This is a genomic window from Achromobacter sp. B7 (assembly GCF_003600685.1).
In the GTDB taxonomy this organism is placed as follows: domain Bacteria; phylum Pseudomonadota; class Gammaproteobacteria; order Burkholderiales; family Burkholderiaceae_B; genus Achromobacter; species Achromobacter spanius_B.
In genome coordinates this window covers 282946-398288 of sequence record NZ_CP032084.1, presented here as the reverse complement: position 1 = coordinate 398288, position 115343 = coordinate 282946, and the positions used below count along the sequence as shown (strand labels likewise).

General features: G+C 65.3%; 103 protein-coding genes and 1 tRNA gene (2 of these 104 only partly in view). 31 read left to right on the top strand and 73 right to left on the bottom strand.

All coding sequences use genetic code 11. The features are described 5' to 3' along the window. From DVB37_RS01845 to dapD, 4 genes are all read left to right on the top strand, one after another. A protein-coding gene (locus DVB37_RS01845) for an ABC transporter ATP-binding protein (protein WP_120153604.1) crosses the window boundary here: on the top strand, nucleotides 1-654 show its 3' portion. Its footprint begins 357 nt before the window's first position; the window shows 654 of its 1011 coding nt (coding positions 358-1011); the start codon falls outside the window, past its left edge; its stop codon occupies nucleotides 652-654. Further along, nucleotides 654-1559: a hydrolase gene (locus DVB37_RS01840; protein WP_046806618.1), complete on the top strand. Its 906-nt coding sequence runs from the start codon at nucleotides 654-656 to the stop codon at nucleotides 1557-1559. Before DVB37_RS01845 ends, DVB37_RS01840 begins: the two co-directional genes overlap by 1 nt. A gap of 45 nt (nucleotides 1560-1604) precedes the next feature. Further along, the gene (locus DVB37_RS01835; protein ID WP_104144877.1) at nucleotides 1605-2735 is read left to right on the top strand and encodes a M20 family metallopeptidase; all 1131 of its coding nucleotides are present in this window, start codon (nucleotides 1605-1607) and stop codon (nucleotides 2733-2735) included. 108 nt (nucleotides 2736-2843) lie between these two features. Further along, complete coding sequence (gene dapD, locus DVB37_RS01830) at nucleotides 2844-3821, top strand: 2,3,4,5-tetrahydropyridine-2,6-dicarboxylate N-succinyltransferase (RefSeq protein ID WP_120153602.1); 978 nt, start codon at nucleotides 2844-2846, stop codon at nucleotides 3819-3821. A 99-nt stretch (nucleotides 3822-3920) separates the two neighbouring features. On the opposite strand, the gene DVB37_RS01825 is transcribed toward dapD, so the two are convergent. Together DVB37_RS01825 and DVB37_RS01820 are read right to left on the bottom strand one after the other, a co-directional pair. After that, entirely contained in the window at nucleotides 3921-4541 is a 621-nt protein-coding gene (locus DVB37_RS01825) for a hypothetical protein (RefSeq protein ID WP_120153600.1), read from the bottom strand. 169 nt (nucleotides 4542-4710) lie between these two features. After that, on the bottom strand, nucleotides 4711-5562 hold the full coding sequence (locus DVB37_RS01820) for a class II glutamine amidotransferase (RefSeq protein WP_046806622.1): 852 nt from the start codon (nucleotides 5560-5562) through the stop codon (nucleotides 4711-4713). Nucleotides 5563-5679: 117 nt separating this feature from the next. Between DVB37_RS01820 and DVB37_RS01815 the strand changes: the two genes are divergently transcribed. After that, nucleotides 5680-6741 carry a low specificity L-threonine aldolase gene (locus DVB37_RS01815; RefSeq protein ID WP_189371582.1) on the top strand — a complete coding sequence of 354 codons (1062 nt, stop codon included), beginning with the start codon at nucleotides 5680-5682 and terminating at the stop codon, nucleotides 6739-6741. A gap of 89 nt (nucleotides 6742-6830) precedes the next feature. Here DVB37_RS01815 and DVB37_RS01810 read toward each other — a convergent pair whose 3' ends face one another. From DVB37_RS01810 to DVB37_RS01735, 16 genes are all read right to left on the bottom strand, one after another. Then, the gene (locus DVB37_RS01810; RefSeq protein WP_120153597.1) at nucleotides 6831-7670 is read right to left on the bottom strand and encodes an AraC family transcriptional regulator; all 840 of its coding nucleotides are present in this window, start codon (nucleotides 7668-7670) and stop codon (nucleotides 6831-6833) included. 13 nt (nucleotides 7671-7683) lie between these two features. Continuing rightward, nucleotides 7684-9747, bottom strand: a complete 2064-nt coding sequence (locus DVB37_RS01805; RefSeq protein ID WP_046806625.1) for a UvrD-helicase domain-containing protein — start codon at nucleotides 9745-9747, stop codon at nucleotides 7684-7686. Between the two features lie 107 nt (nucleotides 9748-9854). After that, nucleotides 9855-11945 carry a primosomal protein N' gene (locus tag DVB37_RS01800; RefSeq protein WP_046806626.1) on the bottom strand — a complete coding sequence of 697 codons (2091 nt, stop codon included), beginning with the start codon at nucleotides 11943-11945 and terminating at the stop codon, nucleotides 9855-9857. Nucleotides 11946-12296: 351 nt separating this feature from the next. After that, complete coding sequence (gene hemE, locus DVB37_RS01795; RefSeq protein WP_120153595.1) at nucleotides 12297-13370, bottom strand: uroporphyrinogen decarboxylase; 1074 nt, start codon at nucleotides 13368-13370, stop codon at nucleotides 12297-12299. A gap of 110 nt (nucleotides 13371-13480) precedes the next feature. Further along, on the bottom strand, nucleotides 13481-14344 hold the full coding sequence (locus DVB37_RS01790) for a helix-turn-helix domain-containing protein (RefSeq protein ID WP_240434027.1): 864 nt from the start codon (nucleotides 14342-14344) through the stop codon (nucleotides 13481-13483). A 206-nt stretch (nucleotides 14345-14550) separates the two neighbouring features. Next, a complete protein-coding gene (locus tag DVB37_RS01785; RefSeq protein WP_006217064.1) occupies nucleotides 14551-14976 on the bottom strand; it encodes a F0F1 ATP synthase subunit epsilon in 426 nt (141 codons plus the stop codon). Between the two features lie 9 nt (nucleotides 14977-14985). After that, the gene (atpD, locus tag DVB37_RS01780; RefSeq protein ID WP_046806629.1) at nucleotides 14986-16389 is read right to left on the bottom strand and encodes a F0F1 ATP synthase subunit beta; all 1404 of its coding nucleotides are present in this window, start codon (nucleotides 16387-16389) and stop codon (nucleotides 14986-14988) included. Nucleotides 16390-16431: 42 nt separating this feature from the next. Continuing rightward, nucleotides 16432-17337: a F0F1 ATP synthase subunit gamma gene (gene atpG / locus DVB37_RS01775; RefSeq protein ID WP_046806630.1), complete on the bottom strand. Its 906-nt coding sequence runs from the start codon at nucleotides 17335-17337 to the stop codon at nucleotides 16432-16434. 98 nt (nucleotides 17338-17435) lie between these two features. Beyond that, nucleotides 17436-18977, bottom strand: coding sequence for a F0F1 ATP synthase subunit alpha (gene atpA, locus DVB37_RS01770; protein ID WP_046806631.1), 1542 nt, complete (start codon nucleotides 18975-18977; stop codon nucleotides 17436-17438). 28 nt (nucleotides 18978-19005) lie between these two features. Then, the gene (locus tag DVB37_RS01765; protein ID WP_120153593.1) at nucleotides 19006-19545 is read right to left on the bottom strand and encodes a F0F1 ATP synthase subunit delta; all 540 of its coding nucleotides are present in this window, start codon (nucleotides 19543-19545) and stop codon (nucleotides 19006-19008) included. Between the two features lie 12 nt (nucleotides 19546-19557). Then, a complete protein-coding gene (locus DVB37_RS01760; RefSeq protein WP_006227275.1) occupies nucleotides 19558-20028 on the bottom strand; it encodes a F0F1 ATP synthase subunit B in 471 nt (156 codons plus the stop codon). A 144-nt stretch (nucleotides 20029-20172) separates the two neighbouring features. Further along, nucleotides 20173-20415: a F0F1 ATP synthase subunit C gene (atpE, locus tag DVB37_RS01755; protein WP_003815363.1), complete on the bottom strand. Its 243-nt coding sequence runs from the start codon at nucleotides 20413-20415 to the stop codon at nucleotides 20173-20175. 118 nt (nucleotides 20416-20533) lie between these two features. Next, complete coding sequence (atpB, locus tag DVB37_RS01750) at nucleotides 20534-21415, bottom strand: F0F1 ATP synthase subunit A (protein WP_046806633.1); 882 nt, start codon at nucleotides 21413-21415, stop codon at nucleotides 20534-20536. An 87-nt stretch (nucleotides 21416-21502) separates the two neighbouring features. After that, a complete protein-coding gene (locus DVB37_RS01745; protein WP_104144818.1) occupies nucleotides 21503-21934 on the bottom strand; it encodes an ATP synthase subunit I in 432 nt (143 codons plus the stop codon). Between the two features lie 486 nt (nucleotides 21935-22420). Continuing rightward, nucleotides 22421-23977 carry a DUF1254 domain-containing protein gene (locus DVB37_RS01740; protein ID WP_046805630.1) on the bottom strand — a complete coding sequence of 519 codons (1557 nt, stop codon included), beginning with the start codon at nucleotides 23975-23977 and terminating at the stop codon, nucleotides 22421-22423. Between the two features lie 253 nt (nucleotides 23978-24230). Beyond that, nucleotides 24231-25007 carry an enoyl-CoA hydratase gene (locus DVB37_RS01735; RefSeq protein WP_008167478.1) on the bottom strand — a complete coding sequence of 259 codons (777 nt, stop codon included), beginning with the start codon at nucleotides 25005-25007 and terminating at the stop codon, nucleotides 24231-24233. A gap of 39 nt (nucleotides 25008-25046) precedes the next feature. Between DVB37_RS01735 and DVB37_RS01730 the strand changes: the two genes are divergently transcribed. Next, nucleotides 25047-26819, top strand: coding sequence for a M61 family metallopeptidase (locus DVB37_RS01730; RefSeq protein ID WP_104144819.1), 1773 nt, complete (start codon nucleotides 25047-25049; stop codon nucleotides 26817-26819). Between the two features lie 56 nt (nucleotides 26820-26875). Here the strand turns inward: DVB37_RS01730 and DVB37_RS01725 are convergent, their stop codons facing one another. The 9 genes from DVB37_RS01725 to DVB37_RS01685 form a co-directional block, all read right to left on the bottom strand. After that, a complete protein-coding gene (locus DVB37_RS01725) occupies nucleotides 26876-27703 on the bottom strand; it encodes a fimbrial protein (RefSeq protein WP_162941142.1) in 828 nt (275 codons plus the stop codon). Between the two features lie 122 nt (nucleotides 27704-27825). Next, the gene (locus DVB37_RS01720) at nucleotides 27826-30294 is read right to left on the bottom strand and encodes a fimbria/pilus outer membrane usher protein (protein WP_240434026.1); all 2469 of its coding nucleotides are present in this window, start codon (nucleotides 30292-30294) and stop codon (nucleotides 27826-27828) included. A 134-nt stretch (nucleotides 30295-30428) separates the two neighbouring features. Further along, nucleotides 30429-31226 carry a fimbria/pilus periplasmic chaperone gene (locus DVB37_RS01715; protein WP_120153587.1) on the bottom strand — a complete coding sequence of 266 codons (798 nt, stop codon included), beginning with the start codon at nucleotides 31224-31226 and terminating at the stop codon, nucleotides 30429-30431. Continuing rightward, nucleotides 31223-31762: a fimbrial protein gene (locus DVB37_RS01710; protein WP_162941141.1), complete on the bottom strand. Its 540-nt coding sequence runs from the start codon at nucleotides 31760-31762 to the stop codon at nucleotides 31223-31225. Before DVB37_RS01710 ends, DVB37_RS01715 begins: the two co-directional genes overlap by 4 nt. Before the next feature lie 216 nt (nucleotides 31763-31978). Beyond that, the gene (locus DVB37_RS01705; RefSeq protein ID WP_120153583.1) at nucleotides 31979-32941 is read right to left on the bottom strand and encodes a tripartite tricarboxylate transporter substrate binding protein; all 963 of its coding nucleotides are present in this window, start codon (nucleotides 32939-32941) and stop codon (nucleotides 31979-31981) included. A 170-nt stretch (nucleotides 32942-33111) separates the two neighbouring features. Further along, complete coding sequence (locus tag DVB37_RS01700; RefSeq protein ID WP_240434025.1) at nucleotides 33112-33936, bottom strand: 3-oxoacid CoA-transferase subunit B; 825 nt, start codon at nucleotides 33934-33936, stop codon at nucleotides 33112-33114. A gap of 1 nt (nucleotide 33937) precedes the next feature. Then, nucleotides 33938-34603, bottom strand: a complete 666-nt coding sequence (locus DVB37_RS01695; RefSeq protein WP_120153581.1) for a 3-oxoacid CoA-transferase subunit A — start codon at nucleotides 34601-34603, stop codon at nucleotides 33938-33940. Then, nucleotides 34604-35572, bottom strand: coding sequence for a tripartite tricarboxylate transporter substrate binding protein (locus DVB37_RS01690; protein WP_120153579.1), 969 nt, complete (start codon nucleotides 35570-35572; stop codon nucleotides 34604-34606). 277 nt (nucleotides 35573-35849) lie between these two features. Then, nucleotides 35850-36752 carry an NAD(P)/FAD-dependent oxidoreductase gene (locus DVB37_RS01685; protein ID WP_120153577.1) on the bottom strand — a complete coding sequence of 301 codons (903 nt, stop codon included), beginning with the start codon at nucleotides 36750-36752 and terminating at the stop codon, nucleotides 35850-35852. 123 nt (nucleotides 36753-36875) lie between these two features. On the opposite strand from DVB37_RS01685, the gene folB reads away from it, so the two are divergent. Both folB and ttcA read left to right on the top strand, forming a co-directional pair. After that, the gene (gene folB / locus DVB37_RS01680) at nucleotides 36876-37235 is read left to right on the top strand and encodes a dihydroneopterin aldolase (RefSeq protein WP_046805622.1); all 360 of its coding nucleotides are present in this window, start codon (nucleotides 36876-36878) and stop codon (nucleotides 37233-37235) included. Between the two features lie 2 nt (nucleotides 37236-37237). Beyond that, on the top strand, nucleotides 37238-38227 hold the full coding sequence (ttcA, locus tag DVB37_RS01675) for a tRNA 2-thiocytidine(32) synthetase TtcA (protein ID WP_120153575.1): 990 nt from the start codon (nucleotides 37238-37240) through the stop codon (nucleotides 38225-38227). Between the two features lie 46 nt (nucleotides 38228-38273). On the opposite strand, the gene DVB37_RS01670 is transcribed toward ttcA, so the two are convergent. From DVB37_RS01670 to apaG, 5 genes are all read right to left on the bottom strand, one after another. Next, the gene (locus DVB37_RS01670; RefSeq protein ID WP_120153573.1) at nucleotides 38274-39242 is read right to left on the bottom strand and encodes a D-2-hydroxyacid dehydrogenase family protein; all 969 of its coding nucleotides are present in this window, start codon (nucleotides 39240-39242) and stop codon (nucleotides 38274-38276) included. Nucleotides 39243-39306: 64 nt separating this feature from the next. Then, nucleotides 39307-40092, bottom strand: coding sequence for a DsbC family protein (locus tag DVB37_RS01665; RefSeq protein WP_120153571.1), 786 nt, complete (start codon nucleotides 40090-40092; stop codon nucleotides 39307-39309). Nucleotides 40093-40301: 209 nt separating this feature from the next. Next, nucleotides 40302-41471, bottom strand: a complete 1170-nt coding sequence (locus DVB37_RS01660) for a UbiH/UbiF family hydroxylase (protein WP_046805618.1) — start codon at nucleotides 41469-41471, stop codon at nucleotides 40302-40304. Continuing rightward, the gene (locus DVB37_RS01655) at nucleotides 41468-42775 is read right to left on the bottom strand and encodes a murein transglycosylase A (protein ID WP_046805617.1); all 1308 of its coding nucleotides are present in this window, start codon (nucleotides 42773-42775) and stop codon (nucleotides 41468-41470) included. The genes DVB37_RS01660 and DVB37_RS01655 overlap by 4 nt, the downstream gene beginning before the upstream one ends. 35 nt (nucleotides 42776-42810) lie before the next feature. Continuing rightward, the gene (apaG, locus tag DVB37_RS01650; RefSeq protein ID WP_046805616.1) at nucleotides 42811-43185 is read right to left on the bottom strand and encodes a Co2+/Mg2+ efflux protein ApaG; all 375 of its coding nucleotides are present in this window, start codon (nucleotides 43183-43185) and stop codon (nucleotides 42811-42813) included. Nucleotides 43186-43324: 139 nt separating this feature from the next. Between apaG and rpe the strand changes: the two genes are divergently transcribed. The 6 genes from rpe to trpC all read left to right on the top strand — a co-directional run bounded on the left by rpe (nucleotide 43325) and on the right by trpC (nucleotide 49054). After that, nucleotides 43325-44053 (top strand): ribulose-phosphate 3-epimerase, encoded by a 729-nt coding sequence (gene rpe, locus DVB37_RS01645; RefSeq protein ID WP_046805615.1) that lies wholly within the window; start codon nucleotides 43325-43327, stop codon nucleotides 44051-44053. A gap of 19 nt (nucleotides 44054-44072) precedes the next feature. Then, entirely contained in the window at nucleotides 44073-44780 is a 708-nt protein-coding gene (locus tag DVB37_RS01640; protein WP_046805614.1) for a phosphoglycolate phosphatase, read from the top strand. 305 nt (nucleotides 44781-45085) lie between these two features. After that, on the top strand, nucleotides 45086-46606 hold the full coding sequence (gene trpE / locus DVB37_RS01635) for an anthranilate synthase component I (protein WP_046805613.1): 1521 nt from the start codon (nucleotides 45086-45088) through the stop codon (nucleotides 46604-46606). Between the two features lie 47 nt (nucleotides 46607-46653). After that, nucleotides 46654-47220, top strand: a complete 567-nt coding sequence (locus DVB37_RS01630; protein WP_046805612.1) for an aminodeoxychorismate/anthranilate synthase component II — start codon at nucleotides 46654-46656, stop codon at nucleotides 47218-47220. A gap of 17 nt (nucleotides 47221-47237) precedes the next feature. Then, nucleotides 47238-48269, top strand: a complete 1032-nt coding sequence (gene trpD, locus DVB37_RS01625; protein ID WP_046805611.1) for an anthranilate phosphoribosyltransferase — start codon at nucleotides 47238-47240, stop codon at nucleotides 48267-48269. Beyond that, nucleotides 48266-49054, top strand: a complete 789-nt coding sequence (gene trpC / locus DVB37_RS01620; RefSeq protein WP_046805610.1) for an indole-3-glycerol phosphate synthase TrpC — start codon at nucleotides 48266-48268, stop codon at nucleotides 49052-49054. The genes trpD and trpC overlap by 4 nt, the downstream gene beginning before the upstream one ends. Nucleotides 49055-49059: 5 nt before the next feature. On the opposite strand, the gene DVB37_RS01615 is transcribed toward trpC, so the two are convergent. After that, nucleotides 49060-50946 (bottom strand): sigma-54-dependent Fis family transcriptional regulator, encoded by a 1887-nt coding sequence (locus DVB37_RS01615; protein ID WP_120153569.1) that lies wholly within the window; start codon nucleotides 50944-50946, stop codon nucleotides 49060-49062. 229 nt (nucleotides 50947-51175) lie between these two features. On the opposite strand from DVB37_RS01615, the gene adh reads away from it, so the two are divergent. Beyond that, nucleotides 51176-52705, top strand: coding sequence for an aldehyde dehydrogenase (gene adh / locus DVB37_RS01610; protein WP_120153567.1), 1530 nt, complete (start codon nucleotides 51176-51178; stop codon nucleotides 52703-52705). A gap of 117 nt (nucleotides 52706-52822) precedes the next feature. Continuing rightward, on the top strand, nucleotides 52823-53200 hold the full coding sequence (locus DVB37_RS01605) for a DUF779 domain-containing protein (protein WP_046805607.1): 378 nt from the start codon (nucleotides 52823-52825) through the stop codon (nucleotides 53198-53200). Here DVB37_RS01605 and DVB37_RS01600 read toward each other — a convergent pair. After that, nucleotides 53187-53855 (bottom strand): 2-hydroxychromene-2-carboxylate isomerase, encoded by a 669-nt coding sequence (locus DVB37_RS01600; RefSeq protein WP_046805606.1) that lies wholly within the window; start codon nucleotides 53853-53855, stop codon nucleotides 53187-53189. The two genes, DVB37_RS01605 and DVB37_RS01600, sit on opposite strands and share 14 nt — an antisense overlap. Before the next feature lie 127 nt (nucleotides 53856-53982). On the opposite strand from DVB37_RS01600, the gene DVB37_RS01595 reads away from it, so the two are divergent. Then, the gene (locus DVB37_RS01595; protein ID WP_104144833.1) at nucleotides 53983-54924 is read left to right on the top strand and encodes a LysR substrate-binding domain-containing protein; all 942 of its coding nucleotides are present in this window, start codon (nucleotides 53983-53985) and stop codon (nucleotides 54922-54924) included. Between the two features lie 222 nt (nucleotides 54925-55146). Next, on the top strand, nucleotides 55147-57297 hold the full coding sequence (locus DVB37_RS01590) for an LTA synthase family protein (protein WP_240434024.1): 2151 nt from the start codon (nucleotides 55147-55149) through the stop codon (nucleotides 57295-57297). A 105-nt stretch (nucleotides 57298-57402) separates the two neighbouring features. Here DVB37_RS01590 and selD read toward each other — a convergent pair whose 3' ends face one another. Further along, entirely contained in the window at nucleotides 57403-58464 is a 1062-nt protein-coding gene (gene selD / locus DVB37_RS01585; RefSeq protein WP_120153562.1) for a selenide, water dikinase SelD, read from the bottom strand. A 158-nt stretch (nucleotides 58465-58622) separates the two neighbouring features. Between selD and DVB37_RS01580 the strand changes: the two genes are divergently transcribed. Beyond that, nucleotides 58623-59171: a TlpA disulfide reductase family protein gene (locus DVB37_RS01580; RefSeq protein ID WP_104144879.1), complete on the top strand. Its 549-nt coding sequence runs from the start codon at nucleotides 58623-58625 to the stop codon at nucleotides 59169-59171. Between the two features lie 53 nt (nucleotides 59172-59224). Here DVB37_RS01580 and DVB37_RS01575 read toward each other — a convergent pair. The 7 genes from DVB37_RS01575 to fdnG all read right to left on the bottom strand — a co-directional run bounded on the left by DVB37_RS01575 (nucleotide 59225) and on the right by fdnG (nucleotide 68419). Next, nucleotides 59225-59320: transfer RNA gene (locus DVB37_RS01575), tRNA-Sec, on the bottom strand. Nucleotides 59321-59333: 13 nt separating this feature from the next. After that, nucleotides 59334-61280, bottom strand: coding sequence for a selenocysteine-specific translation elongation factor (gene selB, locus DVB37_RS01570; RefSeq protein ID WP_120153560.1), 1947 nt, complete (start codon nucleotides 61278-61280; stop codon nucleotides 59334-59336). Next, nucleotides 61277-62626, bottom strand: a complete 1350-nt coding sequence (gene selA / locus DVB37_RS01565; protein WP_240434121.1) for an L-seryl-tRNA(Sec) selenium transferase — start codon at nucleotides 62624-62626, stop codon at nucleotides 61277-61279. The genes selB and selA overlap by 4 nt, the downstream gene beginning before the upstream one ends. A gap of 178 nt (nucleotides 62627-62804) precedes the next feature. After that, on the bottom strand, nucleotides 62805-63737 hold the full coding sequence (gene fdhE, locus DVB37_RS01560) for a formate dehydrogenase accessory protein FdhE (protein WP_104144836.1): 933 nt from the start codon (nucleotides 63735-63737) through the stop codon (nucleotides 62805-62807). 78 nt (nucleotides 63738-63815) lie between these two features. Then, entirely contained in the window at nucleotides 63816-64448 is a 633-nt protein-coding gene (locus tag DVB37_RS01555; RefSeq protein ID WP_046805600.1) for a formate dehydrogenase subunit gamma, read from the bottom strand. Continuing rightward, a complete protein-coding gene (gene fdxH / locus DVB37_RS01550; RefSeq protein WP_046805599.1) occupies nucleotides 64441-65340 on the bottom strand; it encodes a formate dehydrogenase subunit beta in 900 nt (299 codons plus the stop codon). Before fdxH ends, DVB37_RS01555 begins: the two co-directional genes overlap by 8 nt. Nucleotides 65341-65350: 10 nt before the next feature. Then, nucleotides 65351-68419, bottom strand: coding sequence for a formate dehydrogenase-N subunit alpha (gene fdnG, locus DVB37_RS01545; RefSeq protein ID WP_162941140.1), 3069 nt, complete (start codon nucleotides 68417-68419; stop codon nucleotides 65351-65353). Between the two features lie 228 nt (nucleotides 68420-68647). Here fdnG and DVB37_RS01535 point away from each other — a divergent pair, with 228 nt between their 5' ends. Both DVB37_RS01535 and DVB37_RS01530 read left to right on the top strand, forming a co-directional pair. Then, entirely contained in the window at nucleotides 68648-70150 is a 1503-nt protein-coding gene (locus DVB37_RS01535; RefSeq protein ID WP_120153556.1) for a DUF1254 domain-containing protein, read from the top strand. Between the two features lie 79 nt (nucleotides 70151-70229). Next, on the top strand, nucleotides 70230-70730 hold the full coding sequence (locus tag DVB37_RS01530) for an acyl-CoA thioesterase (protein ID WP_046805595.1): 501 nt from the start codon (nucleotides 70230-70232) through the stop codon (nucleotides 70728-70730). A 21-nt stretch (nucleotides 70731-70751) separates the two neighbouring features. Here DVB37_RS01530 and DVB37_RS01525 read toward each other — a convergent pair whose 3' ends face one another. The 8 genes from DVB37_RS01525 to DVB37_RS01490 form a co-directional block, all read right to left on the bottom strand. Then, complete coding sequence (locus DVB37_RS01525) at nucleotides 70752-71987, bottom strand: T6SS immunity protein Tli4 family protein (RefSeq protein WP_120153554.1); 1236 nt, start codon at nucleotides 71985-71987, stop codon at nucleotides 70752-70754. Beyond that, a complete protein-coding gene (locus tag DVB37_RS01520; protein ID WP_120153552.1) occupies nucleotides 71975-73756 on the bottom strand; it encodes a triacylglycerol lipase in 1782 nt (593 codons plus the stop codon). Before DVB37_RS01520 ends, DVB37_RS01525 begins: the two co-directional genes overlap by 13 nt. Before the next feature lie 156 nt (nucleotides 73757-73912). Further along, the gene (locus DVB37_RS01515; RefSeq protein WP_046805594.1) at nucleotides 73913-74920 is read right to left on the bottom strand and encodes a sterol desaturase family protein; all 1008 of its coding nucleotides are present in this window, start codon (nucleotides 74918-74920) and stop codon (nucleotides 73913-73915) included. Nucleotides 74921-74922: 2 nt separating this feature from the next. Further along, on the bottom strand, nucleotides 74923-75690 hold the full coding sequence (locus DVB37_RS01510) for a polysaccharide deacetylase family protein (protein WP_046805641.1): 768 nt from the start codon (nucleotides 75688-75690) through the stop codon (nucleotides 74923-74925). A 49-nt stretch (nucleotides 75691-75739) separates the two neighbouring features. Next, on the bottom strand, nucleotides 75740-76684 hold the full coding sequence (locus DVB37_RS01505) for a YncE family protein (protein ID WP_046805640.1): 945 nt from the start codon (nucleotides 76682-76684) through the stop codon (nucleotides 75740-75742). A gap of 209 nt (nucleotides 76685-76893) precedes the next feature. Then, nucleotides 76894-77766: a DUF2950 family protein gene (locus DVB37_RS01500; RefSeq protein ID WP_120157370.1), complete on the bottom strand. Its 873-nt coding sequence runs from the start codon at nucleotides 77764-77766 to the stop codon at nucleotides 76894-76896. Nucleotides 77767-77770: 4 nt separating this feature from the next. After that, entirely contained in the window at nucleotides 77771-79216 is a 1446-nt protein-coding gene (locus DVB37_RS01495; RefSeq protein WP_120153550.1) for a DUF3300 domain-containing protein, read from the bottom strand. Between the two features lie 144 nt (nucleotides 79217-79360). After that, a complete protein-coding gene (locus tag DVB37_RS01490) occupies nucleotides 79361-79576 on the bottom strand; it encodes a molybdopterin-binding protein (RefSeq protein WP_046805592.1) in 216 nt (71 codons plus the stop codon). A 222-nt stretch (nucleotides 79577-79798) separates the two neighbouring features. Between DVB37_RS01490 and DVB37_RS01485 the strand changes: the two genes are divergently transcribed. After that, on the top strand, nucleotides 79799-80236 hold the full coding sequence (locus DVB37_RS01485; protein ID WP_104144844.1) for a universal stress protein: 438 nt from the start codon (nucleotides 79799-79801) through the stop codon (nucleotides 80234-80236). Nucleotides 80237-80300: 64 nt separating this feature from the next. Here the strand turns inward: DVB37_RS01485 and DVB37_RS01480 are convergent, their stop codons facing one another. From DVB37_RS01480 to DVB37_RS01465, 4 genes are all read right to left on the bottom strand, one after another. After that, the gene (locus DVB37_RS01480; RefSeq protein WP_120153548.1) at nucleotides 80301-81317 is read right to left on the bottom strand and encodes a 2Fe-2S iron-sulfur cluster-binding protein; all 1017 of its coding nucleotides are present in this window, start codon (nucleotides 81315-81317) and stop codon (nucleotides 80301-80303) included. A gap of 12 nt (nucleotides 81318-81329) precedes the next feature. Beyond that, nucleotides 81330-81809: a heme-binding protein gene (locus DVB37_RS01475; protein ID WP_104144846.1), complete on the bottom strand. Its 480-nt coding sequence runs from the start codon at nucleotides 81807-81809 to the stop codon at nucleotides 81330-81332. A gap of 32 nt (nucleotides 81810-81841) precedes the next feature. Next, nucleotides 81842-83275 (bottom strand): aldehyde dehydrogenase family protein, encoded by a 1434-nt coding sequence (locus tag DVB37_RS01470; RefSeq protein WP_371683136.1) that lies wholly within the window; start codon nucleotides 83273-83275, stop codon nucleotides 81842-81844. Between the two features lie 229 nt (nucleotides 83276-83504). Next, nucleotides 83505-85037: a hypothetical protein gene (locus tag DVB37_RS01465; protein WP_046805588.1), complete on the bottom strand. Its 1533-nt coding sequence runs from the start codon at nucleotides 85035-85037 to the stop codon at nucleotides 83505-83507. 224 nt (nucleotides 85038-85261) lie between these two features. On the opposite strand from DVB37_RS01465, the gene DVB37_RS01460 reads away from it, so the two are divergent. Both DVB37_RS01460 and DVB37_RS01455 read left to right on the top strand, forming a co-directional pair. Then, a complete protein-coding gene (locus tag DVB37_RS01460; RefSeq protein ID WP_120153546.1) occupies nucleotides 85262-86005 on the top strand; it encodes a sulfite exporter TauE/SafE family protein in 744 nt (247 codons plus the stop codon). A gap of 79 nt (nucleotides 86006-86084) precedes the next feature. Then, entirely contained in the window at nucleotides 86085-86810 is a 726-nt protein-coding gene (locus tag DVB37_RS01455; RefSeq protein WP_046805637.1) for a GntR family transcriptional regulator, read from the top strand. A 96-nt stretch (nucleotides 86811-86906) separates the two neighbouring features. On the opposite strand, the gene DVB37_RS01450 is transcribed toward DVB37_RS01455, so the two are convergent. The 4 genes from DVB37_RS01450 to DVB37_RS01435 form a co-directional block, all read right to left on the bottom strand. Beyond that, nucleotides 86907-87266 (bottom strand): 2Fe-2S iron-sulfur cluster-binding protein, encoded by a 360-nt coding sequence (locus tag DVB37_RS01450; protein WP_104144850.1) that lies wholly within the window; start codon nucleotides 87264-87266, stop codon nucleotides 86907-86909. Then, entirely contained in the window at nucleotides 87263-87589 is a 327-nt protein-coding gene (locus DVB37_RS01445; protein WP_046805585.1) for a hypothetical protein, read from the bottom strand. The genes DVB37_RS01450 and DVB37_RS01445 overlap by 4 nt, the downstream gene beginning before the upstream one ends. A gap of 4 nt (nucleotides 87590-87593) precedes the next feature. After that, nucleotides 87594-87893, bottom strand: a complete 300-nt coding sequence (locus tag DVB37_RS01440) for a 2Fe-2S iron-sulfur cluster-binding protein (protein ID WP_006216988.1) — start codon at nucleotides 87891-87893, stop codon at nucleotides 87594-87596. Nucleotides 87894-87966: 73 nt separating this feature from the next. Beyond that, complete coding sequence (locus DVB37_RS01435; protein ID WP_006226804.1) at nucleotides 87967-88698, bottom strand: TenA family transcriptional regulator; 732 nt, start codon at nucleotides 88696-88698, stop codon at nucleotides 87967-87969. A 237-nt stretch (nucleotides 88699-88935) separates the two neighbouring features. On the opposite strand from DVB37_RS01435, the gene DVB37_RS01430 reads away from it, so the two are divergent. Beyond that, on the top strand, nucleotides 88936-89151 hold the full coding sequence (locus tag DVB37_RS01430; protein WP_052946040.1) for a hypothetical protein: 216 nt from the start codon (nucleotides 88936-88938) through the stop codon (nucleotides 89149-89151). A 116-nt stretch (nucleotides 89152-89267) separates the two neighbouring features. Here DVB37_RS01430 and DVB37_RS01425 read toward each other — a convergent pair whose 3' ends face one another. Continuing rightward, nucleotides 89268-89699, bottom strand: coding sequence for a DUF2809 domain-containing protein (locus DVB37_RS01425; protein WP_120153544.1), 432 nt, complete (start codon nucleotides 89697-89699; stop codon nucleotides 89268-89270). 577 nt (nucleotides 89700-90276) lie between these two features. Here DVB37_RS01425 and DVB37_RS01420 point away from each other — a divergent pair. Both DVB37_RS01420 and DVB37_RS01415 read left to right on the top strand, forming a co-directional pair. Then, nucleotides 90277-91968, top strand: coding sequence for an MFS transporter (locus tag DVB37_RS01420; RefSeq protein ID WP_120153542.1), 1692 nt, complete (start codon nucleotides 90277-90279; stop codon nucleotides 91966-91968). Between the two features lie 16 nt (nucleotides 91969-91984). Further along, nucleotides 91985-94114, top strand: a complete 2130-nt coding sequence (locus DVB37_RS01415) for a site-specific recombinase (RefSeq protein ID WP_120153540.1) — start codon at nucleotides 91985-91987, stop codon at nucleotides 94112-94114. Nucleotides 94115-94121: 7 nt separating this feature from the next. Here DVB37_RS01415 and DVB37_RS01410 read toward each other — a convergent pair whose 3' ends face one another. From DVB37_RS01410 to DVB37_RS01395, 4 genes are all read right to left on the bottom strand, one after another. Further along, a complete protein-coding gene (locus DVB37_RS01410; RefSeq protein WP_240434120.1) occupies nucleotides 94122-95159 on the bottom strand; it encodes a spore coat U domain-containing protein in 1038 nt (345 codons plus the stop codon). Beyond that, nucleotides 95159-97468: a fimbria/pilus outer membrane usher protein gene (locus DVB37_RS01405; protein WP_240434023.1), complete on the bottom strand. Its 2310-nt coding sequence runs from the start codon at nucleotides 97466-97468 to the stop codon at nucleotides 95159-95161. Before DVB37_RS01405 ends, DVB37_RS01410 begins: the two co-directional genes overlap by 1 nt. An 87-nt stretch (nucleotides 97469-97555) precedes the next feature. Next, nucleotides 97556-98269, bottom strand: a complete 714-nt coding sequence (locus DVB37_RS01400; RefSeq protein ID WP_120157367.1) for a molecular chaperone — start codon at nucleotides 98267-98269, stop codon at nucleotides 97556-97558. Between the two features lie 11 nt (nucleotides 98270-98280). Continuing rightward, nucleotides 98281-98784, bottom strand: a complete 504-nt coding sequence (locus tag DVB37_RS01395; protein ID WP_120153538.1) for a spore coat U domain-containing protein — start codon at nucleotides 98782-98784, stop codon at nucleotides 98281-98283. A gap of 431 nt (nucleotides 98785-99215) precedes the next feature. Between DVB37_RS01395 and DVB37_RS01390 the strand changes: the two genes are divergently transcribed. Together DVB37_RS01390 and DVB37_RS01385 are read left to right on the top strand one after the other, a co-directional pair. Next, nucleotides 99216-100634 carry an MFS transporter gene (locus tag DVB37_RS01390; protein ID WP_120157366.1) on the top strand — a complete coding sequence of 473 codons (1419 nt, stop codon included), beginning with the start codon at nucleotides 99216-99218 and terminating at the stop codon, nucleotides 100632-100634. 146 nt (nucleotides 100635-100780) lie between these two features. Next, entirely contained in the window at nucleotides 100781-102379 is a 1599-nt protein-coding gene (locus tag DVB37_RS01385; protein ID WP_120153536.1) for a methyl-accepting chemotaxis protein, read from the top strand. A 54-nt stretch (nucleotides 102380-102433) separates the two neighbouring features. Here DVB37_RS01385 and DVB37_RS01380 read toward each other — a convergent pair whose 3' ends face one another. The 8 genes from DVB37_RS01380 to hutC form a co-directional block, all read right to left on the bottom strand. Next, nucleotides 102434-103198, bottom strand: coding sequence for a carbon-nitrogen hydrolase family protein (locus tag DVB37_RS01380; protein ID WP_120153533.1), 765 nt, complete (start codon nucleotides 103196-103198; stop codon nucleotides 102434-102436). A gap of 88 nt (nucleotides 103199-103286) precedes the next feature. Then, the gene (hutI, locus tag DVB37_RS01375; RefSeq protein WP_120153531.1) at nucleotides 103287-104504 is read right to left on the bottom strand and encodes an imidazolonepropionase; all 1218 of its coding nucleotides are present in this window, start codon (nucleotides 104502-104504) and stop codon (nucleotides 103287-103289) included. A 57-nt stretch (nucleotides 104505-104561) separates the two neighbouring features. Continuing rightward, entirely contained in the window at nucleotides 104562-105968 is a 1407-nt protein-coding gene (locus tag DVB37_RS01370; protein ID WP_120153529.1) for an amino acid permease, read from the bottom strand. A gap of 128 nt (nucleotides 105969-106096) precedes the next feature. Then, nucleotides 106097-107626, bottom strand: coding sequence for a histidine ammonia-lyase (hutH, locus tag DVB37_RS01365; RefSeq protein ID WP_046805574.1), 1530 nt, complete (start codon nucleotides 107624-107626; stop codon nucleotides 106097-106099). A gap of 44 nt (nucleotides 107627-107670) precedes the next feature. Continuing rightward, nucleotides 107671-109083 carry a cytosine permease gene (locus DVB37_RS01360; protein WP_120153527.1) on the bottom strand — a complete coding sequence of 471 codons (1413 nt, stop codon included), beginning with the start codon at nucleotides 109081-109083 and terminating at the stop codon, nucleotides 107671-107673. A gap of 96 nt (nucleotides 109084-109179) precedes the next feature. Further along, nucleotides 109180-110859, bottom strand: coding sequence for a urocanate hydratase (hutU, locus tag DVB37_RS01355; RefSeq protein WP_104144860.1), 1680 nt, complete (start codon nucleotides 110857-110859; stop codon nucleotides 109180-109182). A gap of 116 nt (nucleotides 110860-110975) precedes the next feature. Beyond that, entirely contained in the window at nucleotides 110976-111584 is a 609-nt protein-coding gene (locus DVB37_RS01350; RefSeq protein ID WP_120153525.1) for a HutD family protein, read from the bottom strand. Beyond that, complete coding sequence (gene hutC / locus DVB37_RS01345) at nucleotides 111581-112324, bottom strand: histidine utilization repressor (protein WP_046805633.1); 744 nt, start codon at nucleotides 112322-112324, stop codon at nucleotides 111581-111583. Before hutC ends, DVB37_RS01350 begins: the two co-directional genes overlap by 4 nt. A gap of 128 nt (nucleotides 112325-112452) precedes the next feature. Between hutC and DVB37_RS01340 the strand changes: the two genes are divergently transcribed. After that, complete coding sequence (locus DVB37_RS01340; protein WP_046805570.1) at nucleotides 112453-112743, top strand: metal/formaldehyde-sensitive transcriptional repressor; 291 nt, start codon at nucleotides 112453-112455, stop codon at nucleotides 112741-112743. A 27-nt stretch (nucleotides 112744-112770) separates the two neighbouring features. Then, nucleotides 112771-113880: an S-(hydroxymethyl)glutathione dehydrogenase/class III alcohol dehydrogenase gene (locus DVB37_RS01335; protein ID WP_104144862.1), complete on the top strand. Its 1110-nt coding sequence runs from the start codon at nucleotides 112771-112773 to the stop codon at nucleotides 113878-113880. Nucleotides 113881-113904: 24 nt separating this feature from the next. Here the strand turns inward: DVB37_RS01335 and DVB37_RS01330 are convergent, their stop codons facing one another. Beyond that, complete coding sequence (locus DVB37_RS01330) at nucleotides 113905-115047, bottom strand: glycosyltransferase (RefSeq protein WP_046805568.1); 1143 nt, start codon at nucleotides 115045-115047, stop codon at nucleotides 113905-113907. After that, nucleotides 115044-115343 carry the 3' portion of a hypothetical protein gene (locus DVB37_RS01325; protein ID WP_120153523.1) on the bottom strand. It continues 720 nt past the right edge of the window, so the window shows 300 of its 1020 coding nt (coding positions 721-1020); its start codon lies beyond the right edge, outside the window — the gene reads right to left on this strand; it ends in the stop codon at nucleotides 115044-115046. Before DVB37_RS01325 ends, DVB37_RS01330 begins: the two co-directional genes overlap by 4 nt.

The window sequence follows — 115343 nt, the reverse complement described above, 5'->3', positions numbered from 1 at the left end:
CCGCGTCAGCGCCTGCGCCAGATCCTGGGCGAATCGCTCAAGGTCCACAAGCTGGCGCCGCCGGCCGAGATCCCCGCGCGCATCGACCAGGCCTTGAAGGAAGTGGGCCTGGACGCCGAATACCGCGACCGCTTTCCCCACCAGATTTCCGGTGGCCAGCGCCAGCGTATCGGCATCGCCCGCGCACTGATGGTGGCCCCCAAATTTCTGGTCTGCGACGAACCCGTGGCCGCGCTGGACGTGTCGATCCAGGCGCAGGTCATCAACCTGTTCATGGACCTGCGCGAGCAGCACGGTTTCACCTACCTGTTCATCAGCCACGACCTGGGCGTGGTCAAGCACATCTCGGACCGTGTCGCGATCATGTACCTGGGCAAGATCGTGGAAATCTCCACGTCTGCCGAGATCTTTGCGCGCGCCAATCATCCCTACACCCAGGCCCTGATGGCCGAAGTCCCGGACGTCGCCCGCCGAGGCCGCAAGTTCACGCCGATCAAGGGCGAAATTCCGTCGCCGCTGAATCCGCCGTCCGGCTGTACCTTCAACCCCCGTTGCCCCCACGCCATGCCGCGCTGCCGCGAGCAGGCGCCGGTCCTGAAAGAAATCTCGGCGGGCCACTGGTCGGCCTGCCACCTGAACGAAGCGAGCGCCTGATGAAACCCTCCGATATGTCCAACGTGGACCGCATCGCCATCGAAATGGGCCATGCGGGCCGCAACACCATCCAGTACATCGACGAAGACCGCAATTCGGATCGTCCGTTCAAGCTGCAAACGTACCGCCCGTACGGCTACACGCCCGACCGCCCGGTCGTCATCGTGCAGCACGGCGTGCTGCGCAATGGCGATGAATACCGCGACTTCTGGGTCGAGGCCGCCGACAAGCACAAGCTGCTGATCGTGGCGTTGACGTTCTCGAACGAAATCTGGCCGGGCGTTGAAAGCTACAACAACGGCCGCGTGTTCTCGGCCGGCGGCAACCCGCGCCACATTGACGGCTGGACGTATGCGCTGGTGGGCAACGTCATCAAGGACATGATTGCCGGTGAAATCACCGACGGCCAGAACGTCTACCTGTTCGGCCATTCGGCCGGCGGCCAATTCGTGCATCGCCTGATGAGCAGCCAGTCGCACGCGCCGTTCAAGGCCGTGGCGGCGGGCAACCCGGGCTGGTACACCTTGCCCACATTCGACTACCCCTTCCCGGAAGGCATGGACGGCGTGGGCCTGACCGAAGACCACCTGGTCAAGCTGCTGGCCTACCCCATGACGATTCTGGCCGGTGACCAGGACATCGCCACCGACGATCCCAACCTGCCCTCCGAGCCCGCCGCCATGCGCCAGGGCCCGCACCGCTTTGCGCGCGCCCAGAACTACTACGACTTCGGCAAACGCGAAGCCGAGCGCCGTGGCGTGCCGTTCGGCTGGACGCTGCAAGTGGTGCCCGGCATCGGCCACGACGGCCGCGCCATGTCGGCCGTGTGCGCCAGCCTGTGGTTCGACGGCAAGATGCCCGATGACGCCGAACTGGCCCGCCTGGCCGGTCAGCAGGTCGCCTGATTCTGATCGCCCTTCCCTTTTTCATTGCTGGAACCCGATACCGCCATGTCCAACACCCAAAGCACTGAACAGATCGTCGCCGGCATCCAGAGCTGGTTGCAATGCGAATCGCCGTCGAACTACCCCGACGGCATCGCCGCCATGGCGCGCATCATCGCCGACTACGCGGCCGCCGCGGGCTTGACAGTGGAACTGTCGTCGCTGGGCCCCACCACGGGCCCGCTGCTGTACGCCACCAACCGCGCCCCCGGCGACACGCGCCCCGGCATCCTGATCCTGGCGCACATGGACACCGTGCATCCGGTGGGCACGCTGCTGGAGAACCCGGTCCGTATCGACGGCGACCGTCTCTACGGCCCCGGCAGCTACGACATGAAGGCGGGCATCTACCTGGCGCTGACGGCGCTGGCCGGCGTGGCGCGCCCCGGCGCGACGCAGCTGCCGGTGGACTTCCTGGTGGTGCCCGACGAAGAAACGGGCAGCCATGCCTCGCGCGTGCACATCGAACGCTTTGCCGCCAACGCCAAGTACGCGCTGGTCTGCGAACCGGCCCGCCCGAACGGCGGCAAGTGCGTCACGGCGCGCAAGGGCACGGGCATGTTGAACCTGAACGTGAAGGGCCGCCCGGCGCACGCCGGCATGCAGCATGAAAAAGGCCGCAGCGCGATTCGTGAAATGGCGCATCAGGTGCTGGCGCTGGAAGCCATGACCGACTACGACCGTGGCATCACGGTCAGCGTGGGCACCATCGCCGGCGGCACGGTCACCAACACCGTGCCGGCGCTGTGCCGCTGCGTGGTGGACTTCCGCGTGCCCGACATGGGCGCCGCCGAAGACGTGCTGCGCCGCATGCGCGAGCTGTGCGCGGTGGGGCCTGACGTTGAACTGGACATCAATGTCGAATTGAACCGCCCGCCCATGGTCAAAACGGAGGCGGCGGCAGCCTTGCTGGCCCTGGTGCAAGGCTACGCGGACCGCGCCGGCTTCCTGCTGGAAGACGCGCCGATGACGGGCGGCGGCAGCGATGCCAACTTCACCTCGGCGATGGGCATCCCCACGCTGGACGGCCTGGGCGCGGACGGCGACGGGGCGCACACCTTGAACGAGTACGTGCTGGTGTCCACGCTGGAACAGCGGTTGAAGTTCTGGGAATTGCTGCTGCGCGAGCTCGCCTGAAAAACGGGGCTATAAAACAGGCTTAGAGAACGGGCCGGCAACTTCCCGATTCACCGGCCCCACTCACGCCCGATCACTCAACCCACGTCAACGCTACGCCCATCCGCCATGTCCGCCACCCTCGACAGCGCCATTGCCTACGGTCTCGCCACGCTGGCGGCCGACGGCACCGTCCTTGACACCTGGTACCCGCGCCCCTCACTGGCCGATCACACGCCGGCTGGGGGCACGCGCCACCTGACGCCCGAGGAAGCGCGCGCGGCGCTGGGCGAACACGTGCCCACCGCGCTGGTGCGCGACACGCGCCGCAAGGTCGACATCGTGGCGGTGCGCACGGCCATCGCGTCACTGGCCGAGCCGCCCGCCGACGCGCACGACGCCTACCTGCGCCTGCACCTGCTCAGCCACCGCCTGATCCGCCCGCACGAGGCCAACCTGGATGGCCTGTTCGGCGTGTTGTCCAACGTGGCGTGGACCTCTGCCGGGCCGTGCGCGGTGGATCAGGTCGATGCCCTGCGTTGGCAACTGCGCGCCACCGGGCAGGTGCTGGAAATACGGGGCGTGGACAAGATTCCGCGCATGACCGACTACGTTGTCCCCAACGGCGTGCGCATCGCCGACACGGCGCGCGTGCGGCTGGGTGCGTACCTGTCGCCGGGCACCACCGTGCTGCATGAAGGCTTCTGCAATTTCAACGCCGGCACGCTAGGCGCGTCGATGGTGGAAGGCCGCATCAGCGCGGGCGTCATCGTCGATGACGGCAGCGATATCGGCGGCGGCGCGTCCATCATGGGCACGATGTCGGGTGGCGGCAAGCAGGTGGTGTCCATCGGCAAGCGCTGCCTGCTGGGCGCCAATTCGGGCATCGGCATTTCGCTGGGTGACGATTGCGTGGTGGAAGCCGGCTGCTACATCACGGCGGGCACGCGCGTGTTGACGCCCGAAGGCGCGGTGGTGAAAGCCGCGTCGCTGGCGGGCCAGCGCGGCTTGCTGTTCCGCCGCAATTCACAAACCGGTGTGGTGGAAACCTTGGTGCGCACAGCGGCCTGGGGCACCTTGAATCCGGCGCTGCACGCCGGGCACTGATCGCCGCGCAGCATAAAAAAAGGGCCGCTCGTAGCACGATGGCGGCCCTTCTTCATTGCGCATCAAGCGCCCGTTACGTCGCTTGAGGGCAATGCCCTATCAGGCGTATTCCGCCGTCTGGCCCAACTGGTCGTACACCAGGTTCACCAGCAGATCCGAGCTGAGAATACGCGTGGCCACGCACGAAAACACCGTCTTGCCGCTGTCGTCATGCAGCGTGATGGTTTCGGTCCAGTCGTTCAGGTCGATACGCTGCAACGACTCGTAAGGCCAGGTGGCGCCATCGATATGCAGGCCTTCGGCCGACAGGGCCAGTTCCTGCGTTTGAACACCAGGAAAATCACCGGACTTGATATACCGGAACGCAACGCGCTCACCGTTGGCCATCAACGCTTCCAGCACGGGCAGGCGCTGCGCGACATAACGCGAGCGGAAGGCATCCATGAACTGAGCGAAGTTGCTGACGTCGCCGGACACGATGGTCCAGTCTTGCGCCACGCGGGCACGGTAGGTAAATTGGTTGATCGGACCTGCCGTTGCGCCCGCTTCGGCGGGGAACAGGCAAAGATCCAGGACATCCGCGAATGCGGTGTAGCTGCGCGTGTCGCCTTGTTGGCAGACCACGCCTTTGTCATGCAATTCAAAGCGAACCGGGGCGCTCCCCGTGTGCGTAAACACCGCCAATGCGTCTGAGACCTGCGGGGTTTTGCTATCTGTCATGCAACTTCCTTATTGAGTTGGGGTGCTTTCGCGGCCCAGGACGTCGCACCGTCATGCGACACGCATTCTCCCTTATATGAGCGAAGCGTGCTTGATGACCCCTATTTATCGGCCAATTTCGCTGATTTCTGGTGCAATCCGGCGGTTTCGCGCGTGATCAGCGGCCGCGTCACGGCCCCGGCGCAATCGGCGCAAACGGGTAATGCCGCACGTCGCCGCCCCCGGCGATGATCGCGGTGGCCTCGGGCACCTCTTCCCAGACGCCCGGCATCTCGCTCAAGGGCTCGGACAGCAACAGGAACGCGTTCTCGTCCAGCGCGGCAATCTGCGGGTCTTCCGGATATAGCTCGCGCAAATGGCGCACGCAGGTGTTGTGGAACAGCGTGCGCGATTCCGCCTCGCTGGAATAACGCACCGCAATCAGCCGGTGCCCGTCCAGCGCGCACACCGTCATGTTGATGGGGTGCGTCACGCCATGGCGGCGGCCCGTCTCTTCCACTGCCCCCACCATGCGGGCCAGCGCGCGGATGGGGTCTTCGTCCAGGCCGAACGTCAGCGCCAGCAGAAACATCACCTCGGAATCGGTGGAGCCTTCCAACGACCCGAAATAAGCGGGCGCGATCATCAGCATCAGGTCGCGGCGCAGCAGGGGATAGTCGCGAATGACCCCGTTATGCACGAACAGCCACTGCCCGTGGCGAAACGGGTGGCAGTTGGTTTCCTGAGCGGGCGTGTCGGTGGCGGCGCGGATGTGCGCCACGAACAAAGGCGCGTGGATGGCGCGCGCCGCTTCGCGCAGATTGCGGTCGTTCCAGGCGGGGTGCACGCTGCGGTAGCGAAACGGCGGCTCGATGTGGCCATCGTAAGGTCGGCTGTACCAGCCCAGCCCGAAGCCGTCGCCGTTGGTCGTGGTGGCGCCCAGCCGCGCATGCAGGCTTTGGTCGATCAGCGAGTGCTTGGCCTTGAACAGCACGCTTTCCATCTGCAAGGGACTACCGGTGTAAGCCAGCCAACGACACATGATGCGCTCCTTCAAGACGGATTTGCCCAGTGTAGGAGCCAGGCGCAATTTTCTACAAGCCTGGCGGCGCCCGCCCCGGCACAGTGAGACTTTTGCAAAATCAGCCGGAAGCCAAACGTGAACACGCCCTCATCCGTCCCCGCCCTGCAAATGGGCTTTTCCAGCGACAACATCGCAGGCGCCAGCCCCGAGGTCATGGACGCACTGCTGCGCGCGAACAGCGGCCAGGCGCCCGCCTACGGCGCCGATGATTGCTCACTGGTGGTGCAGCGGCGCCTTGCCGACATCTTTGAACACGAGGTGGACGTGCTGCTGGTGCCCACGGGCACGGCGGCCAATTCGCTCAGCCTTGCCACGCTGACGCCGCCCTGGGGCGCGGTGCTGTGCCATACGCAAAGCCATATCGCCAATGATGAGTGCGGCGCGCCCGAGTTCTACACGAACGGCGCCCGCCTGACCCTGCTGGGCGGCGACGACGCCAAGATCGACCCCGTCCAGCTGGCGGACCACGCGCGCCGCAAGGTAGGCGACGTGCACACCGTCCAGCCGTCCTGCGTCAGCATCACCCAGGCCACGGAGACCGGCAGCGTCTATACCCTGGACGAAATCCAGGCCATCGGCGGCGTCTGCCGCGATGCCGGCTTGCCGCTGCACATGGATGGCGCGCGCTTTGCCAACGCGCTGGTCAGCCTGGGTTGCACGCCGGCGGAAATGACGTGGAAGGCGGGCGTCGAAATTCTGTCGTTCGGCGCCACAAAGAACGGCGTGCTGGGTGCCGAGGCCATCGTGCTGTTCAACCCCAAGCGCGCGCAGGAACTCGCGTTCCGGCGCAAGCGCGGCGGCCATCTGTTTTCAAAGATGCGGCTGCTGTCGGCGCAGATGCAAGCGTATCTGGATGATGATCTGTGGCTACGCAATGCGCGTCAGGCGAACGCCATGGCCGCACGGCTGGCGGCCGGCATGCAGGGCCTGCCCGGCGTAGCGATGCAAGGCGAGGCGGACGCAAACATTCTGTTCTGCCAGCTGCCCAACGCCGCCATCGAAGGCCTCTTGGCCGATGGCTTTCGCTTCTATCACGACCGCTGGGGCCCGGGCGTCGTGCGCCTGGTGACGTCCTTTGCCACCACGGAGCAGGATGTGGATCACTTCCTGTCCGCGCTGCGCGCGCGGGTGCGCTGAAACCAGAAGCGATTACGTCGTCGGCCGGTGTCGTCTTCGCGGCCGCCGTGGTGGCCTTGGCGGTCGCCGTGGTCGTCTTCGCGGCCGGCCTATGCCGTCGGCTGATACGCCGACGGCGGTGCGCCGTAGGCGGCTCGGAACGCGCGATTGAAATGGCTTTGGTCGTAGAAGCCCACGTCGGCGGCCACCTCTGCCACCGACACGCGCGCGCCGGCCAGCGCCGCGCAGGCGCGTTCCAGGCGCAGTCGGATCAACCATGCGTGCGGCGTCAACCCCGTGCTGTGCGTAAAGCGCCGCAGGAATTGGAAGCGGCTCAGCCCGCAAAGCCGGGCCAGGTCATCCAATGAAATCTTGTCGGCAAGATGCGCCACGCAGTAATCGCGCACGGCCCGTTGATGGGCGGCCGTCAAGCCGCCCTTGACCACTTGCGGCTTGACGGTGCGCGTGCGCACGAACAGGTCGGCCATCACGGTCAATGACTGCGCTTGGCGTGCAAGCGGTTCGTCCGCCGCGCCGGCCATCCACGCGTTGTGCAAAGCCATGAAGCGCCGCGCAAGGTCCGCGTCTTGCACCAGCGTGCCAAAGAACCGTTCCTGGGCGGCGGCGGCGGAAACGTCTTCGATGCAGGCGCGCATCAGCGCCGCCGAAATACGGAACGTCTTCAATACATAAGCCGCGCCGTGGTCGCCCGCGCCCGAGCCATCATGGATCTCGCCCGGCGGCATCAGCGCAATGCCGCCCGGCCCCAGCAAAATGCTCTGCCCGCGAAAGCGCTGCCGCTGCACGCCCTGCGTCACCAGACCAATGTGATAGTCCTCGTGATAGTGGCGGTCAAACTCAAACTGGCACAGCCGCGCCTGGCCCAACACCAGCCCCGGCGTGCCGCGCACCGGCAGATAGCGGACGTCGTCTTTAAGCGGGGCAGGCATGCGGCTTTCCCCGCTACTTCTTCAGCAGCGCTTTCAACATCGCCATGCGCTCCTTGGGGTTCATCGCGGCGGTGGCTTCGTCTTCCTGCAAGCGCACGTCGCCCAGCCCCATTTCTTCGATGAACCGCGAAGGCTCGCGCACCAGGTCTTCACGCGCGCGGCGGCGGCGCTTGCACCAGCTAAGGTTCAGGCTGCGCTGCGCACGCGTGATGCCCACGTACATCAAGCGCCGCTCTTCCTGGATGCGTGTGGCCAGGTTCTCGGCGGCGCGGGCCGGGTCGCCGACCTCGTCGTCCTTGCCCAGGTGCGGCAGCAGGCCTTCCTCGACGCCGGCCAGATACACGTGCGGATACTCCAGCCCCTTGGACGCGTGCAGGGTCGACATCTTGACCGCGTCGGGCTCGTCTTCTTCGCCGCGTTCCAGCATCGTGACCAGCGCCACGTGCTGCACCAGATCAAAGAGCGACATGTTGTCTTCTTCGGCCTTGCGCTTGAGCCAGCCGGTCAGCTCCAACACGTTCTGCCAGCGCGTTTGCGCGGGGCGTTCTTCGAACAGCTCGAACAGGTGGCGTTCGTACTGGATGGCTTCGACCAGATCATCCAGGATGACACCGGCCGGCTCGGCGGGCGCCGCGTCCTTGCCCGAGGCGGCGCCGCGACCGGCGCGCCATTGCATGCGCCGAATGAACTCGGCGAAGGTGCGCAACGGGTCCAGCTGGCGTGGCGCCAACAGGCTTTCCAGCCCGGTCTCCGCCACGGCGGCCAGCAGCGACAGTTCCCGCGTGGCGGCGTACTGGCCCAGCACCTGCAACGTGGCCTGGCCGATGCCGCGCTTGGGCGTGGTGGCCGCGCGGATGAACGCGGGGTCGTCATCGTCATTGGCCAGCAGCCGCAGGTACGCCAACACATCCCGCACTTCGGCCTTGTCGAAAAAGCTCTGCCCGCCCGAGATCGTGTACGGAATCTTCAGGTTGCGCAGCGCCTGCTCCAGGATGCGCGACTGATGGTTGCTGCGATACAGGATGGCGAAATCCTTCCACTGCGCCTGGCGCTCGAAGCGCGAGGCCGACACCTTCATGGCGATGGATTCCGCTTCCTGTTCTTCGCCGTCCATGGCGGACACCAGGATGGGTTCACCCACGCCCAGGTCGGACCACAGCTTCTTTTCGAACAGCTTGGGGTTCTTTTCAATAACCGCGTTGGCGGCCGCCAGAATGCGCTGCACCGAGCGGTAGTTCTGTTCCAGCTTGATGAGCTTGATGTTCGGGTAGTCGGTGGTCAGCTTGGCCAGGTTTTCGATGGTGGCGCCGCGCCAGGCGTAGATGGCCTGATCGTCGTCGCCCACCGCCGTGAACATGGCGCGCGAGCCCGTCAGCAACTGCACCAGGCGGTACTGGCACACGTTGGTGTCCTGGTATTCGTCCACCAGCAGGTAGCGCACGCGATTCTGCCAACGCGTACGCACCTCTTCGTTGCTGGACAGCAGCAGCGCGGGGATACGGATCAGGTCGTCGAAGTCCACCGCCTGATACGCGGCCAGCGTGGCGGCGTAGCTGCGGTAGATGTTGGCGGCTTCCACGTCGCCCGGCGTGACGGCTTCGCGCGCCGCGTCGTCGGGCTCCAGCAAAGCGTTCTTCCACAGCGAAATGATGCCCTGCACGTGCCGCAGCCGGGCCTTGTCGGTGGTGGCCAGCAGCTCCTGGATGATCGACATGGCGTCGTCGGCGTCCAGGATGGAAAACGTGGGCTTGAGCCCGGCGTTGCGCGCTTCCTCGCGCAGCATCTTCACGCCCAGCGAGTGAAACGTGCTGATGATCAAACCCTTGGAGAGCTTGCGGTCCACCAGCGTCTTGACGCGCTCGTCCATTTCGCGCGCCGCCTTGTTGGTGAAGGTCAGCGCCACCACGTTGCGGCCCATGTAGCCGCATTCACGCAGCAGATACGCGATTTTCTGAGTAATCACCCGCGTCTTGCCGCTGCCGGCGCCGGCCAGCACCAGACACGGGCCGTCCAGGTACAGCACCGCCTCGCGTTGAGCGGGGTTCATACCTTGGGCAATGGATTCGCTAGCGGACATGTTGAGCTTTAAAACGGGCGCAGGCGCCAGGCGCCTGCCGCGCCAGCGCGATAGAGGAAGAAGATCATAGAACAATCGCCTGCATGGCGCATCGGTGCCGGCCGCCTTCAGATCTCAAGCGGATCGACTTCCAGTTGCCAGCGCACGCGCGCCTCGTTGGCGATGTACGGCAGGTGGTGCGACCACGACGCCAGGAATGCTTGCAAGGCCGGCCGGCTGCTGCTTTCGACCAGCAACTGCGCGCGTTCGATGTTCGCCACGCGCACCACGCGCAGCGGCACCGGGTCATACAGCATGATGGCGTCCAGGCCGGGGAAGTCGGCCGCCCACTCGCCTTCGGGCAATACGCGGGCGCGCTCCAGGAACGCTTGGGCGACTTTGAGTTCGCGTGCCTCGGCGGTCAGCAGGGCTTGATAGACAAAGGGCGGCAAGCCGGTGCTTTCGCGTTCGTGCAAGGCGTGGCGCGCAAAGCCCGCGTAGTCGTGGCGCAACAACGCCTGGTACACGGGTTGCTCGGGGTAACCGGTCTGGATCAGCACTTCGCCGTTGCCCTGATGGCGGCCCGCGCGGCCGGCCACCTGCATCAGCTGGGCGAACAGGCGTTCGGGCGCGCGAAAATCGTGCGCGAACAGCATCGAGTCGGAATTAAGCACCCCCACCAGCCCCAGCCGCGCGAAATCGTGGCCCTTGGCCACCATCTGCGTGCCGACCAGAATGTCGACCTCGCCCGCGTGCACGGACGCGAACAGGGCCTCGGCACTGCCCTTCTTGCGCGTGCTGTCGGCGTCGATACGCAGGATGCGCGCCTCGGGAAACAGTTCAGCCAGATGCTCTTCAACGCGCTGGGTACCCCGGCCCATGGGCGCCAGATCCTGGTCGCCGCATTCCGGGCACGCGCGCGGCACCGGAGCCTGGTAGCCGCAATGGTGGCACTGCAAGCGATGGCCGCGTCCGTCCGTGCGATGCAGCACCGTAAACGCGGTGCAGCGCGGGCAATTGCTGACCCACGCGCACGACTGGCAATGCAGCACGGGGGAATAGCCGCGCCGGTTCAGGAAGATCAGCGACTGTTCCTTGCGTTCCAGCCGCTGTCCGATGGCATCGAGCAGTTGCGGCGACATGCCGTGCTTCATTTGCAACCGGCGCGTGTCCACCAACCGCATGGACGGCAGCGTGCTGGAACGCGCGCGCCCGGGCAGCGTCAGGCGCAGGTAGCGGCCGCGTTCGGCGTGCTGCCAGGTTTCCAGGGACGGGGTGGCAGAGCCCAGCACCACGGGGATGTCCAGATCGTGCGCGCGCCATACGGCGAGGTCACGCGCCGAATAGCGCAGGCCGTCCTGCTGTTTGTAGGACGCGTCGTGTTCCTCGTCCACCACGATCAGACCAAGCTTGCCAAGCGGCGCGAAGATCGACATGCGCGTGCCAAGCAGCATGCGCGCTTCGCCTCGCTGGGCGCGCGCCCAGGCCTGCAAGCGTTCGCCGTCGGACAGCCCGCTGTGCATGACCGCCAGCCCGTCCGTCCCGACCACCGCTTCCAGGCGCGCACGCAGCGCCCCTTCCAACTGGGGCGTGAGGTTGATTTCGGGCACCATCAGCAGCACCTGGCGGCCCTGGGCCAGCACCTGTTCGGCGGCGCGCAGGTAGACCTCGGTCTTGCCGCTTCCCGTCACGCCATGCAGCAGCACGGGTTTGAAAGACGTCAGTGCGCCGATGGCGTCCACGGCGGCAAGCTGCGCGTCATTCAATTCGGGGGGCTGGTCAGCCTTGGCCGGCGTGCGCACCGGTTTGCGCTTGCGGTTGTCCAGACGGGTCACGGGGCCACCGGCCGAGCGCTTGCCTTGATACGCCGTGGGCTTGCGCAGCGGCGGCGGCAAGGTCGGCAACATGACCTCGCCCAGCGGCCGCTGGTAGTAGTCCGCCGCAAAGCGCGCCAGCCGCAGCCAGTCCTCGTCAAAGGGGGGCAGGTCGTCCAGCACCTGTTCAATCGGGCGGATCTGCTTGGGGTCGTAGGACGGCTCGGCCGGGTTGTCCACCACCACCCCGATCATTTTGCGCCGGCCAAACGGCACGATCACCCGCAAGCCCACGGCGACGGGCGCATCACTGCGGTAGTCGAACGGGCCGGGCAACGGCACATCCAGCGCCACGCGCACCCAGCAAACGGCTTCGGCGGGCGGGCTTGGCAGCAAATCAGACATGGAGGCGGGTGGGCGTCACGGAGAGGGATTAATCCAAAGGGATGAGGGCCAACGGTGGAAGCGGCGTGCGGGCAATGGTGGCCCGAATGCGCCAAGCGACTCCATGGGCGCCTGTGGATAACTTTGGGGAAAAGGCTGGGGCAACATCAACTTTCGGAATAAGCCTGGATTGCCCAGCCGGGAGCAATCCAGTGGAAAACTCGTTTTTTCCCTTTTAAATCAACAATCTACGCAATGTTCCAAGATTGTAAACTAGCTTCTAAAGGGTTTTCCCCGAGCAAATTCCTGCTGTGCACAAGTCCTTGCCGGGGCCCTCGAACTTCGGCCCTTGGGACCGAAGCGTCCACTCACTTACCCGCGCAGCGAGCGGCTATGTTGGTGGACTTCTTCAACCAGTTCGGCTACGGCTTCGGGCGGAGTAAAGCGCGAAATCCCGTGTCCCAGGTTGAACACGTGGCCGCCCTTGCCCACCGGGCCGAAGGCGTCCAGCACCCGGCGTGCTTCAGCGCGAATGGCGGGGCCGCCGCCAAACAATGCCATCGGGTCCAGGTTGCCCTGGAAGGCCACGGAATCCCCGGTGCGGCGGCGCGCCGCGGCCAGGTCAACCGTCCAGTCCAGCCCCACCGCGTCGCAGCCACACGCTGCGATCTGCTCAAGCCATTGGCCACCGCCCTTGGTAAACACAATGACCGGCACGCGCCGACCTTCGTGTTCGCGAGTCAGGCCTTCGACGACGCGCTTGGTATAGGCCAGCGAAAACTGCTGGAACAGGCCGTCCGCCAGTACACCGCCCCAGCTGTCGAACAACATGACGGCTTGCGCGCCCGCGGCGATCTGCGCGTTCAGGTATTGCAGCGTGGCCTCGGCGTTGATCTCCAGGATGCGGTGCAGCAGATCGGGCCGCGAATACAGCATCGTCTTGATCAGGCGGTAGTCGTCGCTGCCCTTGCCCTCGACCATATAACAGGCAATGGTGAACGGGCTGCCCGCAAAGCCGATCAACGGCACCTTGCCGTCCAGCTCGCGGCGGATCACGCTGACCGCGTCAAACACGTAGCGCAGCTTGTCCATGTCGGGCACTGCCAGGCGGGCCACGTCCTGCTCGTCGCGCACCGGGTGCGCAAAGCGCGGGCCTTCGCCTTCCGCGAAATCCAGGCCCAGGCCCATGGCGTGCGGCACGGTCAGGATGTCGGAGAACAGGATGGCCGCGTCCAGGTCAAAGCGCGCAAGCGGCTGCAACGTGACTTCCATGGCGTAGTCCGGGTTCTGAGCCAGGCCCATGAAAGAGCCTGCGCGAGCCCGCGTGGCGCGGTACTCGGGCAGGTAGCGACCCGCCTGGCGCATCAGCCAGATCGGGGTATAGGGCACGGGCTCGCGCAAAAGCGAGCGCAAGAACACATCGTTCTTCAAGCTGGAAGCAGACACGACTATCCTCGTTGATCGGAAGCCGTGATTTTACTTCCCTTGGGCGGCAAGTAGCGGCAAGCCCGCACACGGTGCTTGCCAAGGCGCAAAAGGAGGCATCGGCGCGCCGCTCAGCCACGCAGGCTGCGCAACTGCGCCGCCTGGCGAAACGGGGCGGCGTCGATGCCGTGCTTGCGCATCAGCGCCCAGAAGGCCCGCCGATGCTTGGCGGATGCCCGCGCCGCCTGCGCCACATTACCGCCGTGGCGCGACAGCGCATGGTGGATGTAATCGCGCTCGAACCCGGCCACCACCCGCGACTTCGCCAGGCGAAACGCTTCGTGTGCGGGTAGCCGCCGGGGGTCGCGCAGGTTGGCCAGACCCTGTTCCAGCACGTCGGGCGCCACGCGCGGCCGCGGCGCATGCGGCGGCACGCCCGCGCCGTCACCGCGCGCCTGATAGTAGGCGGCAGGTTCCTGCACCTCGGCCGCGCCTCGTTGCGACCAAGGCGGCGGCCGGCCGGTCACCGGTCGGCGCAGGCGGCCCAGCCGCACCCGCATGCTTTCCAGGCAGGCAGGCTGCGCCATGAAGTCGGTGGCGCCCAGGCCCAGCAAGTCTTCGATGGCGGGCGCCTTCATATCGTCCATCAGCAGCAGCAATGGCGTCGTCAGGTTCGCGCCTGCCATCGACAGCGCCGTGCGCGCCCACGCCACCGACGAGGGGGCCACCGGCAGGACGCAGCTGTCGTAGCGGCGCAAAGACACCGCCATGCGCGCCAGCACCTGGACGTCCGGCGCCCCGTCGCACGGCAGCGCCGTGATACACCCCGCAGCGGTTTGCGTGGCGTTTGTGCGCGCGGCGGCAGGCGTGGCATCCATCGGCACCAGATGCAGGCGTATGCGGGGCAAGCCGCTTTGATGACGCGCCACCCAGTCCCGCATGGCGGCCTCGTGGCCGGGCGCCAGCAGCACCCCGCAATCCAGCACTTGTCGCACCGCTTTCCCCTTGGCTTGTCAGGCAAAGTTGAAGGCTACTGTTGCGGATGCGGCCCAGCTATTCGTATCGAACGCATTGCGGTCGCCCCGTCGGCGGCATTGCGGCCAGCCGCTGCCAGCCGGTGCCTGCCGCGGCGGGCATGAAAAAAGCGGCCATGGGCCGCTTTTTTCGATCCGGGCGAACCCGGCGTGTACTGCTTTGCCGCTTAGTGCGAACGACCGCCTTGGCGCAGCTTGCGCGCCGCGATGGCTTGCGCAGCCAGCATGGCGAGTTCAGCTTCGACAACTGCGATGTCAGCCTTGTCCTTGGCGTTCGCCAGGGCCTCTTCGGCCTTCTTGCGAGCTTCCACGGCGCGGGCTTCGTCCAGGTCGGAAGCACGGATAGCGGTGTCGGCCAAAACCGTCACGCTGCCCGGCTGCACTTCCAGAATGCCCCCGGCGACGAAGATGTTTTCCTCGCCTTGGTCGGCACGAACGATCTTGACCGTACCGGGGCGTATGCGCGAAATCAGCGGGGTGTGGCCGGGCAAGATGCCCAGTTCACCCGCCTCGCCAGGCAGCACCACGAACTTCGCCTCACCGGAGAAGATCGCTTCCTCTGCGCTGACGACATCCACATGCAGGGTAGCCATATCGGTTCCTTATTGCAGTTTCTTGGCCTTCTCGAAGGCCTCGTCGATCGAACCGACCATGTAGAAGGCCTGTTCCGGCAGGGCATCGCACTCGCCGTTCACGATCATCTTGAAACCACGGATGGTTTCGGCCAGCGGGACGTACTTGCCGGGCGAGCCGGTAAACACTTCAGCCACGTGGAACGGCTGCGACAGGAAGCGCTGGATCTTACGCGCGCGGGCCACGGCCTGCTTGTCTTCCGGCGACAGTTCGTCCATGCCCAGAATCGCGATGATGTCGCGCAGTTCCTTGTAGCGTTGCAGCGTTTGCTGCACGCCACGCGCAACGGCGTAGTGCTCTTCGCCGACGACTTGCGGGTCGAGCTGGCGGCTGGACGAATCCAGCGGGTCCACGGCCGGGTAGATACCCAGCGAAGCGATGTCACGCGACAGCACGACGGTGGAGTCCAAATGCTGGAAGGTCGTGGCAGGCGACGGATCGGTCAAGTCATCCGCAGGGACGTACACGGCCTGGATGGACGTGATCGAGCCCGTCTTGGTCGACGTGATGCGCTCTTGCAGCTTGCCCATTTCTTCAGCCAGCGTGGGCTGGTAGCCCACGGCCGACGGCATACGGCCCAGCAGTGCAGACACTTCGGTACCGGCCAACGTGTAGCGGTAGATGTTGTCCACGAAGAACAGGATGTCGCGGCCTTCGTCACGGAACTTCTCGGCCATCGTCAGGCCGGTCAGCGCCACGCGCAGACGGTTGCCCGGGGGTTCGTTCATCTGGCCGAACACCATGGCGACCTTGTCCAGAACGTTCGACTCTTCCATTTCGTGGTAGAAGTCGTTGCCTTCGCGGGTACGCTCACCCACGCCGGCAAACACCGACAAACCGCTGTGCTGCTTGGCGATGTTGTTGATGAGTTCCATCATGTTCACGGTCTTGCCCACGCCGGCGCCGCCGAACAGGCCGACCTTGCCGCCCTTTGCGAACGGGCAGACCAAGTCAATAACCTTGATGCCGGTTTCCAGCAGTTCCACCGACGGCGACAGTTCGTCGAAACGGGGAGCCGCTTGGTGAATGCCACGCTTTTCTTCGTGCTGGATCGGGCCGGCTTCGTCGATGGGACGACCCAGCACGTCCATGATGCGGCCCAGCGTGCCGGTGCCGACCGGCACCGAGATCGGAGCGCCCGTGCCCGTGACCTTCATGCCGCGACGCAGACCGTCGCTGGAGCCCAGCGCAATGGTACGCACCACGCCGTCGCCCAGCTGTTGCTGCACTTCCAGCGTCAGGCCCTTTTCAGCGAACGACGAAGACTCGTCGTCAGCCAGGGTAAGCGCTTCATAGATCTTGGGCATGTGATCGCGGGGGAACTGAATATCCACCACGGCGCCGATGCACTGAACGATGGTTCCGTTGCTCATGTCGATTCCTTGCTTGATAGCTTTAGACGGGAGCTGCCTGCCTTAAACGGCGGCAGCGCCCCCTACGATTTCCGAAATTTCTTTGGTGATCGCGGCCTGGCGGGTCTTGTTGTAGACCAGTTGCAGCTCTCCGATGACCTTCTTGGCGTTGTCCGACGCCGCCTTCATGGCGACCATCCGGGCCGACTGCTCCGAAGCCATGTTCTCGGCCACGGCTTGGTACAGCAGGCCTTCAACGTAACGCTGCAGCAGGTCGTCGATCACGCTACGGGCGTCGGGTTCGTAGATGTAATCCCAGCTGTAGTCCGACTTCACTTCCGACGTCTTGGCCAGGCTTTCGGCACCCGATTGGTACGGATCATCCAAACCACTGGCCAACGGCAGCAGGCGCAGGAACAGCGGCTCCTGCTTCATCGTGTTGACGAAGCGGGTCGAAGCCACGTACAGCGCGTCGATGCGGCCGTCCAGGTAGGCGTCCAGCTGCACCTTGATCGCGCCCAGCAGGCGGTCCAGTTGCGGCTTGTCGCCCAGTTGCACTTCCTGGGAAACCAGTTTGGCGCCGATACGGGTCAGCACACCCACGCCCTTGTTGCCGAAAGCGGTCGCTTGCACGGCGATGCCGTTTTTCTCGAACTCTTTCAGCTTGCCCAACGTCACGCGAGTGATGTTGGTGTTCAAGCCGCCGCACAAACCCTTGTCAGTCGTCACCATGACCACGCCGACCGCTTTGATTTCGCGTTCGACCAGGTACGGGTGGCTGTACTCGGGGTTGGCTTGCATCAGGTGCGCAGCAATCTCGCGCACCTTGGTGGCGTACGGACGACCAGCACGCATCCGTTCCTGCGCCTTGCGCATTTTGGATGCGGCGACCATTTCCATCGCCTTGGTGATCTTGCGCGTGTTTTGCACGCTCTTGATCTTGGTTCGGATTTCCTTAATTCCGGGCATTGCGCTTTCCTGTGAAGACTGGCCGATGGGTTCCGCTCACGCCTCAACCATCCGGTAAGGACGGGTGAGGCGTTGCAGACGCCTAACCCATCACTTTCTTAAAAAGCACCGTGCTTCTTGAATTCCTGAACGGCGGTGGCCAGTTCGGCCTCGTCGTCCTTGGACAGTTCCTTGGTGTCTTCGATGCGCTGGATCATGGCCGCATGCTTGGCCTTCAACTGATCCTTCAGCGACTTCTCGAACGACAGCACTTGGGCCACGTCCACGTCATCCAGGTAGCCGTTGTTGACCGCGTACAGCGTGACGGCCAGTTCCCACACTTGCAGCGGCTGGTATTGCGGCTGCTTGAGCAGTTCGACCACGCGCTTGCCGCGTTCCAGCTGGCGACGGGTGGCGTCGTCCAGGTCGGAGGCGAATTGCGCGAAGGCGGCCAGTTCACGGTACTGCGCCAAGTCGGTACGGATACCGCCGGACAGCTTCTTGACGACCTTGGTCTGAGCAGCGCCACCCACACGCGACACCGAGATACCGGCGTTGATTGCGGGGCGGACACCGGCGTTGAACAGGTCGGTTTCCAGGAAGATCTGGCCGTCGGTGATCGAGATCACGTTGGTCGGAACGAAGGCGGACACGTCGCCAGCCTGCGTTTCGATGATCGGCAGTGCGGTCAGCGAACCGGTCTTGCCCTTGACGGCGCCGTTGGTGAACTTTTCGACGTAGTCTTCGTTCACGCGGGCAGCACGTTCCAGCAGACGCGAGTGCAGGTAGAACACGTCGCCCGGGTAAGCTTCGCGGCCCGGCGGACGGCGCAGCAGCAGCGACACCTGGCGGTAGGCCCAGGCTTGCTTGGTCAGATCGTCATAAACGATCAGGGCGTCTTCGCCACGATCGCGGAAGTATTCGCCCATGGTGCAACCGGCGTAGGCGGCCAGGTATTGCATGGCGGCCGAGTCCGAAGCCGAAGCGGCCACGACGATGGTGTATTCCATCGCGCCGTGCTCTTCCAGCTTGCGCACCACGTTGTTGATCGTGGAAGCCTTCTGGCCGATAGCGACGTACACGCAGGTGACGCCCTTGCCCTTCTGGCTGATGATCGTGTCGACGGCGACAGCGGTCTTGCCGGTTTGGCGGTCGCCAATGATCAGCTCGCGCTGGCCACGGCCGATCGGCACCATCGAGTCGATAGCCTTGACGCCGGTTTGCAGCGGCTGCGACACCGAGCGGCGGGCGATAACGCCAGGCGCCACTTTTTCAATGATGTCGGTTTCTTTGGCGTTGACCGGGCCCTTGCCGTCAATCGGCTCGCCCAGCGTGTTGACCACGCGGCCTTTCAGTTCCGGACCGACCGGGACTTCCAGAATGCGGCCGGTCGTCTTGACCTGGTCGCCTTCGGAGATGCCGGTGTAGTCGCCCAGAATAACGGCGCCGACGGAATCGCGCTCAAGGTTGAGCGCCAGACCGAAAACATTGTTGGGAAATTCGAGCATTTCGCCCTGCATCACGTCGGACAAGCCGTGGATGCGGGTAATACCGTCGGTCACGGACACGACGGTGCCCTGAGTACGGACATCAGCCGAAGCGCCCAGGCCCTCGATGCGGCTCTTGAGCAGTTCGCTGATCTCGGAGGGATTGAGTTGCATATTGACTCCTGGAATCCTGTTAGTTGCCTTAAGCGGCGAGCTGATCGCGCATGCGGACCAATTGAGCTTGTACGGAAGTATCGAGCACTTGGTCGCCGACAGCCACGCGCACGCCGCCGATCAACGACTGGTCGACGGTGACGTTGGGCTTGAGCTTGAGGCCGAATTTTTGTTCAAGGGCGGCAACCAGGTCTTTGACCTGGGCGTCGCTCAGCTCGAACGCGCTGGTGATTTCCGCCTGCGCCGTGCCCTCGTGACGATTGCGCAGCACCACGAATTGCGAGGCGATGTCGGGCAGCAGCAGCAGCCGGTCGTTTTCAACCAGCAACTCGATGAAATTACGGGCGGCCTGCGGCAATTCGGCCTTGATCAGGCCGGAGAACAGCTCGACGCGCTGCTTATCGCCCAGACGCGGGTCGGCCATGGCCTCGCGCACGTCGGGGTTGGAGGCGACCTGCGACATTTCGCTGACCAGGTCGGCCCAGGCCGGCAAGCCGGCCTTGTCGTCGCGCGCTGCGCTGAAGAGCGCTTCAGCGTAGGGCCGGGCAACAGTGGAAAATTCAGCCATGACGGTCCCGGATTAAAGCTGCGCGCGAAGCTGGTTGAGCAGCTCGGCGTGGGCGCGGGCGTCAACCTCGCGCTTGAGGATCTGTTCAGCACCCTTGACAGCCAACGCGGCAACATCGTCGCGCAGCGAGTCACGAGCGCGCTGGACTTCCTGCGCGGCATCCTGAGCAGCCTGAGCCACGATACGGGCGCGTTCAGCTTCCGCTTCACGGCGGGCTTGCTCGATCAGGGAGGCGGCTTGCTTCTCGGCCTCGATGATGCGGGCGTGGTTTTCGGACTTGGCAGAAGCCTCGATCAGACTGACGCGCGCCTGGGCTTGAGCCAAGTCGGCTTTGCCCTTCTCGGCGGCGGCAAGGCCGTCGGCGATTTTTTGGCGGCGCTCGTCCATCGCCTTCGTCAGAGGAGGCCACACGAATTTCATCGTGAACCAGCCCAGAACGAAGAACACGAGCATCTGGAAAATGATCGTCGCGTTCAGATTCACGGTCGTTCCTTTAACACCTTGCGGCTCCGACCGCACCCGGAAAGGGGCGTCACGGAGCACTCGATACTTTGCTGGCCGGCGACGGGGCTGTTGCCCACATCGCCGCCAACGTCATGACCCGCCTATTCGCCGGCGGGCGCTGCCTTAACCGACGAACGGGTTGGCGAAGGCGAACAGCATGGCAATACCCACGCCGATCAGGAATGCCGCGTCGATCAGGCCGGCCAGCAGGAACATCTTCGTTTGCAGAGCGTTCATCAGCTCAGGCTGACGAGCCGAAGCTTCCAGATACTTGCCGCCCATCAATGCGATGCCGATGCAAGCGCCGATAGCACCCAAACCGATGATGAGACCGCAAGCGAGGGCAACGAAAGCGACGTTGGTCATGACAACTCCTTGGTTAGAAATCTGAAGTCAAAAATTGAAAAATAAGGGGTACAGCTCAATGCAAGATAATCTTGCTATCCCACGCTGGCCGGGTGGCCAGCTCAGGAAATTCGGGGGATCAGTGGCCTTCGTGTGCCTGGCCGAGATACACCAGCGTCAGCATCATGAAGATGAAGGCCTGCAGAAGAACGATCAGGATGTGGAAGATCGCCCAGATGGAGCCGGCCAGGATGTGGCCGATTCCCAAGCCGATGCTGGCGCCGTTAAAGCCGGTCCAGGCGCCGCCCAGCAGGGCGATCAGCATGAAAATCAGTTCGCCGGCGAACATGTTGCCGAACAACCGCATGCCCAGCGACACGGACTTGGCGGCGTATTCGATCAGGTTCAGCAGCAGGTTGAACGGGGCCAGCACAACGGCGCCCAGGCCATGCGCATGGAACGGCGCGGTGAACAGTTCTTTGACGAAGCCGCCCGGGTGCTTGATCTTGATGCCGTAATAGAACATCAGCAGCAGCACGCCCAGCGACATGCCCATCGGCACGTTCAAGTCGGCCGTCGGCAGAATGCGGTGGTAGTAGAGGGGGTCGCCGTGATGCGCACCCAGGCCGGTCAGGCGCCAGATGGAGGGCAACAGATCAACCGGCAGCAAGTCCAGCGCGTTCATCAGGATGATCCAGAGGAACACGGTGAGCGCCAGCGGGGCGATGAAAAGACGGCTTTTGGCGTTGTGGACGATGCCCTTGGCCTGGTCGTCGACCATGTCGACGATCATTTCCACGAAAGCCTGGAAGCGGGTCGGCACGCCACTGGTGGCGCGGCGAGCAGCGCGCCACAGAAAGAAAATGACGATCAGACCCATCAGGCCGGACCAGAACAACGAGTCGTAATTGATGACGTCGAACTGAGCAATTGCGCTCTGTTTTTCACCGGTATTGTTCAGATGCACCAGGTGATGCTGAATATACGCGGACTGAGGCGACACGTCGCTGGCAGCAGCCATTTGAATCCTACCCTATTTGCTGTATGCCCGAACCCTTGCGAGCCGGACGATTCCACGATCACGTTTGCCGCTACTTACTGCTCGGCGCTAAGACAACTTGCGGAACATCAAGAGCAGGAGGTAGCCCTTCAATGTGAGTATCAAACCCAGCAATGCGGCAGGCCAAACCAGACTGTCCTGTGCCACACGCGAAAGCATCCACAACAACAATGCCGTTGCGAATAACTTGATCAACTCACCAGAGAGAAAGGTAAAAGGGTTGGCGCGACCAGCCCGAACGCTGACAACCAGGCGCAATGCAAACAATGCATTGGGTATGAAATACGCTCCCGCCCCCGCCAGCGCCGACCAACCCGCCGCCGCCCCTCCGACAACTCCCGCAATTACTGCCGCTGCGAGCCCCATGGCGCCCTGCGCCGCCAATGCCAACAGGAGACCTCGGCTTGCTTGAGCATTCAGCGCGGCGCGATCCGCGTCGCTAAGCACCAGAACTTTTACTTCATCATCCTGGTCCAACAAATCTCGCTGCTGGCGCAGTTGCGGTTTTTCACCTGGCTTTTCACCGGTTTTTTCGCCGGTTTTTTCACCATACAACGCGCCTTGCATCGAGCCTTGTGCTGAGCTTTGCGCTGCCTCTACTTCCGACCCGCGCATCTTTTGCATCAAGCATCCCCGCTGCACTACTACCCTGTCAGAACCGGCTTGCCCATGCATGTCAGTGCTTTTCAGCCCCGCTTTTGCATACCCGGCCGCCACGTGTTCTTATCCCGCAAGCGTCAAACCCGCAGAGTATAGCGTGAATCTTTTTGCCCAAGCAAATGAACTTTCGGCCGTTTGTAAGGTGGATGCAACGGCCGCGCAACGCTGAAATTAGGGACGCGAGCAATGCTTGCCCAACGGCCCCGCAAGCCTTGCCCCACGCGGCCCGCGATAAAAAATCGGCCCTTGTTCAAAGGGCCGATTTTAGTTTCGACAAGCGGTGCTAATACACCGACACCGCGCAGATCAATCTTCCTTGACCGGCGGCGGCGCCCACAGGCCGTCCAGCGCGGTGTCCTGCGGCCAGTACAAACGCATGCTTAACAGGAACGGGCCGTCGGCGGCCGGCGAGCTGATCCAGTTGGAACGCTTCTTCTCGCCCGGGTCGCGGCGCTGGATGTAGATGTCCAGCGAACCGTCCGCGTTGTACTTCAGGCCGTCGGTGCTGCGCAGCGCGTAGCGGTTGGCCGGGTTCTCGCCAAAGCCGTGCTTGTCGTTATAGACGTGCAGCGACCAGAACGCATTGGCCGGCGGCAGCTGGCCCTTGTCGAAGTGCAGCACGTAGTCTTCATCGGACTTGAGCTGGCGGCCCTTCGAGTCGGACACGGTCACCGGATACAGCACGTCTTCCGGCGTCGGCGCGCCCAAGCCTGCGTAGGCGATGGCGGCGCGGCGCGAATAGTCGGTTCCATAGGTGCCGATGCCGGACAGCACGGTATTCCAGCCGTTGATCGGCGTCCCCAGGCGCGCCACGCCATCGGCGATACGGCGACCCGCCAGCGGTTGCGCGTCGGCCAGCGCCTGTTGCACCGTCGGGCTCAGGCGACCATACGAGAACGGTTGGCGGCTATCCAGGCCGATGCGGCGCATGCGATCCAGGATGGGCGTGTCGTTGGCGTGCGGCGGGTTGTTGCGCAGCACGTCGAAGAACACCGTGAAGAACGACGCGGCGTCCATGCTGGCGGCTTGTTCGGCGGGCGTGCCGTCCGGAACATTCACCGGCGTCGGCATGGGCAAGCCGCTGCCAATTGGCGCCGAGCCCACGCGCGAACCGGTTTGCGGATACGCGTTGCCGGCGTTGCGGTTGCGGGACGGGGTGGTGGCGGACGCTGCCGGGGCGAGCAGCGGCGACGCGGTCATGCCAGCCTGGATCTGATTCACGGCAGCATAGTCTTGCGGGCCACCGGTTTGGGTCCAGCCGATCAGCCAACCCGTCGAGGTCGGGCTGTGGATGACGTCCATGCCCGTGGGCAGGGTCCCTTGCCAGTTCGGGCCGACAATCGCAAACGACTGCGCGCCGCGACCGTTGGTGCGCGTGCCGCGCGAGGCGAACACGTCGCTCCACATGTCCAGCGCCGACAGCACCGAGTAACGGCCGCCGGTATCGGGCAGGTTCACGATCAGCGGCGCTTGCGACACGTCGAACCACAGGCTGGAGTACAGCGCATCGGCGCTGGGCCACGGGGTATCGGCGGCGCGCGGGTCCGGGAACGCGGTCTTGTGGCCGAACTGGTTGACGGGCGCGCGGCCGTCCAGCGGCGTTTGCACGGCGGTAGCCTTGCGACGCGCCAACTCCATCAGCACCATCGGGTAGGCGTAGACATAGGCGTCGATCGCGGTGTCACGCAATTCCGCTTCGCTCATCTGCGGCGCGGGCGCGGACGAGGCGGGATAAGGCGTTTCAGAAACCAGGCGCAGCGAGGGCTGCGGCGATTGAGCCTGGGTGGCGGTCATGAAGCAGACGCTCAACGCGCCGGCGAGTACCGCGGTCGACCACCGGCGGTTAGCGATAAATGTACGCATGCAAGGCTCCTTCTTGATTTTGTTTGCTAGCGAGCCGCCGCGCGGGACTTGCCAGTGGGGCAAGCCGCTCTGGCGCGGCACCTCTTGATGACGCTTAACCAGCATAGGGAAGAACCCTGCAACAAGGTGCTGCCCAGACGTTTCAAGGCGCAACGTGCCTGCACGCCCTTCGCGCCCATGAAAAAGCGCGCCGGTGCGGGCGCGCTGGGCATCCCGCGACATTGGCGCGGGCGTTTTACTGTCGTAACAAGCCTTAACGGTGTTTAAAGTCCGGTTTGCGCTTTTCGGTGAAAGCCGCCATGCCTTCCTTCTGGTCTTCAGTGGCGAACAACGAATGGAACACGCGGCGCTCGAACAACAAGCCTTCGTTCAACGAGCCTTCGAACGCGCGGTTCACGCATTCCTTGGCCATCATCACGGATGGCAGCGACATCGAGGCGATCACGGTGGCCGCATCCAGCGCTTCTTCCATCAGCTTGTCGGCCGCCACCACGCGGGACACCAGGCCGGCGCGCTCGGCTTCTTCAGCGCCCATCATGCGTGCGGTCAATGCCAGGTCCATGGCCTTGGCCTTGCCCACCGCGCGCGGCAGGCGCTGCGTGCCGCCCGCGCCGGGGATCACGCCCAGCTTGATTTCGGGCTGGCCGAACTTGGCGGTGTCGGCGGCGATGATGATGTCGCACATCATCGCCAGCTCGCAGCCACCGCCCAACGCGTAGCCGGCGACGGCGGCGATCACGGGTTTGCGAATGCGCTTCAGCGTTTCCCAGTTGCGGGTGATGTATTCGCTGCCATACACATCCATGTACGACCAGTCTTTCATTGCGCCGATGTCCGCGCCCGCGGCAAACGCTTTTTCGCTGCCGGTGATGACCACGCAGCCGATGTCGGCGTTGGCCTCGAACGCCAGCAGCGCCGCGCCGAGCTCATCCATCAGTTGATCGTTCAGCGCGTTCAGCGCCTTGGGGCGGTTCAGCGTCAGCAGACCGACGCGGCCCCGGGTTTCGACCAGCACAAACGACTCGCTCATTGAATGTCTCCAGTAGGAAGTATGAAATAAGATACGAGCATGAAAAAAGACAACGCTTGCCCCGTACTTTACCGCCTGACGCCCTATGACCCGGCCGGACACCGCTACCGGATAACCCTAACGATCGACGCCCCCTCGCCCGACGGCCAGCGCTTGTCGTTGCCGGCCTGGATTCCGGGTAGCTATCTGATCCGCGACTTTTCCCGCCAGATTGAATCCGTGGCGGCGTACTCGGGTTCGCGCCGGGTGATTGTCGACAAAATCGATAACCACACCTGGCAGGCCGCGTCCGTCGACGGCCCCCTGCGCGTGGAATACGTGGTCTATGCCTGGGACTTGTCGGTACGCGGCGCGCACCTGGATGAAACGCATGGCTTTTTCAATGGCACCAGCGTCTTCCTGCGCGTACACGGGCAAGACCACCTGCCCTGCCTGCTTGACCTGGCGCCCCCGCGCGGCATTGACGGCTGGAAGGTCTACACCAGCCTGCCGGAAGCCACCGGCCAGCGGGGCGCGGCACGGCGCCACGGCTTTGGGCTGTACCTGGCGCCCGACTACGATGCGCTGATCGACCACCCGGTGGAAATGGGTCGGCCGCAGGTGGTCAGCTTTACCTCGCATGGCGCCGAGCACGAACTGGTGTTCACGGGCGTGGCGCCCAACCTGGATTTGGCTCGCATCGCATCCGACGTGAAAAAGATCTGCGACACGCAGATTGAATTCTTCGAGCCGCGCACCAAACGCGCGCCCTTCCTGGACAGCTCCAACCGCTACGTGTTCATGACCATGATCACGGGCGACGGCTACGGCGGCCTGGAGCACCGCGCCAGCACCGCGCTGATGACGGCCCGCAAAGACCTGCCGGTGCTGGGCCAGCAAGGCCAGGGGGAAGGCTATCGCGGCTTTCTCGGTCTGGTCAGCCATGAGTACTTCCACACCTGGAACGTCAAGCGCATCAAGCCGCAGGCCTTTGCCCCCTACCATCTAGAGCAGCCCGACCTGACGCGTTTGTTGTGGGTGTTTGAAGGCTTCACGTCTTACTACGACGACCTGCTGCTGCTGCGTTCCGGCGCAATCACGCAAACGGAATATCTGCGCCTGCTGGCCAAGACCATCACCAGCGTCGCCCGCACCCCGGGCCGCGCCAAACAGTCGGTGGCGGAAAGTTCGTTCGACGCGTGGACGCGGTATTACAAGCAGGACGAGAACTCGCCCAATGCGCTGGTCAGCTACTACACCAAGGGCGCGCTGGTGGCGCTGGGGCTGGACTTGCTGATCCGCCGTGAAAGCGGCGGCGCGCGCTCGCTGGACGACGTGATGCGTTTGCTATGGGACCGCTACGGCCGCGACTTCTATCAGGGCAAGCCGCAAGGCCTGCCGGAAGACGCGCTGCCGGGGCTGATCCTCGAAGCCACCGGCGTGGACACCCGGCGCTTCATCGCACGCCACGCCTACGGCACGGCCGACGTGCCGCTGGCCGAACTGCTGGCCGATCAAGGCATCACGCTGCACTGGAAAACGTCGGTCAATATACCTACGCTGGACGTGCGCACGCGCAAGCAAGGCGACGCACTGACGCTTGCCACGGTGCTGGAGGGCGGCGCGGCCCACAAGGGCGGGCTGTCGGCGGGTGACGTACTGGTGGCGCTGGACGGACTGCGGGTGGAAGCACCGGCGGGCCTGGACATGCTGCTGTCGCAATACCTGCCGGGCGACCGCGTGACGGTGCACGTGTTCCGGCGGGACGAACTGCGCGCCTTCCGCGTCAAGCTCAATGCGCCCGAAGCGCTGGACTGCGTGTTGACGGTGTAGGAACCACGGGCGGGCGTGCTATCGGCCCGCCCCGTCATTTCCCTGGCCACTGATCCCTATTCGTAAAACAGCGTCACGGTGGCGGTGGCATTGATGTGTCCCGCCACCAGCGTGTCGTCCGTCTGGTAGTAGCGCGCCACCAGCGGGATAGACAGCCTTTCCTTGTCAACCGTCGTCACGGCGGTTGTCAACGCCGTGCGCGTGCCCAGCGGTTGGACGACGTTGCTGCCCAGATCGCCCTGCAGCAGTTGCACGCCGACGCCGCGCGCCATACCGTCCCCTTGGGCGTTCTTGATGACGTGTTCCGGCGTGCCATCCGCATCGATCCGATAGGCCACCTTGACGCCTTGATCGCATTCAAGATTAATGCCAAACGCCTTCTCCCCGGCCGTGGCGCCGCGATGACCCAGGTGACGGTTGTTGATCGTCAGCAGATCCACCTTTACCGTTTGCCCGTCACGGACCGTGCAACCCATGCTGTTGACCTCGTAAGCCACATTGCTGAAGTCCACCATATTGCTGCGCAACGCACCGTAATAAACATCCGCGCGATGCGCGAAGGACACACCGGACTTGATCGGGCCGGTCTTGATGAGTGTGAAGGTGAATTTCTGCGGCGGGTAATACTGCCAGTTCCTGAGCTGAAACCGAATTCTGGGGTAGTTCATGTACACCCCGCCCTCGTGCGTCCAGAATATCCGCACGCCGATGCCTGGAATGCCGCTTTCATAGACGTCTTTATAGCCAGGCACGGGCTTGGCGCCCGCCTGCAATCCATACGAAAACCACTCGCCGTTGGTGGTGCAGCGCAGATAGCCGTCGCCTTGGTCGATATTCTTGCTGTAAATGATGCTGCCCACGGCCGCGTCACGTGGCGGCTTCATTTCTTTCAAGTCCTGCGCGGTAATGTACGTCGACAGAGATTCGCCAGTACATGCTGCCCAAGCCGGGCCTACCGCGCACAACAACAGGGAGATTCCAAAAACTGCGCGTCGCAACCATGTATTCATGAGGCCGAATCCTGTAGAGGAGCGGGGTGGGCGGACGTGCACGACAGCTCCAGTTGCGGGTAGTAATGCACGTCTTCGGATGCCGCCTGTTCGTCCACCTGATAGATGGCCTGACATTGCTGATCGGCGGCGGCACCCCACTTGACCGCCAGCTGCCCTTGGCCCTGCAAGCCGCGCACAAAGGCCCGGCCGCCCTGGCCCACCAGCGTGACGGCATCGATGCCCGGGATGATGACTTCCGCACCCATCGGGATCGTTGCGCCGTGCTCACGCACCAGCTTCAACAAGATCGGCCGGCCCGCCACGGTGGGGTAGCGCAGCAACACGACTGCCCCCGCGCGCGGCGCCACCTGCTGCGAGGTAATTTCCAATTCGACGTCACGCGACGTGCCTTTAGGGTCCAGCGCAACCTCGTTGCGGCGGTAGGGCATCAACCCCGCCAAGGCACCATAGCCGTTCGCGCCGATGTACCCGCGCGAGCCCGAGACGATGGCCGCGCCATAGGCGTCGGGCGCCTCAAGCACCGCCATCGTTTCGCCCTGCGCCTGGGTCGCGTTGATGCCGCCGGCGTGGGCGATCAAGGTGCCGCGCATGCCCGCGCCGTATTGGCGATAGCCGTCGCCGCCGCTACCCGACAAGCTGTAGTTGGCGTACGCCGTGTCGTAGCGCACGCTGCCGCCCTGGTTGCGGCTGCCTTGACCGTTGGTGTGGTTATACGAACCGTATACGTTGTAGCCGAACTGCCCTGACTCGCCGGCAGATCCGCTGACAGACGCATTGGCGCTGCGCTTGCCATTTTCTTCAAGGTTCATGGACGTACTGAGATACGGCGCATTAGATCCGCGTCCCAAGGGCAGGCTGAGGCTGAGCAGATACTGGTTGCCAGCGCGGCCACGTTCGTCGCGGGCCCGCACCAGGCTGATATTCACGCTGCCCCAGGAATACCCATTGGCGTAGCTGGCGTAATAGCTTGTGTCGCGGCGTTGATGCCGGTTCCAGTAGTTTTGCGAAACGCCGGACAGCGTCACGCTGCCCAAGTCATTGCCCAGGGGCTGGCTGATATTGAATTGAAGGCGGCTGCGCTCTTTGCCGCCATACACCGACGGCCGACGCGCTTCGCGGATGCGTGCAAATTCGCCAAGGCTCAAGTAATTTTCACTGGAAAAGCGATACGCCACCACGCTGAAGTTGGTGGAAGTAGGCTCCAGCAGCTTGCTGTAACTGAGCCGCACGCTGCGCCCGCTGGCCGTGTCGCGGGTAGAGCCCATCGCGGCGTGAGACTGCGTCAGGTCCGCCGCCAATGCGCCCAGCGGGGTGCTGACCGCCACGCCACCAAGAATTGCCCGGTACTGCTGCGCCACGATGGCGCCGCCATAGCCCGTCACCGTATCGGACAAGCCGCGTTGATAGGTGCCCTGCATGAACGAGGGCGGAGCGTTCAGGGTGTCGTCACGATACCGCCCACCCGTTACGCTGAAGCGCGAACTGCCGGGACGCAGCAACTGGGCCACCGACGCGTAGGGCACCACGAACCGCTTGGTGCGCCCGTCGGCTTCGGTCACCGTCACGTCAAGATCACCGGCGTAGCCTGTGTTGTAAAGGTCGTCGATGGCGAAAGACCCTGGCGATACGGTGGTTTCGTACAGCAGGTTGTTGCCCTGGCGCACGCTGACCTTGGCCGTGGTGTCGGCCACGCCGCGCACCACCGGCGCAAAACCGCGCATGGAGTCCGGCAGCATGCGTTCGTCGCTGCTGAGCTGGAGGCCCGTGTACGGAACACTGTCAAAAAGATTGCCGGGCGTATAGAACTGCCCAAGCGTCAGTTGGGCACTGGCGGCGGTCACATCACGCTGCGCGTAGGTGCTTAACGCCTGATAACGGCTGCGCTGGCCCGGGCTGGAGCGATCGGTGTAGCTGAACGACCCGTTGTGCCGGAAGCGCCAGTCGCCCAGGTTCAGGCCCGCGTTCGCGCTGCTGTAGAAGGTGCGATCGTTGCGGTTGCCAAAGCGATTGGACGACAGGTTGATGCCGTACCCCAGGAAGCCGGCGTTTATGCCCGCGTCCCATTCTTCAGGTGGAACGTAGCCACGCGCCACCGACTTCAGGTAGATCTGAGGAATGGAAAGGTCGGCGCGCAGCTCGGCTATATCCACCTCGAACTGGCTAGCCGCAGGCAGGTCATCGACACCCAGGCAGTCGGTGTCAGGGGCACGCGGATCGGCAGCGGTGTTCGCGCCGGACAGGTCGACGCCGATGCGCTCAAGCACCGTGGCCGGCAGGCACGGCTGCATGCCGGCATGGACGGTGGCCGAAGAAGACGGCAAGGGCGAGGAGTCGGGCAAGAATGGCGACGTCGTTTTGATCTGGATGCGCTCGCGACCAATGCGGTTGCCGTTCAAATACAAGTCCAGCTGATAGACACCCGCTTCCAGGGCGTTGCCCTGCTGAAATCGGGATAGATCCACCGTTTGCCCTCGACGGCTGGCAAAGAAGGCGGGGTTGAATTCAACCGGTTCGGTCGCTTGAGCCGTGGCGCATGCCAAGCTGGACCAAAGCAGAAGCCAACGGTTGATGGGGGTACGGCGGGCCATGACGCCGCTTAAGGATCAAGACGACTTTCGCGCCGCACCGTTGCGCCGTAGTCGTTGACCGATTCGAATACCACAGCGCCTTTGGCGCCCGCCGCATTCGGCAGCTTTCCACTGCCCAGTTCCGTGACGGACCGGGGGGCCAGCATGCGGCTGGGCACTGATATTGCCCTGCCGTCCTGTAGCGTCAACGACACGGACGTCAACGACACGTGAAACGCGCTGTCGTTGCGCACCCGCAGCGCCGGGCCATTACCTGCCTGCACGATTTGCCAGCGCAAGTGCGCGGCCGCGTCGGCCGCGGTACCGGGCAGGCCGACGGGTCGAAAGAACAATTTGATGCGGCTGCGAAAAGCCAGCTGCATGTGGTTTGCCACCTGCGCGGACGGCAGCGGCGGAACGTCCAGCACGTTAAGCCAGAAGACGGACTCGCGGTCGGCGGGCAAGGTGGACGACGGCGCATAAGCGATGCGCAGCGTCTGCCCCTTGCCGGGATTGATGCGAGCAAGCGGCGGCATGATTACGAACGGCGCGTTCACTTCATCAGGCGTGGCGTCCAGGTCGCCATCGTCGATCCAGGCTTGCACCAGCGCCGGCTGGCCGCCGTCATTGGTCAGCCGCAACGTGACTTCGCGTTCTTGGGCGGGATAGACGACGCGCGTGCCACCGATCACCACGTTGGATTGGGCGGAAGGGGGCAGCAGGGTTGCACAAGCCAGGCACAGCAACGCGCAGAAATGGCGAAGCGTGGCCCGGCTTGCGTAGTCCGGAAGCCCCCTGAGCTTGCGCTCAAGGGGAACCGGCTTCATTCGTAGATCAGGTCCAGCAGGACTTCGGTCTGGACCGGGCCGGGCGTGGTGCTGGCGGTGGCCGCCAGGTACTGCGCGTAGAACTCGATCGTTGCGGCATTGCCCGCGATGTTGACCGATTCAGCGCCGTCGTTGGTGAACAGATTGATGGGCTGGTACTTGCTGTTCAGCAGCTGCACCTGTGCGTTGGAGGGGGTGTCGTTCCCGGAGGCAACCGCCCGGTTGATCAGCGCGCCCGTGGTGGGATCGACGTTTCCATCGCGGTTAAAGCGCGTGGTGACCTTGCTGCCGGAGCAGCCGGTCAGATTCAACGTGATGAGCTCGCGTGCGGCCACATCGTTCTGCTTGGCCAGCGCGCTGACGCTGACCGGCTTCAGATTCACCTGTTTGACGCCGCCCTGGCCCACATCCTTGATTTCGCAGGTGGACGATGACACGTAGCCCTCGAACACCAACTTCACATCGGCCGCCAATGCGCCGCCGCACAGCAGCAAGGACGAAACTGCGAGGCCTGCCGCAACAATCTTCTTATTCACCGAACTCTCCGACTGACTTGTCCCCAGGGCGCGCAACCCGCGCGCCCTGGGTCCGCCGCGTAGAGTCAGGCTGAAGCCTTCAACGCATCAACGCAGGGACGAGTGCCATTGTTTCGAATCCGTCGGGCCAGAAATATGAGAAAGTTCTCAAAGCAAAATCGCGGCGGGTCTGATGAGGTCGACGCGCAACACATCGGCCGGCTTCTGTCGTCGCCGTTAATTCAGTTTGGCGCCCGACACGGTCACGGCCTGCTTCCACGTTTCCAGTTCACGGTCGACATGGCTGGCAAATTCGGCGGGCGTGGATCCCACGGTTTCATAGCCGTAGCCCGCCAGTTGCTGCTTCAAGGCAGGCACCGCTACCGCGTCGGCAATACCGCGACTCAACGCATCCACGATGCCCGGCGGCGTGCCGGCGGGCGCCAGCACGCCATACCAGCCGTTCACGACAAAGCCCGGCACGCTTTCGGCCACCGTCGGCACGTTGGGCAACAGCGGCGACCGGCGTTCGCCCGTTACCGCGATTGCCTTCAACTTGCCGGCCTGCACCTGCGGCAACGACGTTGAGATGCTGTCGAACATCAGCGACACCTCGCCACCCAGCAATGCCACAACCGCCGGGCCGCTGCCCTTGTAGGGCACGTGCATCATGTCCGTTCCGGTCTGATTCTTGAACATCTCGGCGGCCAGGTGGCTGGTGTTGCCATTGCCCGCCGATGCAAAGCTGAGCTTGCCGGGGTGACTCTTGGCGTAGGTGATCAGCTCGGGAATCGTGTTGGCGGGCGTGTTCAACGGCGCGGCCACCAGCATCGGCAAGGTGGCAACGAGCGACACCGGCGCGAAGTCCTTGCGCGTGTCGTAAGGCAATGACGGATACAGGCTGGGGTTGATGGCGTGCGCGGCCAGCACCATCAGCAGCGTATAGCCGTCGGGTTTGGCGCGCGCCAGTTGGGCCGAGGCGATGGCGCCACCCGCGCCCGGCTTGTATTCCAGCACCACCGGCTGGCCCCACATCTTTTGCAATTGCGCGCTCAGGGGCCGGGCCAGCATGTCGGCGCTGCCGCCGGGCGGATACGGGATCAGCAAGGTGATGGGCTTGTCCGGATAGACGGGCGCGGCGTGCGCGGCGGCCAGCGGTAACGCGCATAGCGCGGCGGCGGCCAACAGGGAACGGATCATCAGCGGTCTCCTTGGCCCGGATCGGGCTGGATGGGTCGGGCGATATGGGTCGGGCTTGAGCGGTCGGGCTTGAGCGGTCGGGCTTAACAGGTCGGGCTTAACTGGCCGGGCTGAATAGGCCGCGCTTGAGCTGCCGGACTGCGCGTGCGAGGCGATCACGGTTGACGCCATCACGCGTAGCGCGGCGCGCCGGCGGCATCCAGCACGATCACACGCGGCGTCTCTGGAAAGCGCAATGGCGCATCGGTCACCGATCGCAGGTACTCGGGGTCGACGCCATCGGTCATCGCGTAAACGCTCAACCCGGCGGGCGTCACATCGATCACCGCCAGGTCGGTGTAGATGCGCGTGACCACGCCCTTGCCTGTCAGCGGATAGGTGCATTGGCGCAGCACCTTGGGCGTGCCGTCGCGGCCACGGTGTTCCATGGTCACCAGCACCTGCTTGGCGCCCACGGCCAGGTCCATGGCGCCGCCCACGGCGGGAATGGCATCGGCCGCATCCGTCTTCCAGTTGGCCAGGTCACCCGTCTCCGATACCTGGAACGCGCCCAGCACGGCATAGTCCAGGTGGCCGCCGCGCATCATTGCAAACGACACGGTGTGCTCGGTGATGGACGCGCCGTCCAGCAAGGTGATGGGCTGGCGGCTGGCATTGATGAGGTCCGGGTCTACGTCCTTGCCGCTGGCAGCCGGGCCCATGCCCAGGATGCCGTTTTCGCTGTGCAAGAGGATGTCCTTGTCGGGCGGCAGGTAATCGCCCACCAGCGTCGGCATGCCGATCCCCAGGTTCACGATGGACCCATCGGGTATATCGCTGGCCAGCAACTGCGCGATCTGCTGCCGGGTCAGCCCGGTGATGGACCGGGCATGTGGGTCGCCGTCGTTGCGCTGGTTGCCTCGGTTGCCTGGAGTGCCTTGAGTGCCTTGATTGCCCTGGTTGCCCTGGTTTCCCTGATTGCCCTGGTTGCCTCGGTCATTTTGATTGCCCTGCATGTCAGCCCTCCACCCGCACCACGGATTTGACGAAGATGCCTTGCGTCATGACCTGCTCAGGCACGAAGGAGCCCAGCGGCACGATCTCGTCCACCTGCGCGATGGCGTGGCCCGCCGCCATGCACATCACCGGATTGAAGTTGCGCGCCGCGTGGCGGTACATCAGGTTGCCCCAGCGGTCGCCCAAGTGGGCGCGGATCAGCGCGTAGTCGGCGCGCAGCGGTTGTTCCAGCACATAGCCCACGCCGTCGATGACTTCCTGACGGCGCCCTTCGGCCAATTCCGTGCCGTAGCCGGTGGGGGTATAGAACGGCCCCAGTCCGGCGCCGGCCGCGCGCAGCCGTTCGGCCAGGGTGCCTTGCGGCACGCATTCCAGTTCGACCTCGCCTGCCCGATAGGCGCGTGCGAAGGCGTCGGAATTGGGCGGGCGCGGGTGCGAGCAGATGATCTTCCTGACCTGCTTGCGGATCAGCAGCGCGGCAATGCCGCGTTCGAACGTGCCGGCGTTGTTCGAGATGATGGTCAAGTCGCGCCGCCCGGATTGCGCCAGGCATTGCAGCAATTCGTACGGCACACCGGCCTCGCCGAAGCCGCCCACCAGCACCGATGCGCCGTCGGGGATAACGGCCACGGCCTGGGCCATGGACGCCTGGATCTTGTCGATCATCTATTGCTCCTGGGCCAGTCCGGCCGTGTCCACGATCTGTTTCCAGCGCGCGCGTTCCTGGTCGATGAAGGCGGTGAATTCGGCGGGTGTGTTGCCGCCCGCCTGGCCGCCCATGGCCTTGAAACGTCCGCTGATGTCGGGGCTTTGCACCACGTCGCGCGTGGCGGCGTAGAGTTTGTCGACGACGTTTGCCGGCGTGCCCGCCGGCGCGATCAACCCAAACCACGCGGTGACCACCATGTCCCTGACGCCGGCTTCGGCCATGGTGGGCACGTCCGGCAGTTCGGCCAGCCGCTTGTCGCTGGTGACCGCCAGCGCGCGCAGCTTGCCCGACTGGATGTACGGCATGGAGCTGGGCAGGTTGTCGATCATGAAGGTGAACTGCTGGCCCAGCAGCGCGGCCACGGCAGGGCCGGCGCCTTTGTACGGGATATGCGTGCCGGCCAGGCCCGCGCGTTGCTTGAACAGTTCGGCGGACAGATGCGGCGATTGGCCGGCGCCGGAGCTGCCGAAGGACACCTTGGACGGGTCGCGCCGCGCTTGCGCCTGCAAGTCGGCCACGCTGCGCACGGGCGACGCTTCGTTCACGACCAGAACATTGGGCACCGATATCACCAACGTGACCGGCGCGAAATCGGCGGGCTTGTAGGGCAGCGTCTTGTACAGCGCGTAGTTGATGGCGTTGGGGCCGATATTGCCCATCAGCAGCGTGTAGCCGTCGGGCTTGGCGCGCGCCAGCGCCTGGGCGCCGATGATGCCGGCCGCGCCCGCGCGGTTCTCGACGATGACTTGCTGGCCCAGCTTGGCCGCCAGCTTGTCGGCGATGAGCCGCGCCGAGATATCGGTGGTGCCGCCGGGCGCGGCCGGGATGATCAGGGTGATCGGCCGTTCCGGCCAGGCGGCGTGAGCCGGACCGGCGATGGCGGCCGCCATCACGCCCGCGGCCAGCCAGCGATGCGCTTGCAACATGCTTGTCTCCGAACGCGGTCATGGATGACCAACTTGTCGGGCAAGTGTGTGCGGCGCGCCGGCAAATGCCAATTCTGCAATCTGGAGGACGGGCTTCGCCTGAGCTTAACGCCGAGGTGGGCGCGTGGATCGGGCAAGCGTGGTCCGGCCGCGTGGCGGCTCCGGGAATTCGGGCTGGGGCTGCGGGCTGGGGCTGGGGCGGGCTAAGGCTGGGGCTAGGGCTAAGGCTTGGGCTGGGGCTTGGCCTCAGCCTGCCGCGCTACTTACTCACGAGGGCTTAGTCGCCCGCGCGTTCCCAGCGGCGCTGGATGGCCTTGGCCGCGACCACGCCGTCCGCCATCGACGTCACCACGCAGGGGTGCATGCGGTGGGCGACTTCGCCAATGGCATAGATGTCCGGCACGCTGGTCTCGGCGGTGGCGAAGTCGGTGCGGATGTAGCCGCGTTCGTCGCGGGCCAGTTGCAGGCCGTCGGCAAAGGCGGCCTGCGGTTCCCAGCCGTAAAAGACCAGGATCAGGTCGTACTGCCGGCCGTCCACGCTGCGGTGGGCGGGGTCGACGGTGTAGGGGCCGATGCGCACGCCCTCGCGGCCGGCGCGGGTGACCCATTGCTGCTGGGCGCGCACGCTGCGCGCATACAGGTGCACCATGCGCGCGCCGCGATTGCGCACGTAAACGTAATTCTCGAAGGCGTTGTCGCCGCCGCCCAGCACCGCCACCGACAAGCCGGAGTAGTCCTGCGCGACGATGGGCGAACCCGGGCCGACAAGCACGCCGGGCCACGAGGCGCCCGGCGGATGATCGGGCAAGCCCTTGGCGCGCACGCCCGATGCGATGACCAGCGTACGGCCACGCATCTGTTCCTGGCCGCCGTCGGGGCCGGCCAAGGTGGCCTGGACGCCGCCTTTGCAGGGCAGCACATCGACAACGCGGGAGTTCATGCGCAGCGGCACGTTGGCGGCGCGCACGCTGGTGTCGATATTGGCGGCCACCTGCTGACCGGTCACGCCCGGCAACACGGCGATCCAGTCGTCAGCGAAGGGGTTGTCCTGCGCCAGGCCGCCCAGGCGGGCGCCGGCCTCGACTAATATCGGGGACAAACCAAGCCTGGCCAGCCACAGGGCGCAGGACGCGCCGGCCGGGCCGCCGCCTACAATGACCGCATCGTGCATGTGTTGCATTTCCACCCTTATTGACCGCGCCGGCGCCTCACGGGTGCCAGGACGTGGCGCAATTGTAGCCAGCGCGCCGCCCCCGACCCGCCGTCCCCTTACAATTCCGGCTGTCCCACCCAGGTTTTCATCATGCCCACACGTCGCATCATCCTTTCCGGGCTTGCGCTCGACGCCCGCATCGGCATCCTCGAACACGAGCGCCGCGCCACCCAGCCCCTGCATGTCGACGCCGAATTCGATGTGGACATCCAGCGCTCGGTCGACGACCACGATATCCACAGCGTGCTGGACTACCGCCGTCTGCGCGAGGCCATCGTCGAGGAATGCACGCAGGCGCATGTGAACCTGATCGAAACCCTGTCCGAACAAGTCGCCGCACGCCTGTTGGCCGACTTCCAGGAAATCCGCTCGTTACGCTTGCGCATCAGCAAGCCCATGGCCTTTTCCGACTGCGCGGCGGTAGGCGTGGAAATCCAGATTTCGCGTTGATCATGAACGATATTGCACCGCCCCCCGCCGTCCGCTCCCCCGAGGTCCGCTTTCGCACCGAGGCCGAGGAAAAGGCCCGCCACGAAGGCAACAAGCTGACCAAGCGCCTGGCCCGCGAGACGACGCGCGCGCTGTCCGACTACAACATGATCGAAGAAGGCGACCGCGTGATGGTCTGCCTGTCGGGCGGCAAGGATTCCTATGCCATGCTGGACATCCTGTTGCAGCTGCAAAAGCGCGCGCCGTTCAAGTTCGAGCTGATCGCCGTTAACCTGGATCAGAAGCAGCCGGGCTTTCCCGACCACATCCTGCCCCAGTACCTGAAAGACCTGGGCGTGCCCTTCCACATCGAGACGCAGGACACGTATTCCATCGTCACGCGCGTGCTGGAAGAAGGCAAGACGATGTGCTCGCTCTGTTCGCGCTTGCGTCGCGGCATCCTGTACCGCGTCGCGTCTGAACTGGGCGCCACCAAGATCGCGCTGGGCCACCACCGCGACGACATCCTGGCCACGTTCTTCCTGAACCTGTTCTATGGCGGCAAGGCCAAGGGCATGCCGCCCAAGCTGGTGTCGGACGACGGCCGCCACACCGTGATCCGCCCGTTGGCCTACGTGGCCGAAACGGACCTGATCGCCTACGCCGAACTCAAGCAATTCCCCATCATCCCGTGCAACCTTTGCGGCTCGCAGGAAAACCTGAAGCGCAAGGAAGTGGGCCGGATGATTAAAGACTGGGACAAGCAGCATCCTGGCCGCTCGTGGAACGTGTTCAACGCGCTGTCGCGCGTGGTGCCGTCGCACTTGATGGACCGCGACCTGTTCGACTTCGTCGGCCTGAAACCCACCGGCGTGCCGGACGCGAATGGCGACACGGCGTTTGACGCGGTGGACCCGGACGACAACGCGGACGACGCCTGCGGCGACACGCCCGAAGCGTCCGCCGACGCCAGCGGCATCGTCGAGAAAAAAGTGATGTTTACGCGCGGATAGTTGCGTGGTCGGTAGCAGGGGCAGGCACAAACGCCTGCGCCCGCGATCACGCCGCCGATGTCGGGTTCAACACCCGAATCGGCTTGCCGGCCTGAAACGCCTTCACGGCGTCCAGCGCGTTCTGGTAGAACGCTTCGAAATTCTCGCGGCTGACGTAGCCCAGGTGCGGGGTCAGGATCACGTTGTCCAGGTCGCGCACCGAGTCGGTGGGCGATAGCGGCTCTTCGGGGTAGACGTCCAGGCCCGCGCCGGCCAAGCGGAATTTGACCAGAGCGTCCATCAGGGCCTCGTTGTCGACCAGGCCGGCGCGCGACGTGTTCACCAGATAGGCGGTCGGCTTCATCGCGGCAAGCGCCGCGGCGTCCACCACGTGACGGCTGCGCTCGGACAAGATCAAGTGCAGGCTGACCACGTCGGACGTGGCAAATAGCGTGTGCTTGTCGACACGCTTGACGCCCGCCGCCTCGGCGCGTTCATCCGTCAGGTTGGGGCTCCAGGCCACCACGTCCATGCCGAAAGCCAGGCCCACCTTGGCCACGGCCGCGCCCAGCTTGCCCAGCCCCAACACCCCCAGCCGCTTGCCGGCCAATGGCTCGGGCATGGCGGTTTGCCACATGCCGCGGCGCATGGCCGCGTCTTCCGCGGGCAGGTGCTTGAAAAGCCCCAGGATGTGCGCCCAGGCCAGTTCGGCCGTGGCGGTGTTGGCGTCGGCACTGCCGGGCGCGCCGCACACGACGATGCCCTGTTGCGTGCAGGCCTGCATATCGATGGCGTTGTTGCGCATGCCGGTGGTGATCAACAGGCGCAGCTTCGGCAACGCGCGAATGCGCTCGGCCGGAAACGGCGTGCGTTCGCGCATCGCCACGATCACGTCGAAGGGTTCCAGCGTGGCCTCGACCTGTTCGACCGGAATGAAGTTGTTGAAGATCTGCACCTGGGCGTCACCGCCCAGCGAGGTCCAATCCGCATAGCGCCGTGCTACGTCGTGGTAATCGTCCAGTATTGCGATTTTCAAGTGTCTTCTCCGGGTGGCAAGGCGGCTATCGCGCCAGCCACCCGGCCGGCGCGATCAGCGCCGGTCAGTTCAAGCGTTCTTTCAGTTGGTCCAGCGGAATGGCGCCGCTGACGCGCGAGCCGTCGGCAAAGAACAGCGTGGGCGTGCCGCGCACCATCAGGCGGTGGCCCAGTGCAAGCAGCTTGTCTTCGGGCACATCGCAATTGGCGGCGGCCGGCTTCTTGTTACGCACCATCCAGTCGTCCCAGGTCTTGCCCTGGTCCTTGGCGCACCAGACGTCGCGCACCTTGTCCTTGGAATCGGGCGACAGAATCGGGTACATGAAGGTGTAGACGGTGACGTCGTTCAGGTCTTCCATCGTCTTGCGCAACTGCTTGCAATAGCCGCAGTTGGGATCTTCAAAAATGGCGACCTTCTTTGCGCCGGTGCCCTTGACCTGCTTGATGGCCAGTTCCAGCGGCAGCTGATCAAACGTGACGGCGCTGAGCTTTTCCTGCGACTCGCGGGTGACATCGCGGCGCGTCATGGCGTCTATCAACGGACCTTCCATGACCCAGGTGACTTTTTCGTCCGTGTAGAGCAGGTCCATGCCCAACTGCACTTCAAAAATGCCGTAAGGCGTCAGGCGCACGGCGGTGACGTCCATGCCGGAAAAGCGTTGTTCGAAGCGTTCCTTGACGGCGTCGAGCTGCGGCGTCGACACGCTTTTTTCGCCCTTGGCGGGTTTGCCGACCGACTCGGTGGAGACGGCCTTGCCTTGGGCCGGCGCCTGCGCCAGAGCCGGGGCGGACAAGCCCAGCCCGCCGGCCAGGAAACAAGCCGCCAGCGTGGCGGAGATGCGGAAAGTCATGGGTGCTCCTGTACTTATCGTGTTCTTTGGGGGAAAGCGTAACTCATCCGGCAAGGAGCCGGGCCGGACGACATGCCGGTTGGACGCGGAAAGGCAAAGTGTCGTTCAGACGCCCGGCGCGCTTCAAGGTTCCAAAAGAAAACCTCAAAGCGCGGGGCTGACCGCCCGTGCCGGATCGCCCGCTGCGGGGCGTGCGCCCCAACGCCGCATCAATTGGCCGATGCACCCGCGATCAGGCGGCGTTTGACCAAGGGCGCGCGTTCCACCAGATGCATCCCCGCGTTTCGCAGCCACACCAGCGGCGTCGCGCGCGAGGCGAACAGCTTGTGCAGGCCGTCGGTAGCCAGGCGCATCGCCAGCACCGGTTCGGCGCGGGCGCGCTGGTACCGATGCAGCACGCGGATGTCGCCCGCCGACCGGTAGGACTCGCGGCCAGCCACGGTGCGGGCCAGCGCCTCGACGTCGCCCAGGCCCAGGTTCAGGCCCTGGCCCGCCAGGGGATGCAGCCGGTGCGCGGCGTCGCCGGCCAGCGCGATGCCGGGCGCCACCATCTGCGCGCGTTCCAGCGTCAGCGGAAAGCCGTGCAATTTGCTGCGCACCTTCAAGCGGCCCAGCCGGCCCTCGGCGGCGTCGGCCAGCAAGGTCTCCAGCCGGGCAGTTTGCTGTTCGGCCGGCAAGGCCAGCAGCGCCTGCGCCGGTTCGCTGCGCATGGACCAGACCATCGACACTTGCGGACCGTCGGCGGTGTCGGGCAGCGGCAGCAGCGCCAGCACGCCGTCGTCGCGGAACCACTGGATGGCAGTGCCATGGTGGGCGTGTTCGGCATCCAGATGCACCACCAGGCCCGTGTCGTTGTAGGACACGGTGTCGTGCTTCAAGCCGGCCGCCGTGCGCAGCGGCGAGGCCGCGCCGTCGGCGCCCACGAACAATTCCGCCTGAATGCGCGCCCCGCTTTCGGTATCGACCGCGCCATCCTGATAGCCGGTGCAGCGGTCTTCCAGCCAGGGGATGCCGAACATCCGCACCGCCTGGATCAACACGCGCTCGATCTCGCCGGATTCGACGATCCAGGCCAGTTGCGGCAACGCCGCCTGCCAGGCGTTCAAGTTGACCTGCCCGTCGGCGTCGCCGTGGATTTCCATGGCTTGCACCGGCATCAGCCGGCCGGCGGGCATGGCGTCCCACACGCCCAGCTCGGCCAGGAAACGCTGGCTGGCGGGCGAAATGGCGTAGACGCGGGGGTGATAGTGGTTGGGATCGGCGGCGGGCACGGACGAACGCGGCGCCAGCACGGCAACGCGCTGGCCGCGCCGGGCCAGCGCCAGGGCGGTGGACAGGCCCACGATACCGGCCCCGCATACGACGATTTGATGGCTCATCTTGCCGAGGGCTCCCCAGCTTGCTTAGGCCACAGCACCCACATCTGGCCCCGTTGTTTCATGCGGCCCGCCTGCTGGCCGGCTTCTTCACCGTAACCCCAGTAGAAGTCGGCGCGCGCGGCGCCCCGGATGGCCGTGCCCGTGTCTTGCGCGAAAACCAGCCGTTGCAACGGGCGGTCGGAGGCCGGGAAGGTCGTGGCCAGGTACACCGGGGTGCCCAGCGGCACGAAGGTGGCGTCCACGGCGATGGATCGCTTGGGCGCCAGCGGGATGGCGTAGGCGCCCTTGGGCCCCTGTTCGGGGTCGATGACCGGCTCTTCGCGGAAGAACACCACCGCCGGATTCGCGTTCAGCATTTCAGGCACGCGCTTCGGATTGCGCTGTGCCCAGGCGCGGATGTTCTGCATGGACGCCTGATCGGCGCTGAGTTCGCCCCGGTCGATCAGCCAGCGGCCGATGGACACATAGGGCTGGCCGTTATGGTCGGCGTAGGCCACGCGGATGGTCTTGCCGGCGTCGGGACCGTCGGTCAGCTGGACGCGGCCCGAGCCCTGCACTTGCAGGAAGAAGTTATCCACCGGGTCATCCACCCAGACGACAACCGGCGGCTTGCGGCCCGAGGGGGATTCGATGGCGGCGCGGGTGTCGTAGGGCACCACGCGCTTGCCGTCCAGCTTGCCGCGCACGCGCTTGCCGGCCAGGTCCGGGTAGACCGAACCCAGGTCGATGGTGAGCAGGTCGGCCGGCACGGCGTACAGCGGCCATTGGTAGTTGCCGCCCTGGCGGCGCGATCCGCGCACCAGCGGCTCGTAGTAGCCGGTGACCGTGTTGGTGGCCGGCTTGCCGTCGGCGGCGTTCAGACGCCACGGCTGCAAATAGGTTTGCAGGAAGCGGCGCACGGCTTCGCCGTCGCCCGCCGCCGGCGCGCGGGCCGGGTCGATGGCGGCGGCGCAGACGGGCTGCCACGCACGCGGCGTGGCGCGCGCCGGGGCGGCCAGATTGCCGCTGGTCGGACGCATCAGCCCACGGCAATTGCGCAGGAACAGGGGCCAGAACTGGGTCAGGTCGTCGGCGGACCAGCCGGGCATTTCGGACCAGGTGCCGGCCTTGAACTTGCCGGCCAGCGCGCGCGGCGGGGTGTCGGGCAACGCCGACAGCGACGGCACCACCAGGGGGCCGTCAGCCGCCGGAGCACGCGAGCCGGGGATGGTGCTGGTTTCGCCGGGGCCGGAAGGAATTTCCGACGGCGTGGAGCATGCCGCCAGCAAGATCGGCAGCAGGGACAGGCTGAGAATGCGCTTCATGAGCTAGGAAAAAAACGAGCGACGGGCGGGGCCATTCAATGCAGGGTGCGCGGCATGGCCAGGACGAATTCGGAGATCGGCACTTCGAACGGGATGCCGTTCTCGCCAACGCAGTGATAGGTGCCGCGCATGGTGCCCACGGGGGTGGGCAGCGGACAGCCGCTGGTGTATTCGAAGGTTTCGCCGGGCGCCAGCAACGGTTGCTGGCCCACGATGCCCAGCCCGCGCACTTCCTGCACGCGCTGGTTGCCGTCGGTGATGACCCAATGGCGGCTGATCACCTGGGCGGGATGTTCGCCGGTGTTGGTGATGCGAACGGTATAGGCAAACACGAATTGCTGTTCGCCCGGATCGGACTGTTCAGGCACGAAGCGCGGAGAGACAGAGACGCTCAGGTCGTAAGGTTTCACAGTCCTTCCCTGTGTGGCTGGACGCGGGGGCCGGAGATCGGCGCCGGGCGTTCGGGAGACGTTTGGACAACGCAGAATTGGGAGCCGTGGAACCGGGCCTTTCCCGAACCCGCGCCTCAAACTGCAATAATGGCACATTATGCCCTCCCCGATCCCGAACATCATGTCTACCTCCACGGCCTCCACCCGCATCACCCCCAGTATCCTGTCGGCTGACTTCGCCCGCCTGGGCGAGGAAGTCCGCAACGTCGTCGCCGCCGGTGCCGACTGGATACACGTGGACGTGATGGACAACCACTATGTCCCCAACCTGACCATCGGCCCGATGGTGTGCGCCGCCATCCGGCCCCATGTGCAAGTGCCGATCGACGTGCATCTGATGGTCGAGCCGGTGGATGACCTGGTCCCGATGTTCGCCAAGGCAGGCGCCGACTACATCAGCTTTCACCCGGACGCCAGCCGCCACGTGGACCGCACGCTGTCGCTGATCCGCGAAAACGGCTGTAAGGCCGGGCTGGTATTCAACCCCGCCACGCCGCTGTCCTACCTGGACTACGTCATGGACAAGATTGACCTGATCCTGATCATGTCGGTGAACCCGGGCTTTGGCGGCCAGAGCTTCATTCCCGGCACGCTGGCAAAGTTGCGCGAAGCACGCGCCCGGATCGACGCCTGGACGCAGGCCGGCGGGCAGGAAATCGTGCTGCAGGTGGACGGCGGCGTCAAAATCGACAACATCGCCGAAATTCGCCGCGCGGGCGCCGACACCTTTGTGGCCGGCTCGGCCATTTTCGGCAAGCCCGACTACGCCGGCATCATCAAATCCATGCGCGAACAGATCGCCATCGGCGAAACCACCGCCGTCTAAGCCACCAGGAAACCTCGACATGACCGCTTTTCGCGCCGCGCTGCTGGACCTGGACGGCACCCTGCTGGACTCCATCCCCGACCTGGCGTTCGCCGCCAACGCCATGCGCGTCGACCTGGGCCTGACCGTGCTGCGTGAAGACGTGGTTGCCACGTTTGTCGGCAAGGGCGTGGACAACCTGGTCCGCCGCAGCCTGGCGGGCAGCCTGGACGCACCCGACCCGTCGGCCGAGGAATTCGCCCGCGCCCGCGACTCCTTCTACCGGCACTATCACCTGGTCAACGGCGAACGCGCCCAGGTCTACCCCGGCGTGATCGACGGCCTGAAGCACATGCGCGACCAGGGCCTGAAACTGGCTGTGGTCACCAACAAGCCCACCGAATTCACCCTGCCGCTATTGCAGCGCACGGGTTTGGCGGGCTTTTTCGACGCCGTGGTCTGCGGCGACACCTGCGTGCGCCGCAAGCCCGACCCCGACCAGGTGCTGCACGCCTGCGAACTGCTGGGCGTGGCGGTGACCGAGGCCGTCACCATCGGCGACTCGATCAACGATGCCCAGGCGGGCCGCACGGCCGGTACGCAAGTGCTGGTGGTGCCTTATGGCTACAACGAAGGCCGGGACGTGCGGGAGCTGGATGTCGATGGTATAGTGGACACGCTTGTCAACGCCGCTCAGTGGGTTGCGCTCTGGAACCAAAACCAGAACGCCGCAAAAATCGCTTCCTGAATCACTTTCTGAATCGCTTCCTGAATTGCGTCGGCAAACACCTGAACAACCGAACACTGCACCTCATCAAGACACACCCGGATCAATGAACGCTTACCCCCAGAACCAAATGCTCGGCGCCTCGTGGCGCTGGTGGCGTTTGTCTTCCGGGTGGCGATGATCCCTCCCGGCCCTGGACGCGTATGCCGCCTAGTGCCGTAGCTGTGTAAACACAGAGCCAAGCCCGGAACCAGACACCTGGACCGGGCTTTTTTGTTGTGCGCCCGGTCTGAAAGCAAACCAAAAATCGCTTACGAGACCCAGACATGACCGAAATCGAATTCAAGGCCCTCGCCGCTCAAGGCTACAACCGCATCCCGCTGGTGGCCGAGACCTACGCCGACCTGGACACCCCGTTGGGCATCTACCTGAAGCTGGCGCACGCAGGCCCCTTGGCCGGCCGCATGACCTGCCTGATGGAATCGGTGGTGGGCGGCGAGCGCTTCGGGCGCTATTCCTTCATCGGCCTGCCCGCCCGCACCGTGATCCGCGCCAGCGGCACGCTGACCGAAGTGCTGCACGACGGCAAGATCGTGGAAACGCACGAAGGCGATCCGCTTGCCTTCATCGAGCAATACCAAAGCCGTTTCAAGGTGGCGCTGCGCCCCGGCATGCCGCGCTTTTGCGGCGGCCTGGCTGGCTACTTCGGCTACGACACGGTGCGCCACATCGAGCCCTGCCTGGGCCCTGCCGTCAAGCCGTTCCCGGCCGGCATGGAGGGCGGTACGCCCGACCTGATGCTGATGCATGTGGACGAATTGGTCATCGTCGACAACCTGGCGGGCCGCATCTACCTGATGGTGTACGCCGACCCGAGCCAGCCCGAATCCTACAGCCGCGCCCAGCAGCGCCTGCACGATCTGCGCGCGCGCCTGCGACGCCCCGTGGAAATTCCGTACAGCCACGCCAGCATGCAGACCGAAGAGCGGCGCGATTTCAAGAAAGAAGACTATCTGGCCGCCGTACACCGCGCCAAGGAACACATCGCCGCCGGCGACCTGATGCAGGTGCAGATCGGCCAGGTCATCGCCAAGCCGTTCCGCGATTCGCCGCTGTCGCTGTACCGCGCGCTGCGCTCGCTGAACCCCTCACCCTATATGTACTTCTGGAACTTCGGTGACTTCCAGGTGGTGGGCGCCTCGCCCGAGATCCTGGTGCGCCAGGAGCGCGTGGTGGACAACGGCGTGCCCAAGTCGCAGATCACCATCCGCCCGCTGGCCGGCACCCGCAAGCGCGGCGCAACGCCCGAGGAAGACGCGGCACTGGCCGCCGAATTGAAGGCCGACCCCAAGGAAGTGGCCGAACACGTGATGCTGATCGACTTGGCGCGCAACGATGTGGGCCGCGTGGCCGAGGTGGGCTCGGTCAAGGTCAGCGACACCATGGTCATCGAACGCTATTCGCACGTGATGCACCTGGTGTCCAACGTGACGGGCAACCTGAACCCCGGCATGAGCAGCATGGACGTGCTGCGCGCGTCCTTTCCCGCCGGCACGCTGACGGGCGCGCCCAAGGTCGAGGCCATGAAGATCATCGACGAACTGGAACCCGTGCGCCGCGGCATCTACGGCGGGGCTGCCGGCTACCTGAGCTATGGCGGCGAAATGGACGTGGCCATCGCCATCCGCACCGGCGTCATCAAGGACGGCACGCTGTATGTGCAGGCCGCCGCCGGCATCGTGGCCGACTCGAACCCCGAGGCCGAATACGCCGAAACCGAAGCCAAGGCCCGCGCCGTACTGCGCGCCGCCGAACAGGTCCAGCACGGCCTGGACGAACCCATCTGATCCCGGCCCGGCCCCGCCGCACGCCCCCCGCCCGCACGGAGAAAAAAATGCTGTTGATGATTGATAACTACGATTCGTTTACCTACAACCTGGTGCAGTACTTTGGCGAACTGGGCGAAGACGTGCGCGTGGCGCGCAACGACCAGATCACTCTTGAAGAGATTGCCTCGCTGAACCCGGACCGCATCTGCGTGTCCCCCGGCCCGTGCTCGCCCGCGGAAGCCGGCATCTCGGTGGCCGCCATCCAGGCCTTTGCCGGCAAGAAGCCGATTCTGGGCGTGTGCCTGGGCCACCAGGCCATCGGCGCGGCCTACGGCGGCAACATCGTGCGCGCCCAGCAAATCATGCACGGCAAGACGGTGCAAATTTCGCACACCGGCACCGATATCTTCACCGACTTGCCCACGCCCTACACCGTGATCCGTTACAACTCACTGACCATCGACCCCGCCACCCTGCCCGACTGCCTGGCGGTCACCGCCACCGCGCCCGACGGCGACATCATGGGCGTGCGTCACAAGACCCTGCCGCTGTACGGAGTACAGTTTCATCCCGAGTCGGTGCTCAGCGAACATGGCCATGCCCTGCTGCGCAATTTTCTGAACCTCGCCTAAGACAAGAAGGACGCATCGTGACCATTTCCCCCACCGAAGCCCTGACGCGCTGCATCGAACACCGCGAAATTTTCCACGACGAAATGCTGCATCTGATGCGCATGCTGATGCGCGGCGAGATGTCGCCGCAGATCGCCAGCGCGCTCTTGATGGGCCTGCGCGTCAAGAAGGAAACCATCGGCGAAATCACCGCCGCCGCGCAGGTCATGCGTGAATTCGCCACGCCCGTGGTCACGCCCAATCCGCAAGACCTGCTGGATATGTGCGGCACGGGCGGGGACGGCAGCCACACGTTCAACATCTCGACCACCGCCATGTTCGTGGCGGCGGCGGCTGGCGTGCCGATCGCCAAGCACGGCAATCGCAGCGCGTCTTCGTCCAGCGGCAGCGCCGACGTGCTGGAAGCGCTGGGCGCCAACCTGGTCCTGTCGCCCGAGGAAGTGGCCGAATGCATCCAGGCCACCGGCATCGGCTTCATGTTCGCGCCCGCGCATCACGGCGCCATGAAGAACGTGGCCGCCGTGCGCAAGGAATTGGCCGTGCGCACCATCTTCAATATTCTGGGTCCCCTGACCAACCCGGCCGGCGCCGCCAACCAGTTGATGGGGGTGTTCCACCCGGACTTGGTGGGCATTCAGGTGCGCGTGCTGGAACGCCTGGGTTCGCGCCACGTGCTGGTGGTGCACGGCAAGGACGGGATGGACGAAGCGTCGTTGGGCGGGGCCACGCTGGTGGGCGAGCTGAAAGATGGTCAAATACGGGAATATGAAATCCATCCCGAAGACTACGGGCTATCCATGATGTCCAACCGGTCCATCAAGGTGTCCAATCGCGAGCAGTCACGCGAACTTGTCATCGAGGCGCTGGAAAATGTCGAGGGCACGGCCCGCGACATCGTCGCCCTGAACGCAGGACTTGCCATCTACGCCGGCAATAAAGCCGATTCCATTCCCGAAGCCTTAGCGCTAGCATTTGAAATGATCGCCACCGGCGCGGCGCGAGCCAAGCTGGAAGAATTCTGCGCATATACCCGGAAATTCCAGAAATGAACGATATTCTTGCGAAGATCCTCGCCGTCAAGGTCGAGGAAGTCGCCGCCGCCCGCCAGATGCGCAGCGAAGCCGAAGTCCTGCGCGAAGCGCAGGCGCGCCAGGACGTGCGCGGCTTTGCCCAAGCCATCGAAGACAAGATCTCGCAAGGCAAGGCCGGCGTCATCGCTGAAATCAAGAAAGCCTCGCCCTCCAAGGGCGTGCTGCGCGACACCTTCGCCCCCGCCGACATCGCCTCATCCTATGCGGTGCATGGCGCGGCCTGCCTGTCGGTGCTGACCGATGTGCAGTTCTTCCAGGGTTCGCACGACCACCTGCGCCAGGCGCGCGCGGCGTGCTCGCTGCCCGTGCTGCGCAAAGACTTCGTGATCGATTCCTACCAGATCATCGCCGCGCGCGCGATGGGCGCCGACTGCGTGCTGCTGATCGTGGCCGCGCTGACGCCGACGCAATTGCGCGACTACGAAACGCTGGCGATGGAACTGGGCATGGACGTGCTGGTGGAAGTGCACGATGCCCGCGAACTGGACGTGGCATTGACGATGAAGACGCCGCTTCTGGGCATCAACAACCGCAACCTGCGCACCTTCGAAACCAGCCTGAAGAACACGCTGGACCTGCTGCCCAACATTCCGGCGGGCAAGCGCGTCGTCACGGAAAGCGGCATTCTCAAGCCCGAAGACGTCAAGCTGATGCGCGACAACAAGGTCAATGCCTTTCTGGTGGGCGAGGCCTTCATGCGCGCCAAGGACCCCGGCGCGGAACTCGCGCGTCTGGTCGGCTAGGGCCGCTATCGCGGACGCGGCACAACCAGATTGCCCGCGCGCCGATACACGGTGCTGCGGTGCACACCCAACGCGCGCGCCGCTCGGCTGACGTTGCCGCCATGCGCGGCCAGCGTATCCCGAATGGCGGTATCGGTCATCGATTGCAGATCCGCCGCGCCGCTGTCCGTCGTCGGCGCGTCCTGCGTGGGGTCGGATGTGGCGGGTGACTGCAACAGCTCGGCGGGCAGCATGTCGACATCGACCACGCCCGACGGACCGGCCAACACATGCAAGGTGCGCAGCACCGCTACCAATTGCCGGTAATTGCCCGGCCACGAATACCCGGCCAGCCGGGCTTCGATTGACGGTGGCAGCACCGGCCCCGGGCCTTGCGCCGCCCACAACGCGCGCAGCAATTCCAGGCGGTCGGCGCGGGCGCGCAGTGGTTCCAGCGTGACCGTGTATTCGGCAATGCGGAAATACAGGTCCGGGCGCACCGGCGCATCGGACCCTTCGTGCGCCAGCGGGCGATGGGTGGCGCACACCAGCGCAAAGTCCACCGGCACCGGCCGCGCCGCCCCCAGCGGCGACACTTCGCGCGTTTGCAGCACCCGCAGCAAGCGTGATTGCAGCAGCAGCGGCATGTCGCCAATTTCATCCAGGAACAACACCCCACCATGCGCCTGGCGCAGCAAGCCCTTGCTGCCTTGCCGGCGCGCCCCGGTGAAGGCGCCGTCTTCGTAGCCGAACAGTTCGGATTCAATCAGGCTTTCGGGCAGCGCCGCGCAATTGACCGCCACGAAGGGGCCCGATGCGCGCTTGCCTCGCGCGTGTACTTCGCGGGCGAACACTTCCTTGCCGACGCCGGTTTCGCCTTGCAGCAATAGGGAAACGCCCGCGTCCGACAAATGCACCGCACGCGCCAGCGCACCCAGCGTGGCGGCATCGAAGCTGGGCGCCGCCGGCCGGACGGCGGCGGCGGGCAGAGCCCGCGCCGTGGGCTGCGGCGGCCGCGAACGCGGCTGACGCAAGCGCGCGTGGTAGCCGGCGCCCGATCGCGCCAGCACCCGGCCGGACGCGTCGGGGCAGCGTTCCAGTTCGCCGTCGAACACGTCGGCGTAGCGATACACGCCCAGTGCGGTGGGGGCCAGACCCAATGCCTGCAACGCACGGCGGTTCGCGCCGATCAGCAGGTCGCCCTGAAATGCCAGCAAGCCTTCGCCGGGCGCGCCCAGCCCGGTCGGGTCGTCGTGCAGACGCAGCACCGCGTAGTGTTCATAAGCCTGTTCAAACAGGCGGTGTTCGATGACGTCCACGGCCGCGCGCACCAGCGCCAGCACGTCGGGGCGGACATCGCGCGCCTGGCTGGACAAATCCAGCACGCCCAGCGTGCGCCCTTCGCTGTCGGTGATGGGCACCGCCGCGCAGGTCAGGATGCGATTGGGTTCGAAATAATGTTCCGCGCCATGCACGGCAATGGGTCGGCCTTCGACCAAAGCCGTTCCGATGGCGTTGGTGCCCGCCGCCGCTTCATCCCACGGCGCGCCCGGCATCAGCGCCACGCGCGATGCGCGGCTGGCAAAACCGCTATCGCCGTCGCTATCCAGCACCAGGCCCTGGGCGTCCGACAGAATCACAAGATTGCCGCTGCCGCCGGCCTGGCGGCGCAGGTAGGACATGGCGGGTTCAGACAAGCGGCGCAGCGCTTCGTTGCGCTGCTGGGCCTCGCGCAGTTCGCCTTGCGTCATGAGCTCGGCACGCCGCACGCCGCGCATGTCAAAGCCCAGGTCGGCGCATCGGCGCCAGGACCGCAGGATGGGCTCGGCAACGATGCCGCCGGGCACGGCGCCCTGCTGGTTGAACAGCAGGCGCGCTTGCGTCAGCGCGTGCTGACGAGATTGACTGGCCATGCTTGTCTCCTTGGACAGGCGCTTCTGCGACACCTGTTCCGCGACAACGTCGCAAATAACGACATCTCGAAGGGGCAAAACTGTTGCACGCCGGACAGGGCGCGTCGAAGTCAACTTTCGCACGCGAGGGCGCGCGCTGTCCAGCGGGGAAGCCCGCACGTTGGCATGTTCCTTGCTTGATACCAGGCAGGCAGCTCACTGCCGCTATCCCACAAAATCGGAGACAAGCATGGACATCGCGACCCGCATCACCCCGGACACGTATGGCACCCGTCTGGACCTGAAAACGCAGTACGACAACTTCATCGACGGCAAGTGGCAAAAGCCGGCGGATGGCGAGTACTTCGACAACGTCACGCCCGTCACCGGCCAGGTGCTGACGCGCAACGCGCGTTCGAAGGAGCGCGATGTGGACCTGGCGCTGGACGCCGCCCACCGCGCCGCGCCGAAATGGGGAGCGACCCCGGCCGCTGAACGTGCCCGCATGCTGATGCAGATCGCCGACGTGATGCAAGCCAACCTGGAACGCCTGGCCACCGCCGAAACCTGGGACAACGGCAAGCCCATCCGCGAAGCGCGCGCCGCCGACATCCCGCTGGCCATCGACCACTTCCGCTACTTCGCCTCGTGCATCCGCAGCCAGGAAGGCGGCCTGTCGGAAATCGATAGCGACACCGTGGCCTACCACTTCAACGAGCCGCTGGGCGTGGTCGGACAGATCATTCCGTGGAACTTTCCCATCCTGATGGCGGCGTGGAAGCTGGCGCCCGCGCTGGCCGCGGGCAATTGCGTGGTGCTCAAGCCCGCCGAGCAGACCCCGCTGGGCATCCTGCTGCTGATGGAACTGATTGGCGACATCCTGCCCCCGGGCGTGCTGAACGTGGTGACGGGCTTCGGTCTGGAAGCCGGCAAGCCGCTGGCCTCCAGCAAGCGCATCGCCAAGATCGCCTTCACCGGCGAGACCACCACCGGCCGGCTGATCATGCAGTACGCGTCGCAGAACATCATCCCCGTCACGCTGGAGCTGGGCGGCAAGTCGCCCAACATTTTCTTTGCCGATGTGGCGGCGCAAGATGACGACTTTCTGGACAAGGCGGTCGAGGGCTTCGTGATGTTTGCGCTGAACCAGGGCGAGGTGTGCACGTGCCCCAGCCGCGCGTTGATCCAGGAATCGCTGTACGACAAGTTCATGGAACGCGCGCTTAAGCGCGTGGCCGACATCAAGCAGGGCAACCCGCTTGACGGCGACACCATGCTGGGCGCGCAGGCGTCCACCGAGCAACTGGAAAAAATCCTGTCTTACCTGGATATCGGCAAGCAGGAAGGCGCCGACGTGCTGGCGGGCGGCTCGCGGGCGCAGATGCAAGGCGCGTTGGAAGGCGGCTACTACGTGCAGCCCACGGTGTTCAAGGGCCACAACAAGATGCGCGTGTTCCAGGAAGAAATCTTCGGGCCGGTCGTGGCGGTAACCACGTTCAAGGATGCCGACGACGCGCTGGCGCTGGCCAACGACACGCTGTACGGCCTGGGCGCGGGCGTGTGGTCACGCGATGCCAACACGTGCTACCGGATGGGGCGCGCGATCAAGGCGGGCCGCGTGTGGACGAACTGCTATCACGCCTATCCCGCGCATGCGGCGTTTGGCGGATACAAGCAGTCGGGCATCGGGCGTGAAAATCACAAGATGATGCTCAACCACTATCAGCAGACGAAGAACCTGCTGGTGAGCTATTCGCCCAAGAAGCTGGGTTTCTTCTGACGCGAAAAGCGTGAGCAACGCGCGCCGGGCCTTCGGGCCTGGCGCGCGGGAACTTCGGAGCGCAAGATCGCCGGGCCGCCGGGCCGCCGGACCACGGCCCCTACACAGGACACCGAAATGGAAGCACCCACCCCGCGCGTCGTCGCCACCGACCAAGCGCGCCAACTGATCGACACCTTGCGCGCCAAGCACGGCCCGCTGATGTTCCACCAATCGGGCGGCTGCTGCGATGGCAGCTCACCCATGTGCTATGCCCAGGGCGAATTCATGGTCGGGGGCTCGGACGTGCTGCTGGGCCAGCTGGAAGGCTGCCCGTTCTACATGGGCGAGGACCAGTTTGCGTACTGGGAGCACACCCAGCTCATCATCGACGCGGTGCCCGGGCGCGGCGGGGCATTCTCGCTGGATAGCGCGGAAGGCAAGCGCTTCCTGCTGCGATCGCGCCTGTACTCGGACGAGGAATGGGCGCGCGTGGCGCCCGTTACGAAGGGCTGACGGAATTGTCCTGGTCACCCAAGGCAACGTCGCCGGCGCCTACCCGATCGCGCGCCCATTGCAGCGCGTCTTCCAGGCGATCATTGCCCCAGAACATTTCGCTGCCCGCAAAAAACGTGGGCGCGCCGAACAGGCCCAGGTCCCGCGCGCGGTCCACCTGACGGCGCAGCGCTTCCTTGGCGGCTTCGGACTTGCCGCGCGCGATCAGCGCATCGGCGTCCAGCCCCAGGTCTTGCAGCAGGCCATGCACCACGTCTTCGGACTGGATGTCCAGGTCGTCCTGGAAATTCGCGCGAAATACCGCCACGCAGAAATCGCGGCACCACGGTTCATCCTGGCCCAGCAGGGCGATGCGCGCCGGCAGCACGCTCATGCGCGGGAACAGTCGCGGGCGGTTGTAGGTAATGCCGTATTTGTCGGCCAGGCGGGCAATGTCCCGCATCATGTAGGCGCCCTTGCCCGGGAACAGGCGAAACGGAGAATCGTTCCAGCCCTGGGCCTGGAAAATCGGCCCCAGCAAAAAGGGGCGCAAGTCCACCACCACGCCCGCGCTTTCCGCTAGCGCCTGCACGCGCAAGATGGCCAGATAGCTGTAAGGGCTGGCGAAATCGAACCACATCTGCATGCGGGGCGAGTCGGGCAAAGACGCGTTCATCAGGCAACTCCGGCAGGGCTGGGCTGCGACCAAGGCCCGGCTGGCGCTTGTCGCAGGCTTCTATTGAACGCTGCGGGCGTACTATTGCTCAAGCAACATTTCCGCCCGATACGCATGAGTTTCACGAATGTCATATCCGCTGGCAAAACTCCCACCGCTTGATCTGGTACGGGGCTTCGTCGCTGTGGGCCGCCGCATGAGCATCACCCTTGCCGCGCAGGATCTGCATGTGACGCAGTCCGCCGTCAGCCGCCAGATCCGCGCCCTGGAAGCGCATTTGGGCGTACCGCTGTTGGTGCGCGGCTTTCGCAGCGTGTCGTTTACCTCTGAAGGCGCGCAGCTATTTCGCATGGCCGACGTGTGGCTGAGCCAGTTGGGCGACCTGACCGAACAGCTGCGCGCGCCCGAGCGCCGCACACCGGTCACCGTGACCACGACCATCGGCGTGGCTTCCCTGTGGTTGCTTCCGCGCCTGGGCGCCTTCCAGGCGGCGCACCCGCATATCGACGTGCGCGTGGCTGCGGACAACCGCCTGATCGATATCGACCGCGAAAGCGTCGACATCGCCATCCGCTACAGCCTGCGCGACAGCGTCCCGGATACCGCTGCCTGGATGTTCGGAGAGTCGGTGGTGCCCGTGGCGCACCCGTCGCTGAATGCCCGCGAGCTGGATGCGCGCGAGCTGCAACGCCATGTGCTGCTTGAATTCGACGACCCGACCCGGCCCTGGCTGCAATGGTCGGAATGGCTGAATGCGCGCGGCCTGAACCGGGCGCGCGCCAAGGGCATGCTGCGCTTTAACCAATACGACCAGATCGTGCTGGCGGCGCTGGCCGGCCATGGCATCGCGCTGGGCCGGCTGGCGCTGATTGCGCCGATGCTGGCCGACGGGCGCTTGCAACCGGTGGGCGGGCAGGCCGCCCTGGCCACCGAGCACGCTTATTGGCTGGTCCGCAACGCGCGGCGCAGCACCGCCGACGCCGATGTGGTCGCCGCGTGGCTGATGCAACAGGCGGCGACCACGGCCCGCGACCTGTCCGGCGAATCCGCCCCCGGCTCTGCCCGCTGACCAGCGGCCATCCGACCCCGCCACGGTTCGTACACGCCACTCACAAAGCTATACAAACCTTTGTACATTTCGGGTCCCGCTCGAGTACAGTTCGCGCTGCATGGCGAACAGCGGCCATAACCCGAACCACGAAAGCCGCCTGTTCGATCCCAGCCACTCCGGCGCGCCTTGTAGGATTCCCGCGATCCCCCGCAACCCGGAAATCGGGGCCGGAGTTCCATCATGCATTCATCCCCTGATGGCCCATCAAGCCCGGGCCAGGGGCGCTTTGTTGCCGCAACCCCCGTTTTTCGCCTGGCCCCCCCACTGATGCAGATAAAGCGTTTACGCCTGACCGACACCGACACCTGGCAAGACTGGTTTCACAACGTGCAGCGCGCATTCCTCGTGATCCTGGCGCCCTGGCTGGTCAGCGTCCTGGCGCAGTTCATCGGACGCAGCTATCTACTGGTGAAGTACGCGCCGTCGGCCACCTATTCCGCGCTGCCACAAGACGTGGGCCGCACGCTGGGGATCGGCCTGCTGTTCGACATCAAGGTCACCAGCATCGCCTTTTCGGCGTTGCTGTTGATGGCGATGCTGATGGCCGGCAGCCGCCCCCTGTATGCCCGCTGGCTGCGCCTGACGCCGGGCGTCGGGGCGGCCATGGCCGCGTTGATTGCCGGTTCCACCGTGGTCAGCGTCTGTTACTTCGCCACGTTTTCGCGATCGATCGATATCTTCGTGTTCGGCATGATCGACGACGATACCCGCGCCATCCTGATGACGCTGTGGCACGGATACCCGGTGGTGCAAGCAGGCGTGCTGCTGTCGGCGGTGCTGGTCTGCACGTGGTGGCTGGGGACACGCTGGCGCCGCCGCGTGCTCAGCCTGCCGTTGCGGCGGCGGGCGCTGCTTCCCACCGCGCTGCAATTGTTGTTCATCGTTGCCGTTACCGTGTTGGCCTGCCGGGGGTCGCTGGGCCGGTTTCCGCTGAACAAGGACGACACCAGTATCTCGACCATGCGCTTGTTGAACGCCATTGCGCCCAACGGCATCTCTGCTTTCTCGTGGGCGCTGCGCGAGCATGGCAACGACAAGCGTTTCCTGCCCGCCACCGCCGCCGAAGGCGAAGCGCTGTACGCACGGTTTCTCGGGCACCCGGTAAAACCCGACCTGACGCCCTTCAACGCGGTGACCGGCGCCAACCCGGCAGCGCTAGCGCGGCCGCCGCATGTTGTGCTGCAAGTCATGGAAAGCATGGGTCACCACCTTAATGCCTATGACCAACCGGGCCGCGATCTGCTCGGTGCGCTGCGCCCGCATTGGGAACAGGACTGGCGCTTTGACCGCTTCCTGTCGGAAGGCAACGGCACGATCGATTCCCTGGCGCGCCTGCTGGTACGCAGCCCGGTGCCGGCCATCGGCCAATCGTCGGCCGCCGACGACACCTTCGCCAGCAATGCCTTCGCACCGTATCTGGCACGCGGCTACCGTGTGTTGTTCGTGACGTCCGGCGCGGCCACCTGGCGCAACCTGGGCACCTTCGCCACGCACCTGGGCGCCCACGAATTCATCGACCAGCAGACCTTGCGCGCCAAGTATCCCGAAGCCCAGGCAGGCACGTGGGGCGTACCGGACGAATACATGTTCCGCTACATCGAAAGCCGCCTGGCCGATGCCGATCGGGATGGCCAGCCGCTGTTCATCGTTGCGTTGTCCACCACGCACCATCCCCCGTTCATCGCGCCCGACGGCGCGCAGCGCAGCGGCCTGGACTTGGCCGATGTGACGCGCCAGCCGTACTTCAAAAGCTGGAGCTCGGTGCAAGACGCGTTCTACACGCTGCGCTACGCCAACGATCAGCTGGGCCAGTTCCTGACGCGCGTGAAGGCCTCGGCCAGCGGCGCCCGCACCATCATCGCGGTCACGGGTGACCACAATATGCAGGGCCTGAATTACCAGGACGCGCGCGAAGCCGCGCTGGCCCGCGCCGTGCCCTTCTACCTGTACGTGCCGCAAGCGTACCGGGGCCAATCGGTGTTCGACCCGGCCCGCGTGGGCGGCCACAAAGACATATTGCCCACGCTGTATCAGCTGAGTCTGCCCGCCACGCCTTACTACCGCACGGGCTGCGATCTGCTGGCGGCGCAGCCGGACCCGGTCTGGTGCTTCGGTATCAACGACCCGCATCTGACGATCACGCAAGACGGTGCGTACCGGCGCGACCGCCCAGGCAAGATCCTGCCCTGGGCCAACGCGCAGGGCCTGGCGCTAGGCGCCGAACAAGCGACCACGCCGACGCAGCGCGCCCAGCAAGAGCGGTTGGCCGCCTATCCCAAGCTGATGCTCTGGCAGATCAATTACCAGGTGCAATCGCAAGCCCGGCCATAAGGTTGCACTGCCGCGCCCGAATGCGGGGCGGCGCGGCATGCCGCAGCGCGAGGCTGCCACGGTCAGCCCAGCGGCGGCTCGGAACCGCCCCTGACCGATGCACGGTCAGCCAACCTGCACTTGCCCGTCACCCGCGATCATCTCGCCCACGACGGTTGCGTGGTCAAAGCCCTGCTCACGGAATAGCGCCAGCACCGCGTCGGCCACTTCCGGCGCGCAGGACACCAGCAGGCCGCCCGAGGTTTGCGGATCGGTCAGCAAGGCGCGCTGCGCGTCGGTGACGCCCGCGGACAGCTGCACGGCGTTGCCGTATGACGCCCAATTGCGGCCCGATGCGCCCGTGATGACGCCCTGGGAAGCAAACGCTTCCACGCCGGGCAGCCAGGGCAACGCATCCAGGTCAAGGCGCGCGGTCAGTTTTGCGCCGCGCGCCATTTCCAGCGCGTGGCCCAGCAAGCCAAAGCCCGTGACGTCGGTCACCGCGTGCACGCCGTCCAGCGCGGCCAACGCGGCGCCGGGCCGGTTCAAGCGGGTTGTCGTGTCGATCATGACGCGGTAGCCGGCTTCGTCCAGCTGGTTCTTTTTCAGCGCGGCCGACAAGATGCCCACGCCCAACGCCTTGCCCAGGATCAGCACGTCGCCCGCACGCGCATCGGCGTTGCGCTTGACGCGGCTGGGATGCACCAGGCCCATCACCGCCAGGCCATAGATGGGTTCGACCGAATCAATGCTGTGGCCGCCCGCCACCGGAATGCCCGCTTCGGCGCAGACCGATTCGCCCCCGCGCAGAATGTCCGCGATGACGCTGTGCGGCAGCACATTGATCGGCATGCCCACGATGGCCAGCGCCATGATCGGCGTGCCGCCCATCGCATAGACGTCCGACAGCGCGTTGGTCGCGGCGATGCGGCCGAAGTCGTGCGGGTCGTCAACGATGGGCATGAAGAAATCGGTCGTGGCGATGAGCGCCTGCTCGTCATTAAGCCGGTACACCGCCGCGTCATCGGCGGTCTCGGTGCCCACCATCAGGTTGGGGTAGCTGGCGGCGGGGCCGAAACGCTTGAGCAGTTCGGACAGAACGCCCGGCGCGATCTTGCAGCCGCAGCCGCCTCCGTGCGAAAGCGAAGTCAAACGCGGCACTGCCGCGGACGCTACATCGTGGGTCATTTCAGTCTCCGGGTCTCAATCGAAAAAGGATAGCATCGCGCCCGCCCTTCGCCCTATGATGTTTCGGCGACGCGCGCGGTGGCGGTATGCCGGGCAGGACCCGCGCGACGCCCGCCATCCAAGCCCGTTTCCCTTTGACCTTTGCGAAGGACGCCGTCTTGATCAGCCGCCGCCGCCTGCTTCAAACCGGCCTGTCCCTGGCCGCCCTGCCGTATCTGCCCAAGCTGGCGCGCGCCGCCGATGACGCCGCGCTCAAGGCCGCCACCGGCCCCGATTGGGCGCCATGGACCTTGCCCACCCCCGCCCTGGTACTGCCCGACCTTTCCGGGCGCGAGCAAAAGCTGTCGGCCTGGCGCGGCAACGTGGTCATCGTCAGCTTCTGGGCCACCTGGTGCGAGCCGTGCCGCGACGCCATCCCGTTGATGTCCACCATGGCCAAGCGGCATCGTGAAGAAGGCCTGCGGCTGGTGGCCGTCAATGTGGGCGAAGCGCTGGGCAAGGTTTCGACCTTTCTGGCCAAGTCGCCGGTGGCCGGCACGGTAATGCACGACCGCAACAGCGCGGCGTCAAAGAAATGGGATGCCATCGCCTTGCCGGCCAATTACCTGGTGGACCGAGGCGGGTCGATCCGATATTGGCATCTGGGCGAGCTGGACTGGAAGTCGGAACAGGTGACGGCCGTGGTGACGCGCATGTTGCGGCGGTAGGCTCGCAGGGGCGTGCGTGGATGAAGCCGTGGCGGGGGGTGTGGCGGGAGGTGTGGCGGAAGGCAGCAGGAGTCGAACCTACCTGGGAACGTCTGACGCCCCCAACTGGGTTTGAAGCCCAGCCGTGCCGCCGGGCACGGATGCCTTCCGCAGCGAAGGTGCCTATGATACCGGCTGCGGCGCGTCTTGCGTCGAGGCAAAAGCGCTGTCGCCGCGCAGCACATGGGTGTCTCGCACACGCCGCGTGTAGCCCACGCGATCAAAGAATTCCAGGATCTGGATGGCGCGCTTGCGTCCCAGGCCCGTGGCGTCGCGGAACACCGCCGCGTTCAGGCCGCGCGCCTGGCTTGCCAGGTCCGCCGCCATGCTGGCCAGCACACGCACCTGATCGCGGTGATAGAACAAGTCCTTGACCACTTGCGCGACTTCGCCGCGACGCAGCAGCTTGCGCAGCAGCAGCCGCACGCGCTCTTCGGGTTCGGCCAGCGCGCGCGCCACGTCGCGCACCCATGGCGGGTCGAACGCGCCGGCATTCAATAGCGGCAGCACACGCGCCGCCAGCGCGTTTTCGTCGTCGGCCAGCGTGGACGTGTGCGACGGCAGGTGCAGCCAAGGGCCGTTGCGCGAAAGGCGCCCATCGCGTTGCAGCGCGTCGAGTACGGCGGTCCACAACGCATCGGGGCCCACCGGCATCGCCATGCGACGCAGGCGTGCACTGTCCGGGCCGGGCTCGTCCGGCGCGCCGTGGTGAAAGGATGCCAGCGCCTGTTCGACGCGGGCAAGCAGCGCCTGCCAGTGCGCGGCCAGGATCAACGTGCGGGGCGCCTGCGCGTTGCGCGTTTCGACCCACAGCGCGCCATGAGGGGCGGCGATGTCGCGCACCGGCATGCCCGTCAGGCGTTGCAACGCGGCTTCGTCCAGGCCCAGCGGCGCGTGCGCCAGCACCGGTGGCAAACCGCCGCCATCCAGCATGTCGGACAGGGCCTGCAACGCTTGCATGCGAGCGGCGGCGCGGCGCTTGCGGTCGGGTGCGTTGGGGTCCAGCACGCGTCCGCCACCGACCGTGCGCGTGGCCTGCGCGTTGCGCACGATGTAGCGGTCGCCCGGCATGGCGCACACGGGCTCATCGAACACCAGTTGCACCCAGCCGGACTGCCCGGGCGCCAAGGTCTCGGCGCTGATCGGCACCACGTGCGCCACGTGCCGCGCCGCGCCGATGTGCACGTGCAACGGCGCCCATGCACGCAAGGGCGCGTCGGCGGACGGCAACAAGGTCAGGGCCACATCCAGATGGCGCGACGGCAAAAAACAGCGGGCGTCCGCGATCCAGTCGCCGCGCGCGATGGCATGCTTGTCGATGCCCGCCAGATTCAGCGCGCAACGCTGGCCCGCCGCGCCGGTTTCACTGGGCCGGTTCTGCGCATGAATGCCGCGCACCCGCACGCGCGTGCCGGCGGGCATCAGGCGCAGGTCGGCCGCCTCGTCGCCAGCGCGCGCCACGCCCGAATGCGCCGTGCCGGTGACCACGGTGCCGTGGCCGGCCAACGTAAACACGCGGTCCACGGCCAGCCGGAACAAGCCGGCCGCGTCGCGCCGTTGCAGGTCTTGCGCCTGACGGTGCAGATAGTCTTTCAGCTGTGCCGTGCCAACGTCGTCGGTCTGCGTGGCGCTTACGGCATGGACCGGGGCGCCGTCCAGAAACGTGCCCGCTGCCAGCGCGGCGATATCGGCGCGCACGGCGGCCAGGCGTTGGGCGTCGGCGCGGTCGGCCTTGGTCAGTGCCACCGCGCCGCGCGCGACGCCCAGCAGCGTCAGGATGGCCAGGTGCTCGCGGGTCTGGGGCATGACGCCGTCGTCGGCGGCCACCACCAACAGGCCGAAGTCGATGCCGCTGGCGCCGGCGGCCATGGTGTGCACCAGCTTTTCGTGACCAGGCACGTCGATGAAACCCAGCACGTCGCCGTTGTCCAGCGGCGTGTAGGCGTAGCCCAATTCAATGGAAATGCCGCGCGCCTTTTCTTCCTTGAGCCGGTCGGTATCTACGCCCGTCAGCGCGCGCACCAACGTGGTCTTGCCATGGTCGATGTGTCCGGCGGTGCCGATGATCATGCCAGCGGCTCCGCCAGTTGCGCGGTGAAGGCGGCTTCGTCACCGGCTTCAAGGCAGCGCAGGTCCAGCCACAGCGCGTCGTCGGCAATACGGCCGATGACGGGCGTGGGCAGGCCGCGCAGCCGGGTTTCCAGCTTGTCCAGATGGCGGCCGGGGCGCCCGCTGCCGTTGTAGCGCAGCGCAAGGCCGAAGCTGGGCAACTGGTCCACCGGCAACGCGCCGCTGCCGATCTGGCTGAACATGGGAACGGCCTGCACGGCGTAGTTCGCACCGACCGCATGCGCCAAAACGCCGCGCAGCCGGTCGGCCAGCGGCTGGATATCGCGTTGCGGCCGGGTCAACAGGCGTAGCGTGGTGAGCCGCTGCGCCAGGAATTCGGGCGCGCGATACAGGTGCAGCACGGGTTCCAACGCCGCCAGCGTCAGCTTGCCGACGCGTAGCGCGCGCTTGAGCGGATTTTTCTTGATCTTGCGGATCAGGTCGGCGCGGCCGACCAGCAGGCCGGCTTGCGGGCCGCCCAGCAGCTTGTCGCCGCTGAAGGTGACCAGGTCGGCGCCAGCCGCGATGGTGTCGCGCACCGTGTCTTCGCGCGGCAGGCCGAACTGCGTCAGGTCCACCAGCGTGCCGCTGCCCAGGTCTACCGTGGCCGGCAAGCCCTTGGCATGCGCCAGCGCCGCCACCTCGGCCACGCCGACGCTCTTGGTGAAGCCGGTGACCGCGTAATTGCTGCAATGCACCTTCATCAGCATCGCGGTGCGCGGCCCGATGGCGCCGTCGTAGTCGGCGGCATGCGTGCGGTTGGTGGTACCCACTTCAACGAGCTTGGCGCCGGCGCGTTTCATGATGTCGGGGATGCGGAACGCGCCGCCGATTTCAACCAGTTCACCACGCGACACCACGACCTCGCGCCGGTCCGCCAGGGCGTTCAGCATGAGCAGCACGGCGGCGGCGTTGTTGTTGACGACGGTGGCGGCTTCGGCGCCCGTCAGTTCGCACAGCAGGTCGTCGATGAGATCGTCGCGATCCCCGCGGCCACCGGTATCCAGATCGAATTCCAGATTGGCCGGCGTGGTCAGCGCGCGCAGCACCGAGGCCACCGCTTCGTCGGGCAGCAGCGCCCGGCCCAGGTTGGTGTGCAGCACGGTGCCGGTCAGGTTATAGACCGCGCGCAGGCGGGGTTGCGCGGCCTTGTCCAGCGAAGCCGTCACGCGGGAGGCCACCGTGCTGGCATTCAGTTCGCGCTGCATCAAGCCGCCGGCCAGCGCGCGTTGACGCAGCGTGTCCAGGTGGCGCCGCAATGCCGCCACGACCTGCGTGCGCCCGTGCGTGTCCAGCGCGGTGCGCATCGCGTCCGCGTTCAACAGGCGGTCCAGCGGGGGGATGTCGGACGCAGCAGCGGCAGTGTCGGCGGCGGCGGTTTCAGCAGCGACAGTCCCGACGCCGGCAGCCCCAGCGGCGGCGGTTTCAGCAGCGGCAGTCTCAGCGGCGACGGCGCTGTCTTCTGACGGAAGCTCGGCCATGCGGCTAGTCCTCGTTGCCATGCCACAGCAGCGGGTTGCCGCTGGCGCGCGAATAACCTGCCTCGCCCACCAGCACGTCCAGCATCAGGCTGGCCAGGTCATCGGCTACGGGTTCCACGTGCAGGTCCTTGTCCTGGTAGAAGATCTTGCGATAGGTGTGGCAGTGGTCGCAGGTTTCGGCCTTGATGGCGGGTGCGCGGCCGTCGATGGCCTGGTACGCCACCGATTCGACGTCTTCGCAATGCGTGCACTTGACGCGCACCATGTGCCATTGCGTGGCGCACAGGCTGCAACACAAGTAGCGGTAGCCTTCGAACTGGCCGCCCACGCGCACTACGCTGGCCACCGGCAAGCTGGCGCAAACGGGGCACACGCCGAACGGGCTGACCACGGGCAATTGCTTGGCGTCGAAGCGGCTGGCCAGATCGGTCCAATAGACTTGCAAGGCTGCCATGACGAAGGGCGCGGCCGCGCCGTCCACGCCCTGGTCCTGTTCGGCCAACACGGCTTCGGCCAGGTCTTCGAGGGATTCGGGGTCTTGGTCGATTGCGCGGCGCAACGCAGTACAGACTTCGACGGCTTCGGCAGGCACCCCCGCGGTACGCGATACGTCATCGACCAGGCGCGCCAGGATGCCGCGCCACATCGGGTCGCGCGGCCAGCCCACCGCCTGTAGCGGCGGCATGCCATGCGCCTGCGCCAGCGACAGCCGGTCTTCGGATACGCCGGGCGCGGCGCAGTCCTGCAGGGCGCGATGCTGGGCGTCGACCAGATGCGCCATCAGCAGCAGGTAATCGGCCACCGGGCTATCCGACGCCAGTTGCCGCAGGCGCGCCGCGCGCGTTGAAAAAATCGAGCCGCGTTCAGGCAAGCTGACGCGGGGGATGACATTGTGGTCTAGCGCTTCGATTTCACCGCGCGGAAGAATTCGCTGCAATTGCGTCTCCAAAAAAACAAACACGGCTGCCAGCCTTCGAAGAAGGATAGCAGCCGTGCGATCAGGATAAAACCGGCGCTACTTCCGGATCTGTTCGCGGAACCAGGCGCGATGGTGCTTCCACGCCCAGCCCGCCGTGACATAACCGCGCAGCATGGCCGTCAACGAGCCCTTGACCCAGATCGCGGCGTAGATGTGCACGATGATCGAGCAGATCAGCACCAGCGCACTGACGGCGTGCACCACGGACGCGACCCGCACCACCCAGATCGGGAAATAGAACGCGAAATATTCGCGCCAGATCACGATACCGCTGGCGAACAGGCCCAGCATGCACAACACCAGCACGTAGAACAGCAGCTTCTGGCCGGCGTTGTACTTGCCGACTTCGGGCAGCTTTTCTTCGCGGTTCTCGACCACGTCGTTCAGCTGCTTGAGCCACTGGCGATCAGCGCGCGTCATCAGGTTGTGCCGCCACATGTGGCCGGCGAACACGACGAAGCAGACGAACATCACCACCCCGATGATGGGGTGCAGAATGCGCGTCCAGGGGCCGCCGCCGAACAGGTTGGTCAGCCAGTACATCGACGGGTGAAACAGCGCCAGCCCGGACAGCGCCAACAGAATGAACGTGAAGGCGATGATCCAGTGGTTGGTGCGCTCACCCGGCGAATAGCGCTTGATGCGGCGGTGACGGTGGTCTTCAGTCATGGCGGATCTCCTCTTCGGCGCGGCGCTCGTCTTCCTCCGACACCTCGTTACGGCCCACGCGGGCGTAGTGGAAGAATCCCGCCAGGGCGGTCAGGGCCATCGCGGCCACACCCAGCGGTTTGGCCAAGCCCTTCCACAGCGACACCATGGGACTGATCTTCGGGTCCTGGGGCAGGCCGTGATACAGCCCGGGCTGGTCGGCGTGATGCAGCACGTACATGACATGGGTGCCGCCCACGCCTTGCGGGTCGTACAGCCCGGCCTGGTCGAAACCGCGGGACTTCAGGTCCACGATCCGTTCCTCGGCATGCTGCTTCATGTCTTCCTTGGTGCCGAAGACGATGGCGCCGGTGGGGCAGGCCTTGACGCAGGCCGGCTCCTGGCCGACGGCCACGCGGTCGGAACACAAGGTGCACTTGTACGCCTTGTGGTCTTTCTTGGAGATGCGCGGCACGTTGAACGGACAGCCAGTGATGCAGTAGCCGCAGCCAATACAGTTTTCCTCGTGGAAGTCCACGATGCCGTTGGTGTATTGGATGATGGCGCCCGGCGAGGGGCAGGCCTTCAGGCAGCCCGGGTCCTCGCAGTGCATGCAGCCGTCCTTGCGGATCAGCCATTCCAGGTCGCCGGCGGGGTTCTCGTATTCTGAGAAGCGCATGACGGTCCAGGAATGCTCGGTCAGGTCGGCCGGGTTGTCATAGACGCCCACGTTGGTGCCGATCTCGTCGCGCAGATCGTTCCATTCCATACAGGCGCTTTGGCAAGCCTTGCACCCGATGCACTTGGAGACGTCGATCAGCTTGGCGACCGAGCCCGTGATGGGTTCACGGATACCGGGCGGCGGCGTGGTGGTGGCCGAGCGCCGCTTGATGTCTAGGGATTGCATGGACATGTCGGTTCTCCTAGGCCTTCTCGACCTTGACCAGGAACGACTTGAATTCCGGTGTCTGGGAATTGCCGTCGCCCACGAATGGCGTCAGGGTATTGGTCAAAAAGCCGGGTTTGGCCAGGCCCACGAAACCCCAGTGGATCGGAATGCCCACGTGGTGCACCGTCTTGCCTTCGATGGTCAACGCGCGCAGGCGCTTGGTGACCAGCGCCACCGCCTTGATGTAGCCGCGGTTGGACGACACCTTGACCCGCGACCCGTTGGCAATACCCAGTTCCTTGGCCAAGGCATCGCCGATCTCGACGAATTGCTCCGGCTGGAGAATCGCATTGATGCGGACGTTCTTGGTCCAGTAGTGGAAGTGCTCGGTCAGGCGGTAGGTGGTGGCCACGTACGGGAACTTGTCGACCGTGCCCATCGCGGCCAGGTCGTCCTTGAAGACGCGCGCGGCCGGGTTGCTGGTCACGCCCTTGGCCTTCGGGTACAGCGGGTTGTATCCCAACGGCGTTTCGAAGGGTTCGTAGTGTTCCGGGAACGGCCCTTCGGCCATGCCCGCCCGCGCGAAGAAGCGCGCCACGCCTTCCGGGTTCATGATGAACGGCCCCATGCCGCCGTCGGGGTTTTCGTCGCCCTTGAAGTCGGGGATGTCGGCACCGGCCCATATCTTGCCGTTCCAGCCGATCAGCTTGCGGCGCGGATCAAAGGGCTTGCCCGCCACGTCGCAAGATGCGCGGTTGTACAGGATGCGGCGGTTGGCCGGCCACGCCCAGGCCCAGTTCAGGGTCTGGCCGATGCCGGTGGGGTCGCTGTTGTCGCGCCGCGCCATCAGGTTGCCGCCGGGCCCCCAGGCGCCAGCGAAGATCCAGCAGCCGCTGGCGGTGGAGCCGTCGTCGCGCAGTTCCGCAAAACCCGCCACCTGCTCGCCGCCCTTGCGGGTGACCTTGGTGGGGTCCTTGGGGTCGACCAGGTCCACCAGGGCGCGCCCGGAGTATTCCTTGGCCAGTTCCTCGGCGGTGGGGTTCTGCGGGTTGGAGTACGGCCAGGACAGGTTAACGATAGGGTCGGGATACGTGCCGCCTTCGTCCTGGTACATCTTGCGCAGGCGCGTGAAGATCAGCGACATGATTTCGATGTCGCTCTTGGCTTCGCCCGGAGGCTCGGCGCCCTTCCAGTGCCATTGCAGCCAGCGCCCGGAGTTCACCAGCGCGCCGTCTTCCTCGGCGAAACAGGTGGTGGGCAGGCGGAAGACTTCGGTCTGGATCTTGGACGGATCCACATCGTTGGCCTCGCCCGCGTTGCGCCAGAATTCGGAGGTCTCGGTGACCAGCGGGTCCATGATGACCAGGAATTTCAGCTTGGCGAAACCATCATTCAACTTGGCCTTGTTGGGCGCCGCCGCCAGCGGGTTGAAACCCTGCGCGATGTAGCCGTTCATCTTGCCCTGGACCATCAGCTCGTAGACCTGGAGCATGTCGTACAGCTTGTCCAGCTTGGGCAGGTAGTCGAACGCCCAGTTGTTTTCCGCCGTGGCGGCGTTGCCCCACCAGGCCTTCATCAGGCTGACGTGGAACTTGTTGTAGTTCTGCCAGTAGCTGAGCTGGTTGGGACGCAGCGGCTTTTGCGTACGGGTCTCGATGTACTTGGCGTAATCCTGCTCGGGTTCGTTGGGCAGCGTCATGTAGCCCGGCAGCAGGTTCGACATCAGGCCAAGATCGGTCAGGCCTTGAATGTTCGAGTGCCCGCGCAGCGCGTTCATGCCGCCACCGGCGATGCCGATGTTGCCCAGCAACAGCTGCACCATCGCGCCGGTGCGGATGATCTGCGAACCGATGGAATGCTGCGTCCAGCCCAGCGCATACAGGATCGTGCCCGCGCGGGTGGGGCTGGCGGTGGACGCCAGCATTTCGCACACCTTCAGGAACTTGTCTTTCGGCGTGCCGCACACGCGCTCGACCATGTCTTCGGTGTAGCGCGAATAGTGCTTCTTCATCAGTTGGTAGACGGTGCGCGGATGCGCCAGCGTCGGGTCCGTCTTGACGAAACCGTCGTCGCCGCGCTCGTAATCCCAGCTGGCCTTGTCGTAGGAACGCTTGTCGGCGTTGTAGCCGGAATACAAGCCTTCCTCGAACGTGAAGTCCTCACGAACGATGAAAGAAAAGTCGGTGTAATTGCGCACGTACTCGTGCTGGATCTTGTCGTGATCCAACAGGTACTTGATGACGCCACCCAGGAAGATGATGTCGGTGCCGGTGCGTATGGGCGCGTAGAAATCCGCCACGGATGCCGAACGCGTAAAGCGCGGATCCACAACGATCAGCTTCGCCTTGTTATGGGCTTTTGCTTCCGTGACCCATTTGAACCCGCACGGGTGGGCCTCGGCGGCATTGCCACCCATGATCAGCACTACGTCCGCGTTCTTGATGTCGACCCAATGGTTCGTCATCGCTCCACGGCCAAACGTCGGGGCAAGACCTGCCACCGTCGGGCCGTGTCAGACACGTGCTTGGTTATCGAACGCCAACATCCCCATGCTGCGCACGGTCTTGTGCGTAACGTAGCCCACCTCGTTGCTGCTTGCAGAGGCGGCCAGCATGCCGGTGGTCAGCCACCGGTTGACTGTCTTGCCGTCCGCGGTCTTCTCGACGAAGTTCGCGTCGCGGTCGGCTTTCATGAGTTTGGTGATGCGGGTCAGCGCGTCGTCCCACGACATCCGCACCCATTTGTCCGACCCGGGCGCCCGGTATTCCGGGTACTTCAGGCGGTTGGGGCTGTGGATGAAGTCGATCAGCGCCGCGCCCTTCGGACAGAGCGTGCCGCGGTTGACGGGGTGATCAGGGTCGCCTTCGATGTGCATGATGCTGGCGCGCGCGTTCTTGGCGCCGTCGCCCAGACCGTACATCAGCAAGCCACAGGCGACCGAACAGTAGGGACAGGTGTTGCGCGTTTCAGTCATGCGCGCAAGTTTGTACTGGCGCACTTCAGCCATGGCCGTGCCGGGGGCTACCCCGAGCAATGCCAGGCTAGAGCCTGCCAGGGTGGCACCTGTCACCTTGAAGAACTGGCGGCGATTCATGTTGACCATGAAGCACTCCTCTCCTGGTGAATGACGAAAGCCGGTGGCTTGCCCAACGCGGAAAAGCCCTACAACTTCCAAGGATATTTCAATAAGTATATTCGCAAGACCAAGTCGCGCGCCACGGCAAAAGCCCGGCTAACGCCGATTTGGCGGCGAAATGGGAGTTGTTCGCAGATTTTGGAGTGTCTGGCGGCTGCTACATTCCTCGTTCACGCTTGACCGTTGGAATGCCCGATGCGCCGTTTTGTTCCCTTGGCTTTGTGCCTGGCCTGCCTGGCCGGGACGCCCGCCTCCACCGCACTGGCCGCGCCCGCAGCCGCGCGGCTCACACCGGCCGCCGCTGCAACCGAAGTCGCCCAGCAAGCGGCCATGGAAGGCTACCTGTACTTCTATCCGCTGGTGACGATGGACTTGAACCGGCGGCAGTTCACGCATCCGTCGCGAGGCGCTCAGGGTGCGGCCGCCAACACATTCCTGCATGGTCGCGGCCTGCCCCCGGCCGGCGAGGCGGCCCCGTGGGCCAACCCCGACATGCTGCGCAGCACCGGCTGGATCGACCTGACGGCCGGCCCCGTCGTGCTGTCGGCGCCCGACACCCAGGGCCGGCGGTATTCGTTGACGCTGGTGGACATGTGGACAGACGCCTTCGCCATGCTGGGCAAGCGCACCACCGGCACGGGCAAGTCCAACACCGTGATCGTGCCGCCCGGCTGGACGGGCACGCTGCCCTCCGGCATGGCCCGCATTGACGCACCGACCCCGCACGTCCTGGCCAAGCTGCTGATCCAGGCAGACCGGCCCGCCGATTTCGCCGCCGTGAATGCCTTGCAGGACGGCTACGCGCTGACGCCGCTGTCACAGTGGAACTTGCCGGCGCAGTCGCAGCGGGTGAAGTCGGACCCCAATCTGGACCTGAAGATAGCCGTGCGCGAGCAGGTGGAATCCATGCCGACCGACGCGTTCTTCACCTACGCCGCCGAGCTGCTGCGCAAGAATCCGCCGCACGCAACCGACCAGCCGATGCTGGCCAAGCTGCGCCAGGCAGGCCTGATTGCGGGCCGTCCGTTTGATTTCGACAAGCTTGACCACCCCGCCAAACAAGGCATGCGACGCGGACTGCGCGCGGCGCGTGAGCGCATGCAGGCCGCCGCGGGCGCCTCGCTGCGCAGCCTGAACGGCTGGCAACAGGAAACAGCCAGCGTGGGCGTGTATGGCACCGCGTACCTGCGCCGGGCGCTGGCCGCGCAAGCACAGCCAGGCGCCACCCTGCCCGAGGATCTGGCCGTGCTGCTGCTGGCTGCCGACAACCAGGGTGCCCCGATCGACGGCGCGCATCGTTACTTCTTGCACTTTGAAGACGGGCAGCTCCCGCCCGCTGGCGCGCTGTGGTCATTGGCCGCTTACGACAGCCAGGGCATGCCCGTTGCCAACATGCTTGGCCGTCATACCCTGGGCGACCGTCAGCCGTTGCGCTACAACGCCGATGGCTCGCTGGACCTGCATTTCAGCCAGACGCCGCCCGCCCCCGAGGACCAGGCCAACTGGCTGCCGCTGCCCGCATCGGGCGCCGTGACGATGTTGTTGCGTATGTACGAACCGCAGCCAGTTTTGTTGGACGGGCTGTGGATGCCGCCCGCCTTGGTGCGGGATGATCCGCAGCCGCCGGCGGAAGTGGATTCGGATGTAGATGCGGAGCCCGCCGCCAGCGCCGCCCAGCCTTCCGAGAAGAAACCCTAGCACGTGGCCGGATGACGGCTCGGTGACAGGCGCCTGCCGCTACCATAGGCGTTTTATTTTTCAATGATGAGCGCCCGCCATGGACGACGCCTTTAGCCACCAATTGTCGATGACCATCCTGATGACGCCTGACATGGCGAATTTTTCAGGGAACGTACACGGCGGAACCATCTTGAAGTACCTGGACCAGGTGGCCTACGCCTGTGCCAGCCGCTACGCCGGCCAATACGTGGTCACGCTGTCGGTGGACCAGGTCGTGTTCCGCGAACCCATCCACGTGGGCGAATTGGTCACTTTCCTGGCGGCGGTGAATTACACCGGACGCACGTCGATGGAAATCGGCATCAAGGTCGTCACCGAAGACATCCGCAAGAAGCTCGTGCGCCATACCAACAGCTGTTATTTCACGATGGTGGCGGTGGACGACAACGGCGCACCCACCGCTGTGCCGCCGCTGGCCCCGCGCAACCTGGAAGAAAAGCAACGCTTCGAAGCCGCGCGTCTGCGCCGCGAACTGCGCCAGGAAATGGAACGCCGCCACGATGAAATCAAACGGGAAACGACGCACGACGCGCCGTAACGGCTGACGGACCGGCGGGGGCTATTTCTCTGTGCCGGGTTCGCTGGCGATAAAGTCATCCAGGGCTTTTCGGGCCGCTTCCGCCTGGGCGGGGGTAGGTCCACGCGTAGCGCTTTGCGGCTCGACGCGGGGCGGAGCAACGGCCCCGTAACGCGGGCGCAGTGAACGCATAGCGTGATCCCAGATTGCCAGCGTCTGATCCTTGCTCAATGTGGAGTCAACAGGTGGACGGGGCCTTTTTCTTTGCCACAACGGAGGATCGCCCCGAGGGACAAAGTTGGGCAAAAGCCAATTAAGCAACTTGTCCGGTGTGGTCTCCGGGTTGGCGTGCAGTCTGGGCACGCCGCCCGCGGTCAGGCGGAAATTGACCGATGGACTCGCCAACGAACGGCTATCCCGGTAGTTTTCAGCCACAAACAAGAACCCGCGATGGTCTTTCGTTTCATACCGCATCAGGTATTCCTCCGCGGGATTCCCAGCCAGCGTGGTATGCCCCTTGCGCACCACATCGGGGGCCCAGACGCGAAAGGCTTTGAAGTCGCGGACCATGCGTTCGATGAGGCGAGGCGACTCATTGCGTGCGGAGTCACTGAAGTAGATTTCCAGTTTGACGTTCGAGCCTCGCGCCATGAAGCTCACGATGCCCATCTCGTGGTCGTGCGTACCCCGGATGATGACGGGGCCCAGCGAAAGGCCCGGGCCGGCCGCTTCGGCTTGCTTGACGCCGACAACTTGCGCAGCGAGCTCAAGCAGGCGCGACTCGACCTGTGCATTGCTGCCCTCCTCGTACGACTCTGCTGCCAACTTGACGTGCGTACCGTTCACCAGCAGATGCAGTTCATAGGTTTGCGACCATGTGGCGCCCATACTTTCTTGATATTGGAACAACCACTTCCCCCGCGCCAATTCCTCCGCGCCGAGAAGCATGGACTTGCCGGTTTCATAACTGTTGACGGCGCCGATGCGGCGGGCGCGTTCTGATAAAGCCTCGTCAAACTGAGCCAACGTGATGTCTTGCCCCAGAATATCGATTTGAACGCTCGTATGATCGGCCCCTCCTCCGTAGTAAAGCTTCGCGAACGCCCTGGAAGGCGGCCCCCAGTCGGCGGGAAGTTCGATCAGTTGCCTGCCTACCGCCCACGTTCGCATGGGGCCGGTAATCTCGTTCACGGCGGATTCCTCCTTTGAATGAAATAGGGCCATCACGCCCGCGGCGAGCCCGGCCAACAGACAAAGCAGCGGGATCAAGCGACGCATGACGGACGCTTGGCTTGAGCAGCGATCTTGATGAGGCTATACAGCGTGAAGTGCCGGGTCTGCATCACTTTGAATGCGCCCTCATGGTCAAAGCCCGTGGCGCTGACTTGCACCCGCACTTGGCCTTCGCGCGCCTGCGCGGCCGGCGCCTGGCCTGAACTGACCGGAACCGTGCCATCACCGATGCCGTCCTGCATTTCGCAGTGCAGTTCCCAATGGCTGACTTCCATGGATACGGCCAGCCGGCCTGCTCTGACCGGCACGTGTTCCACGACGCGACTGCCGCCAACGTACAAGGGGCTGGATCCTTGATCTCGCACCTGCGCCATCTGCATGGTGGACACAACGAAGGCATCCGGGGGCACGCCCAAAGGCCGATTCAGATCGCCCCGTCCGGCTCGCATTTTCCAGGTAATGGTTTCGAAACTCGGCTGTTTGGCGTCAGCCCCGTAATACACGTAGGTGTTGGGGTGATAGGCGGCGTCTATCGTTTCGTGAAACAGCTTCGCCTTCTTGATGTTCTTTGCGTAGTGGACCCACTCGATGGGAGCCCCATCCTTCGGCTTTAACCACTCTTCGCGCAGCAACGCCCACCAGCGATCACGGCGCAAATAGATTTCATGGTACGGGTCCGCCTCAGGACGCGCAGGCATGGCGGACGCGTGGTCGGGGTCTCGCAGGCGTAACCATCCCGGCGAATAGTTCTTGGTGGGCAGCAATTGCAGTGCACCCGGCGACTGGGCGAATACCGCTGTGACGTCCTGGCCGGTCACGCCGATCACGGCGGCGGCCATCGCGCTTTCTTGCTGCATGCCCACTTTGCAGCGCCGGTATGCCACCGGGGCGCCATGGGTCGGCATCACGCCGTGCACGACGCCTGCAATGGCTTCGCTCATGCCGGGTAACTGCGCGCAACGCCGTGCCACCAGCCCGCCCATCGAGTGTGTGACCAGGATGACCTGCTGGCACTCGGACCCGTACTGACGCCTGATTTCGTCGATACGCTCGGCCAGCTTGTTTGCCGCCACGTCGTTGTCCGCCAGCCAGTTGTAGCCAAACGCGTGCACCGGCATCCGGTATGCGGCGCGGGCGGACAGGTCGTCCGTCTTCAGATGCGGCAGCTGGCGCAGCAGGTGTTCGCCCAGGCCTGCCAGGGGCACCTCCAGCCCGGGCTTCAGGCGCGGCTGCAACGAGGGGTCGTCGGGCACGTCCAGGTGCATGGACTTCAGTTGGAATTCCGGCCACTCGTGCGGCCGATAGGAGCTGTTCAGCGAGTCTTCGAGCCAGAGCAGGAACGGGTGATAGCTGCTTTCGCCGACTTCGCCCCAGCCCCGTTCGCGATAGCGATCGATAAGCGCCTGTTTGCTTTGCGTGGCCGATTCGACGAAAGGCACGATCACCGAACCCACGCGACGCTCGGGCACGGCGCCGGCGTCATCGACGGTCACGCGGTCGGGGTGCAACACGGCCTGACGGGTCCCTGCGGGAACGCCGTTCCAACGCCGGAACAAATCAACAGGTTTGCCAGCCAAGCCTGCATCCAGCCGCCAGACGGGTTCGGCTTCTTGCCCGTCATCGGGCACGGACTTCAGATTCGAGCCCATGATGCCCGGAACGAATACGACCGGCAGGATAGCGTCCGGCGGGATCCGCAGGATGACCGGATCGCACTGCTCGGCGGGCGTCAGCGTCCACTGAAACACAGGCTGGCCCCGGGCGTTGTAGGACATCGGGGCGAAACGCTGCGCGGGCGCTGCGGTATCGGTCACGGCGGGCTCCTGAGTGGGGCACGCGCGTGGCCTTGGCGGATTGCGTGGCGCTGCGCGAGCGAATCACTTGACCCGCAACAGTGATGGCGATCCGACAAAAAGGCTATTGGAAGAGTCTGATTTCCGGTTCAGATTGCTAAGAACCCGCGTGGCGAATCAGGCCCGCTCCGCCGCTCCGGGCGGTGGCGGCGGTGCCGAGGCCGGTTCGCGGTCTCGGCCCACCATGCGTTTCAGACCCAGCCATTGCTGCGACCAGAACCCGCGGCCGTAGTCGCGGCCGCCCAATTCGGCCTGCTGGTCGTGGATGCCCGTGGGGCCATAGCCCACGCCAAAACGGGCGGTGCGAAACAGCACGTCCCAGATGGGGAATAGCGCGGCAAAGTTGTAGCCGCCGACGGGGCCGGGCGTGGACGCGTCGTAGGCGATGGAGTGGTGATGCCGATGGAAACGCGGACTGACCAGCAGGCGTTCGCCGAGCGCGCCGAAGTGCATGCGCAAGTTGGCGTGCGAAAAGCTTTGCGCCAGCTGCGTAATGGCCACCACCGCCACGAACTGCGCCGGCGGCACGCCCACCAACTGCGACACGAACACAACCAGCACGTCGCGCAGCATGTCGTCCAGCAGGTGGTTGCGGTCGTCGCTCCAGATGGTCATCTGGCGCTGGCTGTGATGCACGGCGTGCAGCGCCCACAGCCAGCCGAAGCGGTGCTGCGCACGGTGGTAGACGTAGTCGACCGCGTCGAACAGCAGCAGATAGATGATGAGGCTGACCCAGGCCTTGTCGGTCACGCCAGGCCAGTACTGGTCCAGCTGGAAAGGCGCAAAGCCCCACACGTGCAGCTGGCCGAAGACGCTGTCCCAGAACGGGTCGATGGTGAAGAACAGCGCCAGGCGAAAAACGCCCAGGCGGTGGATCAGCGTGTACAGCACGTCGATGCCGATCTGGCGTCGGTCGGTCACGGCTTCGACGGGCCGCAGGCGTTGCAGCGGGCCGAACACCAGCACCAGCACGGCAACCTGCACCAGACCGACCAGCAGCCACATGGTGGCGTCATAGCCGTCCTCGATGAAGTTGCTCATTCCGAGGTGAAACAGCGCGGGCTGGATCAGCGTTTCGAAGAGCCATTGCTGGCATGCCCCGAAGAATTGGCTAAGCGTTTCCATGATCAATGATGCGTGGCGATCCAGTCGCGATAGGCCGGATGCGTGTCCAAGGTGGCAAAACAATAGCCCTTCTGCTGCAAGCCCACAATCAAGGGCTCCAGCACGGCGGGCGCCCAGGGGTCCTGGCGCGACCAGATGCCCAGGTGGGCAAGCAGGATATCGCCGGGCTTGATGGTGCGCAGCGCCTGGTCCAGCAGCTTGGCGTTGGGGAATTTATCGCTGGGCAGTTCATCGCCCAGGAAGCCGGCGGGCGACCAGCCCACGTGTTCGTAGCCGCAGGCCTTGGCGGCCTGGAGCAGGGCGGGCGACGTCTTGCCGCCCGGTGCGCGGTACAGCGGCAGCATCCTGGCGCCCGTCATCTGGTGAAAGCGGGTGGCCGAACGCTTGATTTCGGCGCAGTACTGTTCGGCCGTCCATTCGGCGCGCTTGCCGGTGTCCGGCCCCGCGCTGGGCTTCACGCGAAACTTTCCGCCCGGCAGGTCGGCCTGCCAGTAGACGTGGTCGTAGGTATGCGATCCGAAAGCATGCCCTTCCGCCGCGCGCGCCTTCCACCACGGCGCCCAGACGTCGTCCAGGCTGGAGCCGTCGGTCTTGGTGCGTTCGTTGGCCAAAAAGAAAGTGACCTTGACGTGATGGCGGTTAAGCACATCGGCGATCAGCGGCGCGACCCCCATGTGACCGGTGTCCAGGGTCAGGTAGACGGGCTTGTCGCAGGTGCCCGGCGCCGCGGCATTCGCCACCGGCACGGCACACGCCAGCGCCAGCGTCATGGCCAGCAAGCGCACGCCAGCGGGCGCAGCGTGGGGAGGGTAGCCCCCCCTATCGGGTCGGCGCATGGTTCAGCGTCCAGACGCCGTGCGGCGACTTGCCCACCGGGACCTGGTTCACGACCTTTTTCTGCTCCAGGTCCACCACCGTCAACTTGCGCGCCCAGCGCGAGGTCACCAGCAGCGTCTTGCCATCGGCCAGCACATCCATGCAGTCCGGGCCGCCCGGCACCGCGAAGGTGTCGGTCACGGTCAGCGACAGCATGTCGATGCGGCTGATGGAATTGGCGGTGCGGTTGCTGACGAACAGGTGGCGCTTGTCGCCCTGCGCGCGAAACGCGTGCGCGCCCGCGGCGGTGGGAATGCGCTTGACCAGCTTGGCCGGGCCCTTGCTGACGTCATAGGCTTCCACGAAGGAATCGCCCGTCAGCGCCACCAGCAGGGTCTTTTGATCCGGCGTCAGAAACACGTCGGCCGGCGTCTTGCCCACCGATACCGTCCACTTGGGCGTTTGCGTCGCCAGGTCGATGGCGATCAGCTGGTCGCTGTCCTGCAAGGTGACGTAGGCCGTCGTGCTGGTCTTGTCGATCATGATGTGGCTGGGCGTCTTGCCCGCCTGCACCCGCTTGACCAGCTTCAGCTCGGCGCCCTTTTGCTGCGGCTGCCACGCGTAGATGTCGATGTGGTCCAGCCGGTTGGCGGCCGTGACGAACCACTTCATGTCCGGCGAAAACTGCAACTGGTAGGGGTCGACGATGTCGGTCAGCGTGCGCTGCACTTCGCCCGTCTTCGGGTCCATCATCGTGATCGTGTTGCCCGTGGCGTTGGCCACCATCAGCGACTTTTCGTCGGGCGTCAGATACAGGTGGTGCGGTTCCTTGCCGGTAGGCACCCGGCGCAGTTCCTTGTAGGACACCGGGTCGACGATGCTGACGTTGGCGTCCAGGGAATTCAGGACGAAAATCGGGGCGGATGCCGCCGCTGCGCTAAGCGCCATCCCTACGCCGGCCAGGGCGTAGCGGACAAAATGCAAGGGGTTCAATTTCAAGGTCCGGCAAAAGAGGATCGGGCACCGATCCCAGTGCTCGCCATTTTAGGCACAGCCACCTTTCAAAAGGGCAACAAGCGGGGCTTTGGCGGCATTCGCTTGCGCCTGTTGCGACTTGGCAACATCCCCACTGGCCCTGCCCCCGAAATGCCAAAAAGTCATTTGGCGCCAACGGGTTGCGCGTCGGCGTCCACCCACGCGCCGGCAGCGATATCGCGTTCCCGCAGCGCCTGCGCACGGCTGGCGGAAGCCGGCCCCAGGTCAGACTCCAACACCCCGCCTTGCGGCCCGATCACAAAGGTGCCGATACCGGTCTGCCCGTATCGCGCGGGCCACGCAACAATGCGGTAAGCCGTGCTTTCGGAGCCGGGCAGGATCTTGTAGCGATAACCAAAATACGCGTCCTCGGCCGGCACCTCGGGGCCCATCGCCAGCGCATCGGGACCAAACGCCTGGGGCGGGGCGCCCGGCACTTCGGGCCAGTACAGGCCGTCCATGGCACCGGGGCGGCTGACCAGGCGGCTGGCATAGCGGCCCTGCCCCACGCCCTGTTGATAACGCGTCTGGGCCGCTTGCAGCTGTTGCAGCGTCTCGATGGCGGCCAGTTCGTTGCGGCCGATCGCGCGGCGGGTCAGTTCGGCCTTGCCCGCCACCGGGTCGAAACGCCAGCCCTTGCCGACCTGGGCGATAGGCACGGGCATCGTCCAGCCGGAATCGCCCACGGCCAGCCAGGAACGGCCGCCATCGGCGATGACTTCATGTTTTTTTGCCCACGCCGACAGGAAGCGATAGATGTCGTCTTGCGAGACGCCGCCCGGCACCAGCTGTTTGTGATTGGGTCCCAGCACCTTGGCCATGGCCGACGAATCGCTGGTGGCCAGCGCGTCGGTGAAGGCGTCAGCCGCGGCCTGCGCGGTCGGATACACGCTTTGCGCGGCCGCCGGCGCGGCAACGCAAAGCGCCAACAGCGACACGGCGCCCAGCGCGCGCGCACGAACCCAGGCATTCGTCATGAAAGCTCCCTTGTTCATGGTGCTACCTCCGGCCGCCGATATGGCCGCCACCGCCACCGCCTCGATGCCCGCCGCCGCCGCTTGCCCGCTGACCACCGCCCCCGCCCCCGCCGCGATTCATATCGCTACGGTGGCTTTGCTGGCGCATGCGGTCGCCGTTGCCCGCGTCGCTTAACGCGTTGCTGGTGTTCGTTGTCCGGGCGCGATCGCGAGCCGCCGATTCGTCCGCGCGCTGGCGTTGCGCCGCGGCCTGGCGATCGTTGGTGGACACGCTGGACGAACGGGGCGTGTGCGAGCCTGCGCCCTGTCCGCCGGTGCCGGCGCCTGAGTGATTCTGCGCGCGGTTTTGCCCGCGATCCTGCCCCCGGTCGGCCGCGCCCTCGCCACTGCGGCCCGCCGCGCCCTGGCCGCCCCGGTTGGCGGCGCCCTGGCCACGGCCGGCGCTGTCGCCATGGCCGGCGATGGGTTGTCCGGTACGCCCTTCAAACGATTGCGCGGCGCGGTCACGTGCCGCCTCGCGGGAACCGGCAGCGGGCGCCGCGCCGGCCGCGCGCGCGCCCTGCCCCTGACCCGCCCGCTGGCCGGATTGCCGGTTCTGCACGCCTGCCTGGCGCTGGCTGTCAAAACGCTGCCGGCTGGCCGAATCGGCATACGGCGTATTGCCGCGATTTTCAGGGTTGTGCTTCCACGACACGTTGTTGTTACGGGCGTTGTCGATGCGCTGGTTCACGTTGATGTTGTTGTACCGGTTCACATCGATATCGACATCGTTGTGTCCCCAGTCAAAGCCGCCCCACATCGAATTGACGGCCGCCACCCCCAGGCCGAAGCCGATGCCCGACACCAGCGCCGTCCCAAAGACGGACCCCGGCGGCGGCGGGTAGTAATAAGGCGGATAAGTGGGATAGGCCCAGGCCCCGTACACCACACTGGGGTTGTAGCTGGGCACGTAGACAACTTGCGGATCGGTGGGCTGGATCACCACCACGGTCTTTTCGTTCGTGGTGCTGGAGGTGACCGTCTGCTGTGGCGTGCTTTTCAGGTTGCCCGCCTTTTGTGCCTGCGTACGCAAGCGCTGCACGGAATCCATCACCGCATCGGGCTGTGCCAGAAAGGCATCGCCCACGGATTTCACCCAGTCCGGCTGGCGCCCCATCATGTCCATCACTGACGGAAACGCCACCAGGGATTTCACGCTGGGATCCCAGGGCTCGGCCTCGACGGCCTTGACCGCCTGGTCACCCGATTCCGAGGTATGGGCCGCCGACCATTTGGCCGCGGCGGCGATGTCGTCGGGGTACGTGGACCCCATGAGGATTTGCGACAGCAAGGAATCAGGGTACAGCGCCACCGGCGCCATCAACTGATCCAACTGCCCCTTGTCCAGCTGGGTTTGGGCCACCGCCGGCAGACAGACCGCCAGCCCCAGGCACAACCAGCCAATGAACCACCCTTGCAGTCGACGCATGAACCGTTCTCCGTGAGGCAACGCATGAAGCTGAAAGCCACGAGGGAACTGCCGGATATCGCGATGACAATATATGCCTAACGCCGGGGCAAGGGAATATTTTTCAGTACGGCCGATCAGCGCGGCCGATCCGCTGCGGCGAATTCATAGCTTGGCGACGGACACCTCGGTCGCCTTGACGAATGCCAGCACCTCGGTGCCCACCTGAAGGTCCAGTTCCTTCACGGAACGCGTGGTGATCACCGACGTAACGATGCCGGCGGGGGTGTCCACGTCGACCTCGGACACGACCGGCCCGAGGATGATCTCTTTGATCTTGCCGCGAAACTGGTTGCGGGCGTTGATGGATTGAATGGTCATGAAGGGTTCCGGCCTGAGGCTGAAAGGTGAAAGGCGAAGAGGCATTCTTTCACCCTGTCCGGATGCGGAAAAATACTTAGTCGGCATGACGTTATGCCGGTGGGACGGGCGCGCGTAACGTCCCCTTCGCATCCTCCTTTCGCGGGACTGGATAGCGCGCAACGGCAGGCCTATACTGATTTCGCCGTTGCTCGACATTCCTTTTCCTAAAGGAGAGGCAACATGTACAGGCATTTGCTCATCGCCGTGGATGGTTCGCTGCTATCCGAATCGGCATTCAAGCGCGCCCTTGTCTTTGCCAAGGAAATGGGCGCCACCATCACGCTCATTCGCGCCATTCCCGAAGACCATTTGCTGGTCTATCAGGCCGAAATGCTGGGCACGACACAGGCGCATCACACCGACCAGGCCCGCAAGAACGCGGAAGGCTACCTGGAAGGGCTTGAGATGGAAGCCCGACACGCGCTGGTGCCGTGCAACATCGTCGTGATGGTCAACGACCATCCGCACGAGGCCATCGTGGAAACCGCCAAAACGCAGGGTTGCGACCTGATCATCATGGGTTCGCACGGGCGGCACGGCATGACCGGCTTTCTGCTGGGCAGCGAAACGCAGCGCGTGCTGGCCAAGACGCGCCTGCCGGTGCTGGTGTTTCGGTAGGTGGGCGCGGGTCGGGCGGGGTCGGGGCCAGGGCCGGTTCTGCGTCAAGGCCCCGGGCCCGGCGTCACGCCGCCGGTTCCAGCGCGTGCTGGAAGGTGAAGCTGTCGGCGTAGATATGGTCCAGGCTGGCGCCGCGCCCGGCGAACAGGTGCTTGGCGTCCTGCACCATCGCGGGTGCGCCGCACAGGTAGATGGCGTGTTCCGAGAGGTCTGCGTGGTCTTGCAGGACAACGTCCTGCACGTGGCCGCGCCGGCCTTGCCAGCTTGCGTCCGCGCGCGACAGGACCGGCACGAAATTGAATTCATACAGGCGCCCTGCCCAGCCCGCAATCTCGTCTTGCAGGTACAGGTCCGCCTCGGTGCGCATGCCCCAATACAAGGTGACGGGCGGGCAGTCTTCCTTGTCCAGCAACGATTCCAGGATGGCCTTGATCGGTGCGATGCCGGTGCCCGTGGCCACCATGATCAGCGGGCGCCAGTCCTCCTCGTGATAGCTGAAAACCCCCAACGGAGCATCGATCGTCAACGCCGCCCCCGCTTGCGCCTGGCCCAGCCACTGGTCGGTATAGCGGCCGCCCGGAATGCGGCGCACGTGGAAATCCACGTGCCCGTCCACCGACGCCACCGCCGACGCCATCGAAAAACTGCGCGTTTCACCGTCGGGCAGCAGCACGTTCATGTACTGCCCGGGCACATAGTCCAGCGGGCCGTCGGGCAGCGCCAGCGTCAGGTGCAGGATGTCGTCCGTATAAGGATGGATGCCGTGCACGGTGGCCGACAGCCGGCGCGGCTCGGGAAACACCTGGCGGCTGCTGGCCACGCTGATGCAAAGATCGCTTTGTGCGCGCGCCTGGCATGCCAGCGCGTAGCCTTCGGCCGCTTCTTCCGGCGTTAACGCCATCGGAAATTCTTCATAGCCCACCGCGCCCGATTCCAGCTTGATGCGGCAGGTGCCGCAACCGCCGAACGTGCATTCGTGCGGCAGCTTTACCGCCGCCCGTTCGGCGGCTTCCAACAGGGATTCCTCGGCGCCGGCGACGAACGCTTCGCCGGTTTGAAGAATATGCACGCGGTATGCCATTGCAAGCCTCGCTTATTTCTTGATGTCGGCCTGCACCAGCACTTTCATGCCGCGCGGCTCCAGCAGTTCAGCCAACGCCGTCAATGCCGCCAAGCCCGCCTGTGTGTCCTGTTCGCCATTGCCGCCGCTCAGACCGACGCCGCCGATCACCTCGTCGTTGACCACGATCGGAAAGCCGCCCACGAACACGGCAAACTTGCCGTCAAAGCTCCATTGGATGCCGAACGCTTCGTTGCCGGGCAGCGCGGGGCCATTGGGCGGCGTGTTGAACAAATGCGTCGAACGCTTGTGGCCGGCGGCGGTAAACGCTTTGTTCCAGGCGATCTGCGGGCCGGTGATGCGGGCGCCGTCCATGCGTTCCAGCGCAATGGGATAGCCGCCGTCATCGACGATGCAAATGGATTCCAGCACGCCGATCGCTTCGGATTTGGCGATGGCCGCGCGCACCATCAGGCGCGCCTCTTCCAGTTCCAGGCGGTAGATCTGTTTCATGTTCGTAGCCTTTTTCAGTGTTTGCCGCGCGCTCAGCCGGCGCGGTAGATGGTTTTGATCTGCGTGTAGAACTCAAGGCCCACCCGGCCCGACTCGCGGAACGTGGACGTGCTGGAATGCTTCAAGCCGCCGAACGGGGCATTGATCAGGTTGCCGGTGGTGGTGCGGTTGATCTTGACCGTGCCCGCCTGGATGTCGCGCGCGAAGCGGTGCGCGTAACGCGCGTCGGTGGTGGCGATGGCGGCGGACAGGCCGTACTCGGTGTCGTTGGCCTTGGCGATGGCGTCCTCGTACCCGTCGACTTCAATCAGTGCGATGACCGGCCCGAAGATCTCCTCGCGGGCGATGCGCATCTGCTGCGTCACATCGGTAAACAGCGCGGGCGTGACGTAATAGCCGTGGTCAAAATCGGGGCCGGCAAGCACGTCGCCGCCGCACAGGTGCGTAGCCTCTTGCTTGCCGATCGCCACGTAGCTCAACACGTTGTCCAGCTGCTTGCGGGTGGCCAAGGGGCCCAGGTCGAAGTTGCCCTTCAGGCCATTGCCGATGGTCAGCGCCTGGATGCGCGCCGCCAGCTTATCGGTGAACGCCTGCCGCACCTTGGCATCGACCAACACGCGGCTGGTGCCGGTGCAGGCCTGGCCGCTTAACGAAAAGCCGCCCTTGACGGCCAGGTCCACGGCGCGATCCAGGTCGGCGTCGGCCAGCACGATCAAGGGGTTCTTGCCGCCCAATTCCATCTGCGTGCGCGTGGTCAGCCCGGCGCTGCGGTGGATCTGTTCGCCCGCGGCCGTCGAACCGGTGAATGAGATCGCGCGCACGGCCGGCGCGCCGGTGATGGCCGCGCCCACGGCCCCTGCCGGCCCGATCACCAGATTCAGCACGCCCGCGGGCAAGCCCGCCTGCACGAACGCTTCGGTCAGGCGGTAGCCCGACAGCGGCGCGTCGGATGACGGCTTGAACACCACGGTATTGCCGGCGATCAGCGCGGGCGCGATCTTGCGGGCGGGAATGGAAATCGGAAAGTTCCACGGCGAAATCACCGCGGCCACGCCCAGCGGCTCGCGCTGGCTGTAGACCACCATGTCCGGGTCGTCGTTGACGAAGGTTTCGCCGGTAAAGCTCTGGCCCTCGACCGCGTAGAAGCGGATCGTCTGCGCCGAACGCAGCACTTCGTCCTTGGCCAGGTTCAGGCCCTTGCCCTCTTCACGGGTCAATTCGCGGGCAAAGGCGTCAGCGTGGTCTTCCAGGTACTGGGCGGCGCGAAACAGAATGGCGGCGCGTTTCGAGATCGGCGTGTCGCGCCATGCGGCGAAGGCGTCATCGGCGGCTTGCACCGCGCGCCGCGCATCATCGGCGTCCGACACGGGAAAGTGGCCCACGATGTCGCGCGTATCGGCCGGGTTGATGTTCGGCGCCGTACGCCGGGTGGCGCTGGGCACCCAGGCGCCGCCGATATGGTTCATGAATGTCTGCTGCGAAAGATCGTCCACGGAAGCGCTTCCTTTACCGGTACGGGGGTGGCCCGAGTGGCCCAGAGGGACCGAGCGGCTCGGCGGTTAAGCCGGGCATTCGGGTAGCTGTGAACATTGTATACTTTAATCATCGGCCAGCGATCCGTGATAACCCCGACGAGCGGGCATGAAAAAGGGGCCTGGCAGGCCCCTTTTTATCGGCATCAGCTGCTGTGCACGGCTAGCGCCAGATCAATACCGCGCAGATCGTCGAGACGAACAGCGCCAGCAATACCGGCAGCAACAACGCCCGCACCAGCGACAGCACGTTGACCCGGGCGAACCCGGCCACCGCAATCAATGACGACCACGCGATCAAGGTGCCGCCGCCCGTCCAGACAGCGCCCATCTGCCCGACCGCCGCCAGCGTGGCGGGGTCCACGCCCACCACCGGCCCCAACGCGCCGGACAAGGTGCCCGTCAATGGCAGACCGGCAAAGCCGGAACCGTCGATGCCGGTGATCATGCCCACCAGCAACACGCCGAACGCCACCAGGAAGTGGTTTTCGGGGATCAGATGCTGGCCCGCCGAAATCACTTCGAACAGCAGGCCGGGGGCCTGGGCCTGCGGGACACCCAGGATCTGCGCGGCGGTTTCATTGGCGCCAATGAAGAAGAAGCCGGCAATCGGCAGCACCGATCCCATGGCCTTGAAGGCGAAGACAAAGCCGTCCGTCACATGTTCCGGGCACACGTCCAGCATCTTGCGCGGCCCTTCGGCGGCCAGCGTCACCAGCATCATCACGACGAAAGCGACGCCACCCACCAGCGCCGCCGCATCGCCGCCGCGCAAGGCGGGCAGCGTCGGAAACAGGCGGGGCAGGACCATCACCGCGATCACCGCCAGGAAGGCCAGCGGCGTCACCACGGCAAAGGTCTTGGACCAGCGCACGCGGCGGCGTTCCTCGTCGTTGACGACGGGGCCTTGCGGCAACGCCGGGTCGGCGCCCATGGTGCCGCGCGCCAGTTCGGCCTTGTCGAACGAGCCGGACTGCTCGATCCGCGCCAGGCTGCCGTCTTGCGCGCGCGCCTGCCAGGCATCCAGCAACGCGGCGTTGGCGGGCACGATGTGCTTGCGGATCAGCAGGTAGGCCGTTACCAGCGCCACGGCGCCGGTGATCAGTGACAACACCAGCGCACGGTCGGCCACCACCGCCGCGCTGACGGCCGCGCCCGCCGCCTTGGCGCTGATGCTGGGCGCCACGCCGATCACGTAGTCCGACGACAGCGCCATGCCCTGCCCGGCGATGGCAATGGCCATGGCGCCGGCCAGCGGCGGCAGGCCGGCCGCGATGGCGGCGGGCAGCAGGATGGCGGACACCAGCGGCACGGCGGGCGTCGGCCAGAAGAACAGCGAGATCACATACGTACAGAGGGCGATGATGATGAACGACGAATGCCCGCCCCGCATGATGCGCCGAAACGGCTGCACCATGCGCACGTCCGCCTGCAGCGTCTTCAGGGAATTGAGCAGGGCGGTCATGAACGTGATGACCAGAAAGATGTTGAACAACTCCTTGGCGGCCACGAAGCTGGCCGAGAAGATACCGATCAGCGCGCTGATCGGATTGCCGGTGATGGCCAGCACCACCAGAAAGGTGCCAATCACCGATGGCACCACCACATTGGCCCGCAAAATCATCGTCAGGATGATGGCGGCCACGCTGATCAGATACATCCAGTGAGCAGCTGTGAGCACAACGTCCGCTTGCATGCGTGATTCCCCTTGTGACGTGGCTGTTGGATCGCCACAGTCGGTATACTATATTTCGTTGTGTGCCATACCAATCGAAATATGCGGCGCCTAGGGAAACCGATAATTCTGAAAAATGGATGAATAACGGCCTAAAAACAAGGGAATACCCGTAGTTTTGCCGCCCGACCCAAGCGTGACAAAATTCCCTCTCTGACTATCGTATACATAAAAGGCTGTAGCCCATGCCAGCGACCTTGCCTTACCCCGATCTTTGGCAGTACGCCGCGATGGCCGTCGTGGTGTTCGGTGCGGCGGTGGCCCAGGGCGTGGGCGGCATCGGCTTCGCCATGTTTGCCGCACCGGTGGCGGCGATGTTCTTCCCGCAGCTGGCCCCCGGCCCCCTGCTGACGCTGGGCGGCTTCATTTCGCTGCTGACGGCGCTGCGCGAACGGGCTTGCATCGATTGGTCGTCGGTGTCGTATGCGCTGGTGGGCCGTGCGGTAGGCACGTTGATCGCCATCTACGCCATGGCGCGCTTTGCGCCGCAGACGCTGGGCGTGTTGTTCGCCGGCATGATCCTGATCGCGGTGGGCCTGAGCGCGGCGGGGCTGCGCTTTACCGCCACGCCGGGCCGCGTGTCCGGCGCCGGCGTGGCCTCGGGCATCATGGGCACGATGACTTCGGTGGGGGCCCCACCGATCGCCATCGTGCTGCAACACACGGCGCCGCCTCAGCTGCGCGCCACGCTGGGCGTGGTGCTGTTCCTGGGGTCGATCTTTTCGCTTGCCATGCTGGCGCTGGCCAAGCGGTACACCGGCTATCACGTCGGTCTGGCCCTAAGCCTGGCGCCGTTTCTGCTGGCCGGTTTTGCGGTCTCCAACCGGTTGCGCACGCTGCTGCCGCCCCACGCCGTGCGCATCGTTCTGCTTGCCGCATGCGCGCTGGGCGCGCTGGGCGTGCTGGTCAAGGCGTTTTGGGGCAACTGATGCGCGCTTTTTGCCACGGCACCTTGCTACACCCGGTAATACAATGGAGACTGTATCCATTAATCCACACATGCTCGCCATGACCACTTCGCCTGTCAGCCCGCAAGCCGCTGAAACGCAGTCTTCCGCTCCGCTGAAGATTGGCGAGCAGCATCCTCAGTTGTTCGCCGTGATCCGCGACAAGCTGCGCGAACGCATTCTTAGCGGGGAATTCACCCCCGGAGACCGCCTGGTTGAAGGCCGCCTATCTGAAGAAATGGGCGTCTCGCGCATCCCCGTGCGCGAAGCCTTGCGCGCCTTGGCCGCCGAAGGGCTGGTCACCATCGAGCCGCGTCGCGGCGCCTCGGTATCCGTGCTGTCGGACGCCGTGGCCTATGACATGGTGGAAGTGCGCGCCACGCTGGAGGGGCTCAATGCCAAGCTGGCGGCACAGCGGCGCGATGCCAAGACGGTGGAACGCTTGCAGGCCTTTCTGCGCGAAGGCACGGAAGCCGCGCGCAGTGAACAGCTGGACAAGTTCCTGGCGCTGAATTCGCAGTTTCACGAAATGCTGGCCACCATAGGCGGCAATGTGGTGCTGACGGATTTGATGCGGTCGCTGCGCGATCGCACGGCGCTGCTGTTCGCGCCCAGCAACATGCACCGCGCCAAGGCCAACTGGGATGAGCATTCGCAGATTCTGAATGCCGTGATTGCCGGCAACGGCGACCTGGCCGCCTTGCTGGCGAGCCAGCACGTGCACAACGCGGCCAAGGCATACACGGACACGCAGCAGCAACAACAGCACCACGACGCGGCGGATTGACGCGGCACCGCGGTTTTTTACGGGCTGGGATACGCCTCTGAAACCTGGACAATGTGCGCTCGCAGCCGACGCTGCGACGCGCGTCACCCCTTAGCGTCAGGCGGAGGGCACCGGCGCGTCGACCGGGTCCGCGCCCACGCCCACCACCACCCCCTTGCCGTTCTGCACCACCCACGAAACTTTGACGTCGCCGTTCACAAATGTCTGGCACGCCATGCGGTAGCCGGCTTCAAAGTCCTCAGGGCGCAGATGCTTGCGCTCTTTCGGCTTGACCGCGTCGGTGTTCTCCAGCCCCTCTTCGATGCGGCACTTGCAGGTGCCGCACAAGCCGCCCCCGCACTTGAACGGAATGCCGCCCTTTTCCTTGAGCGACACGCGCAGCAGGTTGCTGTTCTCGGGCGCGGTGGCAACCTTGCCGCCATTGGAAAGAAATGTGATCTGAACCATGGGTGTCAATGCTCTGCAACAGCGGCGGCGGGCCGCAGCGTCAAGGTGGATTCCATGCTGCCGAATCGCGTCAGGTGCGCCAGTTCCTTGCGGGCTGCCTCGACCGACGAGAATTTTTCAAGGAACTTGGACGGCACGCGGTTGACGACGTAAGGCGGCGTGTCTTCAGTGACGATCAGGCGCGTCTCGCCGTGCAGCCGGGCAATGCGAAACACGGCAAGCGTGCGCCCGTAGAAGACGTAGTCGTAGGTTTCGATGATGTCGACGTCGACGCCCACGTCTGTGTGGAACACGCCGGGCTTGGTCGTCAGGATCACGTAGGAGGCGTCCATCGCGTTATGCCTCCGCGTCCTGAACCAGTTCAACATCATGGTTCAGCCACAGCTGGCACGCCAGCCGGTAGCCCTGGTCGATGCGGTCGCCCAGTTGCTTCTTTTCCTTCCAGTTCACCGGGGGAAGATGTTCGGCGCCGGCCAGCACTCGGCACGCGCACTTGGCGCACTTGCCCATGCCGCATTCGTAGCGCAGATGCGGATACGGAAACTGCTTGATGCCGGCCCGCACCACCAGGTTGGTGTTGTCCTTGACCACATCGGTATAGGTCTGGCCGCCTTTATGAAATACAACGGTAGGCATGAGTCTGTCGTCCTGGAGCTGCGGGTGGGGCGCGCCAGCGATGCAGCGCGCCCCGATAAATGCCGGGTGTGAATCAGGCGGCCAGACCGAGTTCGGGCAGCTTGATCTCGTGCTGCACGTAGTCGGTGTACAGCGCCGTGGTGTACAGCAAACGCATCTGGGCGCCGATTTCGCAGATTTTCAGGCAGCGCTGCTGAAGCTCGACCGTGTTGGCGTGTTCCAGCACGATCTGATAGCCGCGTTCGCCGTGGATCTCGTCCGACACGATGTGCAGGTCGAAGAACTCCACTTCTTCATCGGTGAAGCCGTACTTTTCGCGCAGCGTCGGCGTCTGCTTGCGATAGATGGACGGCACCTGGGATTCCAGGCCCACGACCAGCCCGGCGACGGCCACGATGGGGTCTTCACGCATGGCCACGGCATAACACCAGCTTTGCAGCGCCCGCGTGGTGGGCGACATGTTGTCCGGGTTGGTGACGCGTTCGCGCGTGGTGCCGCAGGCTTCGGCAAAACGAATCAGCAGATCGGTATGGCGGTCGCCACCGATTTCCTCTTCGTACATATTGGCCAGCAGGAAGTCTTTGGCTTCGGTGTAGGTATCGGGCGTACGAGCGTAGAGGTATCCCAGGTAATCCGCGAACGGACCGACATAGTGATAGTGGTTCTCGGCCCAGCGCGACAGGTGCTCGCGGCTGAGCTTGCCTTCGGCCCAGGCAATGGAAAAGGGCGACGCGTTGGCGCTCTTGCCCTTGATCGCGTTTTCCAACGCGGTACGGAATTCATCTCGGTTCATCAGTTCTGCCATGACGCGCTCCAGTCCAGTGGGAGGGATTCCAGGCTGGTTTAGCCCGGCCATGAAGAACATTGTATACCGTCTACTGTTTTGGACTGCTAGGGCAATCCCGGAGAAACCCAGGAAAAAAAGGGGCAGACCTTTTGATATCAACGAGTTGACGGCGCACAACAGGCGCGGCGAGCGAACTGGACGATGCGGGGTGCCGCCAGTACAATGAATACACTTTCAATGCAATACGGAAATACCATGAATACCCGCCATCCTCTTGGAGACGCTCCCATCGGCCAGCAGCTGCTGGCGCATTACGCCCGCCGCGATGCGGTGCGCCACGCCACGCCGCTGCTGCCCAAGTCCTGGGCCGAACTGTTCGCGCCTTTCCGCAACGCACGCCTGCAACCGCTGCGCCCGGCAGCACCCGCGGCCCGTCGTAACGACGACGAGCCGATGTATCAAGCCGGGTAATGGTCTTGGCAGCCCGGCCGGCAAGGCCGGGCTTGTGATGTGCCGGGGCGGACGCTGCTGAAGCGGTCGGTCATCCCGCCGGGGCGCCACGCCCGGGCCGGTGCCCCGGCGTCCGTCTAGCGGCGCGCGCGCAAGCTTGCACGCAGGCGCGCGTCCTGTAGCGACGCGGCGTGTTGGCGGCGCTGGTTAGCGCCCGCCAGCAGCAACACCACGACGAAGCCCACGGTATAGGCCAGCACGTCCCACCAGTCGGGCACACTGCCCAGCACGACCCGCAAGACCGGCTGCTGCAACTGCCAGCCGTACAGCCGCGCCAGGTACTGAGCGAATTCCACCGCATACCCCGTCACTAGCGCCGCAATCGCCAGCGGCAAGACCTGCGCGCGGATGAACGTGCGGTACACCAGGTAGGCCCAGCCCACCGCGATCACATCGCCCAGGAACCCGCGCAGGAACGGGTACGGCGCGCCATACAAGGCGATCAGCGCCAGCAGCGCGGTAACGGCAAGCAGGGCGGCGAACGCGCGCCCGTTGAAAGTCAGGGTCATGGGAGAAGAAGCAGTTAGAAGCTAGTAACAAGCACGGGCACGCAGCAAGCAGTACGCAGCAAGCAGTACGCAGCAAGCAGTACGCAGTACAAAGCACGCAGTACAAAGCGCATAGCAGACAGCAGACAGCGCACAGTACACACGCACAGCAGATAGCCGGTAGCAGGCAGAAGCCGGCCCCGGCGGCAAGCAGGCAGCCCGAGATCCAAGAAAAGAGGGCCGGCAACCGGACCCCGGGCAGCGTACTCGATATCCCCGGGAAAACCCGGAAACAGCAGCCTTTCATGCGTCACTAAAAGTTATCCCGGCGCCACGGTCACACCACCGCGCTCTCGACGGCGCGGTCAAGCCGTGCCGCAATGCGCCCTGCAACGCCGCCATTCGCCGGCCGCCTCGCAAAGTTATCCCGCGTTGTCCACCGCTTATCCCCCGGCTGTCCACCGCAAATCCACCGGCTTACCCACAGTGTTATCCACCGCCCGGGCCTCTTGCACGGCGGCTCCGATTCAGGCGTACCATTGATCACCCGTGCAACGCCCGGCCTTCCGGGCAGACCAAGACGCGCCCCCGAGCCCCTATGCTCCAACCCGTCTCGCCCTCCGCCGATCTGCCGCCGAACGCGCCCGCCGCGCCTGCCGCGCCCCTGACCGTCAGCACGCTTTCCCCATTCGCCTTTCCCGCGTTCCGCATTATCTGGATCGCGAACCTGTTCGCCAATCTGGGCACCTGGGCGCAATCCGTGGCCGCCGCCTGGATCATCACCACCGAGCAAAGCAGCCCGCTGATGGTTGCCATGATCCAGGTAGCCGCGGCGCTTCCGCTGGTGGCGCTGTCCATCCTGACCGGCGTGCTGGCCGACAACTACGACCGCCGCAAGGTCATGCTGACCGGCATGCTCATGGAGCTGGCGGGCGGCGTCTTCATCACCATCCTGGCGTTTGCCGGGCTGCTGCACCCCATCACGCTGATCGCCTCGGTGTTCTGCATTGCCATCGGTAGCGCCATCGTGACCCCGGCGTGGCAGGCGGCAGTGGGCGAACAGGTCCCACGCGAACACGTCGGCAGCGCCGTGCTGCTCAATAGCGTGAACTACAACGTGGCGCGCGCGGTCGGCCCGGCCATCGGCGGCCTGTTGCTGGGCGCCATGGGCGCCCCCTGGGTCTTTTTGCTGAACTGCGTTTGCTACGGCGCCCTGGTATGGGCCATCTGGCGTTGGCAGCGCGAACTGCCCGAACGTCGCCTGCCCCCCGAAGGTTTGCTGGAAGGCGTCGTCGCGGCGCTGCGCTACACGCAGCATTCCACGGTGACGCGCGTGGTGATGTTGCGCTCGTTTGCATTCGGCTTGTCCGCCAGCGCGTTGTGGGCCTTGCTGCCGCTGCTGGCGCATGAACATGAGGACGGCAGCGCGCTGCTTTACGGCTACATGCTGGGCGCGCTGGGCGTGGGCGCAATCCTGGGCAGCGCCGTGGTGCGGCGCGTGCAGGCCGCCTGGGGCGCGGGCGGCTTGGTCACCGTGGCCGCCGCGTTGCTGGCCGTGTGCCTGGCGGCGTTGGGCCTGACCCAAACGCTGTGGGTAGCGTTTCCGGCGCTGCTGGTCTCGGGCAGTTGCTGGATCGGCGTGCTGGCCACCTACAACACCACGGTGCAGATGTTGGTGCCCGACTGGGTCAAGGCGCGATCCCTGGCGCTTTACCAGACTGCGATCTTTGGCGGGCTGGCGGCGGGTTCGTTCATGTGGGGCCACTTCGCGGGCACCATGGGCGTGTCCGGCGCGTTGACCACGGCGGGCATCATGCTGGGCATCACCGTGGCGCTGCTGTACCGCTCGCGCTTGCCCGAACAGCTGGACACGCAGTCGCTCGCCCGCGTGGACAACGCCGAGCCCGCTATGGCCGCCGCCGGCTTCAACACGCAGCATGGCGCCGTGCTGGTCGCCGTGGAATACCAGATCAATCACGAAAAACTGCGCGCGCTGATTGCCGCCGCGCACCCCTTGCGCTTGCTGCGCCTGCGCAACGGTGCGCAGCAGTGGCAGCTGTTTCGCGACCTGGAGCGCGAAGGCGTGTGGCGCGAAGTGTTCCTGGTGGAAAGCTGGATGCAGTACCTGCGCATGATCGACCGCATGACGCTGGCTGACAAGATGGTGCTGGACGAAGTGCGGGCCCTGCATGGCGGCGACAAACCGCCGGTGGTGTCGCGCAATGTCAGCTACCAGGCCATGAATGAAGCGCAAGGGTTCTCCTTGCGCCGACACCCCGAAGCCCCCTGAATCGCGAGGCCCGCCCATGCTGACATCCCTTTGGCGCAACTGGCGGGCCGCGCGGCACGGCGGCCCGCAGCTGGACGTCATCCTGGCGAGCGCCGACCCCGGCGCGCCGCTGGCCGACCGCAATATGTGGATAGTGGACCTGTGCCGCTGGCTGGATCGCCCCAGCCCACCGGCCGCCGCCGTGGGAGATGCCCCGCGCGCCGCCACGCTCCCCACCACGCACCACCCGCAGCACGCCCGCCTGCGCTACGTATTGCAGGTGCTGGAACGCGACCCCGAACGCGCCGCGCGCGTGGCCGCTACGCTGCGCTCGCTGGTGGCCGATAACGACCCGACGTCATTGCTGTGCGACACGGGCGTGGCCTCGCACCCCGGGTTCTGGGGCGAATTCTGGGACCGCGCCCAGGCACGAATGTTGCCGCCCCCGCCCAATCGCCCCGACATGTTCGGCCTGTTCTCGCTGATCTTCCGGCGCACCGGCGACGCGGCCTGGATCGAATCCCTGGATGACGACACGCTGGCGCGCATGCGGGCGTTGTATCGCGCGGGCGAGGACGCGGCAATGCACGCGGCCGATCTGCCGCAACACCGCGACGCCACCGGCGCCGAACCGCTATCGCCCAGGCTGGAGCAGGCGCTGACCAGCAGCATCCAGGTGCTGGTCAGCCAAGTGCGCGCGACCGGCCTGAGCCAGGACATCCGCACACGCCTGCCCGGTCGGGTTGAAGAATCGCCCTTCTTCGCCCTGGCCGCCGCGTCCGCCGAGCTCTGCGCGACCACGCCCGCCACGCCGCGCGACGTATTCGGCCGCCGCCTGAACGTGTTCCGCGCGCTGCTGGACAGCTGCCGCGCCGCCACGCAAGGCGTCTACGACGAGCTGGAAAAGAACGGCGTATCCGTCGAAGTCGTGTTCCAGATTGAACGCATGAAGCTGCGCCTGGCCCGCATCGAACTGCTGCTCGGCGTCTGGGTGGACCCCACCCAGCGCCACAAGTTCGTGCACCTGACCGCCGAGCTGATCCGGTCCACCCAGGCGCGCAGCAGCATCCGCCACCTGGCCGCCTCGTCCTTCGCGCAGTTGGCGCGGCGCGTCATGGAGCGCACCGCCGAGACCGGCGAACACTACATCGCGCGCGACACGGTGGAATATCTGACGATGCTCAAGGCGTCGCTGGGCGGCGGCTTCGTCATGGTGTTCACCGTCTATCTGAAGTTCTTTATCGTGTCGCTGCATCTGGACAAGTTCATCGAGGGCCTGCTGGCCTCGTTGAACTATGCGGGCGGCTTTCTCGTCATTCACTTCGCCCACTTCACGCTGGCCACCAAGCAGCCCGCGATGACGGGCCCCGCGCTGGCCCACCGCCTGGACGACGCCTACACACCCGAAGGCCGCGACGCCTTCCTGGACGACACGCTGGCCATGATCCGGTCCAACGCGGCCGCCATCCTGGGCAACCTGGCGGTGGTGTTTCCGCTGGCATGGGCGGTGCAGTGGGTTGCGCTCAACGCGCTGGACCGCCCGCTGATCAACGCCGAGAAAGCGCAGGAAACACTGGCGTCGTTTTCGGCCTGGGGGCCGACCCCGCTGTATGCCGCCGCTACCGGCGTGCTGCTGTGGCTGTCCAGCCTGATCGCGGGTTGGGCCGACAACTGGTTCGCGCTGCATCGCGTGCACGACGTCATGGCCTATAACCGGCGCGCGCGGCACCTGCTGGGCGAACGCGGCGCGGCGCGCTGGGCGGGCTTCTGGCAACGCAACATATCGGGCATCGCCGGCAACCTGTCGCTGGGCCTGATGCTGGGCCTGGGGCCGGCCATCGTGGGCTTCTTCGGGCCGCACGTTGAAGTGCGCCATGTGACACTCAGCGCCGGACAGCTTGGCACGGTGATCGGCACGCTGGGCTGGCAGGTGGTGCACACACAGATTTTCTGGCTGGCCGTGGCAGGCACGGCGCTGACCGGCATCCTGAACGTCGGCGTCAGCTTCGCCCTGGCATTCAACGTCGCGCTGCGTTCACGCGACCTGCGCCGCCGCGACCGCGATTCGCTATCTGCCGGCGTGCGCCAACGCATCTGGCAACGGCCCGCCACCTTGTTCTGGCCCGTCAAGCCACGGCCTGCCCCCACGCCCACGGCCACCCCCTAGGCGGGCGTCAGAACGTGATGGTGGCGGTGACAACGTCCTTGTAATTACCCGGCCGGGGAGTAGGCTGGGGAGGCACCCGGCCGTACACCGTGAACGTTTGGTTGGCGCCCGTGCCGGTGCCCACGCGCGGGGCGCCGCCCGACGCGTCGCCCCAGATCGTGGCGTAGCTGCTGTCCTGATAAAGCTGGTAGCTGACCGTGTCGGCCGCCGTCGCGTGCTTCATCTTGCGCGCCAGCACGTTGCCCGCTACCGAACCGCCGTTCAGCGCGATCGAAAATGCGTTGTTGTTGGTGCACTTGACGGTGATGGCGCTGGTGGCCGTGGCCGCTGTGCTCAACACCCCCTTGGGCGGAAACGCCAGATCCGTCGCGTTGATCGTGCAATTTTTCTGTACCTGCGCCGTCACGGTCAACGGAATGGAGATGCGCTGCGTGACCGTGGACAACGGGCAATTGCCCAACGCGCCCAGGCCGAACAACACGTCGACCGTAGCCGTGCTGGGGTAGGTTTCGGAATACGTCGTGTTGGCGTTATTGACCGTCGAGACCAGCGGCTGGTTGCCCGGCACCTTGCCGTAGAACTTGAACGTGGTCGACACCGGCCCGCCCAGAACCAACAGCGGCCCGGTCAGCAATACCGATGTCGGGCCGGAACTGGTCGAAGCGCCCCACACCTGCGTGCGCGCGGTGTTGGTGTACAGGTTGTAGTTCATCCGGTTCGTGCCGGCCCCCAAGGTACGCGGGTTGTTTGACGTACTGGTATTGCCCAGGCCCAGGTTGAAGCACACGCGCGCAAACAGGCCCAGCGCGGTAAAGGTGCAGGTCACCGTGACCTGCCCACTATCGTTGACGGTATCGGCCGGCAGCAGCGGGTTGACCGCGCCGAAATCCATCGTCGATGTCGTGCCCGCGCCCAACGTGCAGGAACTGGCCTGCGCCAAGCTGCCATAGGCCATGGCCAACGCCGCGCTGGCGGACAACAACAGCCAGCGCAGCGGCAACCGCGCCGCCCCCTGCGTCGGCCCCATGCCGCGCCGCCGCGCCATCACGGCCGCGCTCCTTGCAGCGGCCGGCACGGATACGGCCCCAGCGTGGGCAGCGGGTGGTCTTCGTCGCGGACGTAATCGAAGTCCACCAGGCAAGATACGCCTGCGCCACGCACCCGCAGCTGGTTACTGGCCTGAAGGTCTTCCACGAACGCAATCCCGTCGTATCCCACCACGGAACGCTTGCCGCTTTCCACCTGCACGACTTGGGCGCCCACGGGCACCGGCGCGCCGTTCGGCAATTGCAGGATGACCGAGGCCGCCGCGTACTTTTCCACCTGGAACTTGGCCAGCACCCCGGCGCCCGCCTGCGGCACCACCACGGCCTTCGTGGTGTCCAGCTTCACGTCCACGGGCAGGTCTTCCGGGTCGATGGCCAGGCGATTGGTCTGATAGGAATTCAAGTCCGGCACCAACAGATAGCCGCTGCGGTTCGTCCTGCCCAACTTTCTGTTTTCGTGCAGCACCGCCACATCGGGCTCGCCGTCGGTGGAGACCAGCGCAAAGCTGTCGTTGATGCGGCGCGACGGCAGCACCGCGCCGTCCATTATGGCCAGCGACCCGGATGCCTGCGCTGCGGCCGTCGTCGTGCCGCCATAGTCCTGCACGATGCCCGTCAGCTGGCCGTAGCGGCCCAGAAACTGGGCCTGCCCCTGGTTGTATTGCATGCTGCCCGACCGCCCGTTCTGCAACGCCCACCCCCAGCCGCCTTCGTACGCCACGCTGCTCTGCGCGCCCACGCTGTAGGTGTCCTGCCCGGCCTGCCGACCTGCCGATGCGGTGGCTTGCGTACGATCGCCCAGCATCAGCGACAGGCCAAGGTAGACACCGCGCGAACCGTCCTCGGCAAAATCGTTGTAGGCGCTGGCCGTCAGCACCACCCGGCTGTGCAGATTGACCGTGTACGACACCGACCCGAGCTTTGCCGCCGGCACCTGCGGCATGCGATAGCCGATGTAGCTCAACGCCACGCTTTGCGCACTGGTCAGGGGCAGGGACACGGTGACGCGTTCGGTCTGGCGCGGCACCGGCGCGTCTTCGCGCGAACCCAGGTCGCCGTAATCGCCCAGCGCGCGCGTGGCCTGCATATCGATGCTGAAGCTTGGCCGCACGTACTGGTACCCCAGGCCGATCTGGCCTCCGGAATAGCTGCCCGCGCTGCCCGACACGGACCCGCTCAGCACGCCCGCCTGCCCCAGCTTCACCAAGGCGCCCGCGCCCAGGTTGGCCAGGCCGGCGCCCGCTTCCGCGTGCCCTTCCACGGTCAGGTCGTCGCTGACCCCGTAGCGCCCTGACGAGGTCAGCATGGGTTTGTCGTCATAGTCGAACGAGCGCACGCTGAACTGGCGGCGCACAAAGCCCGCTTCCACCGACCAGCTGGACAGGCCGGACGCCAGCATGCGCGTATCGATATACAGCGGCACCGAGGTTGTCACCGTGCGGCCCAGCGCGTCGCGAGTGATCAGCGTGGCCTGGCCCGCGCCCGTGATGCCCGGAATCTGGTTCACCACAAAGGGCCCGGGCGGCACGTTGCCGGAGAACTGCTGGACGCCATTGACGTACAGCGCAACGGACGAGGGCACCACCGACGATGCGCTCAACGACGACACGGGAAACGTCACCAGGTCGGGCCGCAGCGCGAAGTTCCGGCCCCATTGCACGCCGGCCATTCGCACCGAACGCGACCAGTTCAACGACGACGTGATGGTGTCGCCCAGCCGCAGCGTGCGCATCGTCTGCTGGTCTGATCGCGTCCAGAAGGTGTCATAGCGCACGTAGCGATCCGCCGCGCCGCCCAGATACGCCGTGCCCGTATTGCTGAACAGGCCGTGCGGATCGAAGTAGCGCTGCTCGGTAAACAGCGCCAGCCGATAGAGCGAATCGGTTTGCGCATACGCGTCGTAGTTCAGCAGCAGCCCGCGCCCGGAGGTGGCCGGCGGCGTTTGCGTGGCCCCGGCCGCGCCCACTTCATAGGGCACGCGCAACGAGTCGGGCAACTGGATGTCCACCGATTGCTCTGCCGTCCGGTACGCGTAGCGCACGCCGGCAATGCTATCCAGCGCGATATCGCGGCCGTCCGGCAGACCCAGCGTGGATAGGTCCACACCCACCGACCGCAAGGCGCCCGCGCTGGCCGACAGCCGGCCTTGCACGTCGCGAAACCGAATCAATTGGGACGTATTGACGCCGTTGATACTGACCTCCAGATACACATCACGCTCGGCGATATTGCCGAAAGACACCAGTTGGTCGGGCGGGTCCGCCGCCATTGCCGGCGCGCACAGCAGGCAAAGTGCAAGCCGCCACATGCGTCGTCCCCGCCCAAGACAAGCGCGTACTGCCATGGACTGGCCTTCCTCGTCATTGCCCCTCGCGCAGCCGCGCGCGATGCGCGGTCATTCGATGCGCGGGGCGACGGTGACGTCGTCACCATTGATCAGGGCTTTGATCCGCACCGGGCCAGGCGCGGCCTGCTTTGCGGGAATCCGCCATTCACGGGCGCGCTGCGCCAATGCGTAGCCCAGCAACCCGTCGACTTTCGCCACCGTCTTGCCCGCCCCGTTAACGATCTGCAACGCCGCGACTTGCGCGTAGCGCGAGCCGGTGTTCGATAACCGCAGCACCCAGGCGTCGCCCTCTTTTGCAACGCGCCAGGCCAGCTCGGGTTGCGGCGACGCCGCCGCCCCCGCCACGAACACCGGCACGGAATATCGCAGGCGCAACACCACGCCGTTCATGCCGGGGGTGGAAGGGTCGGGGATCTCGTCGATGATGACGCGGTAACTGCGCTGCACCGGCTCCAGTTCGCGCGAGGCGCGCACCAGCCGCACCAGTTGTTCGCCGCCGGGCGGCACCTGAATGATCGGCGGGCTGGCCTGGATATCTTCCGTGGGCGTCAAGACATCGTCGCCATTGGCCTGGTCCCACCGATAGGTGCGCACCTGGCCGTAGATCGGTGTGGCGCCCGGATTGCGCAGCATGACGGCGCTGGCCCCCTGCTGGGGCGCAAGCTCCACCAGCACCGGCGATATCTGCAAGGCCGCCGCCAGCGCGGCCGGCGTCCACGCCGCCAGGCACAGCACCGACACGGCCACCGGCAGCGTACGCATCAGGGCGCGCACTAGAAGTAGACCGTGGCAGTGACCGTGGAAGAGTAGGTGTCTGGCGCCGGGGTGGTTTGCACCGGCACCGTGCCGTTGACAACCAGTGCCTGCGCGCTGCCGTTGCCCACGCCGCCCACCCGGTCCGCTACCTGGGCGTCGCCCCAGACAACGGTGGGGCTATTCGGCTGATACAGCTGATACGCAACCGTGGCGGTATTGGAGCCCGTGCCTTGCATAAACCGAGTCGTGCCGGAGGAACCGGTGCCGGTGCCGGAACTTAAGCCCACGGTATATGGCGTGGTATTGCTGCACGTGACGTTCAGCGTGGTATTGCCGGTTATCGCGGTATTCAACACACCGTGGGTGCCAAACGCCAGATTATTCGCGGCAATCACGCAGTTGGCGGTAATGGTCAGCGTGACATTGAAATTCGCGGTGGGACCGGCTTGCGCATTTACCACCCCCGGTAAACCCACGCCGCACGCGGACAACGCTGCTACATACAAGGACAAGCGCTTCATAGGAAACCTCCCACCCAAATAGTTGCACCATCAAGAAAATCGAAATTAATCGTACGTGCAATATCGCATACCCAAGCAGAATAGTTTCAAATTCGCCTGCGCATTTTGCCCATTGCGACAAAACGGAATGCAACGCAGCGGTGGCGTTGCGAGACTCACCCTATGAAAATCGGCCGATTTTGCGGACATACATTTCGTTGTAAATACGCGCTGAATTTCGTTTCTGCATGTGACTCTGCGGATATTCAGCACATGTAGCAAGTATTAATCCCGAGACGCCTCGGCGATTATTTGGCATGGTCGATCGCCGGCATCAGTTTGATTACCGATGCGCGGGGCGGCTGGCTGACCAAGCGTTGAATCCCGATGCCGCATTAGAATCAGTCCTCCTGATGCCGGACACGTCCGCCCGCACGCCATCCCTGACGCCCATGCTCCCGTTCTCACGCAATACCGTTTACCCGGCCGGCGCCGGCCTGCCCGCCTCGGAACGGCTGGGCGCCCTGTTGGCCGTCATGTTGGCTGTGTGCATGGCCAGCCTGGATACGGCCATCGCCAACACGGCGCTGCCCACCATCGCGCGCGACCTGCAAGCCAGCGATGCCGGGTCGATCTGGGTAATCAGCGGTTATCAGTTGGCCATGGTGGCCGGCTTGCTGCCCGCCGCCGCGCTGGGTGAAATCCTGGGCCATCGTCGGGTGTACATGGTGGGCTTGGTGGTGTTCACCTTGTCGTCGCTGGCCTGCGGACTGGCGCCGTCGCTGCCCACGCTGGTGGTCGCGCGCATCTTGCAGGGGCTGGGCGCGGCAGGCGTGATGAGCGTGAACGGCGCCTTGCTGCGCTTCATCTATCCGTCTTCGATGCTGGGCCGTGGACTGGGCCTGAACGCCATGGTGGTCGGCCTGTCGTTCGCCGCCGGGCCGACCGCCGCGTCGGCCATCCTGCTGCTGGGCTCCTGGCACTGGCTGTTCCTGATCAACGTGCCGATCGGCATCCTGGCCGCCGTGCTGGGCTTGCGCGGCCTGCCGGAAACCGCGCGCGCGCCGCACGGCTTTGACGGCATCGCCGCGGCCCTTTGCGCGCTGACGCTGGGGCTGTTCGTGCTGGGCTCCAATGAACTGGCGCATGCTGCGCCATGGCCGCGCGTCACGCTGGAATGGGGCGGCGCCGTTGCCACCCTGTGGTTGCTGATGCGTCGGCAAGCCGGGCACCCCGCGCCCATTCTTGCCGTGGACCTGTTGCGCCGCCCGCTGTTCGCCCTGTCGGCGGCCACCGCCGTGTGCGCGTTCGCCGCGCAGGCACTGGCCTTTGTGTCCCTGCCTTTCATGTTCCAGACCGTGCTGGGCTATAGCCAGGTCCACACCGGCTTCCTGATCACGCCGTGGCCCGTCGTGGTCGCCATCATGGCGCCCATCGCGGGCCGTTTGTCCGACCGGTATCCGGCGGGCATCCTGGGCGGCGTCGGCCTGGCCATGTTGGCGCTGGGGATGGTGTTGATGGCGCTGCTGCCCGCCGCGCCGACGGTCTGGGACATCTGCTGGCGCATGGCCATCTGCGGCGCGGGCTTCGGGTTCTTCCAATCGCCCAATCTGCGCGCCATCATGACGTCCGCCCCGGCTTCGCGAGCGGGCGGCGCCAGCGGCATGATCGGTACGGTGCGGCTGTTGGGCCAGGCGACCGGGGCGGCGCTGGTGGCGGCCTGTTTTCACGTGTCCACGACCCATGGCGCGGTGGCGGCGTTGTGGCTGGGCGGGCTATGCGCGGCGCTAGCCTGCATCGCCAGCTTTTCGCGTCTGCGCTTCGACGCGTCCGAACCCATGCAGGCGCCCACGCCGCACCCTTCGAAATAGCGCCAAATCGCAAGATTGTTGCGGTATTTATCGACATATTCGTCGAACGGCCAGACATATTCGTAAGTTGTGCAACAGTCGCTAAATATCGCGGCAGCGGGGTCGTTGTTGTCTATGCAGCACTCGCTGTATTTGGGACGACACGCATGACACAGTTTTTGAAAGACATCACCATCCGGCGCCTGATCCTGTGCACCCTGCTTGCCATCAGTGCACTGGTCATCGGACTTTCAGCCATCAGCGTCAACGGGTTGCGCAGCGCCGGGGAAGCGCTTGCCGACAGTAGCGAACTGCTTCACGAAGTCTCAGCCCTGTCTCGGGTCAACGATCAAATCATGCGCGCACGGCTGCGGCTGTCCCGGCAACTGGAATACGCGGCCGAGGGCAAAACGGCCCAGGCAGCGGAAGAAGGGCGCAGCATCGACGCCGCGCTGGACGAAGCCCGCAAGCAGCAGGCCATCTTCATCGAACTTGCCCGCGACGACGCGCCCGCCGCCATCCTGCAACCCATGCAGGCAGGCTTCGATGCGCTGGTCAATGGCGGCATCGCCGTGCAGCGCCAACACCTGGAAGCCGGCGACGTCAAACGCGCACGCGAACATGCGGCCGGGGCCGTCGTGAGCGCCAGCCGCGCGTTCGGCAAAAGCATCGAAAACTATGAAGCCTACGCCAAGGACCGCGAAACGCAGCTGTGGGCAGACGCCGCCGCCAAGCGCCGGCAAGCCTACACCGGCATGGGTATCGTCCTGGCGATCTGCCTGCTGTTGCTGGCTTTGGGCGACCGCTATGTGGTGATTTTCGTGCGGCGTCCCCTGGAAACCATCAAAGCGCACTTTCGCCGCATCGCCAGCGGCGACCTGACCACGCCGCTGGCACCCTACGGCCGCAACTGCGTGGGCCAGATCATCCCGTACCTGCAAGACATGCAGGAAAGCCTGGTGCGCACCGTGCATGCCGTGCGCGAAGGCGTGGTCGAGATCAACGCGGGTTCCAGCGAAATTGCCGCCGGCAACCAGGACCTGTCCAGCCGCACCGAACAGCAGGCGGCCTCGTTGGAACAAACCGCCGCCAGCATGGAGCAACTGCTGTCCACGGTGACCAGCAACGCCGAGAACGCGCGGCAGGCCAACCAGATGGCGGTTGTGGCCAGCCAGGTGGTGCAGCGCGGCGGCATGGCGGTGAAGGAAGCCGTGAGCACCATGCGGGAAATCGCACAGGACTCGGGGCGCATCGAAGACATCGTCAGCGTGATCGACGGCATCGCCTTCCAGACCAACATCCTGGCGCTGAACGCGGCGGTCGAGGCCGCACGCGCGGGCGAAGAGGGCAAGGGCTTCGCGGTGGTGGCGGCGGAAGTGCGGTCGCTGGCGCAGCGCAGCGCGGGCGCGGCCAAAGAGATCAAGCAATTGCTGTCGGCCTCCAGCGCCACCGTGCAGGCGGGGTCCACCCAGGTCGAAACGGCCGGGCGCACCATGCAAGAAATCCTGGACACCATCGAGCGGCTGACGCTGCTGGTCAACGACATCGCCACCGCCTCGCAAGAGCAGGTGACCGGCATTGATCAGGTCAACACCGCCGTCAATCAGATGGACCAGGTGACGCAGCAAAATGCCGCGCTGGTCGAAGAAGCCGCGGCCGCCGCCACCTCGCTGGAAAACCAGGCGCAACGTTTGCAAGGCGCCGTCAGCGCGTTCCGGCTGCCGACCTTGATCGAAGACCGACGGCACATCGCCATCGCAGCCTGAGCGCGGCGCGGGACCGCGCGCAATCGCAACGGACCGGCTATTCCAGCGGACCGGCTATTCCTTCACGTAGCAGGGATACTGCGATTGCTGCGCCCGCGACCGCGCCGGGTCCACGTCGACGACCACGATGGACTCCGTATCGGTGGACTGCGCCAGCACTTCGCCGTCCGGCTGAAACGCAAACGCCCGGCCGCCGAACACCTGGCCCTGCGCCGTGCGCCCGGCCCGGTTCGAGCTGACCACATAGCAGCCCGACACCAATGCCGCCATCGCGCCGGCCGTCAGCCAGCGGCCGACGGACGCGCCGCTGGCGCGCGGCACCACGATCAATTCGGCCCCCTCGCGCCCGTAGCGGCGCGACCGTTCGTTGAACATCAATTCGGTGCACAGCTGCACGCCCAGGCGGATGCCGCCCACCTCGAACACCTGAAAACCGTCCATCGCGGGACGAAACCAGGTGGCTTCGAAGAACCCGGGCTCTTCTGGGAAGAACTGCTTGTGATGCAGCGCCGTGTAGCGCCCGCCCTGCAAGGCGAACGCTTCGTTGGCCAGACGGTCGCCGGCGGGCACGGGGCGTGACGAAACAACGGCGGGCACCTGCAACGCGGCCAGTGCGGTCAGCCCCGCTTCGTGCAGGCGCACCGACTCGGCGGCGCGCGCGGCGTCATAGGCAGCCGAGGCCGCCAGCCACGGGCCGAAAGGCATTTCGTTGGTGACAAGCAAGTCCGGCGCCAGCTCGGCCACCCGCTCGGCGATGCCCGCCCACGTGGCGCTGTCCGGCATCAAGTCCACCGGCCCTTCCATCATGCAGATCCGCATACGTTCCCCAGATGCACGGCGCGCCCGGAATCAGGCGCGACCGAACGACATCGTAGAACGCCAGGACCCGCCATGGTGCATCGACTGCTCAGTTCAGCGCCGCCACATCCACCACCGCGCCGTGGCGGATCACGCGCTTGGGCAGGTCACCGCCGATCCAGTACGCCAGCTCGGACGGGTGCGCCACGTCCCAGGCGACAAAGTCGGCCACCTTGCCCGCTTCCAACGAGCCATGCGTGACGTGCAGCCCCAGGGCGCGCGCCGCGTGCAACGTTGCGCCGGCCAGCGCTTCTTCGGGCGTCATCTTGAACAGCGTGCAGGCCATGCTCATCATCAGCCGCAATGACAACACGGGCGACGTGCCCGGGTTCAGGTCGGTGGAAATTGCCATCGGCACGCCATAGCGGCGCAGCAGATCCAGCGGCGGCAACTGCGTTTCGCGCAGCGCATAGAAAGCGCCGGGCAGCAGCACCGCCACCGTGCCGGCCTGCGCCATGGCCAGCACATCGCTTTCCGTCAGGTACTCCAGATGGTCCGCCGACAAGGCCCCATAGCGCGCGGCCAGCGTTGCGCCGTGCAGCGACGACAATTGTTCGGCATGCAATTTGACGGGCAGGTCCAGGTGCACCGCCGCCTGGAACACGCGTTCAACCTGTTCCGGTGAAAACGCCAGATGCTCGCAGAAGGCATCGACGGCATCGATCAGCCCTTCGGCCGCCAGCACCGGCAACATGCGCCGCGCGACCTCGTCGATGTAGTCGTCGGGCCGGCCGGCGAATTCGGGCGGCAAGGCATGCGCGGCCAGACAGGTGGCCTGCACGGTCATCGGCAGCATTTGCCCCAAACGCCGCGCCACGCGCAGCATCTTGCGTTCATTGGGCAGGTCCAGCCCGTAGCCGGATTTCACTTCCAGCGTGGTGACGCCATCGCGCAGCAAGTGCAGCGCGCGTTGCCGGGCGCTGGCGTACAGCGCGTCTTCGGATGCCTCGCGCGTGGCGCGCACGGTGCTGGCGATGCCGCCGCCCTGCGCCGCGATCCGCGCGTAGTCCACGCCTTGCAGGCGCTGCTCGAATTCCGTGCTGCGGTTGCCGCCAAAGACCAGATGCGTGTGGCAATCGATGAGCCCGGGCGTGACCCACGCCCCGCGCAGGTCATGTTCGTGCACCGCGTCAACCGGCGGCAACGCCGCCTCCTTGCCGATCCATTCGATGCGGTCGGCATGCGTCACGATGGCCGCGTCTTCAATCGCCGAATAGGCCCCGTCCACCATCGTGGCGGCGTGGCAATGTCGCCAGACCTGTCTCATGCAGTTCTCCTTAAAGCCGGCGCCGCGCCGCGCAATGCGGCGGGGCGCCGTGTTCGTTCAGTCGGACCCTTGCGGCACCGGCGCCGGAAGTCCACCGCCCGGGCCGCGCGGCAGCACCAGATAGCGGTACGCCACACACAGCACCGCAATCCACACCGCGCCTACGACCAGCGCCATCTGGGTACGCGGAAAGTACCCCAGCACGCCGATCACAAACACCAGGAACGCAATCGCCAGCAGGGGGCCAATCGGCCAGAACGGCACGGGAAACTTCAGCGCCGCGACCTCGTCGGGATTCATCTTGCGCCGCATCGCCACCTGCGACAACAGAATCATCAGCCAGACCCACACGGTGGCGAACGTGGCGATCGATGCGATCAGCACAAAGACGTCTTCGGGGATCAGATAGTTCAGCAACACGCCCAGCAGCAGCGCAACCGTCATGACCACCACCGTCATCCACGGCACGCCCGAGCCCGACACCGCCGCGAAGCCACGCGGCGCCTGCCCCTGCCGCGCCATGCCGTACAGCATGCGGCCCGCGCCGAAGATGTCGCTGTTGATGGCCGACACCGCCGCCGAGATCACGACGATGTTCAGGATGGTGGCCGCCGACTTGATGCCCAGCCCGTCAAAGATCTGCACAAACGGGCTGCCCTGGCTGCCGATCTGCGTCCACGGGAAAATGGACATCAACACGAACAAAGTCAGCACATAGAACAGCAGGATGCGCAGCGGCACGGCGTTAATGGCGCGCGGAATGGTGCGGCCGGGGTCCTTGGCTTCGCCCGCCGTGATGCCGATGATCTCGATGCCGCCAAACGCAAACACCACCACCGCCAGCGACGCAATCAGCCCGCCCACGCCATTGGGCATGAAGCCGCCGTGCTCCCACAGGTTATGCACACCCGTTGCCGCGCTTTCCACGTTCAGGCCAAAGCCGAACAGCATGATGCCCAGCCCACCGGCGATCATCGCGATGATGGCGCCCACCTTCAACAGCGACAACCAGAATTCCAGTTCGCCAAACACCTTGACCGAGCACAGGTTGATGGCGCCGATGAAGAACACGATGGACAGCACCCAGATCCAGCGCGGCACATCGGGATACCAGAAGCCCATGTACAGCCCGAACGCGGTGATGTCCGCCAGGCACACGATGATCATCTCGAACGCGTAGGTCCAGCCGGTCAGAAAGCCCGCCACCGGGCCCAGGTAGGCGGTGGCGTAGTGCCCGAAGGAGCCGGACACGGGGTCCTTCACGGCCATTTCTCCCAACGCGCGCATCACCATGTACACGGCCGCGCCGGCGATCAGGTACGCGATCAGCACCGACGGCCCGGCCTGCTCGATGGCCTTGGCCGACCCGTAGAACAGCCCCGTGCCGATGGCCGAGCCCAAGGCCATGAAGCGGATGTGCCTGGCGTTGAGTCCCCGTTTGAGATCCTGCGTTTGCGTTTGCATGTTGCGTCTCCGTCCTTGTTATAGGTATAGGCGTACAGGGTCAAACGCTGTGCGAGCGGCTTCTATGGACGCTTCGGCACAGCGCGGTGGTGGCGGCCCCGCGCAGGGCGCCGCAACGGTTGAAAAAATCAAAGGCTGGGCAGCAGCCCCGCCGGCATCAGCCCGTTCAGCACCTGCGCCGAGATCAAGCCGCTGGCGGCGGCGATATCGGGCGCGAAGAAGCGGTCTTCTTCGTAGTGCGGCACTTGCTCGCGCAGCACCCGGCGCGCCTGCTCCAGTTGCGGCGAGGTCTTGAGCCCTACACGGAAGTCCAGGCCCTGGCATGCGCCCAGCCATTCAATGGCCAGGATGTCGCGCACGTTTTCCGCCATTGCCCACAAACGCTTGCCGGCATTGGGCGCCATCGACACGTGGTCTTCCTGGTTGGCCGACGTGGGCATGCTGTCCACGCTGGCCGGATGCGCCAGCGCCTTGTTGTCGCTGGCCAGCGCGGCAGCCGTCACCTGCGCAATCATGAAACCCGAGTTGACCCCGCCCTTGGCCACCAGGAACGGCGGTAATTGCGACATGTGCTTGTCCATCATCAGCGCAATGCGCCGTTCGGACAGTGCGCCGATTTCCGCCAGCGCCAGCGCCAGGTTGTCGGCCACCATCGCCACGGGTTCGGCATGGAAGTTGCCCCCGGAAATCACGTCACCCTGCGCCACGAACACCAGCGGGTTGTCCGACACGGCGTTCGATTCAATTTGCAGCACGTGCGCGGCGTGGCGGATCTGCGTCAGGCACGCGCCCATTACCTGCGGCTGGCAGCGCAACGAGTAGGGGTCCTGCACCTTTTCGCAATCGGCGTGCGAATGGCCGACCTCGCTGTCCTGGCCCAGCAGGTCGCGATACACGGCGGCCACCGCAATCTGGCCCGGCTGGCCGCGCGCGGCGTGGATGCGGGCGTCGAACGGCACGCGCGAGCCGAGCATGGCTTCCACGCTAAGGCTGCCGCACACCAACCCGGCCGCCATCATGTCTTCGGCTTCGAACAGGCCGCGCAGCGCATAGGCGGTGGACACCTGCGTGCCGTTCAACAGCGCCAGCCCTTCCTTGGCCGCCAGCGTCAGCGGCACCAACCCGGCGCGCGCCAGCGCTTCTTGCGCGGGCAACCATTCGCCTTGATAGCGCGCGCGGCTTTCGCCGAGCAGCACGATGGACATATGCGCCAGCGGCGCCAGGTCGCCCGAGGCGCCCACCGAGCCCTTCAGCGGGATGTGCGGATAGACGCCCGCGTTGACCATGGCGATCAGGCTGTCGATAACGTGGCGGCGGATGCCGGAATAGCCACGCGCCAGGCTGTTGATCTTCAGCACCATGATGAGGCGCACCATGGCGTCATCCAGGGGTTCGCCCACGCCCGCCGCGTGCGAACGCACCAGCGAACTTTGCAGCGCCTGCAAGTCTTCGCGCGCGATCTTGGTGGAGGCCAGCAGGCCAAAGCCCGTGTTGATGCCGTACACCGTGCGGCCTTCCGCAATCAGGCGTTCAACGGTGGCCACGCTGGCGTCGATGGCGTCGGCCGCGCCGGCATCCAGCGTCAGCCGTACGGGTTCGTGGTACACGCGCCGCAAGTCGGACAAAGTCAGATGACCGGGCTTCAAGTGCAAATCCATGGGGGTCTCCTACGCCGGTTGCCCGGCTTGATGCAATGTTGTTGTCAGACCGGACGTTGTGCCGGCTCGTGCGCCGCAAGCCGCGAATCGCGGCGGGCGAATAGGTAATAGAGAATGCTGGGTACGATCAGGCCGATGATCCACGACACATCCACGCCGCCCAGCCGTTCGACCATGGGGCCGGTATATAGCTTGGTCGAGATGAACGGCATCTGCACCAGCACGCCAAACGCGTACACCAGGATGCCGGGCAGGTTCCAACGCCCGTAGCGCCCGTTCGGGTCGGACAACGCGGCCACGTCGTAGCGGCCACGGTTGATGAAGTAGTAGTCCACCAGGTTCACCGCGCTCCAGGGCACGAAGAAGGCCAGCAGGAACAGGATGAAGGACTTGAACGCGTTCAGGAAAGAATGCTGGCCCACCAGCGCCACCGCCGTGGCCGCGCCCACGATCAGCACCACCGCCACCGCGCGCTGGCGCCGCGATATCTGCACATGCCCGCGAAAGCCGCTGACGATGGTCGCCATGCACATGAAGCTGCCGTAGGAATTCAGCGTCGAAATCGTGACCTTGCCGAAGGCGATGCTGAAGTACAGCAGCGCCGCCATCGTGCCCGTGCCGCCCAGCCCCACGATGTACGCGACTTCGCGCCCCGCGAATTGGCCGGCGGACATCGCAGCGGCCAACACGCCCAGCACCATGGCGATCTGCGCGCCCAACACCGACCCCAGGCCCACCGCCAGGAACGTCTTTACCGACGAGGTCGAAGCCGGCAGATAACGCGAATAGTCGGCCACGTAGGGGCCATAGGCGATCTGCCAGGACGCCGCCAGCGACACCGCCAACAGGAACGGCCCCCAGGCGAAATGCCGGATTTGCAGCAGCTGCCCCACGTCGCCCACGGCGACCACGCGGCTGAACAGGTACACGAACGCGATCAGCCCGAACACGGTGGCAACGCGACCGATAAGGTGAATGACGCGGTAGCCGAACAGCGTGGCCACCACGATGACCGACGCAAAGATCAGGATGCCCACGGTATCGCTGACGCCGAACAACTGCCCCAGCGCCTGGCCGGACAGCACCGTGCCCGTGGCCGTGAAACCCAGGTACATCAAGCACACCAGCACAATCGGAATCGCGGCGCCGTAGACGCCGAACTGCACGCGGCTGGAGATCATCTGCGGCAAGCCCAGCTTGGGCCCTTGCGCCGCGTGCAGCGCCATCACGACACCGCCCAGCACCTGCCCGATAAACAGCCCGATCAAGGACCAGAACACGTCGCCGCCCAACACCACCGCCAACGCGCCGGTGACGATCGCGGTGATCTGAAGGTTGGCGCCCATCCACAGCGTGAACTGGCTGTAGAGCTTGCCGTGCCGTTCGGACGGCGGAATGTAGTCAATCGAACGCCGCTCGATGAGCGGCGCGGAACCGGCCTCGCTGTCTTGCGCCATCGCATTGCCTCGTGAGTGACGTGGGGCGGACCGATGCGGTCATGGCCCCACGCGGGTTGGCGGGATCGGGGGGTGTGCGGAAGGGTTGTGCCGCGCTTAGCGCTGGGCGTTGACCATGGGCAGGTTCAAACCCTGCTCTTTCGCGCAGTCGATGGCGATGTCGTAGCCGGCGTCGGCATGGCGCATCACGCCCGTGGCCGGGTCGTTGGTCAGCACGCGCGCAATGCGTTCGGCGGCCTCATCCGTGCCGTCGCACACGACGACCATGCCCGAATGCTGCGAGAACCCCATGCCCACGCCGCCGCCGTGATGCAGCGACACCCAGGTGGCGCCGCTGGCGGTGTTGAGCAAGGCGTTCAGCAGCGGCCAGTCGGACACGGCGTCCGAGCCGTCGCGCATGGATTCGGTTTCGCGGTTGGGGCTGGCGACGGACCCGGAATCCAGGTGGTCGCGGCCGATGACGACGGGCGCCGACAGCTCGCCCGAACGCACCATTTCATTGAATGCCAGACCCAGCTTGGCGCGCTGGCCCAAGCCCACCCAGCAGATACGCGCCGGCAAGCCCTGGAAGCTGATGCGTTCGCGCGCCATCTCCAGCCAGCGGTGCAGATGCGCGTCATCGGGTATCAGTTCCTTGACCTTGGCGTCCGTCTTGTAGATGTCTTGCGGGTCGCCCGACAGCGCGGCCCACCGGAAGGGGCCCACGCCACGGCAGAACAGCGGGCGGATATACGCGGGCACGAAACCGGGGAAGTCAAACGCGTCTGCCACGCCTTCTTCCTGTGCCATCTGGCGGATGTTGTTGCCGTAGTCGAAGGTGGGTATGCCCTGGCGCTTGAACGCCAGCATCGCCTGCACGTGCACGGCCATTGATTGCTTGGCGGCCTTGATGACGACGGCCGGTTCGCGCTTGGCGCGTTCGCGATATTCGGGCCACGTCCAGCCGGCCGGCAGATAGCCGTTCAGCGGATCGTGCGCACTGGTCTGATCGGTGACCATGTCGGGCTTGACGCCGCGGCGCACCAGCTCGGGCAGCACGTCGGCGGCGTTGCCGCACAGCGCGATGGACACGGCGCGGCCTTGCTCGGTGTACGTCTTGATACGCGCCAGCGCGTCATCCAGATCGGTGGCCTGCTCGTCCACGTAGCGGGTACGCAGACGGAAATCGATACTGGCCTGCTGGCATTCGATGTTGAGCGAACATGCGCCCGCCAGCGTGGCCGCCAGCGGCTGCGCGCCGCCCATGCCGCCCAGCCCGGCGGTCAGCACCCAGCGTCCGGCAAGATTGCCGCCGTAGTGCTGGCGGCCCGCCTCGACGAAGGTTTCGTACGTGCCCTGCACGATGCCCTGGCTGCCGATGTAGATCCAGCTGCCCGCCGTCATCTGGCCGTACATGGCCAGGCCCTTGGCGTCCAGTTCGTTGAAGTGTTCCCACGTGGCCCAATGTGGCACCAGGTTGGAGTTGGCGATCAGCACGCGCGGCGCGTTGGCGTGGGTCTTGAAGACGCCGACCGGCTTGCCCGACTGCACCAGCAACGTTTCATCGTCGTTCAGCTGAGTCAGCGATTCGACGATCTTGTCGTAGCAGTCCCAGTTGCGGGCGGCGCGGCCAATGCCGCCGTACACCACCAGTTCTTTTGGATTTTCAGCGACGTCCGGGTCCAGGTTGTTCATCAACATGCGCAGCGGCGCTTCGGTCAACCAGCTTTTGGCGGTCAGCTGGTTGCCACGCGGCGCGCGGATGACGACATCGCGATATCGATTCGATTGGTCCAAGACAGTCTCCTTGATCGGTTCTGCCGCGCGCGTACCCGCAGCGCGGCGATTGCCCGCATCATAGGATGCCTATGCTTGTATATACAAGATAGGACGAGACGAATTTTGGTAGGGGTTTACCCCCAATGAACTAAGGGATGCAGCTCGATCACGCAAGCGTTCACAGCGCCGTTGCCGGCAAGGCGATACGACGCCAGGGCTTGCCGCCCGTCCACATGCAGGCAGTCGTAGCGCGCAGGCAGCGCATGGTCGACCCCGTCCACGTTCAACGTCAGGGCGTCGCCCGCGTTCAGCACCAGCAGGCTGTGCGCATCGCTATGAAATACCCATGGCCCGGCGCCGGACGCCCATTGCAGCCGAGCGTGATAACGCTGCGGCTTGTAGATCAGATTGAAGTCGCGGATCGGCCCTTCCAGCAAACGACACTGGACCTGCGCGTCCCCCAGGAACGCGTAAGGCTGATACGGCATCAGCGGCGCCTGTGCCTGGCCGTCAACGGTCAGTTCGATGCCGCTGCCTTCCAGCACGGTGATGATGCGCTGATAGCCCGCGAACGCCGAAAAACCGCCGTCTTGCGCGACGTCGGCAATCGACAGGCGCCAGTCGAACGCGGCGGTGCTGCCGCCAGGGTTGCAGGCGACTTCCTGCGTGGTGCCGCCGCCGTTTTTCCACGGCATGCGCGGGTAGTCGGCAGCGCGATACAGGCGAACGTTGGGCGGATTCATGTCGTGAACTTGCCTTCCAGACGGTGGCGCGAGCCGGGGTGGATCAGCCGCGCCAGCGTCACCGCGCGGTCGCCGGACCACGTGCGGCGACGGATCAACAGGCACGGCTCGCTGCGTTCGATCTGCAACAGCTGGCATTCGCGCGGCTTGGCCAGGATGGCCTCTACGACGTGTTCGCCTTCGCTAAGCGGTGCCACGCGCGTCAGGTATTCGTACGGGGTGTGCTGCGTGAAGTCCTGTTTCAGGTAGTCCGGCGCCAACCGCACATTGACGTAGCGGTCTTCCAGCTGAATCGGCACGTCGTCCTCGAAATGCACGATGACGGAATGGAATACGGGTTGGCCCACGCGCAGGTCCAGCGCCAGCGCCTGCTCGGACCCGGCCGGCTCCTCGGCCAGGCGCACCACGCGGCTGTGGTGCCGATGGTTGCGCGCGGCAATCTCGTCCGCGATGTTGTTCACGGCAAACAATGCCGAGCGCGCCTTGGGCTGCGCCACGAACGTGCCCACCCCCTGCATGCGCACCAGCAAGCCCTCGGCCGTCAGCTCGCGCAGCGCGCGGTTGATCGTCATGCGGCTGAATCCCAGCTCGTCGACCAGTTCGCTTTCCGAGGGCACCCGGTAGTGCGCGGGCCACGCGCCCGTGCGGATCTGCTGCGCAATCATCTGCTTGACCTGCGCATACAGCGGGGCGGGCAGGGCATTGGCCTGGACGGGTAGTCGGGGGGGAGAAGAAGCCACGGAATGATCCTGGAGTGGGCGCCACACGGCGGTGAAAAACGGCTTGTAGTATAGACAGGTACACATGTCTTGCGAATGACCCCGCGCTTTTCGTATACTCCCCCCCTGTATCGTTTTCGGAGCCTGCCGTGCCGCATTCGCCGGAAGAAAAAAAACGTGTCGTTACCCGCTTGCGCCGTATCCAGGGGCAGGCGTTAGCATTGGAACGCGCGGTCAACGAAGGCACGGAATGCGGCGCGCTGCTGCAACAGCTGGCCGCCTTGCGCGGTGCAGCCACCGGCCTGATGGCCGAGGTGCTGGAAAGCCATCTCCGGGAAACCTTCCTGCAATCCGCCCAGGGCGGGCCGCAACACGCCGGGATCGACGCCGAGGCCGAGGTCGACCAGCTGATGCGCATCGTCCGTTCCTATTTGAAGTAATCCCCCCGACATTCGTGGAGCAAAATTATGAAATCACGCGCAGCAGTCGCATTCGGACCCGGCAAGCCGCTGGAAATCGTTGAAATCGACGTCGCGCCCCCGCAGCGCGGCGAAGTGCTGGTGCAGATCACGCACACCGGCGTCTGCCACACCGACGCGTTCACGCTCAGCGGCGACGACCCCGAAGGCCTGTTCCCCGCCGTGCTGGGCCACGAAGGCGCGGGCGTGGTCGTGGAAGTGGGCGAAGGCGTGACGTCGCTGAAGCCCGGCGACCACGTCATTCCGCTCTACACGGCCGAATGCCGCGAATGCAAGTTCTGCCTGTCCGGCAAGACCAACCTGTGCCAGAAGGTGCGCGCCACCCAGGGCAAGGGCGTCATGCCCGACGGCACCTCGCGCTTCAGCTACGAAGGCAAGCCGCTGTACCACTACATGGGCTGCTCGACCTTCAGCGAATACACGGTCGTCAACGAGATCTCGCTGGCCAAGATCAACCCGGCCGCCCCGCATGAAAAGGTTTGCCTGTTGGGCTGCGGCGTGACCACCGGGCTGGGCGCCGTGCACAACACCGCGAAGGTCAAGGAAGGCGACACCGTCGCCGTGTTCGGTCTGGGCGGCATCGGCCTGGCCGTGATCCAGGGCGCGGTGCAGGCCAAGGCCGGCCGCATCATCGCCGTGGACACCAACCCGAACAAGTTCGTGCTGGCCAGCGCCATGGGCGCCACCGACTGCATCAACCCGAAGGACTACGACAAGCCCATCCAGGACGTCATCGTCGAACTCACCGACGGCGGCGTGGACTTCTCGTTTGAATGTATCGGCAATGTGCACGTGATGCGCGCCGCGCTGGAATGCTGCCACAAGGGCTGGGGCGAAAGCATCATCATCGGCGTGGCCGGCGCCGGCCAGGAAATCAGCACGCGCCCGTTCCAGCTGGTCACGGGCCGCGTGTGGCGCGGATCGGCCTTCGGCGGCGTGAAGGGCCGCACGCAACTGCCGGGCATGGTCGAAGACGCGATGAGCGGCAAGATCGACCTGGACCCGTTCGTCACGCACACGCTGCCGCTGGATCGCATCAACGAAGCCTTCGACCTGATGCATGAAGGCAAGTCGATCCGCACCGTGATCCACTTCTAAGGATCACGCGGCAACGCCGGGGCGTCAGGACGTCAGTTCAAACTGGCGGTCGGACGCCCCGCGTTCTTGGTACACCTGCTCGGTCTGCCCCACGAAATGCGCCAGAGAAAACTCGCGCAACGCGGTGTTGCGCGCTTCTTCGCCCATCTTCGCGGCGATGGCGCGATCGTTCAAGAGGGTGGACACGGTGGCCAGCACGCTGCTGACGGAACCGGGCGGCACCACCCAGCCGTTGCGCCCGTCGGTCACGTTCTCGGTCAGGCCGCCCACCTTGCTGACGATGACCGGCTTGCCCGCCGCCATCATTTCGCGGCACGCGAACGAGATCGTCTCCAGACGGGACGACAACACAAACCCCACATCCAGTGCCGCCAGGAAAGGCCGCACGTCGTCAAGCAAGCCCGTGAACACCACTTGATGCGTCATGGCCAGGTCGGCCACGCGCTGGCGCTGTTCGTCGTCGGGTTCCTTGCCGGCAATCAGGATCACGACCTGATCGCGCTGGTGCTCGGGCAGCAGCGACACGGCGGTCACCATGTCCAGCCAGTTCTTGTACACGGCGGTGCCGGCGTTGCTGCCAATCACCAGCCGGCGCTGCATGGCCTTGGGCAACAGCGCGGCGCGCGCTTGGGCGACTTCGTCAGGGGTGGCCGGTCGATACTGAAGCGTATCCACGCCGTTGTGCACCACGCGCAGGTCTTCATCGCGAAACACCGAATCTTTCATCCGGCGGAAGGTGTGGCCGCACACGCAGATGACGCGGTTGGTGCCCCACTTGGCGCGCATGCGCACACCCAGGCTGTTGGCGCTGCGATCGGTATGCTGCGTGTAGACAATGAACGGGCGCTTGGCGCCCATGCCCACCGTGGCCAGCATGCACAGGCGATGGTCGGCCGAGCCGTTCACGTGGATCACGTCGAACTGTTCGCGGCGCAGCAGCGCGCGCAGCCGCCGCAACGCGCTTAACTGCTGAAACGGGCGGCCCTTGAATTCCAGGTCAACGGAGTGCACGCCGGGCAAGGCGTGGGCCTCGGCCAGCAGGCGGCTGCCAAGCGGCGCGGCCACGGTAATCTGGGCGCGTTGGCGCAGCATGCGTGCCAGGGACATGACGTAGGTGGTGTGCCCGCCGCCATCGCCCTGGTGAAAGTTGGTGTACAGAATCTTCATCGTGATAGGCCCGAGAACCGTTGCGGGGAAGGCGGGGATTCCCCTTGTTTGAGCAAACAGCTCCAGTGGCGCTTTTCAAATATGTCCTCGCCCAGGCGGCTGTTCAAGGACAGGTTGTAGACCTGAACGCCGTGCGCGCGCAGCAGGCGGCTGGCCTGGCGGAACGCCGGTTCGATATGTCCGGCAAACTGCCGGTCCAGCGCGGTGGCCAACTGCGCGCCCGGGCTTTCGTAAAAGCGCGGGCCGGCCGTGGCGCTCAGGTCCAGGCCGTGCAGGTACAGCGTGCGCGCGCCCAT

Coding starts and splice junctions, on each gene's coding strand:
- DVB37_RS01840 (WP_046806618.1), top strand. CDS start 654: ATGAAACCCTCCGATATGTCCAACGTGGACCGCATCGCCATCGAAATG.
- DVB37_RS01835 (WP_104144877.1), top strand. CDS start 1,605: ATGTCCAACACCCAAAGCACTGAACAGATCGTCGCCGGCATCCAGAGC.
- dapD (WP_120153602.1), top strand. CDS start 2,844: ATGTCCGCCACCCTCGACAGCGCCATTGCCTACGGTCTCGCCACGCTG.
- DVB37_RS01825 (WP_120153600.1), bottom strand. CDS start 4,541: ATGACAGATAGCAAAACCCCGCAGGTCTCAGACGCATTGGCGGTGTTT.
- DVB37_RS01820 (WP_046806622.1), bottom strand. CDS start 5,562: ATGTGTCGTTGGCTGGCTTACACCGGTAGTCCCTTGCAGATGGAAAGC.
- DVB37_RS01810 (WP_120153597.1), bottom strand. CDS start 7,670: ATGCCTGCCCCGCTTAAAGACGACGTCCGCTATCTGCCGGTGCGCGGC.
- DVB37_RS01805 (WP_046806625.1), bottom strand. CDS start 9,747: ATGTCCGCTAGCGAATCCATTGCCCAAGGTATGAACCCCGCTCAACGC.
- DVB37_RS01800 (WP_046806626.1), bottom strand. CDS start 11,945: ATGTCTGATTTGCTGCCAAGCCCGCCCGCCGAAGCCGTTTGCTGGGTG.
- DVB37_RS01785 (WP_006217064.1), bottom strand. CDS start 14,976: ATGGCTACCCTGCATGTGGATGTCGTCAGCGCAGAGGAAGCGATCTTC.
- atpD (WP_046806629.1), bottom strand. CDS start 16,389: ATGAGCAACGGAACCATCGTTCAGTGCATCGGCGCCGTGGTGGATATT.
- atpG (WP_046806630.1), bottom strand. CDS start 17,337: ATGCCCGGAATTAAGGAAATCCGAACCAAGATCAAGAGCGTGCAAAAC.
- atpA (WP_046806631.1), bottom strand. CDS start 18,977: ATGCAACTCAATCCCTCCGAGATCAGCGAACTGCTCAAGAGCCGCATC.
- DVB37_RS01765 (WP_120153593.1), bottom strand. CDS start 19,545: ATGGCTGAATTTTCCACTGTTGCCCGGCCCTACGCTGAAGCGCTCTTC.
- atpE (WP_003815363.1), bottom strand. CDS start 20,415: ATGACCAACGTCGCTTTCGTTGCCCTCGCTTGCGGTCTCATCATCGGT.
- atpB (WP_046806633.1), bottom strand. CDS start 21,415: ATGGCTGCTGCCAGCGACGTGTCGCCTCAGTCCGCGTATATTCAGCAT.
- DVB37_RS01740 (WP_046805630.1), bottom strand. CDS start 23,977: ATGCGTACATTTATCGCTAACCGCCGGTGGTCGACCGCGGTACTCGCC.
- DVB37_RS01735 (WP_008167478.1), bottom strand. CDS start 25,007: ATGAGCGAGTCGTTTGTGCTGGTCGAAACCCGGGGCCGCGTCGGTCTG.
- DVB37_RS01730 (WP_104144819.1), top strand. CDS start 25,047: ATGAAAAAAGACAACGCTTGCCCCGTACTTTACCGCCTGACGCCCTAT.
- DVB37_RS01725 (WP_162941142.1), bottom strand. CDS start 27,703: ATGAAGCCGCCACGTGACGCGGCCGTGGGCAGCATCATTTACAGCAAG.
- DVB37_RS01715 (WP_120153587.1), bottom strand. CDS start 31,226: ATGAAGCCGGTTCCCCTTGAGCGCAAGCTCAGGGGGCTTCCGGACTAC.
- DVB37_RS01705 (WP_120153583.1), bottom strand. CDS start 32,941: ATGATCCGTTCCCTGTTGGCCGCCGCCGCGCTATGCGCGTTACCGCTG.
- DVB37_RS01700 (WP_240434025.1), bottom strand. CDS start 33,936: ATGCAGGGCAATCAAAATGACCGAGGCAACCAGGGCAATCAGGGAAAC.
- DVB37_RS01695 (WP_120153581.1), bottom strand. CDS start 34,603: ATGATCGACAAGATCCAGGCGTCCATGGCCCAGGCCGTGGCCGTTATC.
- DVB37_RS01690 (WP_120153579.1), bottom strand. CDS start 35,572: ATGTTGCAAGCGCATCGCTGGCTGGCCGCGGGCGTGATGGCGGCCGCC.
- DVB37_RS01685 (WP_120153577.1), bottom strand. CDS start 36,752: ATGCAACACATGCACGATGCGGTCATTGTAGGCGGCGGCCCGGCCGGC.
- folB (WP_046805622.1), top strand. CDS start 36,876: ATGCCCACACGTCGCATCATCCTTTCCGGGCTTGCGCTCGACGCCCGC.
- ttcA (WP_120153575.1), top strand. CDS start 37,238: ATGAACGATATTGCACCGCCCCCCGCCGTCCGCTCCCCCGAGGTCCGC.
- DVB37_RS01665 (WP_120153571.1), bottom strand. CDS start 40,092: ATGACTTTCCGCATCTCCGCCACGCTGGCGGCTTGTTTCCTGGCCGGC.
- DVB37_RS01660 (WP_046805618.1), bottom strand. CDS start 41,471: ATGAGCCATCAAATCGTCGTATGCGGGGCCGGTATCGTGGGCCTGTCC.
- DVB37_RS01655 (WP_046805617.1), bottom strand. CDS start 42,775: ATGAAGCGCATTCTCAGCCTGTCCCTGCTGCCGATCTTGCTGGCGGCA.
- rpe (WP_046805615.1), top strand. CDS start 43,325: ATGCCCTCCCCGATCCCGAACATCATGTCTACCTCCACGGCCTCCACC.
- DVB37_RS01640 (WP_046805614.1), top strand. CDS start 44,073: ATGACCGCTTTTCGCGCCGCGCTGCTGGACCTGGACGGCACCCTGCTG.
- trpE (WP_046805613.1), top strand. CDS start 45,086: ATGACCGAAATCGAATTCAAGGCCCTCGCCGCTCAAGGCTACAACCGC.
- DVB37_RS01630 (WP_046805612.1), top strand. CDS start 46,654: ATGCTGTTGATGATTGATAACTACGATTCGTTTACCTACAACCTGGTG.
- trpC (WP_046805610.1), top strand. CDS start 48,266: ATGAACGATATTCTTGCGAAGATCCTCGCCGTCAAGGTCGAGGAAGTC.
- DVB37_RS01615 (WP_120153569.1), bottom strand. CDS start 50,946: ATGGCCAGTCAATCTCGTCAGCACGCGCTGACGCAAGCGCGCCTGCTG.
- adh (WP_120153567.1), top strand. CDS start 51,176: ATGGACATCGCGACCCGCATCACCCCGGACACGTATGGCACCCGTCTG.
- DVB37_RS01605 (WP_046805607.1), top strand. CDS start 52,823: ATGGAAGCACCCACCCCGCGCGTCGTCGCCACCGACCAAGCGCGCCAA.
- DVB37_RS01600 (WP_046805606.1), bottom strand. CDS start 53,855: ATGAACGCGTCTTTGCCCGACTCGCCCCGCATGCAGATGTGGTTCGAT.
- DVB37_RS01595 (WP_104144833.1), top strand. CDS start 53,983: ATGTCATATCCGCTGGCAAAACTCCCACCGCTTGATCTGGTACGGGGC.
- DVB37_RS01590 (WP_240434024.1), top strand. CDS start 55,147: ATGCATTCATCCCCTGATGGCCCATCAAGCCCGGGCCAGGGGCGCTTT.
- selD (WP_120153562.1), bottom strand. CDS start 58,464: ATGACCCACGATGTAGCGTCCGCGGCAGTGCCGCGTTTGACTTCGCTT.
- selB (WP_120153560.1), bottom strand. CDS start 61,280: ATGATCATCGGCACCGCCGGACACATCGACCATGGCAAGACCACGTTG.
- selA (WP_240434121.1), bottom strand. CDS start 62,626: ATGCGCACCGCGCTGGACACGCACGGGCGCACGCAGGTCGTGGCGGCA.
- DVB37_RS01555 (WP_046805600.1), bottom strand. CDS start 64,448: ATGACTGAAGACCACCGTCACCGCCGCATCAAGCGCTATTCGCCGGGT.
- fdxH (WP_046805599.1), bottom strand. CDS start 65,340: ATGTCCATGCAATCCCTAGACATCAAGCGGCGCTCGGCCACCACCACG.
- DVB37_RS01535 (WP_120153556.1), top strand. CDS start 68,648: ATGCGCCGTTTTGTTCCCTTGGCTTTGTGCCTGGCCTGCCTGGCCGGG.
- DVB37_RS01530 (WP_046805595.1), top strand. CDS start 70,230: ATGGACGACGCCTTTAGCCACCAATTGTCGATGACCATCCTGATGACG.
- DVB37_RS01525 (WP_120153554.1), bottom strand. CDS start 71,987: ATGCGTCGCTTGATCCCGCTGCTTTGTCTGTTGGCCGGGCTCGCCGCG.
- DVB37_RS01515 (WP_046805594.1), bottom strand. CDS start 74,920: ATGGAAACGCTTAGCCAATTCTTCGGGGCATGCCAGCAATGGCTCTTC.
- DVB37_RS01510 (WP_046805641.1), bottom strand. CDS start 75,690: ATGACGCTGGCGCTGGCGTGTGCCGTGCCGGTGGCGAATGCCGCGGCG.
- DVB37_RS01505 (WP_046805640.1), bottom strand. CDS start 76,684: ATGGCGCTTAGCGCAGCGGCGGCATCCGCCCCGATTTTCGTCCTGAAT.
- DVB37_RS01500 (WP_120157370.1), bottom strand. CDS start 77,766: ATGAACAAGGGAGCTTTCATGACGAATGCCTGGGTTCGTGCGCGCGCG.
- DVB37_RS01495 (WP_120153550.1), bottom strand. CDS start 79,216: ATGCGTCGACTGCAAGGGTGGTTCATTGGCTGGTTGTGCCTGGGGCTG.
- DVB37_RS01490 (WP_046805592.1), bottom strand. CDS start 79,576: ATGACCATTCAATCCATCAACGCCCGCAACCAGTTTCGCGGCAAGATC.
- DVB37_RS01485 (WP_104144844.1), top strand. CDS start 79,799: ATGTACAGGCATTTGCTCATCGCCGTGGATGGTTCGCTGCTATCCGAA.
- DVB37_RS01480 (WP_120153548.1), bottom strand. CDS start 81,317: ATGGCATACCGCGTGCATATTCTTCAAACCGGCGAAGCGTTCGTCGCC.
- DVB37_RS01475 (WP_104144846.1), bottom strand. CDS start 81,809: ATGAAACAGATCTACCGCCTGGAACTGGAAGAGGCGCGCCTGATGGTG.
- DVB37_RS01470 (WP_371683136.1), bottom strand. CDS start 83,275: ATGAACCATATCGGCGGCGCCTGGGTGCCCAGCGCCACCCGGCGTACG.
- DVB37_RS01465 (WP_046805588.1), bottom strand. CDS start 85,037: ATGCAAGCGGACGTTGTGCTCACAGCTGCTCACTGGATGTATCTGATC.
- DVB37_RS01460 (WP_120153546.1), top strand. CDS start 85,262: ATGCCAGCGACCTTGCCTTACCCCGATCTTTGGCAGTACGCCGCGATG.
- DVB37_RS01455 (WP_046805637.1), top strand. CDS start 86,085: ATGACCACTTCGCCTGTCAGCCCGCAAGCCGCTGAAACGCAGTCTTCC.
- DVB37_RS01445 (WP_046805585.1), bottom strand. CDS start 87,589: ATGGACGCCTCCTACGTGATCCTGACGACCAAGCCCGGCGTGTTCCAC.
- DVB37_RS01440 (WP_006216988.1), bottom strand. CDS start 87,893: ATGCCTACCGTTGTATTTCATAAAGGCGGCCAGACCTATACCGATGTG.
- DVB37_RS01435 (WP_006226804.1), bottom strand. CDS start 88,698: ATGGCAGAACTGATGAACCGAGATGAATTCCGTACCGCGTTGGAAAAC.
- DVB37_RS01430 (WP_052946040.1), top strand. CDS start 88,936: ATGAATACCCGCCATCCTCTTGGAGACGCTCCCATCGGCCAGCAGCTG.
- DVB37_RS01425 (WP_120153544.1), bottom strand. CDS start 89,699: ATGACCCTGACTTTCAACGGGCGCGCGTTCGCCGCCCTGCTTGCCGTT.
- DVB37_RS01420 (WP_120153542.1), top strand. CDS start 90,277: ATGCTCCAACCCGTCTCGCCCTCCGCCGATCTGCCGCCGAACGCGCCC.
- DVB37_RS01415 (WP_120153540.1), top strand. CDS start 91,985: ATGCTGACATCCCTTTGGCGCAACTGGCGGGCCGCGCGGCACGGCGGC.
- DVB37_RS01410 (WP_240434120.1), bottom strand. CDS start 95,159: ATGGCGCGGCGGCGCGGCATGGGGCCGACGCAGGGGGCGGCGCGGTTG.
- DVB37_RS01405 (WP_240434023.1), bottom strand. CDS start 97,468: ATGTGGCGGCTTGCACTTTGCCTGCTGTGCGCGCCGGCAATGGCGGCG.
- DVB37_RS01400 (WP_120157367.1), bottom strand. CDS start 98,269: ATGCGTACGCTGCCGGTGGCCGTGTCGGTGCTGTGCCTGGCGGCGTGG.
- DVB37_RS01395 (WP_120153538.1), bottom strand. CDS start 98,784: ATGAAGCGCTTGTCCTTGTATGTAGCAGCGTTGTCCGCGTGCGGCGTG.
- DVB37_RS01390 (WP_120157366.1), top strand. CDS start 99,216: ATGCTCCCGTTCTCACGCAATACCGTTTACCCGGCCGGCGCCGGCCTG.
- DVB37_RS01385 (WP_120153536.1), top strand. CDS start 100,781: ATGACACAGTTTTTGAAAGACATCACCATCCGGCGCCTGATCCTGTGC.
- DVB37_RS01380 (WP_120153533.1), bottom strand. CDS start 103,198: ATGCGGATCTGCATGATGGAAGGGCCGGTGGACTTGATGCCGGACAGC.
- hutI (WP_120153531.1), bottom strand. CDS start 104,504: ATGAGACAGGTCTGGCGACATTGCCACGCCGCCACGATGGTGGACGGG.
- DVB37_RS01370 (WP_120153529.1), bottom strand. CDS start 105,968: ATGCAAACGCAAACGCAGGATCTCAAACGGGGACTCAACGCCAGGCAC.
- hutH (WP_046805574.1), bottom strand. CDS start 107,626: ATGGATTTGCACTTGAAGCCCGGTCATCTGACTTTGTCCGACTTGCGG.
- DVB37_RS01360 (WP_120153527.1), bottom strand. CDS start 109,083: ATGGCGCAAGACAGCGAGGCCGGTTCCGCGCCGCTCATCGAGCGGCGT.
- DVB37_RS01350 (WP_120153525.1), bottom strand. CDS start 111,584: ATGAATCCGCCCAACGTTCGCCTGTATCGCGCTGCCGACTACCCGCGC.
- DVB37_RS01335 (WP_104144862.1), top strand. CDS start 112,771: ATGAAATCACGCGCAGCAGTCGCATTCGGACCCGGCAAGCCGCTGGAA.
- DVB37_RS01330 (WP_046805568.1), bottom strand. CDS start 115,047: ATGAAGATTCTGTACACCAACTTTCACCAGGGCGATGGCGGCGGGCAC.